The following is an 80,934-nucleotide window of genomic DNA, read 5'->3' as shown; positions in this document are numbered from 1 at the left end:
CCAGTTCTTTATAGGATGTTCCAAGGCCTATGATAACGCTTACGAGTTCCATAAAGTGGTCTGGAAAATATTGCTTATAATATTTTTTACTCTCCTCAAGAAGAGCAACAGCCTTTGTGTAATTCCCTAATTCTTTATGAACGCATCCCAGCAAGCTTAAATCACGTGCAATGCCAATGTGGTTTTGTGGGAAGTGCATTTTATAGGTTTGGAGGCCTTTCTCTAAAATGTCTTTGGCTTTAACATAATCCCCCAAACTTCTATAATTATAGCCAAGATAGCTGCCAGTTCTTTCTGTATTTTTCTGTTTGGCTGGAAACTGGTTCGTTAAAATTGGATGTGATAAATCAATAAAGATTTTGGTTATATTTTCTTGATTATCCTCACCATCTTCTGAATATCCTTTTAAATTTTTCTCCAAAGCATCTTTGGCTTTACTCATTTCATTTAGTTCTAAATAAGCCCCTCCAAGGCGTCCCAAAACCCAAGCCACATTTGTATGGTTAAGGGGGAGGTGTCTTTTATAAAGATGGAGGCTTTCTTCAAGAAGCGTTTTAGACTTCTCTAAATAACCAAGTTCTTTATAAATGCTACCAAGCTCCATCAAAACACGAACCAAGTCCCTATTATCAGGGGAGTGCTTGGTATAATAATCTTGACTTTCCTCGAGAAGCTCCAGAGCTCTTGCGTAATTTCCCAACCCCTTATGAACATATCCTAAGTACCCAAGGGCTCTTGCGATACCGAGATGATTATCCGGCACATGTGTTCTATAAAGGTGAAGAGCTTCTTCTAACAAACCTTTTGCTTGATCATTATTTCCCAAATTATTCTGAATGTATCCAAGGTTGGCATAAACAAAACCAAGATCGCTCCCCTTTTGCGAAAAATGATTAAGTAATATCGTCTGACTGTCTTTTAAAAATTTTAGTGCCCCCTTAAAATCACCAATTTCTCTATAGATGTTTCCAAGATAGGCAAGAGCTCGGGAGGTTAGCAGCAGGTCTTGTGAATCGTTCCCTTCCAAGTCTTTTAGAGTGTGCTCAAGAAGTTGCTTGGCTCGTCCATAATCACCGAGGTACCCATATGTCCAACCCAATCCGATTTTAAGAGAATTCATCATGGGGACGGGAATCACCTCCCCGTTTTCAAGAAATGATTCGCAAATGGCGGTGAGAGGAATGAGTGTTGGTGCATATTCCTTTTCAATCTCTTGACTTAAATAAGTATTGAGTGTGTTAGAAATTTCGAGGATGTGACCCTGAACTTCCTGCGGGGGGATTTTCTTCTTCAGATAAGCGAGGGAAATTTTCTGAATCGTTCGATGCATCGATAAGGTTGATTGAGGGGAAGATGCCAACGTCTCATCTTCAGATACAAGAGAGGATTTCTTTGCTTGGTAAATAAAATTATCGACCGCAACAGAGTTCTGATGGTGTGTGAGCAATTCTCTTGGGATGTTTTGAGAATTAATTAAAGATATAAACAATAGAAGGTCTGCAAACCCTTCATTTTCCTTCAAAAGTTTATCTAATGTAAGGGCAACAATATGAAGACGATTTATTTTGTATGAACCGGAATCTACCAAAATGCTATTTTGTAGGTCAATAAAATCAGCTTTTGATTCGGACAAATTCTTTACGTATTGCTCATAAGAAATATTTGCCGTCATAAGGTATTTTGCGGCAAGAGATATATCTAGAGGATAAGGAGGGACCTCCTCTAAAAATTTCAAGAGACGCATTTTTTCTTCAGAATTTGAGAGTGATTTTTTCCCTGACATTGTGAGAAATAGGGACAATCTTTCTGATTCATTCAGCTCTCCAATCTCAACTGTGTGCTGAACGATACTGTTCATTTGTATGTTTCGATCCCTCGATGTTAACAAAACACAGCCAACTCCCCAGGCGTCTTTGTCATTGGGTATATAGTTTTGGAGGGCGGGAAAGTTCTCGATATTGTCAAATATCAAAAACCAGTTCGGATGATGCCTTAGTTTTTCCTTGATAAATGTCATGAGTTTTTCTTCTCGAAACTCATCTCTTTTTAACTCATCTAGCTCTGCTAAGGCTTTCACATCGGATTCTGAATTATAGATCGCTCGAGCGAATCTTTCGAAGGATTTTATTAAAGTGTCTTTCGTTTCAGCATTGATTTCCCAAATAATTTCTGAAGAACTCGAACGGGCAAATTGACGAGCCAAAGTAGTTTTCCCTGAGCCACCGATACCCTGTAGCAATGTTGTTTGAATTTTATTGGGGGCGTTAAAACTCTCCTTAATCTTTAAGAGTAATTTTTGACGTTTCAGAAGATGGTCTTCTGGGGGAAGATATAGCTCAGAAATTAATCGGGTGGGGGCTGCTGCATTAGTGGGTATATTTTTCCAGAAGTTGACTAATAAAAGTGACGTGACACAACCTAAAATCAACATTCCAATCAAGATCGCACAGGAGGAATTTTTGGAAAAGGTCTTTCTCAGCTGAGATGAAAATCTTAAAGAAGCGCTGAACCTCCTCTCCTGGTGTTTTGTATGGTTCTGATTTTTATGAGATAAATGGTGCTTAACAAAATCACCAAACAACGAATTAAGCAGACTCTTTGAAAAAAACACCTTAAGGACGGAGAGGAATAAAGTGAAATAGTCATCGAAATGAACAGTTTCAACAATTAATGTATTATAACATATGTTTTTTAACGCATCTGGTGGCAAAGCTGACTCATCTAAAAAAAGAGTCGAAATTTCATTATTTGTAGTGGCATTCACCCCTTCGATTTTAAGGAGCGTGCCTTCTTTGTTTTGGAACAAACTTTGTAGCTGGCTTCCTGCTTCACCCACATTGACAGATGTGAGTTTGAATTTTGCTGATTTCAAATGCTTTTTCAAATGAGCTAATTCTTCCAAATGATCTTTGGACGTCCAAACATATACAGCGGTTTCTGTCTCAGATGGTTCGGGTAGTTTTTTCAACAAATCCTCAAATAGGATTTCTGCAATAAGACGGGTATGATAAGTTTTTAAGGTATGATATTGGGGAGACTTTTCCACAAAATCGATAATGCTTTCTCGAGAGTTGCAAGACAGTTTTTGCATGATGCGTGCGCAATGGAACTCAACTGTTTTGGGAGAGATATTCAAAATAGAGGCTATTTTCTTAGCAGATCGTCCACTAATCAAAAAAGAAATGACTTCAATTTCTCGACGAGAAAATGCTATATCATTAATCTTTGTTAAGTCATGACTATATATTTTATGCGAATTCAGCATGTCATTAATTTGCTTTTTATTTTCATATGATAAAGAAGAACACACTATATTATTTATCTAAAAAAGTCAAATGGTTGAGAAAAAGCCTTATGGATTCCATAAGGCTTTTCTAATATCAAATTATTTACATACGTGAAGCTCCAAAAAACTTCCGAGTTGAATCCCATATCAGGTCGAGTTTTTCAGGATACTTATATTTTGGGTCGAGTTTACCTGTGTGATCGACCGCAACCCCTTCGATAAAGGTCCCTCCAAACACAACATCGTAAGGCCCATAATGCTTTGGAAAACTATAGAATGAATCTGTGCAATTCAAGCCATCAGGGGTTTTTGTCTCTTCCCCATAGGTTAGGATCATACTGTTTTTGACACTTAATTCCTTGGTTGGCTCTTGATCTTTTCCCATGATTAGATGACCCAGAGTTGGACGGTAGGAATCACGCATTTGTCTTCTCTCTTTCATATCTGCTGCGCGTATCCCTGCACAATTAAAGATCACTGAGTCTTCAATCTCAGAGAACTCTGTTATGAGCCGTTGCGTTAATGGAATTTGAAATTTCCTGAAGAGTTGGCCATAAAATTGCTGGAGAACGGAAGGTGTATTCACAAAAATACCATCTTCATAACAAACAAGATCATGGGATACTTCTGTGTCGAGTATTTGCAATTTTATATCTTTGGCGGGGCGCATCACGCCAGCCGTAACATATGGTTCTAGCCCAGAATTTTCTCGATCCCCTGTATAATAGGGAACGGGCATGACAGATTGCCCATTGTCCGCGTTGATAAATGGATGGCGCCCTGCAAGCGCATCTCGATATCCTTTGTAGGCATTAACGCCGAATTGATCTACAAGGACTTGGAATTCGGGAGAGTTTTGCATTGACACTGGGGCAATGAGGCCCCCTGCATTAAAGGAAGTTATCCGTTCCAAGCTCTCAGCAATGATATGGAGGTTTTTAAAGCCCTCTTTTTGCAGATGGAGAGCAGTCAATGAGCCTACCCACCCTGCGCCCAGCACAGTTATAGGCGTTTCTCTGCCCCTTTTTAATGTTGGAAGGACCTCGGTTATAAACTTTTGTATTTGATATTCAACGGCCCCTTCCGAAAGGGTGATCCCTGATCCCCCGAAACCACTTGTGGAAATAACGTGTTTTCCCCCAATCACTTCAGAACTCATATCCAAGGATCCTGAAAAGACAGGGCGGACACAATACACTTCCTCACCTCTGTTCGTATCTTCCAGTTGTGGCGCTGTAAAATAATGTACCGGCCGTTCTTCCGTTCCCTCAGAATTCATAGCCTTGAGGGCATAAGAATTTAAGAGAGAAAGAGTAACGGTGAAAATAATTTTTGAAATATTTTTATTAAATACTATCATATAAACTGTTCCTTTTTAATAATTAACAAACGATAACTCTTCATGTTTTCGAGAGTATCGATTGGATGGTTATTAAAAAGGGAGGACAGAAACTACCCAGGGAATTCCCTAAAAGCCCGACCTAGGTACATTCCCTAGGTCGGCTAAAACGTTTTGTGTTGGATAGGAGTGTAAGTTAAATGGTCGGACTAGGAGCGCTTGGGATTTTAAAGAGGGTGCTAACTCTGTCATTGCGAGGAGCGAATGCGACGTAGCAATGACGTAATTATTTGAATAACTTTCGCTATTATGTTGAAGCATACCATCTCCCACTCTTGTCTGAGTGAGGCACTACTCTTTGTATCCATAAAATTTTCTGGCTTTTCCCCAAACGGCATCGAACATTTCGGGATAGTGGTTTTGAGCCAACTCCCCTTTCTCATTCACAGAAACGCCAGGGATATAGGTCCCACCGGTGACAAACTGATAAGTGTCATCTCCAGAAGTATAGCTTTTTGGAAACCCATAGTAGGATGTATGGCAATACTTGCCATCCAAAGTACTTTTTTCTCCAGCGGCAATGATCATACAATTTTGGACACTTTTTTCCTTGGTTGGCTCTTGATCTTTTCCCATAATCAAGTGACCTAGGGTGGGTATGTAGGAGGCTCGGTTCTTCCTTCCGGGCATGTCTGCGGCGCGCACACCGGCACAGTTAAAGATCACAGGACTCGAGATATCCCGAAAATCTGTAACCAACCGGTTTATGAAAGGAATTTGAAATTTGCGAAAGAGGAGATCGTGAAAGTGTTGAAGCACCGAAGTCGTGTTAACAAATATGCCCTCTTCGTAGCAGAAAAGGTTATGAGAAAGACCCGTTTCGAGAATTTTCAACCTCACATCAATTGCGGATTTCATGATACCGGCTTTAACGTAAGGTTCTAAACCTTCGGATTTTTCATAAGTATAATAGGGAAGCCTACGGACAAAATCTCCATCTGATGGAATAAAGGGATGACGCTGGTCATCAAGGCCAAGGGCGTGTTGGAATTTTTGGTACGAATTGATCCCGAATTCAATGGCGCGTGTTCTCTCAAACTCAGACGGAAATTGGCCCATACTCGTTAAAACAAGTCCTCCTGCCTTGAAGGAAGGAATATCGGATAGATTATCTGCAAAAACTGTAAGGTTCTTATACCCCATGGCGTAGAGCTTGAGCGCAGTCAATGAGCCGATCCAGCCTGCCCCTAAGACCGTAATAGAGGTCTGTCTCTCTATGTCTAATTTCATAAATTGTTCTAATTGGTAGTCAACGCCACCCTCACCGATGGTTATTCCTGATCCGCCATAACCACTATTGGTAAAAACCAGTTTCTCCCCAATTTCTTCCTTAGTTATATCGAGAGCATCCTTATAGACTGGGCGAACACAAAGCACCTTCTTGCCAATGTTTTCTTCTTCCAGTTGAGGGGGAGAAAAATAATGAACGACACGTTCAGCTTCCATCGCATTGAGATAGTGGGGACTGAAGAAAGAAAGCGTCACTGCAAACAAGGTTATAAACGTAGTCTTATGATCCATAAACATAAATTCCATTCGTATTTGTAAAGCAAATTTGAAAAACAAACTGTATATTATTTAAAGGGAAAAGTCAATTTATCAAAAAGGGCAATTTAGTAGTTCATTATCATTTGATTTTTTGGTAAAGAAAGGGATTTATACTTTCTAGTCAGAGGCCATTGCAGATACGGAAACTTCTTTTCTGGTCCAGAATCTCCAACGAAACCCTTTTTTGGTCATGACAATGACGTTCCCGATCAGAACAAGTGCGCTTCCAATGACGGCTTCGGGCGTCCAAATCATGTGCTCCGCATAGCCAGAAATGCCCATGGCGATGATGGGAATGAGAACAAACACGTAGGCGCTTTTCTCAGGGCCGATGCGGGTCACTAAGGTCAGATAACATAAAAATCCAACCACCGTTCCAAGGGTTGCCAAATAAAGAAGGGAGGACACGTAAGTCCAAGAGGTGTCAAAGCCCGGCGCTTGTCTCAAGAGAAGCGCGACTGTAACCATATAGAAGGTTCCATAAGCAAATCCCAACGCGTTTGTTTGAACCAAGGGCAGGCCCCGTCTTTCATTGAGCATCACAACAATTTGTCCCAAAGAAGCGCTGTAGGCCCCGGCAACGCCCAAGACGACACCGCCAAAGATGTACCAAAAATCTTTATCAGAGAGGCGGATCACTTCCGCCCAAATGATGCACGCAAGACCAGAAAGGCCAACAATGGCCCCAAGCACCGTTCGGAGTTCAATAGGGTTGCCAAGGAAAATCCTTCCATTGATGATGCTCATCACCATGATGCTTGCAAACAAGGTGGCCACAATGCCGCTGATAAAATAATCGGTCGCAAAGTAAAACAGGACGTAATTCAGAAAATAGGTGAAGAGGGCTTGGGTGGCAATCCACCGATGCTCAGTGCGCGTAAAGGAAAGCGTCCGCTTGGTAAGAATGCAGTAGGCAATTAAAAGAATGGCTGCAATACCAAAGCGATACACAAGAGACCATAAAGGCAACACCACGCCCAATTGCAGCTTGATGGCGAGCCATGTGGAGCCCCAAATCAGAGCGGTGATGCTAAACAGAATGAGGTTCATGAGCACTTCCCCTTTCCTTAAACGTAAAGAGTCTTCTGAGATGTTTCAAGGAAATAGAGGAAACTTCAAGGTTTTGGGCTGAGGATTGTCATCAGGCTTTCCGTGATGAATTTCTGATAATCTTTCCGTCCCTTTTCTGTTTCAAGAAATTTCACCTTATCCATAAAACCATTGGAAGCCATGGACAAAACGACATAAAATATCACGTCGGGTTTGAGGTCGCTTCGGATTTGTCCTGATTTTTGAAGGGCATGGATGTGTGTATCTAGACCGACAAAGGCTTTGCTGTTGACGAACATAATTGCCTCGTTATCGGGTTCCAGGCGTTGCCATTCCATCAAGCGTATTAGCTTGGGATAGTGCGCATAAACATGAAATCGAAAGGGAATAAAGACGTCCAGGAACTGTTTGAGAGTAGGGTGCTTGAAGTCAAGGTCCTCTAGCTGGTTTTGACTCGCCTCGTTCAAGATGCGTTCTTTCACAGCTTTCCATAAGTTTTCTTTATCTTTGAAGTGATGATAAATCAGGCTTTTATTGATTTTGGCATCGTCCGCCACATCGTTAATGGAGGTGCCCTTAAAGCCTTTCTGTAAGAAATGCCGTTCAGCACTGTCTAAAATGAGTCCCGCTGTTTTGTGATTTTCTACCTTTGGACGTGCCATTTTCCTCTCCTTCACATCTTGTTTACCACAAAACTGAACGATTGTTCAATTTTTTTGTTGACATTGGATTTTAACCAGATTAATTAATTGAACATTCGGTTAATTCAAGCCGGAAATTAACAAACTTGGAGAATAGAAATGACGATGAAAACATCTATAACACTTAATACAGATACAGGAAGGACTGCGAAGAATCATTCGCCAGAGCAAAGTCTTGTGACAAAGATTGTGAGAAATTTGATGGTAACAGGATTTACGCTTGGTGTGTTGAGCTGTCCAAAAGCAATGGATATCTCGCTTAATCAGAAACCGGATCAAGTGGTGCGACGGGTCGCCTATGGGTACCTTCCCGCAAGGGCGCTTCATGTAGCGTCAGAGCACAAACTTTTTGATGTGCTTCAAGACGGAAAGCCAAAAACAGCGGCAGATATAGCATCTGGAAAGGGTTTCAAAGCAGAGTCCGTGAAGCGTCTGATGCGCGTTCTTGCCAATCATCAGATTGTGACTATGAATGATGACGAGACCTTTTCATTGAATGAAAATTCTTCGCTTCTGATCAGTACGGCTGAGAACTCTCTGCAACCAGCAATTGCAAAAGAGTCGGATAAGAAGAGGTGGGAAGCTGTAGGGCAGGTTGGTTTGGCTTTGACGAATGATGACTCCCCTTTTGATCAACTGAATGGGATGGATTATTATGCTTACCTTGAACAAAACCCGAAAGCCATGGAGCAGTTTAATAAGGGGATGAGAAACTTTTCTGAACGAGAAGATGATGAAGTCTCTCGGGCGCAAGTTTTCAAAGGGCATAAAAGTTATTGCGATATTGGCGGGGGAACGGGAGGTCTCTTATCGCGGGTGCTAGGGCAGAATCCCAATTTGGAGGGGATCCTTTTCGATCTTGCGGGAACAGTTAAAGACTGTACTTTGCCAAATGTAAAAATGATTGGCGGAAGCTTCTTTGAAGTGGTGCCCGCGGCGGATGTTTATACCATTAAACGGGTCCTTCATAACTGGAAGGATGAGGATTGCGTGACGATTTTGAAAAATACACGGACTGCTTTATCAGACCAACAAAATGGACGAATTTTCGTAATTGAAAAGGTCTTCCCCAAAACTGTGGATGGCAGTCTTTTGATTGATTCGGACATCATTGCCCTGGCCATGGGCGGGCAAGAACGTACGTTGAGTGAGTTCATCAAAATCGGCAAACAAGCAAAGTTAGAATTAGATGATCAAATTACTCTTGCAACGGGGGTTTCGATCCTGGTTTTTAAACCGTTTCAGTGAAGTATGTGTGGGGGAAAGTGAAGTAATGGGGGAACCTAATTCACTTTCCCCTTGTCATTTTTGGGATAATTGCCTAAGAATAAAAAGGATTTTACATAAATTGTGGAGACTAATCTTGGCTACTTTATTCAACAAAACTACAGGATTGGTCTTAATGCTCCTGGTGGCATCTTCGTCTTGGGTTCTTGCAGAAGAAAAGAAAGCCCCGGCGTCTACAAAGTCCTCAGCAAAAGCTCCTGAAAAGGCTCCTACTGAGGTACCTGCTGGGAAGTCCTCATCTTCGGATGCCAAAGGATCTGAAAAAGCTGAAGCACCACCAACAGCATCCCAAGCGGGTTGGTTTATTGGTTTTCGGGGTGCTTATGTTCCAAGTCTCGTTCTCGAACTTGGCTATCATTTCAACAACACATTTAAATTACGGATGATTGCTGCAGGGTTGGTGCGCTCCTATAGAGCTTATTATCTGGATGGTCAAACCTATGACAGGATCCGATTTAAACCTCAAAAACTTGGACTAATGGCCGACTGGAATCCTTGGAAGAATGGCTTTCGGTTCAGTGGTGGTATTGCTTATAACGGCGATCGGATGCAAATGACCCATACGGTTACGGGCACGCTCCTGGGGCAACCGGCAAGTGTGTATGGAACCATCACAGCGAACTATAAATATCGCTGGGCGATCGTGCCGTATCTTGGGATTGGATATGACACCGGCTCTCTCGGGTGTACGGGGATCAGCTTAAGCGCAGACGCAGGGTTTTGGTTCCAAGGAAAAGTGCGTCCACGGGTTAGTCTCACAGGCACCGGACGAAACATCGAAACGGTGGTCAACACGGTCAAAGAGCATACGGCCTATTTGATCAATAGTCATAAAATGTGGCGCAATGTCCCCATGGTCTCCCTTGGCATCCGGTATAAGTTTTAGGGGCTTTAGATAGTATCCCTTCTTTATTTTTCAGATACGTTTGAGAAATTTTGTGTTTTCTGTGTTCAATTGATGGGGAAATTGGTATTTAATAGTAGGTAATGCTAAAGTATATTTTTCACCGTTTGTTGCTCATCATTCCCACGTTGTTTGGGATCATGCTGATTAACTTCATCATTGTTCAAGCGGCCCCTGGTGGCCCGGTTGAGCAAGTGTTGGCTAAAATTCGCGGACAATCATCAGATGTGGATATGCGCCTTGGCGGCGGTGGCCAAGCGGAGGGGCATATGCCCATGGCTGGTACCGGGGGGTACGAGAGTAGCTATCGCGGCGCTCAAGGAATTGACCCGGCTTTTATTAAGGAGCTCGAAGTCCAATTTGGCTTTGATAAACCGGCCCATTTGCGCTTCATCCACATGATTAAAAATTATCTGACCTTTGACTTTGGACGCAGCTATTTTCGCGATCAGAGCGTTATATCTCTACTCGGGGAAAAATTTCCTGTCTCTCTTTCTTTGGGGTTGTGGACCACGCTTCTTGTCTACCTGATCTCCATTCCATTGGGTGTCTTAAAAGCCGTTCGGGATGGGTCCACCTTTGATGTATGGACAAGTGCTGTCATCGTGGTTGGGTATGCGGTTCCTTCTTTCTTGTTCGCGCTCTTTCTCATCCTACTCTTTGCCGGAGGAAGCTTCTGGAGTGTTTTCCCTTTGCGTGGACTTATGTCGGACAATTGGGAAGAGTTGACCGCCTTTGGAAAAGCAACAGATTACTTGTGGCATTTAACTTTGCCCGTGTTGGCCATGGTCATTAGTGGATTTGCGAAGTTGACGTTGTTGACTAAGAATTCCTTCCTCGAAGAGATTAACAAACAATACGTGATCACGGCCCGAGCGAAGGGGTTAAGTGAACGGCGCGTTCTTTATGGACATATATTCCGCAATGCCATGTTGGTGGTGATTGCAGGATTTCCCACCGCATTCGTGGGGATCTTGTTTACCTCAAATCTTGTGATTGAGGTTTTATTCTCCCTCGATGGAATGGGATTGCTGGGCTTTGAGTCTGCCATGAATCGCGATTATCCCGTAATGTTTGGAACTTTATATATGTATACCCTGGTGGGGATGTTTTTCCATCTCATCGGTGATTTAGCCTACATGCTGGTTGACCGGCGTATTGATTTGACAGCGAGTCGAGCATGACCTTTTCACCCCTCACGCAAAGGCGCATTGCCCAATTTAAAGCCAACCGACGGGGCTATTGGTCGTTGAGGATTTTTGGGGTTTTATTTTTTATCATTATGTTCTCTGAATTTATCGCCAACGATAAGCCCATCGTCGTTTCCTATGAAGGAAAGTGGTACGTACCCATTTTTCAGACCTATCCGGAAACACAATGGGGTGGAAAATTTCAAACCGCCACCAATTATCGCGATAGTTATGTGCAAAAACTCATCGAGAAAAAAGGGTGGATGATTTTCCCGCCGATCCCCTTTCACATCAGCACCGTGAACTTTAATTTAAAGGTTCCCGCCCCTTCGCCACCTTCTCTCGACAACTGGTTGGGCACGGATGATCAGGGGCGCGACGTGCTTGCCCGGCTTATTTATGGTTTGCGTGTGTCCATTTTCTTTGGGTTGATTCTCACCTTATTCTCCTCAATCATCGGGGTCATGACGGGTGCGATTCAGGGGTACTTTGGCGGACGGGTTGACCTTATTGGTCAGCGCATTATTGAGATTTGGAGCGGGCTGCCCATCTTGTTCCTGCTCATTATCTTGTCCAGTATGATTGAACCTAATTTTTGGATGTTGTTGGGAATCATGCTGATCTTCAGCTGGATGGGTCTGGTGCCGGTTGTTCGTGCTGAATTCTTCCGCACCCGGTCCTTAGATTATGTCCGCGCAGCGGAAGCTTTGGGCGTGCCCACTTGGCGCATTATGGGGCGTCACATTTTACCCAATGCCATGGTGGCGACGTTGACGTATCTGCCGTTTATCTTGAACACATCCATTACGACCCTGACCACGTTAGATTTCCTCGGCTTTGGATTGCCACCGGGCTCCGCCTCCTTGGGAGAGTTACTAACCCAAGGGAAGAACCATGTTCAATCGCCGTGGCTCGGGCTCACGGCCTTCTTCTCCCTCGCAATTCTCTTGAGCCTCCTCATCTTTATTGGGGAGGCGGTCCGCGATGCGTTTGATCCCCGTAAGGTCATGGCCCGATGACATTATTAAAAGTTGAAAACCTCTCTGTTCATTTTCACAGTCGCAACCAGCCCCCGACGGAAGCCGTCAAGAACATCTCTTTTTCCCTGAAGCAAGGGGAAACTTTGGCGTTGGTGGGGGAAAGTGGGTCGGGTAAATCGGTGAGTGCGTTATCGATTCTGGGTCTTCTCCCTTATCCCATGGCCTCTCATCCGACCGGATCGATTCTGTTTGAAGGACAGGAGTTGTTGAATGCGCCCGAGGCGGATTTACGAAAAATTCGTGGTCATGACATCGGGATGATTTTCCAAGAACCGATGACAGCTTTGAACCCTTTACACTCTCTCGAAAAGCAGATTGCAGAACCACTCCTGATTCATAAAGGCATGACGAAAATCCAAGCCAAGGATCGCGTTGTGGAGCTGCTTCATCTGGTTGGATTTGCCGATGGGGTGAACCGACTCCAAGCCTATCCTCATCAATTATCCGGGGGGCAACGTCAGCGGGTAATGATCGCCATGGCCTTGGCGTGCGAGCCAAAGCTCCTCATTGCGGACGAGCCTACGACCGCTTTAGATGTCACCATTCAAGCGGGTATCCTTGATTTAATCCGACGCTTACAAGAGCAGTTCAAGATGGGGTTGTTGTTGATCAGCCATGACTTGGGCATGGTGGCCAAAATGGCGAAGACGGTTGCGGTCATGCGGGAAGGCGAAGTGGTTGAGCAAGGGCTCACCGCAACGGTATTGAAGAAGCCGAAGCACCCCTACACCAAACATCTTCTTGCCTGTGAACCCAAAGGCCATCCCACCCCTGTTCCGAAATCACGATCGCCAATTTTAACGACGACGGATATTGAAGTCACTTTTAAGGGCCAAAAAAAGTCATGGATTACGCGCGGGTCGGCTGATGTAAAGGCGGTCGATGGTATATCGTTTTCGGTCGTCTCAGGAGAGACCGTGGGGATTGTGGGCGAGAGTGGCTCCGGCAAAAGTACCCTTGCTTATGCGGTCTTGCGCCTTGTTGAATGCAAGGGTGACATCGATTTTTGCGGCGTCCATCTTCAAGGACTGTCCCGAAGGGCGATTCGCCCGATGCGCCCCCAAATGCAGATCATTTTTCAAGACCCCTTTAGCTCTTTGAATCCCCGACTTTCCGTTGGTCAAATCGTGGCGGAAGGTTTGGAAATTCATCAAAAGAATCTCGACCGGAAGGCCGTGGATAAACAAGTGCAGACCATCTTGCAGGAAGTTGGATTGTCGCCGGAAGCCCGTCACCGTTACCCCCATGAGTTTTCAGGGGGCCAGAGACAGCGCATCGCCATTGCCCGGGCCCTTATTCTCAAACCAAAGTTGTTGATTCTTGATGAGCCAACATCCGCGCTCGATCGGTCCATTCAAGCGGAAGTGATTGAACTTCTTCGCGATCTTCAAAAGCGGTATCACCTCGCCTACCTCTTCATCAGCCATGATTTGAAAGTGGTGCGGGCCATGAGCCATCGCATCATCGTCATGCAAGAGGGCCGCATCGTGGAAGAAGGGGAGACTGAAAAGCTCTTCACGAAGCCCAAACAAATTTACACAAAAACCCTGATCCACGCGTCGTTCGATATCTTGCCAAGTTAAGGGGCGAGCTCGGGGGTTGGCGGGATAATTCAATAATTTCAATTAGTTGTGTCAGTATTCCCCCTCTATCCGTTCGTCCTTGAGCGTGGGAATGGGATCAATGATCCCATTCCGAAGTCGAAGGATCGCGGAGAAGGGTTGAAATAGTTCAAAACCTTATGTCATTGCGAGGAGCGCCTGCGCAACGTGCAGGCGGGACGCGGCAATCTATGTATTTGACTCATTCCATCTATGAGACGCTGTTGGAGATTTTGAATACATGGATTGCCGCGCTTCGCTCGCAATGACGGATTTTTTTCTAATTCCGAATGTGTGGCTTTTTTTAGTACCCCATCTTGGTGATAAAATCGAAATCCTGGGGAAGATCTTCATTGGTTAATATAATGTTAATAACTTGAGTGTAATCATGAAAACATAATAAGCCGAAGGAGAGGATGAAGAATGGACGGTGGTTTAGAAATTGAAATTGCTTTACGAAACGCAGTAACAAATCAAAAAGATTTCTTCCGATTTGCTGATACAGCTAGAGCTGTAGCAAGGGAATTAGGTCTTAATGACAATGATCGAGATAGAATATATAAGGCTTTAGCTGAATCGATTGTTCAATGGGAGAACTTGGGCACTTAGAATGGGGATACTTAAAGATACTATTTCTATAATAGTGGGATTATTGATAGTCTTTGTATTAGTTAATTGGTTGGGTCATAGATCTATCCCTATCGAAGAAGTGCATCTTGTTGCATATCTAGCTGAAAGTAAAACTTTTTCAGATCAGATTTTAAGGGATATTCCTTCATTGCAAAAAAGTGAAAGAGAAACCTTAAAAACATATTATGACCCGGCTCAACGAAGTATTAATTCATTGATTGGTACGATCATTTATTGTCATAAAAATCACAATGACTGCATGGAAGAAATTAAGCCTATTTATGAAGATTTTAAAAAACAATACTCAAAATTACATAGCATTCGAAACATGCCAAGTGTAACAGAATCAGTCGGTGGTGGAAAACCTGAGATTCCTTCTAGAAGCCTTTCTTCAAGTCAGTCAATAGATCTTCTCAAAGATATGGAGAAAATCATAAATCGTCCTTATGAAGAAAGTGCAAAGGAATTGAGGCAATACGAATGGAAGTTGTTTCCTAATTTATCAACGAGCGATTCCCCCTCCCTCACCCCAGCGCCACAAGGCGTACCGCGCGTATCCCAATGAAGAAGCAGAAGAGGCTGACCATCACGCTGGACACTGCGTAAAAGATGGCGTGGGCGGGGAGGTCTTTGTCGACCAATAAACCAAACTCGAGGGCGAAGGCGGAGAAGGTGGTGAATCCCCCGAGGAATCCTGTGGTGAGGAACGAGCGCATCGGGGCTGAAAGGGCGCCATAAAACGCCATGGATTCCAAGACGACGCCCATCATCAGACACCCGATTGCATTCACCAAAAAAATCTGGAGGGGGAAGTGGGTGAAGGCGGTGGCGGGCAGGAGGCGGCCTAACCCAAATCGGGATAGGGCGCCGAGCGCGCCGCCGAGTCCAATCGCGATATAGGTGGTGAGCATCGTGGGTTCTCCTCTTCGGTTATTGATATAAGCTTTGCTGGAATTGGAGAAGGCGTCAACAGGATTTGAGAGAGGTTGAAATAGTCATAAATAATTTACCCCTCACCCCCGTCATTCGTGTCGAGCGGATCTGTTTCCCAACCCTTCCGATAACAGGCTAACGGTGAGTGTATTGAGGCTCACACCTTCTCTTTTTGCCATATCGACGAGTTTGTGATGAACACTTTTTGGCGTTCTAACAACCCATCTTCCACTGTAATCTTCATCGGTAGAGGGGAGAGGGATGGGGCGGCCGAGATCGCGCGCTGTCTCAATCCAAGACGTAATCGCATCTTGTAAATTATGAATCGCTTCTTCAATAGTCTCGCCATCAGCAATACATCCGTTAAGATCTAAGGCTTCGGCAAGATAACCGCCACCCTCTTCTTCTGAGAGATGACGAACCGTAAATGGATAGTCATTCATCGCCAGTAGCTTTTTGTCTGCCTTACTCATATCTCTATAGTATCACATATAGTACTATTGTCAAGAATTTCAATGGGGGTGGTGAAATAGTTCAAAACGTTATGTCATTGCGAGGAGCGCCTGTGCACCGCACAGGCGGGACGCGGCAATCTATGTATTTAATTTTTCAACTTATGAGAGGCGCCAAGAATTTTTGAATACATGGATTGCCGTGCTTCGCTCGCAATGACTGAATTTATTTGCATATATGGGGGATCGTAATGATACCTGTAGGAAGTAATGCTGAATCCAACCCCTAAAACCCAAGCCCCGCAATAATAGTGGGCAGCTCATCAGATCCATACGGCTCAGCGGTTCCAAAATTCAAGATGGAGTTTGGCCAGGCAGCGTCGGCTTTATAGCGGGCAATGATGTGGATATGGAGTTGGCGGACCTTATTTCCCAAAATTTCGATATTCATCTTATCTGCGTCATATTTCTGATGCATGAGCTTTGCGATCGTGCCAATTTCTGACCACAACAGTAGCTGGTCCGTATGACTGAGATCAAACACTTCCACAAGATTCTCTTGTCGCGGAATCAAGACAAGCCAGGGAAAGCGGCGATCATTTTTCAGACGAACCTGACACAGGGGCAGATCATGAACCAGGATCGTTGATGCGTCCAGTTGGGGATCTAAGGTAAAATTGCGTGCAATCATTTGAGGTCTCCTCTGGGGATTATAGAGAGAAAAACACGCGAGCGCTAGTCAGCGTATCCCTCTCCATCGGTGAGAGAATTGCGGAACGATTTGAATGAAGGTGGAGTTAGATTTTTAGCTCTTCTCGCGTCGACAATTTGACACGCATCTCGGGAATAGTTGGAATTGACAAGGGGGTATATTCTGCCCGCCGCATGACCATGCGGACCTCTGGGTCTTTGGGAAAGCCTTTGCCGCCGCCTCGGGTCATCCACGTTGTTCGCCCCAGGCCGAATTGACGGTTGAGGAGAGTCGGGGCAATTTCTTCCCGGTGCACCGCAAACGTGACATCCACCGTTTGACCCAAACCAATATAGAAATACGTCAGGTCCCGCAATGCTGTAAATTCCAGAGCTGTTTCTTGTTGAAAGCTGATGTATTGCTTATAGGTCAGTGGCGGGATATGAAGCGCGATGCCGGTCGTCTGTTGCCAAGATCGCTGCCCGAGCACGGCCGATTTCCCCAACACTTGATGCTGCGCCAGCTCCCTTACCCCAATGCGCGTCCAATCCTTTTCTGGGGGCCTTTGCCATCCCCCTTGAAACTGCGACACGACAATCGGCAAACCAAAGTAAGACCGCAACATGCGCTGCAACCCAACCATAGATCGCGGGCGCTTCCAAAAGGCGGGAGCAAAAGAGAGCAATGCTTGATCCGAAACAGCCAATCGATTGCGTAACGGCTCCGACTCGATTCCGACCAAATCTAAGAAGACTTTCCCGGCGGGCGTTTTGTCTGGGCGCACTTGCGCAATCCCTAAGACAATTTTTTTGCGCATGCGATGCCAAAAACTTGCCAGGCGATGATTGAACATATCGAGGAAATCTTTAAAGCTCGTGTCTTTATGACGCAAGCGCTCCATCAGGAGTTCCGTATAGGGCGTGGGTAGGGGTCCTTGTATGCCCGCAAGGCCAACGAAATTTACGGTGAGAACAGGTGGTTTGTCGGTTTCGGAAAGGGTCAAACTTTGAATGTCTGCGCCCGAAGGAGACAACGTCACGCGCGATTCAATACTCACCGCCTCTTTTAAGGGATTGGAGCCTTCACCCAAGGGGTGAGCTTCCGGGCGCATTTTTTCCAACAACCGAATCGCTTGATGAAAATCAAACTCATAGGGTGTTTTTTCAATTTGCTCTTCTAAAGAAGAATCTGTTCGCCGGGCAACGGTTGCCATCTCATCCACTCACCTTTACGTCGGGGGCTGTAAAGTACAACCTCGACAAACGAATTTAAGGACACCTGTAAGGCAAAGAAATACCGTAAGACTGAGCCCATCAAAAAGATGCTGCTCCCGGCCAATTCTTCTTCATTCATGGTCAAGGAAACCTCAACGCCTGGAATAAATCCGCGCCAGGCTTGATCACCCACGCGCCGGACAATTGGCTTCGCCGAAAGCGCTTGGATGGCATTAATCTCCCCATGGCGATAAATCGATTCTGGACCGGCATAAAGCCGCAGCATTTCCTTGAGAGCCTCCAAAGATGACTCTCCTTGCGTCAAGGAGAGATGATTCACGGACAGGTGAGAGATCAAGCGCCACAGAGTTTCGCCGTCCGTTGGGGAATGAACTTGCGAAACTGGCTTATCCAAGCACACGATTTGAGCAATGGGGGCGCGATCTTCAATTTGCATCAAGGTTCCTGCCGTCATCTGGTCCGCCAAATAGCGATTGGTACACAAAGTTTCCCCATATATGGTTTGAACAGCAGGCAACTTGGGATTGAAGTCGAGGTCGACAAAGGTCAAAAACATTTCTGTACCGGGCATATTTTGTTGCAACGAAGCGGCCCGTCTGGCAATCCAAAACGAGGTGTTGTTCGCATCGGGTCTGAGCTGAGTGGTTTTGTGATTAAAAGAGAAATAAGGTTGAAACTCGATCGGATCTGGTTGGCCCTCTACAGTCGCCATAATCCGATTAATACTATAAATCTCCGTCGTTCTCTCCCGACGCTGATCAGGCACCAACCGATATTCAGTATGCCGATGATCCAGGCGAAGGGGATCTGTTGTCCGTCGAAAGAGGTTCACCATGGGTGTGCACCCTAACAGAAAATTCCGGGGATGAAGCTTAATGTTTCCAACGACTTCCGTATCTTCTATGGCAATAAGGAGATCCAGTTCATTCCCCACCCCTGCGGTAGAAATATTTTCAACGGTGAAAAATAAGTACTTTTCCGGAAAGTGAAAATATTCCTGAATCAATTGGTAAGCGGGGTGGGCATGACCCGGGTGGGGCAAAATCAAATGATTATCATCAAACCCCACAGGTGTTATGGATGGCATGGGTAACGGGGTAGCCGTCTGTTGATCTGTCGACACCAAAACATGGGGGGTATGTTGCCCAAATATTGCCCCATACATCTCAAAAGTGAGCAAGCGATCTCCATTGAGATGGAAGGAAAGCCTCTTTAAGGCGAGATCGGAAAAAAGGAGCCCTTCCTGGGCTTTGAGGCGAATGCGCAAATACCAGGGGACTTTTGGCCCATATCCTTTAATGTCATAAGCATCCTTTTGGACAAAGTCCACGTGGGTTACGGAAATTGGCCACAAAGTAATGTCATAAACAGTTCGAAACCGACAGGAGACGCCTTCTTCCGCATTTGTAAACAACGGCGTTTCCTTGGGGATAGGAAACCCCGTCGTCAAGGATCCTTTGGTTGCATCCGCTTCAAAATGAGCAATGGCCATGGCGGGTATCGGATTGATGAGCTGCGGATACAACACGCCCAGAAGGGCCGCTGATATCTGGGGCAACCGATCATCGATTTCCTGACTGAGGCGGGCTGTGAGAAAGGCAAACGACTCGAGAAGACGTTCCATATGCGGATCCGGCGACTCCTCAAGGTTTATCCCTAGTCGGCGAGCGATTTTGGGGTGCTTGTTGGCAAAAATCCCCCCCGCCTGACGCAAATAGGTCAGCTCCCGGTGGTAATATGTCAGAAAAGGATCTTGCGTGCCCCGAATCAAATTTCTGCCCTTCTATCTATAATTTTAATTAAATTATAGGCAGGGCTTCCCATAAAGCGGAAGAGGGTTTTATTTCCGAAGCCACCAGGAGGGGGCGCACCCTTAAAAAGGAATGATGGATCTGAGCTTGGTTAAGGCAATATCATCACAGTCAGTGCGTAAAAATCTTACTTTTGTTAATTTTGACGAATAAAATATTTTTTTCATAAAATCTATGTTAACTTCGTTTGATAAATGACTTATGTGGATGACAGAAATGGAACATTTAAAGAATACAATATATACGCTTGTTCTTTTTTTTATATGCACCTGTTTGTCTAAGGCAACAGAAGAAGAGAATTTTCTTAGTAACATAAGAAATAATATACCGAGTTGTTATAAAATTTCTAAAGTTGAAATAGGCCACATCCCCCCTCAACACACGAGCCTTACAATACATTTTCCTGGAACACGCCCCCAAGACGAAGTCATTTCAAATCCTCCAAAGGTTTCGGAATGGGAATTTTTATATCCATTTCTTATTAAGAATTCACAGTGTTACCTTGAAACTTTGAGGGATGATGAGCCAATCGATGCTCCCTCTTTATCCTGTTTCACCCGCTATTCAAGCGGCTCAAGGGCGGTAGATAATATTTTTGATTATTTTACAAAAGGGAATTGTGAAGCTGGAACTTACAAGATGAAGATCGATTTCGAAGACGATGGGGAGGGTGAGCACCCCCCCTTAAAACTTAAGGTCACCTTCACGAAATTGTCGTGATATTCTTTTAAAATTACTTGAGTGAACCTTGGAAATTCAAAGCGCTGAATAATATTCTGGTATCTTTAAGAAGTACCTGTGCGTGCGCTCTCAGCTTTGTTAAAATATCACGCCAATAGTTTGCATCTACAATGAGAGAATCTTTGAAAGTTACCTCCTCAAGGCTTCCTCCATGATCTCTTTGATACTCTAAAGCTTGAATTTTCTCCGTTAATGTCGCCTTCATTTCTTTTTCTACTGTATCAAGGATTTCTTCTTCAATTTTCAAAAAGGGGATAATGCTTGGAGTGAATATAATATGAAAATTGAAATTTCTATCGACACTATAGTCCTCAAACTTAATAGCATATTGCAAAAAATCCCCCACACCCGATTTTAAACGATTTAGGATATCATCTGTATATTCTGAATCAGAAGGCTGATATTTTTTTACAAGGGTTACCGCTTCTTCATTTCTTCCACAAAATTCATCAAATAGTTTTGGATTAATAATTATTCCATAATATCTATCTTTTACAAACAAATAAGATAAGACTTTTTTTAATTTTCTTAATAACATTTTATCTTCTAAGTTATTTATTATAAACGATTCTTTATCTTCTTCTGATAATTCTACTTGATCATTTCCAAATATATCATCTGAGTTTATTTCTGTTCTCCCGTACTGAATTTCATCTTCGCGTCTCTTAATTACATTCTGGGTTTTATAAATGTAGAATCTCAATGTATTTTGAAAATCATCAAACCTTGAATTTCCATAAATTTCAATATGTCTCAAATTCAAAAAACTATTTGAAAGAAAATCGAAGATAGATTCCATATCTATATGTGAATATTGTCCTTCTTTTGTTTTTAATTTTATTCCTTTATCAACATTAATTGTAACCCCATACAGTTTGTAAAAATACTGTTGAGCGATTTGAGGTATATTTAGGAACGCCCGAAAAAAATTCTCGGTCGCCAATGAGATAAAATGTTCTATTTTATGGATATTTTCTCCCCTTACCTCACAAAGACTTCTTCGAACATCTTCGGATTTTACATACAAAAATGTAAGAAAGGCTCTTGATATTTCTCTCTCAATTTGAGTGCGATTGAAGTAATCTCTTTTTGCTTTAATATCCTCTATTTCCTTATTAAACTTTTCATTTGGAATTGGGACGTTAATTCTGTCCTGCCCTTCATGAACGCACTTCATTTGCGGCTTTTCACTCGTGATTTTTAGGAGTGAAATATGCATCCTGGAAAGGCGTTCTTGCGTATGCGGGTCGACTTTGTATTGCAAATGCTTTGAGAGCAGCAGATTTTCACCCTCGGTCACTTGCCCATCAAAGGTTGGTTCATTCAAAAAGATGACGATATAGCGCCCTAAAGTCCCCACTGAATTGCAGGTAAATGTTGCCCTTTCTAAAACCCTCTTTATCTGAGATCTTTGATCTTCATCTGCCTCTTCGGCGCCTTTGAGTGTCATGTGAAAGGGGCGTGTTTCTCCCCATTCTTCTAAAGAATAATTGAGCACACTTCCCGGTTCTCTTTTTGATAATACTGCTTTTAGTACGGCAGATTTGTCCCCTTCCCCGCTATCCATTAATGTACTCTGGACGAACTTTTCAATCTCTTCCACACATTGTGGGTGAGGAAGAGCCGATAAGTATGGCTTCGTGTGGTTTTCGCTCGTATCAGAAGTTTGAAATTGCCTGGAAAGTTTTAAGCCTCGTTCAAAATCGGGATCTACCATGGGAATTTCATCAAAAACCAATTTGCGAGGAGAGCGCAAATTTAACTGTCTTCCCCCTTCTCGGACGTTGAGCGTATCTCTCAAAGGACTCCCATTTTCCCTCAAAGGGCTCGAGGTTTTTGTAGGAGATTTATAGGATGGCTTTGTAGGACTGTTCTCTTTACTTCCCCTTGGAGTTCCCATTGGAGTTCCCATTGGACTCATTATTGTTGATGCTATTCTTATCGCTTCACCAAAAAAGCCCTGCTGAGAAGGCATCTGGGGAGCATTTTCCATAGAATACATAGGTGCAGTCACTAGGGGGGTGAATATTCCAAAATACAGAATATAACTTGCCTTTAAAATACATTGGTATCTTAACATATTTAATTATCACTTTTTTATAAATTTTTATATATTGAATTTTGTATTTTTATATAATTATAAAACACTATATTAAGTTATAATTTGTAAAACTTATAAACAGAACAGTCAACAAAATTTAATTTTTTAGTTAATAAAAAAATATATTTAATATACAAAATAAATTTTAATAAATATGAATTTTTTATAAATGAAATTGTGGGTTTTATCTAATTAAGGTGTTCGAATTTTTTTCTTTAATGATTTAATTCGTTTAACTCTATGGGCATAGGATGTTTCAGATATTTTTTCTCACGCATTTAACGCTTCCACAAGCTTCCTTTAATAGTCCCAATAAGATCATTGTGAGCTAAGATTTCATCAGGCGTGGCCTGGTGGGGACGTGCAGATCGGGAGGGTCGCAATGTTGCCACGGCATTTCCGGATTTTTCCAATACTTGTTCAGTGGATGGCTTTCCCCCAAAAGAAAATGCCGTCTGACGCCCCCCCACAAGTTCAAGGTACACTTTGGCTAACAATTCGGAGTCCACCAAGGCTCCGTGCTTTGAGCGACTACTCAAGTCAATTTCAAAACGACGGCACAAAGCATCAAGACTCGCCGGGGATCCTGGGAATTTGGCTCGGGCAATTTTCAAGGTATCCGTTGCCCGGTGGGGTAAAAGAAGGGGGTGGTTTAAGCGCCCGAGCTCTGAATTTAAGAATTTTAGATCAAAAGAGGCATTGTGAATAACGAGCTTATCATCACCGATAAACTCTAAAAATTCCTCTACGATCGCGGAAAATAGGGGAAATGGTTTCAAGAATTCTGTCTTGATACCACTGATGGCGGAGGCTTCTTGGGGCACATCTCGTTCAGGGTTAATATAGGTATGATAGACCTTACCTGTGGGCAGATAATTGAACAACTCCACACAACCGATTTCGATAATTCGGTGGCCATCTGCGGGGTCGAGTCCTGTGGTTTCTGTGTCTAAAACAATTTCACGCATCTTGAAGTTTCTCTTTACTTATTTCAGTGATTATTTTGTCAAGTTGTTGAAAAGTATTTCTCTTTGAGAGTCCGGATTGAATTTCATATGTAGCCCTCGCTCTTTTTTCCTCACTGGTCCATTGGCGACGCAAGATATGCTGGATTCGCGTCTCGTTCAGATCGGCACGCCTTAATAAACGTTCCTGTTGAATCGCGGGAGGGGCATAAATCACAGCTGTATGAGTACAAAGCTCATCCCAACCCACCTCAAACAATAATGGCACATCCAGCACACACAAAGGAACCTTTAGATGTCGCATTTTTGCAAGAAACTGAAGGGCAAGGGAAAAAGCGCGTTCATGAATGAGGCGCTCTAAAGTGGAGAGGCACGCCTCGTCTTCAAAGGCGCGGCTGCGTAAAAGAGATCGATCAATCTTCCCTAAGACCATGACTTCAGGATAGAGGGTTCTAATTTCTGCAATCAGGTCGAGATCTGTGGCCAGAAGGTCCCGCACACCCTGATCCGCATCCCATACAGGAACATGAAAGACAAGGCGCAACATCTTAGTGACTGTTGACTTTCCCATCCCCATCGACCCCGTTAGACCTAAAATGATCATGAAGTAAATCCATTTAGGAAAAAGTGGTTAGGTGAATAAATTAAGCGGTCATTGCGAGGAGCGAAGCGACGCGGCAATCCAGGGGCAACAAAAAGAATCATGTAGTTCATATTTAAATACATGGATTGCCGCGTCGCTTCGCTCCTCGCAATGACATAATATTATTTCCAGCACCCTGGCCTTAAGAATTCATAGTCTCGAAAAAGTCAGTGTTGCTCTTGCTGTATTTCAACTTATCATGCAAGAATTCCATGGCTTCGACAGTACCCATTGGATTCAGAATACGGCGCAAGACCCACATTTTGGACAGCTCAGCCTTATCAGTAATCAGAAGTTCTTCCTTACGAGTGCCTGACTTGGTGATATCAATGGATGGGAAGGTACGTTTATCCGCAAGCTTACGATCCAAAATAATTTCAGCGTTACCGGTTCCTTTAAATTCTTCAAAGATCACGTCATCCATACGAGATCCCGTATCGACCAAGGCGGTTGCAATAATCGTTAAAGATCCACCTTCCTCGATGTTACGTGCGGCTCCAAAGAAGCGCTTAGGACGCTGTAGGGCGTTCGCATCAACACCACCTGTCAAAACCTTACCAGAAGATGGTACAACCGTGTTGTAGGCCCGCCCCAGACGGGTAATGGAGTCAAGCAAGATAACAACATCTCGTTTTTGTTCAACAAGACGCTTTGCCTTTTCAATGACCATTTCAGCAACTTGAACGTGTCGTGAAGCAGGTTCATCGAAAGTTGAAGAAACAACTTCGCCCTTAACAGAACGCGCCATGTCCGTGACTTCCTCTGGTCGTTCATCAATAAGAAGAACAATGAGATAAATTTCTGGATGATTGGTCGCAATAGAGTGGGCAATGTTTTGCAACATAACGGTTTTACCAGTTCGAGGAGGCGCCACAATCAACGCACGTTGACCTTTTCCTAATGGCGCAACAAGATCAATGACCCTTTGGGTAAAGTCTTTGCCATTGGAAACATTGCCTTCGCCTTCAACCTCAAGAGTCAACCGCTTCTCCGGATAAAGAGGAGTGAGGTTGTCAAAGTTGATGCGATATTTAATATTATCTGGTGGCTCAAAATTGATGGTATTGAGCTTTAGGAGGGCAAAATAACGTTCGCTGTCTTTGGGGGCTCGAATTTGCCCCTCGACTGTATCACCGGTACGCAAGCCAAAACGGCGCACTTGGCTAGGGGATACATAAATATCATCTGGCCCCGGAAGGTAGTTTGACTCTGGAGAGCGCAAAAATCCAAAACCATCTTGGAGGATTTCGACAACCCCGTCCCCAAAGATGGGAACATCTTTTTCTGCCAATTTTTTTAAAATCGCAAACATTAAATCCTGTTTGCGTAATGCACTGGCGTTTTCAATTTCTAATTCTTCTGCCTGCGCCAATAGTTCTGCTGGCGGTTTGCGCTTAAGTTCCTGTAATTGCATGATTTTCCCTGATAAAGCTAAAACGGTTTGACAATAACACTAATGATAATAATGATCAATAAAAGTGCGGGCACCTCATTAATGATTCGGAAAAAGAGAGCAGTGCGTGTACACGTCCCTGTGGCTAATTGTTTTCTCCAGTGACTTAACAAATGATGAAAAATTACCAGAAAAATAACCCCGGTCAATTTAAGATGAAACCACCCTGATGACCACGTCTGCTGAATCATAGCAAGAAAAATACCAGATGCCAAGGATAAAAGCATCGACGGCACCATAATGATCTTATACAATCGATATTCCATGACGCAAAACAGTTGTGCAGCCTCGGATTTTGGGGACACGCCCACATGGTAGACAAAGAGCCGTGGGAGATAGAATATACCCGCCATCCATGCCATAACAAAAAAAACATGGATCACTTTTATCCATACTTCTGAATCAACAAGCCAATCGTACATGGTTTATACCCCTTATTTTTGATTTAATTCCCTACTTACAAGCCCTGCAAGAGCTTGGATATAGGAGGGATGGTCGCTCAATGTTGGAACGCGACCATAGAACGGAACCCCCAGAGACTCTGCAAGGGTGCGATAATCTCGATCCAATTCTACAAGTGTTTCTGAGTGTTCTGACACAAAGGATACAGGAACAACAATAACAGGAACTTTCTCCTTTCCTGCCCGTATCACCTCTTGCTCTAAGGATGGTTCCAACCATTTCATGGGACCAACCTTGCTTTGATAACACACAACATGCTCCACTCCAGAGGGTACTTGTTTCATTATTGCTGAGACGGTTTCATGAATTTGAACCTCATAAGGATCACCTGCATCGATTACTTTTTGGGGTAAACCGTGAGCAGAAAATAAAATACGGGGTTTTCCATGTACGGTCGCTTTGTCAATCCAGGGGAGCAATAAATCCACATGCGCATGAATGAAACCTTCATCTTGAGGGTAACACCGAATCTCCCACGTTGAGGCGTTCAGTCCATTTTCCTTGGCAGACTTGTGCCATTCCAAAAAACTCGATCCTGTCGTAGTGGTAGAATATTGAGGGTACAGAGGTAGTAAAATAATCTGATCCGGTTGGAAGGATTTTGTAAGGGATACTGCTTCTGATGTAAAGGGATGCCAGTACCGCATCGCAATAAAAACATCAACTTTTTTATGGGGGAGTTGGTCTCGCAAACGATCACGCAGCAGAATTTGTTGCGCCCGTGTGTTCGCTAAAAGAGGAGATCCACCCCCCATTTGTTGATAAATTTTTCTCGCTTTTTTGGTACGTACACGAGAAATAAACCAGGCTAATAAAGCCCTCAACGGCCATGGAAGCGTAATGATTGCTGGATCTGAAAAAAGATTTTTCAAAAAGGGGCGAACGGCATCAAGTGTATCTGGCCCGCCCAAATTCATCAAAACCACTGCAAGCCTTTCTGGACGGGGTGGGGGGGATTGGGTCATCTTAAAATTTCGTTTCCCTTAACAAGATCTACTAACTCACCCACATGATGTACGGGGGTTTGGGGAACAATACCATGACCAAGATTAAACACATAAGGAGTTTCTTGAAAAGTCGTCAAAAGCTCTCTTACAGTATTTCTCATAACCTCACCGCCTTCCACCAAAATCTGGGGACTTAAATTTCCCTGTACAGGCCCGAGTTTTTGAATCTTGTCCTTCATCACAGAAATGGGAACACTTTCATCGACACCGAAGGCAATGTTAGAAAAATCATTCACAATCTGCGGATAAAGTTCTGAAACACCTCTCCCGTAGTAAATGATCGGCGTCGTGGGGTGGACAACACGAATGCGAGAAATTATCCTTCGTATCGGATCAACAATCCATTCTTTTTGGTGGGGTTCAGGAACAGCCTTTGCCCAAGAATCAAATATTTGAATAACATCAGCCCCTGCTGTTATTTGTGCACAGAGAAACGTTCCGACAGACTCTTCCAATACCGCCATTGTTTGTGTAAATATCGGATTTCTTGACTCAAGAAGATGTTTAATTTTTTTAAAGGAGGTTGATTTTCCTTCCTCAAGCATATATGTCGCAATCGTCCATGGACTTCCTGAAAAGCCAATAACAGTCTTTGTTGACGGTAATTTTCTTCGAATATTTGTAAGAATTCTTAACGGAATTTCTAAGGCCTCATTGAGATCAATATCTTTTGCCTGTTCAAAAAAGGGGGAAGGCAGTGGATCCAAGACAGGTCCTATTTTTTCGATCACTTGAACACGTTGACCAAGGACGTGTGGGATGACAAGAATATCGCTAAAAAGGATTGCTGCATCTAATTCAAACCGTTGCAAAGGCTGTAAGGTTACCTGTGTTGCATAGTCTTCATGGAAACAAAAGTCCATAAAGGAGGGAACTTTTCTTCGCAATTCGCGATACTCAGGCAAATATCGTCCCGCTTGACGTAAAAGCCAAATGGGAGGCGTTGAATTTTTATTTCCTTGCAGGGTATTTAAAACTAGCTTCATGTGCTCTACATAATCACAATTGTATTAATTAATAAAGGTAGTTGTAGTGGTAGTAGATGGGTGTGAATTATGGGGACACAATTCTCTAAACAAGATATCCACAGAGTTTTAAGGAGTGATAAAAGGCGAAAAAATAACGGGGAAAAATATATAATATATTGAATAATAACAAAATATAATGCAAGTCATTTGTGAGCTCTTTTGTGGATAAATCCGACTTCTAGGGGGGTGTGTAGAACTCTACCCACAAGGGCAAAAGATGCTTATAACCTGAAGAGTTATCCCCTCTTATCCCCAGAAATAAGAAAAGGAGTGGGGATGTGTGTATTGTCCCCTTGTCAGAGGTCAGTTTACTTCATCTTATGCACAAGGTTACCCACAAGGATGCCCTAGAGATCTTGCACCATCATTTCTTTGATATTTTAAGTGCACTTATCCTTACCGAGTTTCTAATACGGGTCGATGTCAGGAGCCAATGAACATGGGGAGATAGGATGATGAAACGTCTCAAAATAGAAGCTATATGTTGACATGCAGCCAGCGGGGAGTCACAAAAAAACCCTTGAGAGCAAGTTGCCATCAAGGGTTTTTTGGTGTGATTAGGTCAAAATTAGAATCGGAACATCACTTTCAAATTAATGGTGTGGCTAAAGTTAGAGCTCATCGCCATTGTATATGAATTTGCGTTGGCAGCAGTGCCTAATACCTTGAAGGCATTTCGATAGCCAGCTGTCCAACCTAGAATGAAATCAGTCACAACCCTATTGCCGATCAAACAAGGCTGTGAATAGCGAATTTCAAGGCCACCAGCGGGTGCAAGAGCCAAGTTGTTATCCAACTTAAAGCGGTTTACGACACCATTAGGTTGTTTTGTGATCCCCTCATACTCAAAGTAGGTGACTTGTAAGCCGACTTGAGCCCAGAAATCGAGCTGAGACCAACACCCTAATTGAACACCAAACATGGCACGGGCGTCCCAATTCTCTTTATAAGAGTATCCAGTATCCCCTTGTGGTGAGCCGTTAAAATTGAAATAGAGGGGATTTTTCTTTAGGTTTGTTAAATAATCAAATTCAAATCCAAAAAAGCTTGGAATAAAGATGAGGTTAGGCGTGTATTGGCGTGCATAAACGCTAATTGTTGGGCTTGAAGCGTTAGCAAAGGCGTCATATGAACGCGTCGTGACAGGAACCGCGGCGGATGTCGTCATGGTTGAAATATTTTTTAAATTGAGGAATTTTACCCCAACACCCAAGCCTAATGATGTGCCTTGTGTTCGACCTGGATACCCCGTCGTTGTGGTTGATGTAGATGCTTCAACTGGGGCTAATCCCGTCAAAATGGCAACGAAAATGGCACTAAGCCTTAACTTTTTAAACTGACAAATCATTAATTACACTCCTCTTGGTACAGAAATTGGACTTCAATTCCAATCCTGTGCGACTTTTGGCGCAGAGTCAATGTGCTAATTAAACTTTTAGTAAAATATTTCATTGATTTTAATTTTGGGATTTTCTTGACAGTTCTTCAGGATTCCCCTACTGCTTAATACCATGAAGTGTCGTTTTATTTTCTACTTTTTCGTGGTCCTTGGGTTCTGTTTCAACACGAGGGCTGCTGTTCCCAATGTTGTTGTTACGATTAAGCCGATCCATTCTCTCGTTGCTGGTGTGATGGCTGGCGTGAAACTCCCCACTCTTTTAATGACTGGAGAACGGTCTCCCCACACGCAGCCCCTTGCTCCAAATGAAGTGCGACAAATTCAAAAGGCTAAAGTCATTGTTTGGGTTGGCCCCTCTTACGAAACACCCTTGCGACGGGTTATAGAAAGCGCAAAAAGCTGTCAACGGGTGATCACCCTACAGAGCATTCCCGGTATGAAGATATATCCCTTACGTCAGGGAGGATTGTGGGGAAGCCATGATCATTCTCATGAATATGATGATGGGGGTAAAATTCACCACCATGACCATCATGATCATTCAACCGATGGTCATTTGTGGCTGGATCCCCAGAACGCGATCGTCATTGTAAATGGTATTGCAGAAGCGCTCTCGATCATTGATCCTCAACATGAGGTCAGATACTTTGAAAATGCAAAAGAAATGATTAAACGGCTTGAGGAACTAGACACAGAACTTCAAGCCCTGTTAGCACCGGTAAGAGATAAGCCTTATGTGGTTTACCATGACGGAACCCAGTATTTTGATCGTCACTTTAAAACTAAAGCGATTGGGGCTTTAATGGGGGATAGTCATTACGGGTTTAATGCCCAACATTTCTTGCAAATTTCTGATTATATTCAGAACAATAACGTAGAGTGTGTCTTTACTGAACCCCAATTCTCAACGGATAAAATTACCACGCTCATGGATAATACGAACGCGCGGATTGAAGCACTCGACTATTTAGGGATTGGTCTAAAAGCAGATAGGGAGGCTTATTTTCTGATGATGCGCAACCTTGCCGCCTCCTTTTTAAAGGGATTAAAGTAACCTCAAGAAAAGTCCTAACCGATTTGGATTTCCATATCTTCGTGGGTGCTGCCCTTTTTTGGCCAGTATTCTAAATCTCGTTCCCAATCTAATGGATCAAGATGATCTTTTAAGGCTTTGTGGTTCTCCGGGCTTGCCCCTCCGAGATGGCCTACGGGTTTTGATACCCTGGAAAAGCGTTCTCTGACTTTCTTTTTTAACGTACGAAGAACTCCAGTGTCTTCTTGTGAGGCATCCCGTGACGTGTAAGACAATTGATGTGCAAGAGCAGGCATGATACAATCTCCTTCTACTCTATAAAATAGAATAAAACACCTGAAAATCAAGTCCTCTGGAGTTTCTTAACCTGTCTGATCCATGCCGCCAATCCGCATCGCAAGGGCAGCTTCAAGAAAGCAATCAATATCGCCATCCAACACGGCCGCTGCATTTCCACGTTCAACACTCGTGCGGGTATCTTTTACCATTTGATAGGGCTGCAAGACATAGGAGCGGATTTGATGTCCCCACCCAATGTCTGTTTTTCCGGCACTTTGGGCCATGAGCTTTTCTTCTTTTTTACGCAGTTCAAGTTCATAGAGTCTTGCTTTTAACATGGACATGGCTTGAGCGCGATTGCGGTGTTGGGAACGATCGTTTTGACATTGCACAACAATATTCGTGGGGATGTGGGTGATGCGAATGGCACTTTCTGTCTTGTTGACGTGCTGTCCGCCCGCACCTGAAGCCCGATAGGTATCAATGCGTAAGTCTTTATCTTCGATGGCAATATCGATGGAGTCATCAATCACGGGAAAAACCCAGACAGAGGCAAAGCTGGTATGGCGTCTGGCATTCGAGTCAAAGGGGGATATGCGAACCAATCTGTGGACCCCACTTTCTGTTTTCAACCATCCGTAAGCTTGATGTCCCATAATTTTTAAAGTAATGGACTTTATGCCTGCCTCTTCCCCAGGACTCTCTTCCAAAATTTCAATTTTATAACCCTTGGAATCTGCCCAGCGGCTATAGAGGCGCGACAGCATGGAGGCCCAATCTTGAGCCTCGGTTCCCCCAGCGCCCGCATTAATTTCAAGGAAGCAGTCATTACTATCCGCTTCTCCAGAGAGCAAAGTTTCCAATTGAAGACGGGCGGCAATTTTGTGCAAACTTGCCAGCTGAGTTTCCGCCTCAAGGATAATGGCTATCTCCCCTTCTGATTCAGCAAGGTCGATGAGCTCCACATTATCGGTCAATTGTTTTTGTAAGTTTTGAATGCGTGTAATGGATGTTTGCAACGCATCCCGTTCTTTCAAGAGCTTTTGGGCGGCTGCTTGATTGTTCCAAAGGTCGGGGGATTCAGCCTCTTGATTGAGAGATTCTAGTCGAAGGAGCGCTTGGTCCCAGTCAAAGATGCCTCCGTAACAAAGAAAGACTTTGTTCAATTTGTTTGACCATGGATTCAATTTCTGCTCGCATAAAGGCACACTCCTCGTCTATGTAGTTAACATTAAGATTTAACGGCAAGCCAGGATTTGTGCAATGGTTGTGTTCAGAAAGGGAGGCTAAAGATGTTTGCGGTCATTTATAAAGGGCATGTGCATCAGGGTGTTGAAGCAGAGTATAAAAGGCTCTGGCGTCAAATCGCACAATATTTCATCGAGCATCGAGGCGCGCTTGGTTCGTGTCTTCACAAAACAGCGGAGGGAGAGTGGGTTGCTTATTCACGTTGGCCGGATAAGGCCATGCGAGATGCTTCCTGGCCTCAAGAGGGAGAAAATGTGGACGAATCCTTGAGCATAGAAATCAAGGATGCCATTGAGTCGCTCAAGAAATGCATTGACAAAGATCAGCCATATCAAGAAATTTGTATGGAAGTTATCGATGATTTTTTGTTTAGTAAGGAACACTCCCATGCTTGATCATTTTTCCCTATCTGTAAAAGATTTTGACCAGAGCCTCAATTTCTACGATCAGACCTTAGCTTTGCTTGGGTGCGAACGCCTCATGAGTTTCGATATTCCGGAGGGGAAGTTTGCAGGATATGGCAAAGATGCCAAGCCTTCCTTTTGGATTAGCGATATGGGAAGTGAGGAGGAAGACGTGGGTCGAGCCCGAGGTGTCCATTGTGCTTTTCTGGCGCCAAATATGAAAGCCGTTCAAGATTGGTATGCAAAATGCGTAGCTCTGGGGGGTAAGGATAATGGCGCTCCGGGTGTGCGGCCTGAATATCATCCCGGGTATTATGGAGCCTTTATCATTGACCCCAACGGTTGGCGCATTGAGGCATGTTTTCATGGATATCAGCCCGAAGGGCAATAAAGTAATTTAGAGTGAGGCGCCAAGGTATGACAGAGCAGACACATTTTGGATTTGAAGGCGTTTCGTTTGAAGAGAAAACCAAGCGTGTTATGGATGTTTTTCGGCGCGTGGCCTCAAATTATGATCTGATGAATGATTTGATGAGCTTAGGGATTCATCGATTGTGGAAAGATCATATGGTGATGGATTTGACTCTGGCTCAAAACAGCCGTGTCCTTGATGTGGCAGGAGGAACCGGAGACATTGCGTTTCGTCTTGCAAAAACCTATCCTCACTTAAATCTCCAGATCACCGTGTGTGATTTGACATCCGCCATGGTTGAAGTCGGGCGAGATCGGGCGATTAACCAGGGGCTACTTCCTGGAAAAGGCATCAACTGGGTTTGTGGAAACGCCGAAAATCTACCCGTCGCGGATAACTCGCAAGACTTGTATACAATTGCTTATGGTCTGAGAAATGTGACACATATCGACAAAGCACTGGCGGAAGCGTTTCGCGTTCTAAAAACAGGCGGAAAATTTGTGTGTTTGGAGTTTAGCCATATTACTATGCCTCCCTTGCAGCAAATCTATGATTTTTATTCCTTTAAGGTTCTGCCCACTCTTGGAGAATATGTTGCAAAAGACCGGGATGCTTATCAGTATTTGGTGGAGAGTATACGTCAATTTCCAGACCAAGAAACCCTCGCCGAGATGATCAAATCCGCTGGTTTTTCAACAGTGAATTGGCAAAATTTGTGTAATGGTATATCGTGTATTCATACAGGTATCAAACAATAATAAAGGATAAATCCCATGTCAACTTTAGGTGCCCATCAAGAATCTTCAGATCATCGATTGAAAGTTGGCCTCACACGCCTTCCCCACGGGCTTGATTTGCCCCTCCCCTCTTATGGTACTCCTCTCAGTGCGGGTTTGGATCTTTATGCCGCAGTTGAGCAAGATGTGCTGATTGAGCCCGGGCAGTGGCAAGTGATTCCGACGGGTGTTTCGATCGCGCTTCCCCAAGGGTTTGAGGCTCAAATTCGCTCGCGGTCAGGCTTAGCTGCCAAAAATGGCTTGGCAATTCTAAATTCTCCAGGGACGGTGGATGCAGACTATCGCGGGGAGCTTAAGGGGATATTGATCAATCATGGACCAGATGCTGTGACGATTACCCGAGGCATGCGATTTGCCCAAATGGTTATCGCTTCGGTGACCTCGATCGTTTGGGATGAAAAACAAAGTTTGGATCAAACCGACCGTGGGGCTGGTGGATTTGGTTCCACAGGAACAAGATAAGCATGAAGCATGGTTTAATATTTATGTTATTGATCTTAGGGATTGGGGAAGCGTTTGCGGTTCCTTTAAAACCTTGTGGACCCTCCCCCTTAACGTTACCGCGATTTGCCTCTCTTCGGGCGAAAACAGTGAATCTGCATGTGGGGCCAGGGAATAACTACCCGACGGAATGGACGTTTGTGCGCCCAGGATTTCCGGTTGAAATAATCGCAGAATTCGATACATGGCGGCAAATTCGCGACTGGCAAGGAACCCAAGGGTGGGTTCATAAAAGCCTGCTTTGCGGGAAACGCACCGCCGTTGTTCAACAAAAGCAACGAAAGCTGTATAAGAACCCAGAAGAAAATTCAGCAATCCTTGCCCACCTTGAACCCGGAGTTTTGGGCAAACTCCTTGAGTGTCGCAATGATTGGTGCCGCGTGGACGTGCATGGCCATCGCGGCTGGATCAAGCGCCGCTGTATATGGGGTGTCTATCCTCACGAAGAGAAGTTTAAGTAGGTTCCTTGTGCCCCCTGATTCACTGCTTCAGCCCTTTAAACCTCATTATTTTAACTTATTGAGAGTATTAACAATAACTGACAATGATTCTCTAAGGGCTGTTCATTACCTCTCCCCTTGTGGGAGAGGTAAAGTACAGGAATTCCAAACGGTTTGCGAGCGTGGAAATATCAACATCCGGCTTATTGGTAAGGTGCAAGCTATTTGCTTATATCCACGAAATTTTTCTTGATTTGGCGAGCTTGGCGTGCTCTAAGATGACTTTAAGTTCCCTTGTTGGTCTTGATTTTATTCGTCTTTTTCTAACATTGGGCCCTGTTTTTTTTGAGAAAGAAGTTTGTTGATGGCAACACCCCTTATTAGCGCAGATCATGTATGGGTTCGACGCCCCACTCCTGCAGGCGAAAAAGTGATCCTTGAGGATGTGTCATTGTCCTTGATGCCAGGCAAAATCATGACGTTGATCGGACCCAATGGCGCGGGCAAAACGACGTTGTTAAAGGTGCTGCTGGATCTTATCCCCATCTCTTCGGGTGCGCTGACCCGCAAACCAGGCCTCAAAATTGGCTATATGCCTCAAAAATTGGACATTAACCCCACATTGCCCATGACCGTGGAGCGCTTTTTAAGCTTAGCCAGCAAAGAAAGTCTTTCGAAAATTAGCTTTTTAATTGATTCCTGTTTGAAAGAAGTTGGGGCTCTTGCCCTAAAACACTCCCAATTGAAGGTTCTTTCTGGGGGGGAACTGCAGCGGGTAATGTTGGCGCGCGCGCTTCTAATCTCTCCAGATTTGCTTGTGTTGGATGAGCCTATGCAAGGGGTTGATGTCTTGGGTCAAGAGGAGCTTTATCAGCTCATCGCCAAGATTCGGGATAACCGCGGATGTGCGGTGTTGCTGGTTTCCCATGATCTTCACTTGGTGATGGCTGCCAGTGATGAGGTGGTCTGTCTTAACACCCATATTTGCTGTTCAGGGCACCCTAGCCAGGTTACAGCTGATCCTATGTATTTGCAGTTGTTCGTAGCCCCTTACAAACATGACCACGATCATCGCCACGACGGAGCTTGTGATTATGACTGATTTATTTTTTAATCCCTTGGTTTGCAAAGCACTTCTGGCAGGGTTTGGACTTGCGCTCACAACCGGGCCGTTGGGATGCTTTCTTGTGTGGCGTCGTATGGCATTTTTTGGAGATGCCTTGGCCCACTCCTCCCTTCTTGGCGTTGCCCTTGGCATCGTCCTTCACATCGACATCAACATCGGCATTGTCGGTGTTTGTTTGTTATGCGCAACCATCCTCGCTAAAACCCATAGCCGCCAACACTTATCCGCCGATGCGTGGCTTGGGATCATTTCCTATAGCGCCCTGGCCTTAGGGTTTTTGGCGCTCTCCAAAAGTGGCTCCAACGTGGATTTAGAAAGTTATCTAGTGGGAGATATTTTGTCGATTCGCTTGCAAGATCTCTTCTGGATCTATGGATGCGCTCTCTTGGTTGCTGCCTTCTTTTATTGGAAATGGCGCGAGCTTCTGCTCTTGACGTTGGATGAGGAACTCGCCCAAACCGCCGGCGTTTCTGTTGGGGTTGTGCGCGCCGCTTTTATGGTGATATTGGCCCTGACGGTCGCTATTGCCTTAAAAGCTGTTGGGGCGCTTTTGATGCCAGCGCTTCTCATTATGCCAGCAGCCACCGCTGGACGCTTTGCAAGAAGCCCGGAACAAATGGCATTTATAGGGATGGCTGCCGCCTTTTTGGGCATAGCTTCAGGGTTGCTTGCAGCGATTGCTTTCAACACCCCGTCAGGTCCAACAATCGTTGTCTGCAGTCTGTTGTTGTTTCTCGGGTCAATTGTTGCCCGTGCCCGATAGGATATAAATGCCGGTAAAGATTTTCATCAGCAAACAAGATCACTTTCAACGCGTTGCGTATCTCAAGAATGGTGAGATTTTGGATGTGGATATTGAGGAGCATGCTTCAAAATCTGTACCCTCTGCACGCTTGGATCAAATTTATTGGGGGCGCGTCAGCCGTGTTGAATCTTCCCATTCTTTCATAAATTTAGGCGATCATGGTGTCGGTCTTTTGCCCCAAGAACCATCTTTTCCAAAACCCATTGTAGGTCAAGCCATTCTTGTGCAAGTGCGGCGTGAAGCGATTCCAGATAAAGGAACGGAGCACAAAGGGCCTCTCTTAACGTGCAAAATTACGCTGGGAGGGCGGTATAGTTTGTTGCATCCCTATCAGAAAAAATTCCTCCTCTCGTCAAAAATTCAAGATCCACAATTGAGGAATCACTTTCGCACCCATTTCTCGCCCGATGCCCCAATCACGTTGAGAGAGGCGGCTGCCCATGCTCCCCTCGAGGATGTTCAAGCTGAGATTTCGCTCTTGCATCAAAGGGTCTCTGAGATTGAAAAGCTATCGAATAAGGCGCCTTGCCTCACCCCTTATGATGCCCTGCCGATGTCCCAACGATGGATGCGTGATTTGGATCCTCAAGAGCAAAATACCATTTTGGTGGATGATGATATTATCCTGAAAGAGGTCAGGGATTTTTTAATAGTCCATCGGCCAGACTTATTGCCGAACGTGTTAAAACACCATCTAACTTTGTTCCAAGATTATGGTCTAGAGGATTTTTGGGACTCCCTTTTTCAAGATGTTGTCCCTTTACCTAGTGGAGGAAATATCGTCATCGATGTTACAGCCGCTGCTGTTGTGATTGATGTTAACCAAGGGGATAAAGATGCTCGCCAGACGAACAAAGAAGCGATTCCCGTCATCATTCAACACTTAAAATGTCGGCATCTTGGGGGGAACATCATCATTGATTTTATGGGCAGTGAAACTTCCCCTCAAGATCGAGACTCTCTGAAATCCCTCCTTTTGAAGCACGCGGACATGGCTCATTTACCGCTCGATATTTTTGGGTGGTCAAAGCTGGGATGGGTGGAAACACGACTTCCCAAAAGGCGTTTGCCCCTTGGGGAGAGTGTCAATTTGGCACTTCCCGCGTGACTGTGGGCAGCACAAAATTATAGACCCTATAAAGTTAAATATAGTGTGTTCTAAAATGTAGAAATTTCAATGCCAGGCCTTATTTTCTTAATTTTGCGTATAGTCTTTCCAGTAATCTTTTTACAACTAGCCAGATCCAGTGAGGTCAGGTTCCGACAATTCTGTAACACCGTGATGAGGGCTTCAGGGGTGATCTGGTCACATCCCCTCAGATTCAGTGAGGTCAGGTTCGGACAATTCTGTGACACTGCGATGAGGGCCTCTGGGGTGATCAGGCGGCAGAAACTCAGATCCAGTGAGGTCAGTATGCGACAATTTTGTGACACTGTGATGAGGGCCTCAGGGGTGATCTGGTCACATCCCCTCAGATTCAATGAGGTCAGGTTCCGACAATTTTGTGACACCGCGATGATAGTCTCGGGGGTGATTTGAAAACATTCCTCCAGATCCAGTGAGGTCAGGTTCCGACAATTCTGTGATACCGCGATGAGAGTCTCGGGGGTGATCATGTAACATTCCTCCAGCTCCAGTGAGGTCAGGTTCCGACAATTCTGGGATACTGTGATAAGGGCCGCCTCGGCGGTGCTATGTCTACAGAAGTTCAAATCCAGTGATCTCAGATTGTTGCCGCAGTCTATGAGAAGGTTTATGAGCTGGGAATCTTCCATAGTGTTTATTGGTTTTAGGTGACCTGTACGAAGGACAGCCTTGCGCATAGTCCTGTTGTTCAGGGACAATTCCTTAATCTTTTCCAAAGCCTTTTTAGCCTTTTTTTGAGATGAGAATCTGATAAGGCGCTCAAATATCTCTCTGGGAAAGACGCCATTATTCTCTTTGGTCTCCTTTGAAAAGACAGGACTTGATTCATTCTCTTCCCCACGAGGTAGATGTTTGAGAGAAGATGTTCGAAGCGAGGACAAGGGGTTATCTGCAAGACTCTCTTTTGGAACCTCTCCGCTATAAGTTGCGTTCGACAGGAGCGCTAGGGCGCACCCTAAAATAATATTTGCTTTAAAATTAAACATCTTGTGTTCCTTTATTGGGTGACTAAGTATAAATGCTTATTTGAAAAAGTGAGATACATCTATATACATTACTTTTTTTGCTGTGCAATACCGTATAAATACGCTAGTGGGGCTTCTGAGATGGGGGGGTGTTAATAAAAAGTGATGGATACTAGGACGAAAGTTTATATTGCTTCTGATATAGCTCAATATTTATGGGCTGTATTTTACCTCTCCCCTTGTGGGAGAGGTCGACCTTGAGCGAAAGCGTAAAGGTCGGGTGAGGGGTGATATTGGATTGAAAAGGTTTTAGCCATAACTTATTATTCGAGAATATTAGCAAATCATCCTATTTGTAGAAACACACCCCTCACTCGCACCATGCCTCGACTTCGTCTCGGCGTGTTGCGACCTCTCCCACAAGGGGAGAGGTAAAATACAGCCGTTAGATGATCTTTGTCCCTTAACGTTAATACCCTCGAAGCTTTGGAGACCCCCCCTCTCTTGTCATCCTCTTTAAATCAAGCTACCCTTAATCCATAGCCACTTCAGGGAGAACTTTTCATGACGGCCGTTGGACAAGATTCATTAAACATTCGTCGCACCCTCAAAGTATTGGGACAAGAGTATGATTATTACAGCTTGCTCGCAGCGGAACAGGCAGGCCTCCCATCACTCAACCATCTCCCTTATTCTTTAAAAGTTTTGATTGAGAATTTGTTGCGCCATGAGGATGGAAAGCGTGTCACGCTTGATGATATTCGAGCCGCGGTGCAGAGCATAAGTAATGGCCATGATTCCACGGAAATTGCCTACATCCCGGCGCGCGTTTTGATGCAAGATTTTACAGGCGTTCCGGCTATTGTGGACTTGGCGGCCATGCGGGATGCGATGACGACCTTGAAGGGCGATCCAACCCTTATTAATCCGTTGATCCCGGTAGACTTAATTATTGACCATTCTGTGATGGCGGATGTTTTTGGAACACCAGAGGCTTTCTCTCACAATGTGACGCTGGAGTATCAACGCAATCACGAACGCTATGCTTTTTTGAGGTGGGGCCAAGAGGCCTTTCAGAACTTTCGAGTGGTTCCCCCGGGGACCGGCATTTGCCATCAGGTGAATCTTGAATATCTGGCCCAAGTGGTTTGGGTATCTGAGGATGCGTCGGGGCGGCAAGTTGCTTATCCTGACACCCTTGTGGGAACAGACAGTCACACCACCATGGTGAATGGTTTGGCGGTTCTTGGATGGGGCGTCGGCGGCATTGAGGCTGAGGCTGCTATGCTGGGCCAGGCTGTGTCGATGCTGATTCCCAAAGTTGTGGGCTTTAAAATGACGGGCAAACTCCCAGAAGGCGCAACCGCAACAGACCTGGTATTAACCGTAACCAACATGTTGCGCGCCAAGGGTGTGGTTGGGAAATTTGTGGAGTTTTATGGTGAGGGCCTCGATGCGCTAAGTCTTGCGGACCGCGCCACGATTGCGAACATGGCACCAGAATACGGGGCAACGTGCGGGTTCTTTCCTATTGATCAGAAAACCATCGCGTATTTAAAATTCACAGGGCGCGAGCCGCACCGAATCGCCTTGGTTGAAGCCTATGCGAAGGCTCAAGGGTTGTGGCGAGATGAATCGACCCCAGACCCTCAATTTTCAGAAACCTTGATCCTGGATTTGGCATCGGTTCTTCCCACCATTGCGGGTCCAAAACGACCCCAAGATAAAGTCTTGTTATCGGATGCAAAATCCGCGTGCCAAACGGCGTTACAGGATGAGCATAAACACGCCCATGAATCCTATCCCATCGATGGTAAGGAGTATTCCTTGCATCACGGAGACATTGTCATTGCGGCCATTACCAGCTGCACGAACACCTCAAATCCCGCTGTCATGCTGGGGGCAGGTCTGGTGGCGCGCAAGGCTCGAGCAAGAGGACTCTTTCCAAAACCTTGGGTAAAAACGTCCCTGGCTCCTGGATCTCAAGTGGTCTCAGACTATTTGGAAAAGTCTGGGCTGGATAAAGATTTAGATGCTTTGGGGTTCAATTTGGTGGGATATGGATGCACAACGTGCATCGGAAATTCAGGCCCCTTGAGCCCCGAAATTGCAAAAGCCATCGAGTCTCATGACCTGACGATGTGCGCTGTTCTTTCGGGGAATCGAAACTTTGAGGGGCGCATTAATTCTCATGTGAAAGCGAATTTCTTATGCTCTCCCCCCCTTGTTGTTGCCTATGCGTTGGCGGGATCCATGCTCATCGATTTGACCACAGAACCTCTTGGGCATGACACCGATGGCAACCCCGTATATCTTAAAGATGTATGGCCAACAGATGCTGAAATTCAACAGGCCATCGATCAATTCTTAACGCCTGAAATGTTTCGCAAACGGTATGCAGATGTGTTTAAAGGGGACGACGCTTGGGCGAAAATTCAAGAAAAGGCCAGCCTCACTTATTCTTGGAAAGACAATAGTACGTACGTCAAAAACCCCCCTTACTTTGAGGGGATCACCTCGACGCTTGGAAAATTATCAGACGTTAAAGGTGCGCGCATTTTAGCTGTGCTGGGGGATAGCGTGACGACGGATCATATTTCTCCGGCAGGCAGCATTAAAACCGATGGTCCCGCTGGGGAGTATCTTCAACACTTCGGCGTTCCCATTAATGACTTCAACAGTTATGGGGCGCGTCGCGGAAATCATGAAATCATGATGCGCGGGACCTTTGCCAACATCCGATTGAGTAATGAGATGCTCCCCGGAACAACGGGGGGTCTCACCAAATATTTTGCGCGCAACGGTTCTGCGGCTGAAGTGTTGCCCATCTATACAGCGGCCATGAAATATCAAGAAGAAGGAACGCCGCTCATCGTGTTTGCAGGGAAAGAATATGGGACGGGATCTTCGCGGGATTGGGCTGCAAAGGGCCCTCTTTTGCTGGGCGTAAAAGCAGTGATTGCCGAGAGCTTTGAGCGCATTCATCGCTCCAACTTGGTTGGCATGGGCGTTTTGCCCCTCACTTTTCTTAATGGCGAAAGTCGCAAAACCCTTGGCCTTACAGGGGATGAGGTCATTGATATTACAGGGGTGAGCGGAGATATTAAGCCTGGGATGACCGTTACAGCCGCAATTACGAGACCCGATGGTCAAGTGAGTAGTCATACACTTTTGTGCCGCATCGACACACAAGACGAGGTGGATTATTTCCGCAATGGTGGGATTCTGCCATATGTCTTGCGGGGGTTGTCGAAGGATGGATGAGAATTCGAATTCGTAAAAAATCTATGTTGTTCCCACAGACTTCCTCCAAGCCTGGAACATGAGGATGGACCAAAGGGAGTACTGCCAGTTTCGGGTGCCTGACACATGTTCGGCCCACCGATGGCGAATAGGGATGGAATTTAGGCCAGAATCGCTTAAGGATGCTTCCGATAAAAGCTCCTCCGCCCAGGGGCGCAAAGCCCCTCTCAGCCATTGATCTATGGGAACACCAAATCCCATCTTTGGGCGCTCCGTGAGGGATTCTGGAACATACTTCTTCAATACTTGGCGCAAAATCCATTTCCCTTGGGGATGTTTTAGCTTCAGCTCAAGAGGAATTTTCCATGAGAGCTCAACGACACGATGATCAAGCAAGGGCACACGACTTTCTAAACTGACGGCCATGCTGGCATAATCAACTTTTGATAAAATATCGTCCGGCAGATAGGTCACACTGTCGAGGTATTGCATCTCTTCAATAAAGGAATTCTTCGAACTTGTTGAATCTGAAATCCAAAGTGAAGAGAGTTGGTCTTTGGCACCTGGTACCAGATCTGTTGGGTTATTCCAAAGGCTGATGAGGTTGAGGTAAAGGTTTCTACGATCGGGACAGACGAGCAAGCTTGCCAGTTTATGGGCTCTGTCCCCCACCATGGGATGACTCTTTTTTCCTGGGATGAAGTTGGCCAAAAAATCCCATTGGGAAGGGGATAAGAGTTTGATTCCTGATGCTGACAATTTCCGTAAAGGAAGTGGCAAAGGCGATACCCATTTCCACAGCTGGTTGGCTTGAAAATAGCGATTGTAGCCTGCAAAAAACTCGTCCCCTCCATCCCCAGATAAGCAAACCTTTAAGTGCTTTTGGGCGAGGCGTGATACGAGAAAGGTTGGAATTTGGGATGGGTCTGCAAAAGGCTCATCGCACCACTGTGGTATGGTGGGGATGATATCTAAAGCCTCCCTTGATTTTAAATAGAGCTCGTGATGGTGCGTTCCAAGATGACGCGCAACGGCTGCGGCATGAGTTGCTTCATTATAACCCTCTTCATCAAACCCAATGCTAAAGGTTTGAACAGGGGTTGAGCTGACGCTTTGCATTAAAGCAACGACCGTTGAACTATCGATACCGCCTGACAGAAAGGCTCCTATGGGAACGTCCGAGACCATGCATCGCTTGACAGCATCTTTTAAGAGAGTGTCCAGTTGATCAACCCACTCGGAAGGAGATTGAAAAGGGTGAGATTGACCTCCTTGAATTGCCTCATTCATCGTCCAATAAGGCTTTACCGATACTTTATTTTGCCCTTCAATGGTCGCAATACATCCCGGAGGCAATTTTTGAATGTCTTTATAAATGGACGCAGGGCCGGGGATATAATTGAACCGAAAATAGTTGGGCAACGCATCTCTATTCAGTTCAGGGCGCCAAAGGGGGTGGGGGCGAAAGCTCTTGACTTGAGACCCAAAGAACAAGGTTTGTTGATGTATCCCCCAGTATAGGGGCTTAATGCCGAGGCGATCCCGAACAAGGTGAAGTTTGTGGTCTTGTGCATCCCACAATGCGAACGCAAACATTCCGATGAGCTGTTTCGTTGCTTCTTCAACACCATAGGCTTCACACGCCGTTAAAATAACTTCTGTGTCTGAAGTCCCTCGAAAAGTGTATCCTTTAGAGATCAGATTTTCATGAATTTCTGGAGCGTTATAAACTTCTCCATTATAGGTGATCACAAAGCGTCCTGAGGAAGAGATCATCGGTTGATGACCCGTTTCGGTTAAATCAACAATTGCAAGGCGTCGGTGTCCAAAGGCTAAATGAGCTTCCTTTTCCCACCACACGCCGCTTGAATCTGGCCCTCTGCTTGACAGTTGATCCGCCATTTCTTGAGCAATCCGATCAAAGGAATAGTCAGATAATTTAGATGTAAATGACCAAAATCCCGTAATGCCACACATATGTTTTTTCCTAATCTTGACGAGGCGATCTGTAATTCGAAATGATGGATTCTATCGCTGATCCTGTTCCAGAATGCCCTACTTTTTCAAATCCTGTGAGCGTTTTTTGAAAAATCCCCCCATTGACGGTTGTGTTGGATTCTTCATTGGATCCTGTTATGAAAAGCCCTTGCTTCGTCAGTCCGTCATAAATATGGGTGAGGATGGTTTCAAACTCTTGGCGGCTAAAATAGCTTGGATTTAAGATGTTCATTGCCCGAAATATATCAATGGAATTTTTAACAGGTAAGGCCTTCAACAGATCATGCTGCTCAAGATGGAAGCGTTTATCGTTTTGAGAAAGAGCGATCGCCTGATGACAAAATAACAAATCCATTTGAGCTTTGATGAGGCCCTGTTGATATTTTGAAAGGAGTCTTTTGATAAGTGTTTTGTCTAACAAATAACGAATAATGTGATTTATGGGATAACGATAGGCATCTCGATTCCCATTGAAAACAAAAGGAGGGAAAACAATTTCGAGAACTTTGTTGTGCTTATTGAAAACGACTTTTGTCCTTCCAGATTCAATCGTAAATATTTGGGGATCATAATCTGATGCATGATAATTGACCTTCGGAAAGAGGGGCTGGATTTTGTGAAAAAAATCACAAGATGTTCTTCCATCACTGACCCCGGCATCGTGAAGCATTAAGGGATGATCTTGCGTAAAATAACGTTGGATCTCTTTAAGAGTTTGTTGATCAAAATCCTCAAATCGATTTGAATATGTTCTTTTATAGGCGCCACGCTCATCCGTAAAGTTTAACAGAATTTGCTCTGCAATCTCGGTTTTAGAGGGGTCATCAATAACACTATGATAGAGCGTTATTGAGATTTTTTTATCCTCTTGAGACCTGTATATGAGTTGCTTTGGATCATTCAACTGCTCAGTACGATAGATTCCTGTTTTAAGCATATATAATTCTCATTATCTCAAACTCTTATAAAAGAGCGCATACCGTTGCCGCATTGTTGGAAGGCTAAAATTCTTTAAGATGCGTTCGCGACTTTTTTGACCAATTTCCCGTCTTTCTTCAGTGGAGTGAGCAAGAAGCCTCTTTAAAGCATGAATGAGTTCGCCAACATTCTTTGGGGGAACAATTTGTTCTGGGGTTTGAACCAAAGCAGCTGCATCACCCACATCGGTTACGATCGTTGGAATTCCACACGCCATCGCCTCTCCAACCACATTGGGAAAACCCTCTCCAAAAGCAGAAGATAACACCATGATATCGAGAGCATTTATGAACTCAGGGGCATTTTCCAACATCCCGAGTCTCTCGAGTCGCGGAAGAGTGACCTGCCAAGGGGCATCATCGGTTCCCTTGCCTGCGACAAGGCAATAGATATCCTCGTTGATATGGGATAGGTGTTCCATGGCTACCAGGAAGGTCTTGTGATCTTTCATGGGATCCACCCGACCCAGCATACCCACGACAAGTGCATTTTGTGGAATCTTGAGAGATCTGCGAAATTCTTGGCGGAAAAAGCTATTTGGGTGAAAGAGGTCCGTATCAATGCCATTGGGGATAAGAACCCATTGACGCGGTTTGTAACCGAGACGTGTGTGAAAGTTTTGCCCTGCTCTCGAATTGGCAATAAGGGCATTTGGAAATTTTGAGAGGTATTTCAAAAGTTTTATAACAAGTCCCGTTGATTTTGAATACTTCGACAAGTCCATGTTGGAACATCGAATATTCCATACGATATAAGGAACACGGGCTAATTTACCAATAATGAGGCCAATTAAATCCGCATGATAAAGCCATGTTTGAACAACATCTGGTTTTTCTCGGCGCAAAATCTTATAGAGCTGCCAAAGGCCGCGGAAAGACTTGTGTAAGTTTAAGCAATAGAGATGGACGCCCGGTTGGCAGGCCAATTGCTTCCCGATGATACCTTCATCTTTCAAAGATATAACAACATGGGAAAGTGTAGGGTCATCTTGGGTGGTGACAAGGGCTTGGAGTTGCCGCTCTGCTCCGCCTAAATCAAGTCCAGTAATGATATGTGCAATTTTCATGGGCGATGACAGGCTCTCGTTAAGGTTTGGAGAGTGAGATCAACCATTTGCGTTACACTAAAATGCGTAACAATGCGATTTCGAATAGCCTTTTGAGAAGGGGGCTTTTTTAAGTAGGTTTCAATAGCTTGAATAAGAGCTGCAGGGTCTTTGGAAGGAATTGTCATGCCTTGATCTCCTACAATATATGCAGCATCCCCAACATCTGACACAATTGTGGGTATTCCGCAAGCCATGGCCTCGCCGACGACATTTGGGAACCCCTCCCCAAAAGAACTTAATACCATGATGTCCAACGCATTTAATAATTCTGGAACATTTTTCCAAATGCCTAGGGGAATGAACCGAGGGGGATAAGTCCAAGGCGCCTCTTTCGTGCCCGCACCAGCTGCAATAAAATACAACTTTTTATGACGCAAAATCAAAGCGTTCGCTGAGTTTAAATAGGTCTCATAATCTTTCATGGGGTCAACGCGGGCCAACATGCCAACCACAACAGCATCACGCGGAATGCCCAACTGATCCCGAGTGGCATCCTTAACCGATTCCCCTTGAGGTCGAAACACATCCGTATCAATGCCATTAGGGATAACCATCGCCCTTTGAAGGCGATACCCCAGCGATTCATGGTACTGGCGACTGTATTGGGCGTTAAAAATGATGATATTTGCGAATCGGGATAGTTTATTTTCGACCCAAGCCGTTAGTTTTGCCAACCAATCATAAGCTTCAAGATTCATATAGGACGCGCGAATTCCCCAAACGACGGGTTTGTTAATGAACAGACGTCCCGCAAGGGCAACGATGTTAGAGGTGGTCAGGAAACTATAAATGACATCGGGGTTTACTTTGCGAATCGCTTTTATATATCGCCAGAACCAACCCACTAAATCCCATCGGCCTTTCTTATCAAGCGGATAGATCGCCACACCAGCCTGTCGGAGCTCTTCTTCAAGAGCCCCTCCCGAATAGAATACGCCAACCGTAACGTTCATTCCTTTGTCATGAAGCGCTTTTGCTAAGACACAAGCCTGTCGTTCGGCACCTCCAACGTTAAGAGACCTAATGAGAATAAATATCGATGTTAAACCGTTCCGTTGCGTCATTACCTCGTATGCCTCTGAAATATCCTACCTTTTGCTAGGTAAGCCTATACCTTTCTTACACGATTGAGGGGATTTTTGCGACAAAATTTCTTTTTTTCTAGGGGCTTACATAATCTGATGTAACGACGCGATCCCCTTTTAGGTGGCTCATAGGGGTGCTAAATATCAGCACAAGCGGTTGGTGATCGGAAGTGTTTTTTAATTGATGAACCATTCCGGGATTAATGCCAAAAACATCTCCATCCTTCACTCTGACAGGGTCATTCCATCGAACGCTTTCCCCCTCTTGCGCCCCGATGTAGATTTCTCCTTCCCCTTTTAAAATATGGTAGAGCTCCACATCCTGTCCATGCACATGAGCATTGATTTTTGTGCCCGGTTGTAACTCTGTGACACCCATCATCATGGTGTCATCTCCCCCAAGAAAGGCTATTTTAATATTAACGGCAGGATCTAGTGTCGCCTCTTTTAAGGCTTCACGCCAATTGATGATTTTAAAGGCTTTCTTTTCTTTCTTAAGACTCATTCCTGGTTCAGATGACATAATTATGTGCCTCCAATGTTTTGCTTCAGTCTATTAAGCAAGAATAGCCCTCATTTGCTGGGAAAGGAAAGATTCGGATATACCCCGATTTTTCGCTCTAAACTCTCGAAGTGACGAACACCGTATAGGAAAACTAGGGTTATTGGGATTGTGATAAAATAAATGCCAAAGATGCCAAAATAATTTCCCAGGAACACCAGTCCAAACGACGTAATGATGTACATCGAGGCGCGAGAGAGGGCGTATATGAAGCTCGCAAAGGTAAATCGACGGTAGATGGGTAAGTGGTAGATTAAGACAGCCTCTGCCGGCAAGCCACTCAAGTTGAAGAAAAGAAGGGATACTTGAATCAAAATAAGCACCTGAATGTTCGTCAAACTATCTATGAGAAAGGGTATGGAGACCATGAGGATGAAAGCGCACCCCCACCGAAACTTTAGGATTCGAATCGGATGGAAGTGTCGGCTCATATTGGCCCAAAAGATATCAGCAACAACCATAAAACATGTTAAATAGAAGTTGTGTTTGATTATGTCTACAGGAGAATAGCCAAAACGCGATTCGAGGATGGGATTAAAATAAATGAAAGTCATATAAAAACATAAAGGCCACCCGCAATATATTAAAAAGTAGGATAGCAACGTTTTTGACTTTACTGGTTCTTTCCAAGATGGCCTCGATTTCTTTGAAACAGAACGACTCTTCTCCCCCTGGCTCAATTCATCCATGGCTTCCTTCATCTTTTGTCTTTTTAACTCAAGAAAATCTGGTGTTTCACGAAGACGGGTGCGCGCCACAGCTCCCACAAGCGCAATCCCTGCGCCAATCCAGAACGCAATACGCCAGTTCATATAATAGGAAGTCACAAGGGTCGCAACGCCCGTGGCGACCATCGCTCCAATGGAGGCGGCAATGATGATCCAAGCCACTGCTGGATAGGAATTCGGACGCGGAATGCTTTCGGTCACATAAATTTCTGCCCCGATAATCTCTCCCATAGAAGACATTCCTTGCATGATGCGACATATGGTCATGATCCAGGCGGCCGATATCCCGATTTGAGCATAGGTGGGAAGGTTGGCCATGAGAATACAAGATAGGGACATCATAATTGTTGTGATAATAATCGTCGACTTGCGGCCGATATTGTCTCCTAGCCACCCAAAGATCAGAGCGCCAATGGGTCGCATCACATAAGTAGAGCAAAAAGCCAAAGCTGCTAAAAGAGCTGCTGTTTGAGGATCCGTTTTGGGAAAGAAAAGGACGTTCATCACCACAGCCATGTGGACATAGAGCATGAGGTCAAAATATTCAAGAAAGGTACCGATTTGCAAGAGTCCAATGAATTCTTTTTGATCGCGATTGAGTGAGGAAAGTAAGCCCATGATTCTCATCCCTTTTTCGGGTTTGTATTGATTTCTATGAGCTACGAAATGAGGGTTTATGTCAACAGCAAATTTCCCCGGAAGTTTGGATGGTATGAAGTGCTCCTGTTACAAGACCTTAAGATTAATCACAAAATTTGTGAAAACACATACACTAAACTTGACATTTTCTTATTGTTGTATATAAATATATTTGTCTTTATATAATTTAAGGCTCCCAAAGAATATAATATATGTATCCCTTGAATTGACGGGAAATGATACCTATCTACACGATATGATAACCCTGAATCCCATGAATTAATAATTTACGTAGTGCAAAGGAATAATTTAATGCATTTTAAAAAGCTACTCTCATCTTTTATGCTTTCAAGCATAGTGACGCTTCCAACCTTTGGAGCAGAAAAACCGCAATTCACAGGATCAGGAAACCAATCCCAGCAGGTGATATACCGCGATGCTGCTGCACCGCTTCCCCAAGATCTGCCCCTTGTACAGTTGGTGAGGGGCCCCAATCAGCAGCCCCTAAGACTTGATTCTTCTAACCCCTTAGCTGTTATCCCACAAACACCAAAGGCACCATCTTTTTTAACCTTGGAACATTCCTACCGGATGCGAGATGTTTGTCAGGTGTTGATGACAGATGAAGTTGCCGTTGCTTTAAGTAATGTTTTCACCAATGTTGCTTATAGAGAGGCCGTAGAACTTTATGCAATACATGGGGATCGCTTTATCAAGCCTTTCACAGATAAAATTATCTCTATTCTTTATGGCACAGTTGAAGGAACCGTCTTTGGTGCGGCTGGCCTTGGAGACCTTTTAAAGTCATTAAGAAAACTATCTGGCTTTGACCTATCCGGTAAAAGCCATGTGCCAAGCTATCTCAGAAGCAAGCTTCCCCAACATATTATTGATATTTTGCGTCTTAAGCCGGTAACGAATTATGCAAACAAACATCTTATCGGTCCTCACGTCGTTGCACCGAACGTTGCGTATGCTATTGATCAAATTCAAATGGGTCGACTCATTCAAAGCGAAATATTTAAGAGACTCCATGACAAACTCGACAGCTTTCAAGACGATTTGGTTGAAAAATCGGACACAAGGCTCAACGATTTGCGATCAGAACTTGTTTCTCTAGGTGATGAATTACAACGCCAAACCCATGATGGTGAGGCACAAAGGCTTGCTGATGAAATTCAAGCGAAGAAGGCTGAACTCAAGGTTCTTGAAGAGACAGTAGCTAGGGAAAATGAGGGTCGGTGGGCCATTGCTATGCTCTTCAATAGTGCTGCATCTCAGACATTGCTCAATACTTGTTCGAGTGAGCTATGTGTTTTAGAGACAACACTGACCAATAAAAATAGAGTTTTAGAAGAAATGTCGAATAAGATTGAGGCTTTGAGATTGGAAAGGGACGGAATCATACGTGTTCTACAAAGAGCGCAAAGCAGCCAGGATGTTGTTCTCTTGGTTGACTCTCAGCCGAATTTTGTGGCCTGTCTTGAAAGAATTCCACTTTTTGGTGACAGATTAGAAGTGCTGATGAAGCCCTGTCCCCATATTCAACCAGGGTTTCTGTCTTCTGTTTTAACCACAGATAACGCCAAAAGATATGGATCTGTACCTGCTCTCGTCGCTCATAATTATTTGCGACTTTCTGGAACGGTTCAAGCTGTCCATAGTTTGCGTCATGAGTTGAGTATCCCGGAACTGAGAGTGACATTTGAAGAAGTTGCTTTTAGAATTGGTGATATGAGAGAAATAGTTCAGGAAATGCAAAATGCCCCCATGCTTCCGGCACAAGAGGAGTTAGAAGGAAGAGGCTTTGTAGGCTCCGGTTTGGGGTATGCCTGGTCATTATTAAGGGGCACTGCCACTAATATCCAAAATACTATCCGACTTGTTCGTGGAGGAACTCTTGCAGCAGCGCCAGTAATTGATCATACCGCACGTGTTCAAAATCGTTTAGAGAATGTGCGGTATAGCATTATTCTTGCCAGAATGCCGTTTAACATGGTCTATAATACGTTAAAATTTAAAGCAACCCTCGGGGCTCTCAACTATGTTACAGAATTTGTCTTTGGAGCTCGCTTGACTTCTGGAAATTGGTACACTGCGGCAATTCTTGCTTGTGTAGAAGAAATGCACGTCTTACACCCAACTATTATTCCTTCAGTTGTAGGCTCCTTAAGCAAAATGGCATCCAATACAAAATCTGCTCTTGGAAAATTGAATAAAAAGTAACGATAAGGTATATCAATCGTACTTCTTTTAAGGCAGGCCTTGAGCCTGCCTTTTTTGATGAAGATTTAGATGATTATAGTCGACGACAATTGAATTTCACTACCATTTTTACAAGATTATGCGTATACTCGTCCCTTAAGATAGACTTTATTTCCTGTTAATATGAGTCTATGTAAACTCTGATCAAGCAGCTTTTCTTGATAAAGATGTTGTATTTCAATAGAGACTGACCCATATATATCATAGGAAGACTTTTTACTTTATTTTTAGGATACTTGAACGACGATGAATCAAATTCGTAATATTGCCATTATTGCCCACGTTGACCACGGAAAAACAACCCTTGTGGATACCATGCTCAAGCAGAGCGGCACCTTCCGTAGTAACCAAAATGTTGCTGAACGTGCCATGGATTCCAACGATTTAGAACGGGAGCGCGGCATTACCATTTTGGCGAAGTGTACTTCCCTTTTGTGGCATGACGTACGTATCAATATCGTCGACACTCCTGGCCACGCGGACTTTGGTGGTGAAGTTGAACGTATCCTTTCTATGGTTGATGGCGTTGTTGTTCTTGTCGATGCAGCTGAAGGCCCGATGCCTCAAACGAAATTCGTTTTAAGCAAAGCCTTGAAATTAGGTTTGCGACCAATCGTTGTTATCAATAAAATTGATCGTCATGATGCCCGTCCAGATGAAGTGTTGGAAGAAATATTTGATTTGTTCATGGCGTTAGATGCCAATGACGACCAGCTGGACTTTCCCATTGCCTATGCTTCAGGTCGTGGCGGTTGGGCGGTCCGTGACCTCACTCAAGATCGTGTCGATATTTCTCCGTTGTTTGACTTAATTGTTAACCATGTTCATGCCCCAAAAACCGTTGAAAATGCTCCCTTTGCAATGCTCATTACCACCCGTGAATATGATCCCTATTTGGGACGTGTTCTCACGGGCCGCATTTTCTCAGGAACGGCTAAAATCAACATGCCGGTTCGGGTTTTAAATAGAGAAGGTGATATTGTTGAGACGGGACGCATCAATAAACTCCTTGCATTCCGTGGTTTAGAGCGCATTTCTATCGACCAAGCCGAAGCAGGGGACATTATAGCTCTTGCTGGTCTTGAAAAAGCGACCGTTGCAGAAACGGTTGCATCTCCCGAAATCACAAAAGCACTTCCTGGTCAGCCAATAGATCCCCCTACTTTGGCCATGACGTTTTCTATTAATGACTCTCCCTTAGCTGGGCGTGAGGGTACAAAATTAACATCTCGTATGTTGCGGGATCGCTTAGCACGTGAAGCTGAAGGCAACGTGGCGATTCGCGTCACTGAGACCGCAGATAAAGATGCGTTTGAAGTCGCAGGTCGCGGGGAATTGCAACTTGGTGTGATTATTGAAACCATGCGCCGTGAGGGTTTTGAGCTCTCCATCAGCCGTCCACGTGTACTTTATCAAACAGACGCTGATGGGAGTCGTTTGGAACCAATCGAAGAAATTCAGATCGATGTGGATGATGAGTTCGTGGGTACGGTTGTTGAAAGCATGAACGCCCGTAAATCTGAAATGCAAGATATGCGCCCCTCTGGTGGTGGTAAGACCCGAATTATCTTTTTGACCCCTTCTCGTGGATTAATCGGATATCATGGACAATTCCTAACTGAAACGCGTGGTACCGGCATTATGAGCCGCGTCTTCCACGCTTATGGTCCTTTCCGAGGTCCAATCGAAGGGCGCCGCAACGGCGTGTTGATTTGTAATGGTAGTGGTGAGGCTGTTGCTTATTCTCTCAACACCTTAGAAGAACGTGGTATCTTATTTTTAGATCCAGGCACCCAAGTTTACCAAGGCATGATTATCGGTGAAAATAGCCGCGAAAATGACCTAGAGGTTAACCCGTTAAAAGCCAAACAGCTTTCCAACGTTCGTGCCTCTGGAAAAGATGAAGCCATTCGCTTAACGCCACCCAAAATCATGACTTTGGAGCAAGCGATTGCCTACATTCAAGATGATGAACGCGTAGAAGTCACGCCCAAAAGCATTCGGTTACGCAAAGCAGTTTTGGATCCAAACGATCGTAAAAGAGCAGAACGCGCTGCAAAGAACTAACCGCTTCCTATAGAAGCGAAGGGTTGTGAGCCATGATTGTTTTGGGAATTGAAACCAGTTGTGATGAGACGGCAGCGGCCATCGTTCGCGATGACCGAACCATCCTTTCCAATGTTCTGGTATCCCAAATCCCGGGTCATCAACCCTATGGTGGCGTGGTGCCCGAAAAAGCTGCCCGCGCCCATTTAGATCATCTCCAACCCATTATTGAGCAAGCCTTGAAGGATGCTGATGTAACCCTCGATGACTTGGATGGCATTGCCGTAACAGCAGGACCAGGCTTGATTGGTGGGGTTCTCGTTGGTGTGATGACCGCAAAAGCCATGGCCGCTGCCAAAAATCTTCCTTTCATAGCCGTCAATCATTTAGAGGGTCACGCCCTCACCGGGCGCCTCACCCATGATCTTCCTTTTCCGTTTTTACTCCTTTTAATCTCTGGCGGACATTCCCAATTCTTAGAGGTATCTGGTGTTGGACAATATCGATTACTGGGATCAACCATAGATGATGCGGTTGGCGAAGCTTTTGATAAGGTTGCTCGCATTTTTGGGCTCAGCTATCCGGGCGGCCCGGCCCTTGAAAGGCTGGCTCTTAACGGAAATGGCAAACGGTATGAGTTGCCCCGTCCCTTAAAAGGCCGTCCGGGTTGTGATTTTTCATTCTCAGGCTTGAAGACAGCTGTTCGTATGACGGCAGAAAAACATACGCCCTTGTCCCCCGAAGAAAAGGCAGATTTAGCTGCGAGCTTTCAAGAAGCGGTTGCTGATTGTCTAGAAGAGCGGGCGAAGAACGCCATTCAGATGCTTCAAAAGCCCGTTCAGCATTTTGTTGTTGCTGGTGGGGTTGCGGCCAATGCGACGCTACGGGCGCGTCTATCCTCTTTGTGTGAGATTCAAGGCCTTACCTTTACAGCCCCCCCTATAGCCTTATGTACAGATAATGCAGCCATGATTGCTTGGGTGGGGATTGAAAAATTGAAACTGGGATTGACGGATACCCTCGACTTCATCCCCCGCCCCCGCTGGCCCTTGTGTGGGTAGGCCATAAAGTTAAAGATATTGACGTAATGAATAACTGAGTTGGGCTCGATTTGTTGCTTCAAATTTTGCTTTCAGAACATCTATATGCTCTTCCACTGTACGAGGTGAAATGTTTAGGATCTTGGCAATTTCTTTCGTTGTCTTTCCTTCAACCAGTAAAATTCCACAATCTCGTTGGCGGGGCGCGAGGAGATCAACCTTATTTATACTTTTCCCTCGATCATCAGGTAAAACAAATGTATGGTCAGAAAGCCGATCAATTACAGACTGGAAATTTTTATATAACCCGCATATGAATTCTTCAAATATGGTTTTCTTATTGATGTAAAAATTATTGACTTCCTCATTACCTGCCTGAGAAGCAAAAACAAAAGAATCACAATAAATATCGTGTTGTTGCGTGATTGTCATCCCGTGGGCATAATTAAGATGTCTTTATTATATGATCGTAGGCATGACGGGGATAATTAGAGGGGAAATGATCCCACATATGGTACGTAGATTCATAATGCCGTATATCTTTTTCAAAAACCCCGTAGTGATATAATTCCTTGGAGTAGTATTCATATGAAAATTCAATGTCGTTGCTAATAAGAAGTTGTTCTTTGTTTAAATATTTTCTTCTAAAAGTAAGAAATTTTATATTTGCCATTGAAGTTATGGGGTTTGCAATAGGTTCAAGCATATCTTGGTAAGAAAAATAAGGGAAACGTGTAATATCCATCAATTCATCTCCCAACTTACTGATTCAATCACATTCTGTGGCAGATTGTATCTGTTTTGATCCAAAATCTCAAGCTATACATTGAAATATTTGGTGTTAGAAGATATCTTCAAAGAATTCTTTCATCGTGGCAATTGAGCGAGCCCTTCACAGAGATGCAGACTCTGAGAAGGGCTTTTTCGTCCCTGATTAGGTCGTTACTTCTTCTCCCGGCTCGACCGTTTAGGGAGAGGGGGGCTATGGGGTTCTGGAGCAACATCAACGTTGAAGTTTCCTCTAATACCTACTAATTGTCTGGCTTTGGGATACCCTGGGTGATGGTTCATAAAGTCAGGATGATGTTCTATAAATGTACTAAGTTCCTGATCAATTTCTTGATGGATAAAATTAATGTTAATAAAAATCCCTTTCAAATTGATCCAATCAACAGGCTCCGTTTGCGGTAACTCACGTCTTACATCATTAATTTTCTTTTCGAATAAGTATATTTGCTGGCGTAGGAATATGATTTGGGAGTCAGTTTTTCGAAGCCACAGGGACAGATACTCATAAGCTTCCATATCCTTTTTTTGTATAGCGTCTATGATCAAAGCTTTGTTTTTTTCATAGTCTGATTTTGACTGGCTTAGAAGACCTCTTAATGTACCCACCTGTTCTTCTATGAAGTGCTCGATCACCAGAGGGTCAGACTTGCCTTTTTGCAATTCCGTTGTGGCAACAAGGTCCCTTCTTTTAAGTTTTTCTATAACTCGGCTATCTTGCTTTTCAAGGGATTTTCTCAAATGAGGAGGAGAGTTCGAGTCTTCAGAATATACGGAAAATTGCCCACCAACCTTGCCGATGGCTGGAATGTATTGATAGGTTCGGACTTTGCGATTACCAACTTGTTTTATATCCCCATACGCTTGGGCTTTGGCTTCCTCAGATATATTGAGTTTTGCGAGCGTTCTTCTCACGAGTCTCTTGCCAGCACCCGGAATAATAGCGATCATAGCCTGTGGTTCTAATGCCATGATCTTCATGCCAGCTTCATTATTTAAACATCCTCCGCCTGCTAAAATGTCCATCTCATGATAGGAGAGGGAAGTAGGAAAGCCTGTCTCATCCACTTGTACTAGGGCGGGGCAGTCTTTTGGTTCTTCCTGTATGGCGTATGTGGAAAAATTGAGCAGTGCAAAGACGATAAGGATACGGCGCAACATAGAAGACTCCTAAACTTTAAAAATTTCCTAATTACATCCTATCATGAAATCATTAAGACCCGGTTAATCTGGTTGAGCCTCCCATCGTAGAAATGAGAGTTTATTAACTCTTTAACAATGGTTTCCAGCACCCTCTATTGCTATTAAAGCTAGTATAAAGTTCACAAAGAGAGTATATGTTCATCATGAAAAAGATATGCATTATTGGCGCTGGGTCTTGGGGAACGGCCCTTGCCCTAACCGCCCACCGCGCAGGACAACAGGTGACTCTTCTGCCACGTCAGCCTGAACAATCGGTTATTATCAATAAAACCCTTGAAAATTTAGTCTACCTTCCAGGAATTTCTTTGCCTCCAGATCTTGTGATAACAAGTGATTTGAGTGTTATTTCTGAAGCGGATATGGTCTTGCAAGTCACACCAGCCCAGACAATTGCTGAAACCTGTCATATGGTCAAACAATATTTGCAGCCCGATGCACCTTGGGTTATTTGTGCAAAAGGTATCGTGAGAGGAAATGAAGAAAAAGAGCCTCAATTACTATCTGCAATGACCAGAAGTATATTACCCAATCCTATCGTTATTCTCTCAGGACCATCCTTTGCTGATGAGGTGGGCCTGAATTTGCCAACGGCGGTTACCATCGCCTCAGAGAAGGAAGAGGTCGCTAGATTAGTAGCGTCAAGCTTACGTCATCTACGATTCCGATGCTATGTGAGCGATGATCCAATTGGCGTTCAAGTAGCCGGTGCTGTCAAAAATGTTCTCGCGATTGCCTGTGGCATTGTGCGAGGGAAGTCCTTTGGTAACAATGCCGCTTCTGCCCTTATTACCCGGGGTCTCGCTGAAATGCGCCGTCTGGGTATGGCTCTCGGGGGAAAAAGCGATACATTTATGGGGCTATCTGGAGTTGGCGATGTTACGTTGACCTGTTCGAGCGAACAATCCCGCAATATGCGCCTTGGCATCGCACTTGGAAAAGAAGGCGCAAACGCCTCTAAAATCTTAAAAGAAACGGCGTTCATTGCCGAAGGGGTGCCAACGGTTGCAGCTGTGCTTCGGCTTTCCCAAACCTTATCTATTCCGATGCCTTTGTGTCAGGCGGTTTATGATATAATATACAACGATGTTGCGATTGATGAGGTTGTTGATAATATCTTATCTCGACAATCAGAATTGGAGTTCTAATGAAGTATTGGCTTATCAAAACAGAACCATCCACGTGGTCGTGGAATGATCAAGTTACAAAGAAAACAACTCATTGGGATGGGGTGCGTAACTATCAAGCCGCCAACAATTTGAAAGCGATGAAAGTGGGTGACTTGTGTTTCTTTTACCATTCCGTTTCTGATCGACAAATCGTTGGCATTGTTGAAGTTACACGCCCCTACCACCCCGATCCTACGGATGAAACAGGGCGCTTTGGGATGGTGGAAGTAAAAGCCGTGAGGCCTTTAAAAGCACCAGTGAGCTTGGATGATATTAAGCTTGAGGAACGCTTGGGTCATTTAGCCCTTGTTCGCCAATCTCGATTATCTGTTATGCCCATCGACGAAGCTTCTTGGGCTCTCATTTTGACTATGGGGGGAGAAAAATGACCCCTGTTGTCCTCTCCCCTTTCGCAAACCAACTCCTTAAAGTCTTAATCTTTCTCTTTATTCCCGTATCCATTTTGGTTCCTCATGGGGTCGTTTGGGAAATCATCATTGGGGGATTGATCGGTCTCTATTATAGCCGAAAACAGATTCTTGAAGAGTTGCCGTATCCTTTAGTTGTAACGCTTTTCTTGATTCCTTTGTGGGCAATAGTGACGACATTATGGGCAAAATACCCGATTGTTTCACTCATCATGAGTTTAAAAATACTCGTGCTTGTTCTCCTTGGTATCTTCTGGTGCCGCCTTTGCTTAAGCTTACCTCAAAGTACCCGGCAATCTCTGATTCGTGCCTTACTAGGTGGCTTGTTTTTAGGACTTTTCTTCCTTCTTATAGAATACTGGTCGGGACAAGCTTGGCGGTATTATTTGAATAAACCCTCGGCTAAAGCGTATGCGCAAGGATCATTGCTCATTTCTTTGGTCGTTTGGCCAGCAATTCTCTGGGCCCTACGATTGCCTTACACTTTTCTTTGGCGATTCAGTCTAAGTGGATTTTTGCTCATTATTGTCTTTTGGACTCTGTTTCAAATTGACTGCGATACATCGTATATCGGCCTATTTATGGGACTTTGCGCGTTTGTAGGGACCCTCCTTTTTCCACGACTGAGTTCATGGGGTATGCGTCTTTTTGTACCTCTTTTTATCGTGGCATTTCCTTTTATCAGTTTGTACGCTTTCAAGCCTGAGTATGTCCCTGCCTACAACTCTTACATTCATTCATCTGCCTATTTAGATCGACTTTATATCTGGAATGAAGTGGCAACAAGCAGTCTAGAACACCCAATTGGGGGTATTGGAATGGATGGAACACATTCACACGACAAAGCGTCTCTTTTTAGAGATTGGACCTATGTAGATGAAAGCGGAAAAAAATGGGAAAATCATACCCCCCTTATTGCGATGCATCCCCACAATGCGATTCTTCAGCTTTGGTTAGAACTCGGGCTTCCTGGCGTCATTCTTGGAACACTTCTGGCCTATCTCAGCCTATTCTATATTTATCGAACTGGCTTATCTTCCCTCGAAAAGGCGGTTAGCGCTGGATTATTTACTGGGACATTTCTTGTCGTTTGGGTTAATTTAGGATTTTGGCAAAACTGGTGGATTTCGGGTTTATGGATTATAATTGGCCTGACAATCTCAATGTTTAACGGTAAAAAGGAAGCGAATGAAGGAATATATTCTCAACTTACTGAAAGTAAATAAAGAAGGAACAAGTGAAAAGCTAAAGACCGAATTGGTCATTTTTGTTTCTGATTTATTGGTGGCTCTTTTGAGTCTATACGTCACTTTGAGGATTTTGCTCGGAAGTGAAATTCAAACCCTTCAAATGCCTTTCATTTTAAAGCACTGCCTTGTGTTTGCCCTTATTTGCTTTGCCTTATTTTCTTGGGTTCGTAGCTATCAAGGCTCGTCAAAATATATATCCATGGAAAATATTCCTGGAATTTTAGGCTGTGCTGTTTTAGCAAACTTATTCTATCATCCTTTGATGCTTCTCATGGGAAATTTGCCCCCCCTTACCCCTATTGTTAATACAGTCTTATTTATGACGGGCCTCCTCCTTCCCCGCCTAATAGCCCCATTTTGGCGACGGGAGGAGATTAAGACGAATACAGTAGAGTTGTCACCAAAGATCCCTGTTGTTGTGATTGGGTACAATGAACAGATTGGGGCTTATCTTAGAGAGAATGATAAGAATCGGGAGGATAGAACCTCGTTTCCCTATCATCTTGAAGGAATTCTCCTCAATCATCCATTGAGTGATGAAGATTTGGCGCCTCCTGTGCCAATTTTAGGGATGGTTAGCGACTTTGTTTCTATCGTTCAAAAATTATCATTAGAAGGTCGAGAACCAAAGCGCTTCCTCATTACCCAAGATTCTTTAAATCACATGCCGTTGCGCCACCTTCTCCTCAAATTTCAAGGAAAGGGGATATTAAGTTTACGATTCGAGGTTTCACCAGCAACTCATGAAGTTACTTTGAGACCTCTTCATCTTGAGGATCTGATTGGGAAAGCACGTTTGGAATCTGATCAAAATACAATTCTAAATTCCACCTGGCAGGAAGTTCAAGTGCTCTTTGACTCAACACGTGTTTTGATCACTGGGGTACATGATCCTGTTGTTCATCAGCTTGCGAACCATATCGTGGGTTTTTATCCCAAACAGTTAATCTTGGTTGACCCGTCTGAGCAGGCCTTAGCTTCCTTAAAGGTTAGTTTCGATCAACTCTATCCCGATGTGGAATGTGAGTACGTATTGGCGTCTATTACAGATCGGGCAACCATGGATCGACTCATAAAGACGCATCAACCTCAGGTTATTATTCATGGGGATCGGGTAACGCATCCTGATTTAGTTGCTGACAATCTTTTGATGGCTGTTCAGAAAAATATTTTAAGCCCTCTTCATCTAGTTCAAGATATTCAAAGGACAGAAGCTTGCTTATTTGTGCTCATAAATGCGCAAACTCCAACACGATTAACCAGGCTGATCTCTTCCCTTGTTTCACGCCAGATTCAAGCCATCGATCGGGCATCAAAGAAGAAAAGTCAAATGAGGTTTCTCGTCGTTAATTGTAGTGATGTATGGAATAATTTGGACTCTGTGACAGCATTTTGGGAAGATCAGTTAAATCAAGGTCTTAATATTTCTATTCCGTCACCGGATTCATATTCCTACTTATTGTCTGCCGAAGAAGCGGCAAGAACGATTTTAAAGGCGATCGTCAAAGCTTTGCTCAATGAGAAAACGAAAGGTCAAGTTCTTCACCTCTCCGGCGGAGAACCTTCACGTTTCCTTGACTTGATTCGTTCCCTTTCCCTCCTCAATGGGTTAATCCCTGAGATCGATGTTAAGGTTAAATTTTCTGGGGAAGTCATCCAGAAGCCCTCTTTTGAGGAAACAGATCTTCTTCAATCGCTAACACCTGGTGTTATGATGGGAGAAATCAATAGTTGCGTCCATGCGCAAGATGAAGACCTCCTTATCAAGCTAACGGAACTCCTAGAAAAAGGTCAAACGGCTAAAATCGTAGCCTTATTGGAAAGAATGAATCTGGATGAGGATGATGCAGATTCGGCGCAATTTTTCAAGTTAACGGGTTAAAATTTATGTGTGGAATTGCTGGCTTTATCACTCCTGGACTTACGAATGCATTGACTTTAATGCGGATTACGTCAGACATGACAAATGCCATTCGGCATCGCGGTCCGGATGATGAAGGTGCTTGGGTTGATGAATCTGCTGGATTAGCCCTAGGTCATCGCCGCTTATCAATTCAGGATTTGTCACCTGCTGGACATCAGCCAATGATTTCACACTGTGGTCGATGGGTTATGGTCTATAACGGTGAAACCTACAGCAACAAAGAACTCCGTCCTCTTTTAGAAGCGCAGGGCATTGTTTTTCGTGGTCACTCCGATACAGAAGTTATGGTAGAAGCCATCGCTGCTTGGGGAGTAGAAGCCTCGGTCAAACAGTTCAATGGGAAATTTGCTTTTGCTCTTTGGGATCGTAAAGAGCATCATTTATATCTTGTTCGGGATCGTTTGGGGATTAAGCCTCTTTATTGGGGGATATCAGGTTCTTCGTTTTTATTTGGGTCTGAACTCAAGGCCTTGTGTGCCTATCCAGATTTTCACCCCAAATTAAATCTGGAAGCTCTCGCCGGCTATCTCAAGCATGCGTATGTGCCAACGCCGCTGTCTATTTATAAGGAGGTTCACAAACTTCCTCCTGGAACAATATTATGCCGAACACCTGATGGACAAGTAAATCTAAAGGCTTTCTGGACCTTGGAGGATGCGATTTCTCAAGGTCTATCATCCCTCGAACAAAATCCGGATCCCTCCCCTCAAAATGCGTTGGAAGATCTCGAGGACCTTCTCAATGATGCGGTGACGCGCCGGATGATTTCGGATGTTCCTTTGGGTACATTTTTATCAGGGGGGATTGATTCCTCACTTGTTACGGCAATTGCAGCACGCCACAGCCCAAAACCCATTCAAACGTTTACAATTGGTTTTGCCGAGAAAGAATATAATGAGGCGCCTTATGCTAAAGCGATTGCGACCTATCTTGGAACGGATCATACAGAGTTAATGGTAACGCCACGCCAAGCGCTGGATGTCATTCCCAACCTACCTCATATCTATGATGAACCTTTTGCGGATTCTTCCCAAATTCCAACGTTTTTGGTGTCTCAGCTGGCTCGGCAGTCCGTAACCGTTGGCCTATCTGGGGATGGGGGAGATGAGGTGTTTGCAGGATATTCCCGTTATATGTGGGGAAATACCATGTGGAAAACCATGAGGAATATCCCGTTTCGAAGCAGTTTTGCCAACCTCTTAACACTGATGCCTCCTACGGGTTGGAATATCTTAAGTTCCTTGATTCCAGCATCAAAGCGACCCGCTCAGTTGGGTCATAAAATGCACAAACTGGCCCGATGCATGAAGGCAAAGACATCCGAAGCTCTCTATGAATCCCTTATCAGTTATTGGGCTGAACCTTCAGAGATTTTGCCACATCATTATGCCCCCAACATGCCAAGATTATCTCCTCATTTTAATGACTTTGTTTCCAAAATGCAGGCCCTTGATACCTTAACGTATCTGCCGGATGACATCTTAACAAAGGTTGATCGCGCCAGCATGAGTGTTGGTTTAGAGGTGCGCGTGCCGCTTCTTGATCATCGGGTGGTTGAATGGGCTTGGGCACAGCCTACTGCTTTTAAAACCCAAGGGAGATCAAGTAAGTGGTTGCTTCGTCAACTCCTTTACAAGCATGTTCCTCAAGATCTGATTGATCGACCAAAATCGGGATTTGCGGTGCCCATCGATACTTGGCTTCGAGGTCCTTTGCGTGATTGGGCTGAAGATCTCATGAACCCGACAACCTTGATGGACACGTTTGATCCGGGCCCCATTCGGGCCTTGTGGAAAGCTCATTTGGAGGGTCGGGCTGATCACAAAGAGAAACTTTGGTCGATACTCATGTTTGAAGCTTGGCGGCGCAATACACGAACCCAACTTCAAGAGCCTGAAGTCAAAAGAGATAAGCTATTCGCCCATCGTTGAGGTTTGAAACCACAATTGAGCCCCAGCTTTGCCCGTGATTGGTTATTATGTTATAGATTTGGATGTGCCCCTTTTAATCCTAGCCAATATTCCGTGCGAGGAGTGACTCAATGCAATTCAGCCAACCCTTTGTTTCCAATGTCCATGATATTTATGGTGAAGTTGGTGACGCTTGGTTGAAGGATCTGCCCCATCGCATCCGGCATTTAGAGACTATATGGGACTTTCGATTCCTGAAACCCATGGCAAATCTTTCCTATAATTTTGTATGCCTTGTTGAGATGAATGCCAAACAAAAAAGGGCGATTCTGAAGATGGCCCCGGAAACGGGGACCCTCATCCCAGAGATGCGATGGTTGAAGTGCATTGAGAAAGGCGTTCCGGAGATGTATGCTTTTGATCAGTCTCTTAATGCCTATCTGATGGAACATTTGACGCCTGGACATACCCTTAAAAAGCTGGTTAGGGAAGGAAAAGATGATGAGGCTACAAAAATCATTTGCCATACAATTCGAAATATCGAAGGACAACACAAAAGCGACTTCGTATTTCGGCACCTTTCTGACCTTGCAAAGATTCTTCCTCTGTTAGAAGGCAGCTTTGATGAAAGACTTCTGGCAAAGGCGAGAGGTTTATTCCATGACCTCACTCAAGATCGGAGTCAGGATGTTCTTCTTCATGGAGACCTTCATCATGATAATATTCTGAGCAGTGGGACGGGTTGGAAGGCAATTGATCCCCATGGATACGTTGGTGACCCTTGTGCAGAGGTGGGCGCCATGATTCGCAATGCTTTGAACGATTTTCCAACACCAATACCGCTCTCAACCCTCTTAGAAAGGCGTCTCAAAATTCTAGCAGAAGAACTTCCCTTTGATGCACCGCGAATCAAATCTTGGGCATTTTGTATAACGGTCCTCTCCGGCGCGTGGAGCTTTGAGGACCATGGAGAGGTGCCTGATCTTGTTGTTGAGGTGGCAACAGGACTTGATGAAATTAAAATCCAACATTAATTTGCTTATTATGAATGTTCTCTTTCCCCTCACCAGTCGCTCTTTTGAGTTCGTCAACAACCTTCCATAACCTATGACGTTCGGCTACATTTATGAATGTTGTAGAAACTTTTTGAAACTTTCCATTATTATTTCTGTAATAAATATTACCTTTTGAGGTTTCTAGAAATATCTCACTTCTATCAGGGGGCAAATGGTCAAACCACGCAAGATCTTTTGGATTCAGTTTCTTCTCTTTATTGTCATAATCAATGGTACCGGGTGAATATATTTCGGCCATATCTTGAACGGTGACTTTCACAAAAGTTGAAGCCTCCGGGTCCTTGATTTTTCGAGAAGCATCTGCCCCATGTTCTATAAGGATTTTCACCATTTCTGCGTTGTGCTCATCTATATTCGGTGTATCGTTGGAAGAAAATGGGCCCTTTAAACCCGGATATTTATTCATATAATTCTTCGCACCTCGGGCGGACGAAGGTGTGTACTTGATAAATTCAAGTATGGCAAACGAAAGCGGGTAACCAAGAGTAAAGGACGCACCAGGTAGATTGGGATCAGCCCCCTGTTCCAAGAGATATTTCACCATGGGGTAATCATTGGCAACGATTGCCTTAATCAGGGGGGTTACAAACCCTTCCACGAAGTTAAGATTGGGTTTAAATTCGGCAACAATTTTCTTGAGGAGATCAAGGCTGCTTTCATCACTTTCAATGGCTGCAATAATGGTGCTATTGAGCTTGGGGGCTTTCAGTTCCTTCATCCGTTTCCAAATCATTTCATGGATCTTTTCTTGACCTGGGCTCTTCAGATGATAGATTGCCTGTGACTGGGCCCGATCAAGAGCATCCGGTTCTTCAGGAGTATCTTTGAGCTTGGTCAACAGATCGCTGGCTAATTCAACATCCCCATGTTCTGCAGCTAACGATAGCCCGTCAGCAAAATCCTTATTTGTCTTTAAAAACCGCAAAATACTCTTGGTATCATGTCCGGACTGTAGCGCCGAACGGATTGCCCAGTAGGGCATTTTATCTAAGGTAGAAGAGAAGTGTTTGTGAATATAATCGAGCACATCCGTATTATGGACTGTGAAGGCAATGTCCATAATATACTCTAACCAGTAGCTTAAAGAAGCCCGGTTCGCTTTGTCCAATTCTTCTTTGTCCAGTTCTACATACTCTTTTGTGAAGGTATTTTTTTGAATCTTCTTATACCGTGTGTCTGGAAGGACACCGGCCCGCTTCAGATATTCAGGGGCAAGCAGTTTTTCGAGGGCATGCATATTATTCGAATCGATGGCTAATATAAAGTAGCGATTTTTTATGGTTTTGAGTCTTCTATATAAGAAGTCAAAAATCACATTCTGATTTCCGATAATAGAATCTTCAAAAACAATATCCCCCCAATACCCTTGCAAGTTCTTATCAATATAAGCATCAGAGTTCGGAGTTTTTGTTGGGTTGAGGGCGAGCAACTTCGGAAGAACCTGGGAGGTAAAATTTGTCAGCGCGCTATGAATGCCATCATCAAGCTCATCGGGTGTGAGTTTCCGTTTTAGCAATAACAAATCAACAATTTCAGGTTTTTTGTTATAAGTGGCATATTGAATAACACTTTTGACGTTAATATCTTTTTTAAATAAGATACCCAATAATTCTTGGTCACCATTCTTGAGGAACGCTTCGACCAAGGTGTCATCGAGTTTATCCTTAATGTTATCTAATAACAAAAGAGCTATTTCTTTTCCTTCATCCGACTTGTTTTCAAGTAATTTTTTAAGCGTGGTATTGCTCGCTTGTGGACTAGCACAGGCAAGAAACTTCTTTAAAGCTTGCTCTATCTGTTTGTTTTTTGTGTTAGAAATTGCCATTTCTGCAATTTTTGTCACCAATAGAGCATCTGAGACTTTGTTTTTCTTACAATCACGATGGGTAAGCATTTGTGGTGCATGTATGAGGAGAAAAGCAACCATATCATTTTTCTTTTCCATAATGGCCAAATCAAGGGGGGTATTCCCATCTTTATCTTTTATAAGGGAATCCCCAAGGAGCTGTGGTGCCGTTTTAAGAAGGTGTTGTGCCATTAATATATTATTTTCTTTAACAGCGAGATGGAGGGGTCCATCACCCTCTTTATTTTTTACGAAGGAAACGTCGAGGAGATGTGGCACTTCTTGAAGAAGCAGACTAACCATAGCTGTGCTACCTTCTTTGACAGCCTGATGAAGGAGAGTATTGCCATTTTGATTATTTGCGAATTGCGGATCTGTGATGAGGTTGGGAGCATCCTTAACCAGTAACTTAATGATGTCCTCTTTATTGTTTCTAACAGCCCAACTCAAAATATCGACACCATCTCTTGGTGAAAGTTTGTACAGAGGGGATGTTCCCCGTAGCCTTTCTGCACCCAAACTCTTATCAAACAAATAGACTTTTACAGGCTTTACAAAGTCCATCTTAGGATGGTCTGTGAGGAGTTGAGCGATCTGAACGCTATCTCCCGCAAGGAGCGCCGTTGACATATTCTCTTCTGGTGTTTTCTCTATGCCTGAACTTGGTTTTATACCAAGCTGTCCAAGTTGGACTTGCTCATGAAGTTTTTTCAGAGCAGGTTTTCCTTCAGCAAAGTCACTTCCTTTAAAGCTCCCTTTTAAGAGAGCATCTTTAATGTCTTGGGCAACCAGATCGCTGAGTTTCTTTTTATAGGTGCGTTCTTGATCAAGGGAAATGGGGTGGCGCCAATAGGTGTGAATCTGCACCAACTCAGGACGATTGAAGATCTCTGGTTTCAAAAAGAGACGCGCTTGAAGCATGTCCATATTTTCAATGGGGGGAACGGAATCTTTAAATAAAGCCAGGGCCCCTTTCGGGTTATTTCGAATCACGGGTATGGTTTTTAAAAAGCCATGATAGCCTTCTGGCTCCTTAAGCTTAATCACATTTCCCCCTGAGACAGCCAAATAGGCTACAGCATCAACAACGCGGGGATCAATAAACGCCTGAACAAGCTTGGTGTTTTTTGTATCTCGGAAATACTGATTAAACAAGGACAAGTAATTTTTAAACGTAAGGGGTAGTCCAGGTGTAAACGCTTTAAATGAGGTTTCAAAATCCCCGAGTCCAAATACGGCTTTTGATTCATAAAAATAGACATATGTTTCTGACCCAGCTGTTTGGTGACTGCCGAACAAAAAGCAATTAAAAGACAAACCAAGTGTGTTATACGCGATGCCACTCGATGCAGCGGCACCATAATTAGAGACATGTCCCGTACTGTTAATGAAAGACTGAATAAAATCTTCGACATCGAGAATGTTCTTAAACGGCTTCTCCAATATTCGCAAAGACTTAAGAGTATCGGGAGAAAGTGCGCTCAACTGAGCCCGATATTCAGTGAAAAAATCATAGATAAAGCAAACAAAAGGGTCCGTTCCATGGTAGAAAACAATTTTATCCTTATGTTGCTTTTCTGTTTCCAAGGCATCTATCAAAGTTTTCACATAATACGTATCTTTTATATAATCGGGATGCTTCTGATCATATTTAAGAAACGCTTCGACTTGCATTGCAGAAGACTGAGGAAGTTTATCAGGAAGCACTTCCACCAGGTGGGCCTCTGTTTGAGATAAGGGAATCATTTTTAATTCCTGGTTCACTGCTTGGGCTTGGTCTTTTGAGATAACCCCTTTCATGGTTTCAATCTTTTCAGAGGCTTCGCTTCCAACGCCAAACTTGCCTCGCTTTTTCATTTCAGCCATGACTTGACCTTGACGTAATACATGCTCCGTCAGCTGTTCTTTCGTTTTTGCAAAGGTGATGGGCGTCAGGGTCTTATCGACACCTTGCGTATGGCGAATAGCCTCGAAGACCTTGGCTTTTGGGTTTTTTGAATCCTTTGGCTTCACCCAAAATGGGGGTTGGAGGACAAGCCCTTTATTCAGACGTTGTAAAGCTTCCACGACGGGAGGCGATTTCAGCATATGCCAAAGGGGTGGATGCAGGATGAGTCCATCAACGGCGATGGTGTCTTCATCTTCTTCTTTAAAAACTTTGGAAATAGCTAAAGCATCGAGGATATTCCCTAAGGGGACCCATTTAAACTTTGTATATTCCCGCTTCCAATGATGCTCTTCGACTTCAGGTTCTTCGATGATTTTATTAGCATTCACATAATTATAGGGAGCAATGTACATACGATAAACAACGCCATCTGGATTGACCAAATCATGGGATGGATAGGTCTTCAAGTTTATGGATGAATAGGTGATCAAGCCCATGGATTCTTCTTGAACTTCTCGAGCCGCAGTGTCAGCGAGTGTTTTATCGGGTACGCCATGTCCTATCTCACTTCCCCCACCCAAATTTCCCCACCAGTTATGGCCCACCCTCTTGCCCAACAAAACCATGATTTTTTTAGTCGTTGGATCTTGTGCATAGATGAGAATCCCAGCAGCCGATTTATCCGTAACCGCTTCTTCAGCACTGGCTAATGAGAATCCTTTTTCTTGAGGAACGGGCCGATGTGGGAGAGCTTGAATCTTGAAACGTGTCATCAAATCATCCAAGCGATGGTGCAACATTTCCAGAAGTTCTTGGGGGTTTTCTAAGTGAATGGCGGCGTCAAGGTCATCTAGCGTTCTAAACAGCGCATTCTTCTTTGTGAGGAGGTTCGCGGCCTGCTGCTTTAAGTCAACATCTGTTAAAGTTCCATATACTTCTGATCCAGGGGGGCTTATTTTTGGATCTCTCATCGTATGCAGCTCTGTTACCGTGTTCGGGTCCCAGCCCTCAGTTCCCATTTTCCGGTCGCCAAGTGCCTTATAGCGTAAGGCCCCTCCATTATCGACCCGCCACGCAACGCCATGCAAATCAAGGACAACATTCTTGAAATCGCCAATAATGATGTCCCAATTGCTAAATGTTGCATCTTCAACAAACCCTTTACGGATCTGTTGTGTAAGGGTCCCTTTGTCTTGGTTTCCTGGCTCAACAAACTTTGCTAAGCGGTTGAGTGCTGATCCTTTACACTGTGCCATGACTTCCTGAATGTTTGGAAGATGATCATAGACAGCAAACGCTGGAACTTTGATGCCAGCACTACGATACAAGGCATCTGCCGTTATTTCTTCTTTCATATGGATAATATTTTGACCGCATTTCAGGGTAAATTTTTGTCCGCTCCTATCCCTTAACACGAAAACGCCCCCTGAGCCGCCTGATAAATGTTCTAAATAGCTAAGGTTATCTAATGTTTCAGGAAAAGTTATGGTGTCCTCAGGCGATACACTTTGAAAAAGTCGATAGGTGCTTGCCATGAGATAGGGCAAGACCATCTTAGGGAGCCCCTTAAAGGCCTCTAGGATGGCAGTCAAATGTTCTGGTCGATTATCGACGACGAGAATACGATTTGGCTTAATCGAGGCTGCCTCATAGAGTGTCAGTAATTCCTTACTAGGATTAAGGTTGAGAATCAATTCAACCCCTTTTGGATCAATCCCAATATTTTCGAGTTGCTCTTCCGTTTTCTCTTTAAGACTAGAATCGCGCGCGGTCAGAAAGATGACTCTTATCTTTTTAGACTCGCTCCCTTTAGGGAGCTGTGCGTTTTTCTGAAGAATAAGGTTGATCATTTGGCTTAAATGGGGATCGATATTGTGAGCAGCCCCTCCCCCTTTCAGGTCAACCAACAATATGGCGTCAATATCAAGGACCAACCAATCGCCTGCACGAATGTTTTTCTCAATTTGTGAAGCCTGCTTAATGGTTGGGACTTCTAGCTTTGAGGAGGCATTCGCTATCTGAGCGGCAGATAGACTCCCCACGAGTACAAACCATAAAACAATAATAAAGCGCACCATTACTTGTCGTCCTTAACAAGATCATCTAACTTATGATGACAGGAACGTCTTTAAGAATCGTTAATTAAGCGGGGAGCTCGCCCAAGACCTATACCAAAAACTGTTCACCCAAAATGCGTTCTTCCAGGTTGTGGTGGGGATCAAACAAGAGGCGGTACTGGGTTTTTGGATCCTGGTGAATCTCAACCCGTTGAACATCACGTACTTCAAGGTCATCTGCCGAAGCGCTCACCGGGCGTTTGTCGGCTTCTAGAATTTCTAAGGTTACTTGAGCCGTATCCGGGAGAAGCGCCCCCCGCCAGCGTCTGGGACGAAAAGCACTGATGGGCGTGAGGGCGAGAAGGTTCGCATTAATCGGGATGATGGGGCCATGGGCGGATAGGTTGTAGGCTGTGCTGCCTGCAGGTGTTGCAATCAATATGCCATCACACACAAGCGTATCGAGGCGCGCCACGCCATCCACATAAATACGAATCTTGGCCGCTTGCGCAGTATGGCGCAGCAAGGACACCTCATTAATGGCGTGGGCGACAACAGTTTTGCCAGCCACATCTGTTGCTGTCATTTTTAAGGGATGAAGAACGGTTTCACGCGCCATCTTCAACCTTTTCAGTAAATCCTCTTCTTGATACGCATTCATCAAAAAGCCGACCGTTCCGCAATTAATTCCATAGACTGGTTTATTCAGGGCTTGGAATTGATGAAGGGTTTTGAGCATGAAGCCATCGCCGCCGAGGACAATGATCACATCCGCTTTTTCAGGCGCAACTGAGGTGTACAGTCTTTGCAAGGTTTCTTGAGCTTGTAGGGCCTCTTCTGTGGCGCTTGCGATAAATGCGAGATTCATAATTCATCCTTATCCAATCTTTACCCTAAGTCCATTATATAAAATATCTTCAGCCTTTGGCGAAAATTTATTGAAAGGGTCTGGTTGGTATTAATTTCAAGGGATAACGCCCCCCAAATTCAGGGACTAAATTGGGGGGATTATGAAGGAGACTTAAGACTGGGGGGCGCTTAATAACGCCATGCCAAGGCGGTCATTGAGCGTACTCACTGACACTTTTTTTGTAAGACCATCAAGGTTAACTTGGAGCCCTTGCAGTTGATTTAAACTATTTAAGAAAACATAATCTCCCTCAACAACAGTCTTGTCGCTATCTAATAATGAAACGTTCAATTTTCCAGGCAATGAGTCGTCAAATGTTACATTGAGGGGAATAAATTTATTTGTTTCTTTTTCAAAATTGGTAAGATCGATTGTTTGTGTGAAAGATGAGGTCATATTAGAATTATCTAATTTACAAATCTCGAGTTTTAGTTGATATCCATCAAGCAGACTTCCTTCACTGATAATATCGAATCCAACCTCTTTTGCTGCTCCATTTCCCATACCAACAACAAACAAAGTTGCAACCAACAATGAAAATATACTTTTTGAATATATCATTAAAACCTCCATTTTAGGCATTTCTACCTTAATAAATTTCAAATGCAATATATAATGAATTTGCAAATCATGCAACTTAAAGTTTTATTTTTAAATTCGTTTTAAAAAAAATGAATAGAAATTTCTTATTTACTAATTAATAAATCAAACATTTAATTCTTCTTCGGGCTCTCGGTATTCTGGTAAAAATCCCCCGACTTGGGTATCCCATAAGGTCTTATAGAGGCCGCCTTTGACCAAGAGGTCTTCGTGGGTCCCCTCTTCCACAATCTTTCCCTGATCAAAGACCAACAAGCGATCCATGTGCAAAAGGGTGGATAAACGATGGGCAATGACAAGCGTCGTTTTGCCCTTCATCAATGTCCATAAAGCACTTTGGATGTTACGTTCGGTTACGGAATCTAATTGAGATGTTGCTTCATCCAACAACAAAATCGGCGCATTTTTCAAGAAAGCGCGTGCAATGGCTACCCGCTGGCGCTGTCCGCCAGATAGCTTTACCCCCCGTTCTCCAACTAATGAGCCGTAACCCCGTGGCAAGGCCTCGATAAACTCATGAGCATATGCCTTTTGGGCCGCTTCTCTGATTTCGGCATCAGTTGCCTCCAGGCGGCCATAGCGAATGTTTTCCTTGAGACTGCGATGAAACAGGAAGGGATCTTGCGGAATCATTCCGATATTCCTGTGCAAAGAGTCTTGGGTTACTTCAGAGATATCTTGGCCATCGATTAATATATGCCCTGAATTCAGGTCAAAAAGCCGTAAAATGAGACTTAAGAAGGTTGTTTTGCCACCCCCTGAATACCCAACTAGCCCAACTTTTTGTCCTGGCAGAATGGTCACCGACTTATTCTCAAAAATTGGCTCCGCATCCCGATATCGGAAATGAACTTGGGAAAAGATAATTTCGCCACGGTTCACAACAAGCGGCTTTGCGTTTGCTGCATCCTCAATTTCAAGGGGGGAAAGGACAATACCCAAACCCTGCGATACATTTCCAGCCAATTCTGCAATTTGAATCAGATCCTTGGAAAGGCCCCAAAGAGAATTCATTATGGATATACTCACCATTAAAATGAGGGCAAAATCCCCTGGAGAAATGGTCCCCTGTTGAAATCCTTGAACAAGCCAAAAGAGAACGACCCCGTTGTGAATAACATAGGACCCTCCGTATAAGCCATTCATCTTCAAGAAAAACCAATCGCGTCGCTGATCTGCTTTTACATATTCTCCTAAAACATTCGTTAGCTTTCTTTTCTCAGTTTCACGACCTGAAAAGAGTCGAACGGTCAACATGTTCCCCAAAATGTCCACAATAGTGCCAACGACTGAGGACCGTACCTCTGCCGCTTCACTACTCAAAAGGCGTGCCTTTCTTGAGAGTAAGAAATAGCCGACAATGAAGATACTAACCCACAGACACAACGCAATTGCGAAGCGAATATGGACCGTCCAAACAACACATACAGCCATAGCAAGAGCAAGCCCATGACTGAAGAAGCGATCAATGACAATTTTTAATACGTCTGGGACACCGCTCATAACATCTTTTATTTTATTTCCCAAACTACCCGAAAAGTGATCTTGAAAGAGGAAATGGGCGTGACTCATCATGCGGTCCATCAAGACGAGACCAATATGACGTTTCATATAGGGGTTAATGTGAAGCCAGAGATAATCATAGAAACGAAAGATCGCAAAAACCAGAACCGACATGGAAAAGTAAAGAAGAGCTGGAAAAAGGAGAGCATCGTAGGCTTTACGAGGATCAAGTCCTGGCATGCGATCGATCATTACTTTGAGGATATAGGGACTCAAAGAAAGATCAATGGCCCAAATAATGGCCACAAAAATTTGCCCCACCACCCACCAACGGTAAGGCTTTATGCACTGAAAGATAAATTTTATAACCGAAGGGGTTTCCACTTGAATCTCCAGGAATAGGCCATACGTCGAGGGTGTAGGCCTAAAAGATTCTTCATGATCTTAAAACAAAAAACAACAATCCGCCAATGACAGTAAGATTTAGTGTGAATTGGTTCAACCTCATATCTCGATCGGTCCCTTTTACAGACCAAAAATCAGCAAAATAATAGGTTGCAAGAATCATAAAGACAATTAAATATAAGGCCCCTACATGAGCATAGAAATTAAAGATCATAGCTAGGCTTGAGGCCAGCATCAATAAATTTGTCAAAGGAAACACAATGTCAACAAAGGGCATGTTTTTCGATCGCATCAACCCCTTCAGCCTATCCGTTTTCATGGTGTTTGAGATAGATCCATACAAAAACATTGCAATAAGGAGTACCCGAGCTACTAATTCCATTGTCCCTCACTCTATGTTGCTCGTTTATTTCTAAAGCAATATTGCCTACCAATTTTATTGAAGTAAATACCAAATTCGAGATGTCCTCCTTCGAATTCTCCCCCAGCTATACAAGGAATCTGTAAGGTTGCTCTGATTTCTTCCTTGACGTAAAGTGATAAAGTAGGCTAACAAGATTAAGTCCATGAAGAGGATAATGGGGGTGTAGCTCAGTTGGTTAGAGCGCCTGCCTGTCACGCAGGAGGCCGCGGGTTCGAGTCCCGTCACTCCCGCCACCCATTTTTCCAAAGATAATTTTCCCTAAAGAATTTTGTCATTGCGAGGAGCGTGAGCACAAAGTGCTTTCGCGACGTGGCAACTCGCCATGGCATAGCCGTTAGGCGTAGCCGGGTCCATGCATTTGAATAATTCAACGTATTTTTTGTTTCAAGAAATACAAAATACATGGATCGCCACGTCGTTCACCTCCGCCGATGGCTTCGGCTTCACTCCTCGCGATGACGGAACACTGAATTTAAAATAAATAGAAACTTAACATTTCTTATATATAATTAATTTAATGAAATACGAGAAACCCTGGGTAATTAGCCTATCGACGGGCGCCCTCCCTAACCTGAGATTGATTATGCCTTATTTTGTAAAATTCGTTCCCTATAATCAAAACACATTATCGTCTTTGATCAATAAAACTATATATTTTTCAACAGTGTATGAGTTTAATGATTTTAATGAGCTTGCTTATATAGGAACTGATTGCAGTGGAAAACCGATAGCATTTTGGAATATTTTTAAAAAGAAATTTGACGATGGAGTATTTCGAAGCAAGATGTTAGAAAATGCTTATAAAGCCGGCACAAATAAAAATGAATGTATCGATGAATTCCAAAGAAGACTAGCTACTCACACTCAAGATGCTCCTACCATAACACAAAAGGATTATGAGTTTATTAGTGAGAATATAGTGTTTACTTCTGTTGGTATATTTTGTGTCTCCTCCTTGGATGTATTTTACGATGATTCAGCTCAACTAATGTTTGCACATTATGCTGATAACCTTAGGGGATTAGCCCTCATATATGAAATTAACCCCCCAAAAGGCAGAAAGATAGAGAAAATCATATATAATAAAAATAGTACAGGTCCGGGGCATCCGGATGAATGGTTAAATGACAACTTTTCTAATATGGATAATTTCACAAATAAGTCAAATAATTGGAATTATGAGAACGAACATAGAATTTTCTATAAACCTGGTATATCTGAAGTAAATATTCATGAAGTCAGTTTAAAAGCGATATTATATACAGTAAGGTTTCCTGAGAATGAAATTGATGTTCTAAAGACAATTTGCAAGAACATTTATAATGATAACGTAAAGTTGCAGGCAATTATTCCGCGATCTCCTCCTGAGTATAAATTTGGCATTCTGTATGATGATAGTGATGATGCCCTAAACGGTAAGTGCATCGTGGATTGGGTTTTAGAAAGTTTCCCGAACGAGCCATATAAAGCAAGCTGACTACAGAGATTACGTCAGAAGGTTAACATATAATCGTCATTGCGAGGAGCGTAGCGAGGAAGCAATCCAGGGGCCAAGGACAAGTTATTAGAGGGGTGCTTGAAGGGAAGAAAACTTCAAGATTTATTTTGTGGCCCCTGGATTGCTTCGCTTCGCTCGCAATGACGACGAGGGGCTTTGAGCAGAATTTTAGGTACCGAACGGCTTGATTTTTTCTATCTATGAATGTGGGTTTTTACTAACGACGCACAGGCCTTGTTCTGTCATCATTTGCTCCCAGCTTTTCCCTCAAAGCCGTCATCACTTCTTCTAAAATATGGGCTTGGGCTGCAGAAAGATGGCGGGCTTCTTTGATCTTTTCTGTGCGCAAGTTCTTATCTGTCAGGAGATGCGTCAAGGCAGTTGCAAATTCTTCGCGTGTGGTCACGACCGTGGCACTGGGCCTCAGGACATCGCATATTTCCGTTTGTTTATGGGTATGGGGTCCCCAAATCAGCGCACAATCTAACAAAACAGCTTCGATGGGATTATGACCGCCGATGGGGGTGAGGGTCCCACCGAGAAAAGCAACATCACTTAATCGATATATTAAGCCAAGCTCTCCCATGGTATCCGCCACGTAAATGTCTGTGGATGAGGTAATCTTTTCTTGGAGAGATCGACGTGTCACTTTTAACCCCTTGCGGGTCAAAGCATTGACAATGTCTTCACCACGCCGTGGATGGCGAGGACTGATGATGGTCAACACAGTGGGGAGGGCTTCTTTCAAGCGTTTATGAACGTCAGCAACGAAGTCCTCTTCACCATCGTGGGTGCTGGCAGCAACCCAAACGGAACGTCCATGGAGCGCGGCCTGCAACAAACTTAAGTCATCGGCATCATAGGGAAGCGGATTTGCCGCAAACTTCATGTTGCCACATATACGCACTTTTGAAGGGAGGGCACCCAAATCGATGAGCCTTTGGGCAATGGTTTTGGATTGGGCAAGGGATACCTCAAAGCAGGAGAGTAGATATTTGATGACGCCAGGAAACCGTTTCCAGGATCGGAAACTTTTCTCTGAGAGGTGGGCATTGACCAAATAAAGTGGAATCTTTCGGGCGCGGCATCCCAAAAGAACATTTGGCCAAAACTCTGATTCAACAAAAACGGCGATATCTGGGTGCCAATAGTCCAAGAATTGGCCAATCCATGCGGGTATATCGATGGGACTGTACTGATGAATGCACCCCTGTGGCAGGGATTTCATCATGACGGATGCGCCTGATACGGTACCAGTTGTTACCAAAGGGGTGATGTGGGGGAATTCTTTGCGAATGCGGTGAAGAAGCGGCAAAAGGGATACGGCTTCTCCCACACTTGCCCCGTGAAACCACACAACAGAGCCTTTAGGGCGGGCTTTCGAGGCTTTTCCAAATCGTTCATTGAGACGATGGGGGTCTTCTTTTCCCTTTTTCAAGCGTTTGTGCACATAAGCCACGACACCCCTTTCTAAAAAAGGGGTTAATCGTTGATAGAGTGTGAGAAGAAGGGGCACTCTCATCCCTTAGGGCTGACACGCCTGAGGGGGGCTTATTTCAAGCATTTGATGAAGCTCTCGCCATTCGCGAGGGCTCATGCCACTGGTTGCTTGATCGATGGGTTCGCCCTTCAAAAGAGCTTTCACAACCCCTAAGCCCTTTGCTGACAGGGATGTGGAGCCCACCCGATAGTCCATAAAGGCATCATAGGTGATGGGAACCCACTGCTTCAATATGTCTAGCATGACATCCGCATAAGCGCGGATTTCATATTGAGCATGAGGATCCGCCCGAAGGCTCAAGAAATGCATCAAATTGTGTAAGTCGATTTTCCAATACCATTGAGTGTAAAAATTCACGGGCAAGTTCATGCGCGCCAATTCCCGCGCAAGGCCTGGAAGGGTCGGATCGATCACATTGCCGTCCCGATCTTCATTCAGCATCGTTTCATAATGGCTGTAGGACTTCAAGGCATCCTCACGCAACAAATCCAGCACGCGTGCGGCTTGGTCGCCTTGCAAGACTTCATCCCGTCCCTGGCGGTTTGTTGTAGACTGAGCGGCCAAGTGCTCTGGGCTTGGGATATAGAATTCCTTATCCATGATCGAATAACGCGCGGAATATTCATTCACATTGGCGGTACGGTGACGAATCCACTGGCGTGCCACGAAAATGGGCAATTTGACGTGGAATTTCATCTCACACATCTCAAAAGGGGTGGAATGGCGATGGCGCATCAAATAATTGATCAAGCCCTTGTCTTCATTAACCATTTTTGTGCCCTTCCCATAGGACACTCGGGCCGCTTGAACGATGGCTGAATCGTCTCCCATATAATCGATCACACGGACAAAACCATGATCTAGGACCGAAAAAGGCTCATAAAGGATGTTTTCTAAAGAAAAAACTGTCGCCCGGCGTGTGACAAATTGTTCTTCCTTAAGCTGTTGTATTTCTTGAATTCTATCTGATTTCGTGGCAGTTGACATGGGTTCCTCAAGCATATTTTTTTTAAAAGTATGACCAGATTAGCGTTAAACCCCTTTTTTTTCCAGTGAAAACACCCTATTTTATATAGTGAGGGGTAACTCTCTATGGCGATAAACGATTTATGGAATAAGCGTTGCGGACCCGGGGGCGGTACCCGGCGCCTCCACCATTAGTGTTATGGGGGTGAAACAGGATCGACGTGCGTAGTAAAGATATGTCTTTTGCCCGGCATTGTACCACCGTTATCGGGCTGTTTTAATAGGTGCTAACAACAATGCACTTACTGCATCAAACCGCAATATGCGGTCTGACAATGCAAACCGTAGAGGAGCTCCGGCTCCTGTAAGGGTTGCATATTTAAAGCGTGCTTAATATCGGCAATAGCTGATTAAAGTGGCTTTATGCAGGCGGTTCGGGGGGCACCGAGCAACAGGAAGCCCCCCACTTAATTTTTAAGAATTTAATCAATGTGGTGAATTCAGATAAGGAACCAGTCCCATGAGCAAGATAACAAAATTTGATTATGAACACCTGGTCCAAGAGAGTTTGCGCTCTGTTGTAAGAGAGGCATTAAGCCAAGTTTCCAAAGGGGGTTTGCCAGGCAATCACCATTTCTATATCTCCTTTCGAACAGATTATCCAGGCGTTGATTTGCCGGATTACTTGCAGGAGCAATATCCTGAAGAAATTACGATCGTGCTTCAATATGAGTTTTGGGACCTCGAAGTTGAAGAAGATTGTTTCTTTGTCACCTTATGCTTCAATGATATTCATGAGCGGTTAACCATTCCTCTTCAAGCGATTGTCAGCTTTGTTGATCCATCCGTGAAGTTTGGGTTGCAGTTTTCCCCAACCATTCATGAAACGGTCGTTCCAGAGAAATTGCCGATAAGAGCAAAATCAAAGTCCAAAGCCAAGACGAAGGCGAATACGGAAACGCCAATCTCCGAAGAAGCCAAAAATGGCACCAATGTTGTCGTGTTGGATGCTTTTCGAAAAAAGTAAGCAATCTCTTGCTATAATTAAAGAGTCCATAAAGCGCGCCTGTGAAGACGCAGGTCGACCTCCAAGTTCTGTGTCTCTCCTTGCGGTGAGCAAAAATCAATCCCCTGAGGCCATTTGCCCCCTCCTCGGAGTAGGTCAACGGTGGTTTGGTGAGAACCGCGTTCAAGAAGCCGCCTCAAAATGGCCCGACCTTCGCGCCCAATACCCTGATCTTCGCCTCCATCTGATTGGCCCATTACAAACCAATAAAGTCAAACAGGCCCTTACCCTATTTGATGTCATTGAAACCGTTGACCGTCCCCAGCTCCTAGAGGTTCTTGCCAAGGAATGGGGAAATCCCTTCCGCCGCACCACCAAGGTCTTGATTCAAGTGAATACGGGTCGCGAACCCCAAAAAAGCGGGGTATTAGAGAAAGACCTCCCCGCTCTGATTGCGTTATGCACCACACACGCCCTGCCTCTCACGGGTCTTATGTGCATTCCTCCTGCCCATGAAGATCCCGCCCCCCACTTTCGAAAACTTGCGGATCTAGCGCAAACTCATCAGCTATCAGAGTTGAGCATGGGGATGAGTGCGGATTACGAGGTCGCCATTGCTCACGGCGCCACCTGGGTTCGGGTTGGGACCGCTTTGTGGATTTCTTAATTATTAACTTTAAAAATGTTATAAGTTAATTTTCTGTCTTATTTTAAATAACAATTCTGATATTTGAAATTCATGAAAAATACTATGTATTTGTTTTTAAAGCAAATTATATAATAATTTTAGCATTTTGATGATACAAATTTTGTGTAATCTTAAAATTCTCAATATAGTTGATAATTTTAATAAAAAACCTATATTTTACTATGTAGTATGGGTGAGTATATTAAAAGTTCCTTTAACTAAGGAGTCTGTATTATGGCAATATTAATTGGAAACAAGTTAAACAACACTATCACTGGAACGAACGACTCAGATATCATTATCGGAGGAAAAGGAGACGATACCCTCAACGGAGGGGGCGGCAATGACATCATCACCGGTGGCAAGGGAAATGATATTATTAATGGGGGTTCTGGCAATGATTTGATCGTAGGTGGCGGGGGTAACGACACTTTGAATGGTGGATCTGGCTCTGACATTGTTCTTGGCGGATCTGGAAAAGACCTCTTTATTCATTCTGTTTCTGAGAATATAGGTGCCTCTGATTATTATGACGGCGACGGCGGATCAGACACCTTAAGGTTGATTGTAACACAAGCCCAAGCCAATGACCTGGCAGCTGCTATCGCAGCATTCAATTCTCGACGGGGAAATGGAGTCTTTGATTTTCATAATTACGTTCCCTATATGAATTTAAAAATTGTCAACATTGAAAAGATTGAACTCAACGTGGTTCAAACAGCTGTTCCTATAGCTGCAAACGACACGGCTAATGTGGTTGAGGACGGTCCAGTAACCGCTAGCGCAAATGTGCTCTCGAACGACTCAAATGTATCAACTGGAATGCCGGCTATTCTCGTGACGCCCCTTACAGGTATTGGGAATTATGGCAATCTTACCCTGACTGCAAATGGCGCCTATACCTATACGTTGCGCAACAGTGATGCGAATGTTCAAGGTTTGTTCAAAGATCAGATCGTTCATGATGTGTTCACTTATCGGATTAGCGATGGTCTTGGAGGATTCTCGAACATTGCAACTCTGGACATTAGTGTGAAAGGCTTGAACGATGCGCCGATGGCTATTTTGCCAACTGTCGCGGCTTTTGCAGCAACCGAAAATGCCTCTCTGAATCTCACCTCCGCTCTTTTGGCCAACGTTACGGACGTGGATGACAATCATACATTGACAATCAGCTCTGTCACTGGAGATTCCCATGTTACTGTAAACACAGGGGTGGTTACCTTTAATCCTGGCACAGATTTCGACCATTTGGCACAAGGCATCCAACAAACAATTTCTTTTGATTACGTAGTGAAGGATGAGTATCTTGCTGCCACACCTTCCATTCATGGGTCTATTATTATCACGGGCGTAAACGATGCGCCGATGGCTATTTTGCCAACTGTCGCGGCTTTTGCCGCAACTGAAAATGCGTCTCTGAATCTCACCTCCGCTCTTTTGGCCAACGTTACGGACGTGGATGACAATCATACATTGACAATCAGCTCTGT

68 protein-coding genes, 1 tRNA gene and 1 other RNA gene are annotated in these 80,934 nt (G+C 44.2%); 33 read left to right on the top strand and 37 right to left on the bottom strand.

All coding sequences use genetic code 11. The features are described 5' to 3' along the window. From K2Y18_04035 to K2Y18_04015, 5 genes are all read right to left on the bottom strand, one after another. Positions 1 to 3,265 (bottom strand): tetratricopeptide repeat protein (locus K2Y18_04035; GenBank protein ID MBX9804907.1); only part of this gene is annotated, 3,265 nt, incomplete at its 3' end. 124 nt (positions 3,266 to 3,389) lie between these two features. Then, positions 3,390 to 4,646 (bottom strand): hypothetical protein, encoded by a 1,257-nt coding sequence (locus K2Y18_04030; protein ID MBX9804906.1) that lies wholly within the window; start codon positions 4,644 to 4,646, stop codon positions 3,390 to 3,392. A 330-nt stretch (positions 4,647 to 4,976) separates the two neighbouring features. Next, positions 4,977 to 6,206: a hypothetical protein gene (locus K2Y18_04025; GenBank protein ID MBX9804905.1), complete on the bottom strand. Its 1,230-nt coding sequence runs from the start codon at positions 6,204 to 6,206 to the stop codon at positions 4,977 to 4,979. A gap of 144 nt (positions 6,207 to 6,350) precedes the next feature. Continuing rightward, positions 6,351 to 7,283, bottom strand: a complete 933-nt coding sequence (locus K2Y18_04020) for a DMT family transporter (GenBank protein MBX9804904.1) — start codon at positions 7,281 to 7,283, stop codon at positions 6,351 to 6,353. Positions 7,284 to 7,348: 65 nt separating this feature from the next. Next, entirely contained in the window at positions 7,349 to 7,945 is a 597-nt protein-coding gene (locus tag K2Y18_04015; protein MBX9804903.1) for a TetR/AcrR family transcriptional regulator, read from the bottom strand. Positions 7,946 to 8,083: 138 nt separating this feature from the next. On the opposite strand from K2Y18_04015, the gene K2Y18_04010 reads away from it, so the two are divergent. The 7 genes from K2Y18_04010 (at position 8,084) to K2Y18_03980 (ending at position 15,201) form a co-directional block, all read left to right on the top strand. Beyond that, positions 8,084 to 9,232, top strand: coding sequence for a hypothetical protein (locus K2Y18_04010; GenBank protein ID MBX9804902.1), 1,149 nt, complete (start codon positions 8,084 to 8,086; stop codon positions 9,230 to 9,232). 115 nt (positions 9,233 to 9,347) lie between these two features. Next, positions 9,348 to 10,157: a hypothetical protein gene (locus tag K2Y18_04005; GenBank protein MBX9804901.1), complete on the top strand. Its 810-nt coding sequence runs from the start codon at positions 9,348 to 9,350 to the stop codon at positions 10,155 to 10,157. Between the two features lie 101 nt (positions 10,158 to 10,258). Beyond that, the gene (yejB, locus tag K2Y18_04000) at positions 10,259 to 11,359 is read left to right on the top strand and encodes a microcin C ABC transporter permease YejB (protein MBX9804900.1); all 1,101 of its coding nucleotides are present in this window, start codon (positions 10,259 to 10,261) and stop codon (positions 11,357 to 11,359) included. Further along, positions 11,356 to 12,384, top strand: coding sequence for an ABC transporter permease (locus tag K2Y18_03995; GenBank protein MBX9804899.1), 1,029 nt, complete (start codon positions 11,356 to 11,358; stop codon positions 12,382 to 12,384). The genes yejB and K2Y18_03995 overlap by 4 nt, the downstream gene beginning before the upstream one ends. Then, a complete protein-coding gene (locus tag K2Y18_03990; GenBank protein MBX9804898.1) occupies positions 12,381 to 13,988 on the top strand; it encodes an ABC transporter ATP-binding protein in 1,608 nt (535 codons plus the stop codon). Before K2Y18_03995 ends, K2Y18_03990 begins: the two co-directional genes overlap by 4 nt. 441 nt (positions 13,989 to 14,429) lie before the next feature. Next, positions 14,430 to 14,615, top strand: a complete 186-nt coding sequence (locus K2Y18_03985; GenBank protein MBX9804897.1) for a hypothetical protein — start codon at positions 14,430 to 14,432, stop codon at positions 14,613 to 14,615. 1 nt (position 14,616) lies between these two features. Beyond that, positions 14,617 to 15,201 (top strand): hypothetical protein, encoded by a 585-nt coding sequence (locus K2Y18_03980; protein MBX9804896.1) that lies wholly within the window; start codon positions 14,617 to 14,619, stop codon positions 15,199 to 15,201. Here K2Y18_03980 and crcB read toward each other — a convergent pair. From crcB to tssF, 5 genes are all read right to left on the bottom strand, one after another. Next, positions 15,161 to 15,547, bottom strand: coding sequence for a fluoride efflux transporter CrcB (gene crcB / locus K2Y18_03975; protein MBX9804895.1), 387 nt, complete (start codon positions 15,545 to 15,547; stop codon positions 15,161 to 15,163). The genes K2Y18_03980 and crcB overlap by 41 nt on opposite strands. A 111-nt stretch (positions 15,548 to 15,658) precedes the next feature. After that, the gene (locus tag K2Y18_03970; GenBank protein MBX9804894.1) at positions 15,659 to 16,042 is read right to left on the bottom strand and encodes a type II toxin-antitoxin system HicB family antitoxin; all 384 of its coding nucleotides are present in this window, start codon (positions 16,040 to 16,042) and stop codon (positions 15,659 to 15,661) included. A gap of 265 nt (positions 16,043 to 16,307) precedes the next feature. Continuing rightward, positions 16,308 to 16,712: an HIT domain-containing protein gene (locus tag K2Y18_03965; protein MBX9804893.1), complete on the bottom strand. Its 405-nt coding sequence runs from the start codon at positions 16,710 to 16,712 to the stop codon at positions 16,308 to 16,310. 106 nt (positions 16,713 to 16,818) lie between these two features. Further along, on the bottom strand, positions 16,819 to 17,925 hold the full coding sequence (gene tssG, locus K2Y18_03960) for a type VI secretion system baseplate subunit TssG (GenBank protein ID MBX9804892.1): 1,107 nt from the start codon (positions 17,923 to 17,925) through the stop codon (positions 16,819 to 16,821). After that, positions 17,889 to 19,718, bottom strand: coding sequence for a type VI secretion system baseplate subunit TssF (gene tssF, locus K2Y18_03955; GenBank protein MBX9804891.1), 1,830 nt, complete (start codon positions 19,716 to 19,718; stop codon positions 17,889 to 17,891). Before tssF ends, tssG begins: the two co-directional genes overlap by 37 nt. A gap of 256 nt (positions 19,719 to 19,974) precedes the next feature. Between tssF and K2Y18_03950 the strand changes: the two genes are divergently transcribed. Next, positions 19,975 to 20,478 carry a hypothetical protein gene (locus K2Y18_03950; protein MBX9804890.1) on the top strand — a complete coding sequence of 168 codons (504 nt, stop codon included), beginning with the start codon at positions 19,975 to 19,977 and terminating at the stop codon, positions 20,476 to 20,478. Positions 20,479 to 20,491: 13 nt separating this feature from the next. Here the strand turns inward: K2Y18_03950 and K2Y18_03945 are convergent, their stop codons facing one another. The 8 genes from K2Y18_03945 to K2Y18_03910 all read right to left on the bottom strand — a co-directional run bounded on the left by K2Y18_03945 (position 20,492) and on the right by K2Y18_03910 (position 29,506). After that, on the bottom strand, positions 20,492 to 22,300 hold the full coding sequence (locus K2Y18_03945; protein MBX9804889.1) for a hypothetical protein: 1,809 nt from the start codon (positions 22,298 to 22,300) through the stop codon (positions 20,492 to 20,494). Between the two features lie 578 nt (positions 22,301 to 22,878). Further along, on the bottom strand, positions 22,879 to 23,568 hold the full coding sequence (dnaQ, locus tag K2Y18_03940) for a DNA polymerase III subunit epsilon (protein MBX9804888.1): 690 nt from the start codon (positions 23,566 to 23,568) through the stop codon (positions 22,879 to 22,881). Further along, positions 23,561 to 24,169: a dephospho-CoA kinase gene (gene coaE, locus K2Y18_03935; protein MBX9804887.1), complete on the bottom strand. Its 609-nt coding sequence runs from the start codon at positions 24,167 to 24,169 to the stop codon at positions 23,561 to 23,563. The genes dnaQ and coaE overlap by 8 nt, the downstream gene beginning before the upstream one ends. Positions 24,170 to 24,350: 181 nt before the next feature. Beyond that, complete coding sequence (gene rho, locus K2Y18_03930) at positions 24,351 to 25,622, bottom strand: transcription termination factor Rho (protein MBX9804886.1); 1,272 nt, start codon at positions 25,620 to 25,622, stop codon at positions 24,351 to 24,353. A gap of 17 nt (positions 25,623 to 25,639) precedes the next feature. Next, positions 25,640 to 26,083, bottom strand: a complete 444-nt coding sequence (hemJ, locus tag K2Y18_03925; protein ID MBX9804885.1) for a protoporphyrinogen oxidase HemJ — start codon at positions 26,081 to 26,083, stop codon at positions 25,640 to 25,642. Positions 26,084 to 26,095: 12 nt separating this feature from the next. Continuing rightward, the gene (gene hemH / locus K2Y18_03920; protein MBX9804884.1) at positions 26,096 to 27,088 is read right to left on the bottom strand and encodes a ferrochelatase; all 993 of its coding nucleotides are present in this window, start codon (positions 27,086 to 27,088) and stop codon (positions 26,096 to 26,098) included. After that, positions 27,085 to 28,116, bottom strand: a complete 1,032-nt coding sequence (gene hemE, locus K2Y18_03915; protein MBX9804883.1) for a uroporphyrinogen decarboxylase — start codon at positions 28,114 to 28,116, stop codon at positions 27,085 to 27,087. Before hemE ends, hemH begins: the two co-directional genes overlap by 4 nt. 610 nt (positions 28,117 to 28,726) lie before the next feature. Further along, positions 28,727 to 29,506 carry a hypothetical protein gene (locus K2Y18_03910; protein MBX9804882.1) on the bottom strand — a complete coding sequence of 260 codons (780 nt, stop codon included), beginning with the start codon at positions 29,504 to 29,506 and terminating at the stop codon, positions 28,727 to 28,729. 163 nt (positions 29,507 to 29,669) lie between these two features. Between K2Y18_03910 and K2Y18_03905 the strand changes: the two genes are divergently transcribed. Continuing rightward, positions 29,670 to 30,611: a zinc ABC transporter substrate-binding protein gene (locus K2Y18_03905; protein MBX9804881.1), complete on the top strand. Its 942-nt coding sequence runs from the start codon at positions 29,670 to 29,672 to the stop codon at positions 30,609 to 30,611. A 14-nt stretch (positions 30,612 to 30,625) separates the two neighbouring features. Here the strand turns inward: K2Y18_03905 and K2Y18_03900 are convergent, their stop codons facing one another. Both K2Y18_03900 and prfB read right to left on the bottom strand, forming a co-directional pair. Continuing rightward, positions 30,626 to 30,886 carry a hypothetical protein gene (locus tag K2Y18_03900; protein MBX9804880.1) on the bottom strand — a complete coding sequence of 87 codons (261 nt, stop codon included), beginning with the start codon at positions 30,884 to 30,886 and terminating at the stop codon, positions 30,626 to 30,628. A gap of 66 nt (positions 30,887 to 30,952) precedes the next feature. Beyond that, positions 30,953 to 32,069, bottom strand: a protein-coding gene (gene prfB / locus K2Y18_03895; protein MBX9804879.1) for a peptide chain release factor 2 whose coding sequence is annotated in 2 segments (ribosomal slippage) — positions 30,953 to 31,999 and positions 32,001 to 32,069 — 1,116 coding nt in all. Because the reading frame shifts where the segments join, the coding sequence is not laid out codon by codon here. 92 nt (positions 32,070 to 32,161) lie between these two features. On the opposite strand from prfB, the gene K2Y18_03890 reads away from it, so the two are divergent. The 8 genes from K2Y18_03890 to K2Y18_03855 all read left to right on the top strand — a co-directional run bounded on the left by K2Y18_03890 (position 32,162) and on the right by K2Y18_03855 (position 37,710). Further along, positions 32,162 to 32,512 (top strand): hypothetical protein, encoded by a 351-nt coding sequence (locus K2Y18_03890; GenBank protein ID MBX9804878.1) that lies wholly within the window; start codon positions 32,162 to 32,164, stop codon positions 32,510 to 32,512. Further along, the gene (locus K2Y18_03885; GenBank protein ID MBX9804877.1) at positions 32,505 to 32,912 is read left to right on the top strand and encodes a VOC family protein; all 408 of its coding nucleotides are present in this window, start codon (positions 32,505 to 32,507) and stop codon (positions 32,910 to 32,912) included. Before K2Y18_03890 ends, K2Y18_03885 begins: the two co-directional genes overlap by 8 nt. Before the next feature lie 26 nt (positions 32,913 to 32,938). Continuing rightward, positions 32,939 to 33,691 (top strand): bifunctional demethylmenaquinone methyltransferase/2-methoxy-6-polyprenyl-1,4-benzoquinol methylase UbiE, encoded by a 753-nt coding sequence (gene ubiE / locus K2Y18_03880; GenBank protein MBX9804876.1) that lies wholly within the window; start codon positions 32,939 to 32,941, stop codon positions 33,689 to 33,691. A 15-nt stretch (positions 33,692 to 33,706) separates the two neighbouring features. Beyond that, entirely contained in the window at positions 33,707 to 34,192 is a 486-nt protein-coding gene (gene dut / locus K2Y18_03875; GenBank protein MBX9804875.1) for a dUTP diphosphatase, read from the top strand. Positions 34,193 to 34,215: 23 nt separating this feature from the next. Beyond that, positions 34,216 to 34,692, top strand: a complete 477-nt coding sequence (locus K2Y18_03870) for a hypothetical protein (GenBank protein ID MBX9804874.1) — start codon at positions 34,216 to 34,218, stop codon at positions 34,690 to 34,692. 343 nt (positions 34,693 to 35,035) lie between these two features. Further along, positions 35,036 to 35,773 (top strand): metal ABC transporter ATP-binding protein, encoded by a 738-nt coding sequence (locus K2Y18_03865; protein MBX9804873.1) that lies wholly within the window; start codon positions 35,036 to 35,038, stop codon positions 35,771 to 35,773. Continuing rightward, on the top strand, positions 35,766 to 36,560 hold the full coding sequence (locus K2Y18_03860) for a metal ABC transporter permease (protein ID MBX9804872.1): 795 nt from the start codon (positions 35,766 to 35,768) through the stop codon (positions 36,558 to 36,560). Before K2Y18_03865 ends, K2Y18_03860 begins: the two co-directional genes overlap by 8 nt. Before the next feature lie 7 nt (positions 36,561 to 36,567). Further along, positions 36,568 to 37,710 carry a ribonuclease E/G gene (locus tag K2Y18_03855; GenBank protein ID MBX9804871.1) on the top strand — a complete coding sequence of 381 codons (1,143 nt, stop codon included), beginning with the start codon at positions 36,568 to 36,570 and terminating at the stop codon, positions 37,708 to 37,710. Positions 37,711 to 37,760: 50 nt separating this feature from the next. Here K2Y18_03855 and K2Y18_03850 read toward each other — a convergent pair whose 3' ends face one another. Continuing rightward, positions 37,761 to 38,735 (bottom strand): hypothetical protein, encoded by a 975-nt coding sequence (locus tag K2Y18_03850; protein ID MBX9804870.1) that lies wholly within the window; start codon positions 38,733 to 38,735, stop codon positions 37,761 to 37,763. 543 nt (positions 38,736 to 39,278) lie between these two features. On the opposite strand from K2Y18_03850, the gene acnA reads away from it, so the two are divergent. Next, positions 39,279 to 41,978 carry an aconitate hydratase AcnA gene (gene acnA, locus K2Y18_03845; GenBank protein ID MBX9804869.1) on the top strand — a complete coding sequence of 900 codons (2,700 nt, stop codon included), beginning with the start codon at positions 39,279 to 39,281 and terminating at the stop codon, positions 41,976 to 41,978. 21 nt (positions 41,979 to 41,999) lie between these two features. Here the strand turns inward: acnA and asnB (K2Y18_03840) are convergent, their stop codons facing one another. The 6 genes from asnB (K2Y18_03840) to K2Y18_03815 form a co-directional block, all read right to left on the bottom strand. Further along, a complete protein-coding gene (gene asnB, locus K2Y18_03840; protein MBX9804868.1) occupies positions 42,000 to 43,934 on the bottom strand; it encodes an asparagine synthase (glutamine-hydrolyzing) in 1,935 nt (644 codons plus the stop codon). 10 nt (positions 43,935 to 43,944) lie between these two features. Next, positions 43,945 to 44,892, bottom strand: coding sequence for a hypothetical protein (locus K2Y18_03835; protein MBX9804867.1), 948 nt, complete (start codon positions 44,890 to 44,892; stop codon positions 43,945 to 43,947). A 12-nt stretch (positions 44,893 to 44,904) separates the two neighbouring features. Continuing rightward, positions 44,905 to 45,999, bottom strand: coding sequence for a glycosyltransferase (locus K2Y18_03830; protein MBX9804866.1), 1,095 nt, complete (start codon positions 45,997 to 45,999; stop codon positions 44,905 to 44,907). After that, entirely contained in the window at positions 45,996 to 47,105 is a 1,110-nt protein-coding gene (locus K2Y18_03825) for a glycosyltransferase (GenBank protein ID MBX9804865.1), read from the bottom strand. Before K2Y18_03825 ends, K2Y18_03830 begins: the two co-directional genes overlap by 4 nt. 97 nt (positions 47,106 to 47,202) lie before the next feature. Next, positions 47,203 to 47,649, bottom strand: a complete 447-nt coding sequence (locus K2Y18_03820) for a cupin domain-containing protein (GenBank protein ID MBX9804864.1) — start codon at positions 47,647 to 47,649, stop codon at positions 47,203 to 47,205. A 50-nt stretch (positions 47,650 to 47,699) separates the two neighbouring features. Further along, positions 47,700 to 49,043 carry an MFS transporter gene (locus tag K2Y18_03815; GenBank protein ID MBX9804863.1) on the bottom strand — a complete coding sequence of 448 codons (1,344 nt, stop codon included), beginning with the start codon at positions 49,041 to 49,043 and terminating at the stop codon, positions 47,700 to 47,702. A gap of 324 nt (positions 49,044 to 49,367) precedes the next feature. On the opposite strand from K2Y18_03815, the gene K2Y18_03810 reads away from it, so the two are divergent. The 3 genes from K2Y18_03810 to tsaD all read left to right on the top strand — a co-directional run bounded on the left by K2Y18_03810 (position 49,368) and on the right by tsaD (position 54,427). After that, complete coding sequence (locus K2Y18_03810; GenBank protein MBX9804862.1) at positions 49,368 to 51,281, top strand: hypothetical protein; 1,914 nt, start codon at positions 49,368 to 49,370, stop codon at positions 51,279 to 51,281. A gap of 285 nt (positions 51,282 to 51,566) precedes the next feature. Beyond that, positions 51,567 to 53,387, top strand: a complete 1,821-nt coding sequence (gene typA / locus K2Y18_03805; protein MBX9804861.1) for a translational GTPase TypA — start codon at positions 51,567 to 51,569, stop codon at positions 53,385 to 53,387. A gap of 32 nt (positions 53,388 to 53,419) precedes the next feature. Next, complete coding sequence (gene tsaD, locus K2Y18_03800; GenBank protein ID MBX9804860.1) at positions 53,420 to 54,427, top strand: tRNA (adenosine(37)-N6)-threonylcarbamoyltransferase complex transferase subunit TsaD; 1,008 nt, start codon at positions 53,420 to 53,422, stop codon at positions 54,425 to 54,427. Positions 54,428 to 54,436: 9 nt separating this feature from the next. On the opposite strand, the gene K2Y18_03795 is transcribed toward tsaD, so the two are convergent. The 3 genes from K2Y18_03795 to K2Y18_03785 all read right to left on the bottom strand — a co-directional run bounded on the left by K2Y18_03795 (position 54,437) and on the right by K2Y18_03785 (position 56,353). Then, the gene (locus K2Y18_03795; GenBank protein MBX9804859.1) at positions 54,437 to 54,838 is read right to left on the bottom strand and encodes a helix-turn-helix transcriptional regulator; all 402 of its coding nucleotides are present in this window, start codon (positions 54,836 to 54,838) and stop codon (positions 54,437 to 54,439) included. 13 nt (positions 54,839 to 54,851) lie between these two features. After that, positions 54,852 to 55,151 (bottom strand): hypothetical protein, encoded by a 300-nt coding sequence (locus K2Y18_03790; protein MBX9804858.1) that lies wholly within the window; start codon positions 55,149 to 55,151, stop codon positions 54,852 to 54,854. A 197-nt stretch (positions 55,152 to 55,348) separates the two neighbouring features. Further along, a complete protein-coding gene (locus K2Y18_03785; GenBank protein MBX9804857.1) occupies positions 55,349 to 56,353 on the bottom strand; it encodes a hypothetical protein in 1,005 nt (334 codons plus the stop codon). 176 nt (positions 56,354 to 56,529) lie between these two features. On the opposite strand from K2Y18_03785, the gene K2Y18_03780 reads away from it, so the two are divergent. The 6 genes from K2Y18_03780 to K2Y18_03755 all read left to right on the top strand — a co-directional run bounded on the left by K2Y18_03780 (position 56,530) and on the right by K2Y18_03755 (position 64,107). After that, positions 56,530 to 57,540: an NAD(P)-dependent glycerol-3-phosphate dehydrogenase gene (locus K2Y18_03780; GenBank protein MBX9804856.1), complete on the top strand. Its 1,011-nt coding sequence runs from the start codon at positions 56,530 to 56,532 to the stop codon at positions 57,538 to 57,540. Beyond that, positions 57,540 to 57,950, top strand: coding sequence for an EVE domain-containing protein (locus K2Y18_03775; protein MBX9804855.1), 411 nt, complete (start codon positions 57,540 to 57,542; stop codon positions 57,948 to 57,950). The genes K2Y18_03780 and K2Y18_03775 overlap by 1 nt, the downstream gene beginning before the upstream one ends. Beyond that, positions 57,947 to 59,215, top strand: coding sequence for an O-antigen ligase family protein (locus K2Y18_03770; GenBank protein MBX9804854.1), 1,269 nt, complete (start codon positions 57,947 to 57,949; stop codon positions 59,213 to 59,215). Before K2Y18_03775 ends, K2Y18_03770 begins: the two co-directional genes overlap by 4 nt. Continuing rightward, a complete protein-coding gene (locus K2Y18_03765; protein MBX9804853.1) occupies positions 59,178 to 61,121 on the top strand; it encodes a polysaccharide biosynthesis protein in 1,944 nt (647 codons plus the stop codon). The genes K2Y18_03770 and K2Y18_03765 overlap by 38 nt, the downstream gene beginning before the upstream one ends. 5 nt (positions 61,122 to 61,126) lie before the next feature. After that, positions 61,127 to 63,094: an asparagine synthase (glutamine-hydrolyzing) gene (gene asnB, locus K2Y18_03760; protein ID MBX9804852.1), complete on the top strand. Its 1,968-nt coding sequence runs from the start codon at positions 61,127 to 61,129 to the stop codon at positions 63,092 to 63,094. Between the two features lie 110 nt (positions 63,095 to 63,204). Continuing rightward, entirely contained in the window at positions 63,205 to 64,107 is a 903-nt protein-coding gene (locus K2Y18_03755) for an aminoglycoside phosphotransferase family protein (protein MBX9804851.1), read from the top strand. Here K2Y18_03755 and K2Y18_03750 read toward each other — a convergent pair. From K2Y18_03750 to K2Y18_03730, 5 genes are all read right to left on the bottom strand, one after another. Next, positions 64,091 to 69,961 (bottom strand): ankyrin repeat domain-containing protein, encoded by a 5,871-nt coding sequence (locus K2Y18_03750; GenBank protein MBX9804850.1) that lies wholly within the window; start codon positions 69,959 to 69,961, stop codon positions 64,091 to 64,093. The two genes, K2Y18_03755 and K2Y18_03750, sit on opposite strands and share 17 nt — an antisense overlap. Before the next feature lie 88 nt (positions 69,962 to 70,049). Further along, positions 70,050 to 70,808, bottom strand: a complete 759-nt coding sequence (locus tag K2Y18_03745) for an NAD kinase (protein MBX9804849.1) — start codon at positions 70,806 to 70,808, stop codon at positions 70,050 to 70,052. Positions 70,809 to 70,961: 153 nt separating this feature from the next. Next, entirely contained in the window at positions 70,962 to 71,432 is a 471-nt protein-coding gene (locus K2Y18_03740; protein MBX9804848.1) for a hypothetical protein, read from the bottom strand. 123 nt (positions 71,433 to 71,555) lie between these two features. Continuing rightward, positions 71,556 to 73,337, bottom strand: coding sequence for an ABC transporter ATP-binding protein/permease (locus K2Y18_03735; GenBank protein MBX9804847.1), 1,782 nt, complete (start codon positions 73,335 to 73,337; stop codon positions 71,556 to 71,558). Positions 73,338 to 73,389: 52 nt separating this feature from the next. Beyond that, positions 73,390 to 73,740, bottom strand: coding sequence for a DoxX family protein (locus K2Y18_03730; GenBank protein MBX9804846.1), 351 nt, complete (start codon positions 73,738 to 73,740; stop codon positions 73,390 to 73,392). A 198-nt stretch (positions 73,741 to 73,938) separates the two neighbouring features. On the opposite strand from K2Y18_03730, the gene K2Y18_03725 reads away from it, so the two are divergent. Further along, positions 73,939 to 74,015: transfer RNA gene (locus K2Y18_03725), tRNA-Asp, on the top strand. Between the two features lie 350 nt (positions 74,016 to 74,365). Then, a complete protein-coding gene (locus tag K2Y18_03720; protein MBX9804845.1) occupies positions 74,366 to 75,259 on the top strand; it encodes a DUF2971 domain-containing protein in 894 nt (297 codons plus the stop codon). 238 nt (positions 75,260 to 75,497) lie between these two features. On the opposite strand, the gene K2Y18_03715 is transcribed toward K2Y18_03720, so the two are convergent. Together K2Y18_03715 and thyX are read right to left on the bottom strand one after the other, a co-directional pair. Beyond that, entirely contained in the window at positions 75,498 to 76,796 is a 1,299-nt protein-coding gene (locus K2Y18_03715; GenBank protein MBX9804844.1) for a 3-deoxy-D-manno-octulosonic acid transferase, read from the bottom strand. A gap of 9 nt (positions 76,797 to 76,805) precedes the next feature. Further along, a complete protein-coding gene (gene thyX / locus K2Y18_03710; protein MBX9804843.1) occupies positions 76,806 to 77,768 on the bottom strand; it encodes an FAD-dependent thymidylate synthase in 963 nt (320 codons plus the stop codon). Positions 77,769 to 77,818: 50 nt separating this feature from the next. On the opposite strand from thyX, the gene ssrA reads away from it, so the two are divergent. The 4 genes from ssrA to K2Y18_03690 all read left to right on the top strand — a co-directional run. Beyond that, positions 77,819 to 78,215: a transfer-messenger RNA gene (ssrA, locus tag K2Y18_03705) on the top strand. Between the two features lie 52 nt (positions 78,216 to 78,267). Further along, the gene (locus K2Y18_03700; protein ID MBX9804842.1) at positions 78,268 to 78,774 is read left to right on the top strand and encodes a hypothetical protein; all 507 of its coding nucleotides are present in this window, start codon (positions 78,268 to 78,270) and stop codon (positions 78,772 to 78,774) included. Next, positions 78,755 to 79,420 (top strand): YggS family pyridoxal phosphate-dependent enzyme, encoded by a 666-nt coding sequence (locus K2Y18_03695; protein ID MBX9804841.1) that lies wholly within the window; start codon positions 78,755 to 78,757, stop codon positions 79,418 to 79,420. Before K2Y18_03700 ends, K2Y18_03695 begins: the two co-directional genes overlap by 20 nt. Before the next feature lie 255 nt (positions 79,421 to 79,675). Continuing rightward, positions 79,676 to 80,934 (top strand): cadherin-like domain-containing protein (locus tag K2Y18_03690; protein ID MBX9804840.1); only part of this gene is annotated, 1,259 nt, incomplete at its 3' end.

Source organism: Alphaproteobacteria bacterium (assembly GCA_019746225.1).
Classification (GTDB): Bacteria; Pseudomonadota; Alphaproteobacteria; order Paracaedibacterales; family VGCI01; genus VGCI01.
Note: the sequence above shows the minus strand (reverse complement) of the source record. Positions and strands in the feature narration are given on the sequence as shown.

What these genes read in the sequence shown, in the direction of transcription:
- K2Y18_03950 (MBX9804890.1), top strand. Translation starts at nt 19,975, where the DNA reads ATGGAACATTTAAAGAATACAATATATACGCTTGTTCTTTTTTTTATA.
- thyX (MBX9804843.1), bottom strand. Translation starts at nt 77,768, where the DNA reads ATGTCAACTGCCACGAAATCAGATAGAATTCAAGAAATACAACAGCTT.
- K2Y18_03810 (MBX9804862.1), top strand. Translation starts at nt 49,368, where the DNA reads ATGCATTTTAAAAAGCTACTCTCATCTTTTATGCTTTCAAGCATAGTG.
- asnB (MBX9804852.1), top strand. Translation starts at nt 61,127, where the DNA reads ATGTGTGGAATTGCTGGCTTTATCACTCCTGGACTTACGAATGCATTG.
- K2Y18_03755 (MBX9804851.1), top strand. Translation starts at nt 63,205, where the DNA reads ATGCAATTCAGCCAACCCTTTGTTTCCAATGTCCATGATATTTATGGT.
- hemH (MBX9804884.1), bottom strand. Translation starts at nt 27,088, where the DNA reads ATGACCCAATCCCCCCCACCCCGTCCAGAAAGGCTTGCAGTGGTTTTG.
- K2Y18_03990 (MBX9804898.1), top strand. Translation starts at nt 12,381, where the DNA reads ATGACATTATTAAAAGTTGAAAACCTCTCTGTTCATTTTCACAGTCGC.
- K2Y18_03730 (MBX9804846.1), bottom strand. Translation starts at nt 73,740, where the DNA reads ATGGAATTAGTAGCTCGGGTACTCCTTATTGCAATGTTTTTGTATGGA.
- K2Y18_03695 (MBX9804841.1), top strand. Translation starts at nt 78,755, where the DNA reads ATGCTTTTCGAAAAAAGTAAGCAATCTCTTGCTATAATTAAAGAGTCC.
- K2Y18_03785 (MBX9804857.1), bottom strand. Translation starts at nt 56,353, where the DNA reads ATGTTGCGCCGTATCCTTATCGTCTTTGCACTGCTCAATTTTTCCACA.
- K2Y18_03750 (MBX9804850.1), bottom strand. Translation starts at nt 69,961, where the DNA reads ATGGTGCGCTTTATTATTGTTTTATGGTTTGTACTCGTGGGGAGTCTA.
- K2Y18_04030 (MBX9804906.1), bottom strand. Translation starts at nt 4,646, where the DNA reads ATGATAGTATTTAATAAAAATATTTCAAAAATTATTTTCACCGTTACT.
- K2Y18_04025 (MBX9804905.1), bottom strand. Translation starts at nt 6,206, where the DNA reads ATGGATCATAAGACTACGTTTATAACCTTGTTTGCAGTGACGCTTTCT.
- K2Y18_03830 (MBX9804866.1), bottom strand. Translation starts at nt 45,999, where the DNA reads ATGAAAATTGCACATATCATTACTGGACTTGATTTAGGCGGAGCAGAG.
- K2Y18_03740 (MBX9804848.1), bottom strand. Translation starts at nt 71,432, where the DNA reads ATGCCTAAAATGGAGGTTTTAATGATATATTCAAAAAGTATATTTTCA.
- yejB (MBX9804900.1), top strand. Translation starts at nt 10,259, where the DNA reads ATGCTAAAGTATATTTTTCACCGTTTGTTGCTCATCATTCCCACGTTG.
- K2Y18_04015 (MBX9804903.1), bottom strand. Translation starts at nt 7,945, where the DNA reads ATGGCACGTCCAAAGGTAGAAAATCACAAAACAGCGGGACTCATTTTA.
- K2Y18_03855 (MBX9804871.1), top strand. Translation starts at nt 36,568, where the DNA reads ATGCCGGTAAAGATTTTCATCAGCAAACAAGATCACTTTCAACGCGTT.
- K2Y18_03985 (MBX9804897.1), top strand. Translation starts at nt 14,430, where the DNA reads ATGGACGGTGGTTTAGAAATTGAAATTGCTTTACGAAACGCAGTAACA.
- K2Y18_03835 (MBX9804867.1), bottom strand. Translation starts at nt 44,892, where the DNA reads ATGCTTAAAACAGGAATCTATCGTACTGAGCAGTTGAATGATCCAAAG.
- dnaQ (MBX9804888.1), bottom strand. Translation starts at nt 23,568, where the DNA reads ATGCGTGAAATTGTTTTAGACACAGAAACCACAGGACTCGACCCCGCA.
- typA (MBX9804861.1), top strand. Translation starts at nt 51,567, where the DNA reads ATGAATCAAATTCGTAATATTGCCATTATTGCCCACGTTGACCACGGA.
- K2Y18_03865 (MBX9804873.1), top strand. Translation starts at nt 35,036, where the DNA reads ATGGCAACACCCCTTATTAGCGCAGATCATGTATGGGTTCGACGCCCC.
- K2Y18_03770 (MBX9804854.1), top strand. Translation starts at nt 57,947, where the DNA reads ATGACCCCTGTTGTCCTCTCCCCTTTCGCAAACCAACTCCTTAAAGTC.
- tssG (MBX9804892.1), bottom strand. Translation starts at nt 17,925, where the DNA reads ATGGCAACCGTTGCCCGGCGAACAGATTCTTCTTTAGAAGAGCAAATT.
- tsaD (MBX9804860.1), top strand. Translation starts at nt 53,420, where the DNA reads ATGATTGTTTTGGGAATTGAAACCAGTTGTGATGAGACGGCAGCGGCC.
- K2Y18_03870 (MBX9804874.1), top strand. Translation starts at nt 34,216, where the DNA reads ATGTTATTGATCTTAGGGATTGGGGAAGCGTTTGCGGTTCCTTTAAAA.
- dut (MBX9804875.1), top strand. Translation starts at nt 33,707, where the DNA reads ATGTCAACTTTAGGTGCCCATCAAGAATCTTCAGATCATCGATTGAAA.
- K2Y18_04010 (MBX9804902.1), top strand. Translation starts at nt 8,084, where the DNA reads ATGACGATGAAAACATCTATAACACTTAATACAGATACAGGAAGGACT.
- ubiE (MBX9804876.1), top strand. Translation starts at nt 32,939, where the DNA reads ATGACAGAGCAGACACATTTTGGATTTGAAGGCGTTTCGTTTGAAGAG.
- K2Y18_03970 (MBX9804894.1), bottom strand. Translation starts at nt 16,042, where the DNA reads ATGAGTAAGGCAGACAAAAAGCTACTGGCGATGAATGACTATCCATTT.
- K2Y18_03780 (MBX9804856.1), top strand. Translation starts at nt 56,530, where the DNA reads ATGTTCATCATGAAAAAGATATGCATTATTGGCGCTGGGTCTTGGGGA.
- K2Y18_03965 (MBX9804893.1), bottom strand. Translation starts at nt 16,712, where the DNA reads ATGATTGCACGCAATTTTACCTTAGATCCCCAACTGGACGCATCAACG.
- rho (MBX9804886.1), bottom strand. Translation starts at nt 25,622, where the DNA reads ATGCAATTACAGGAACTTAAGCGCAAACCGCCAGCAGAACTATTGGCG.
- K2Y18_03825 (MBX9804865.1), bottom strand. Translation starts at nt 47,105, where the DNA reads ATGACGCAACGGAACGGTTTAACATCGATATTTATTCTCATTAGGTCT.
- K2Y18_03900 (MBX9804880.1), bottom strand. Translation starts at nt 30,886, where the DNA reads ATGCCTGCTCTTGCACATCAATTGTCTTACACGTCACGGGATGCCTCA.
- K2Y18_03775 (MBX9804855.1), top strand. Translation starts at nt 57,540, where the DNA reads ATGAAGTATTGGCTTATCAAAACAGAACCATCCACGTGGTCGTGGAAT.
- K2Y18_03700 (MBX9804842.1), top strand. Translation starts at nt 78,268, where the DNA reads ATGAGCAAGATAACAAAATTTGATTATGAACACCTGGTCCAAGAGAGT.
- coaE (MBX9804887.1), bottom strand. Translation starts at nt 24,169, where the DNA reads ATGATCATTTTAGGTCTAACGGGGTCGATGGGGATGGGAAAGTCAACA.
- K2Y18_04020 (MBX9804904.1), bottom strand. Translation starts at nt 7,283, where the DNA reads ATGAACCTCATTCTGTTTAGCATCACCGCTCTGATTTGGGGCTCCACA.
- K2Y18_03885 (MBX9804877.1), top strand. Translation starts at nt 32,505, where the DNA reads ATGCTTGATCATTTTTCCCTATCTGTAAAAGATTTTGACCAGAGCCTC.
- asnB (MBX9804868.1), bottom strand. Translation starts at nt 43,934, where the DNA reads ATGTGTGGCATTACGGGATTTTGGTCATTTACATCTAAATTATCTGAC.
- K2Y18_03790 (MBX9804858.1), bottom strand. Translation starts at nt 55,151, where the DNA reads ATGGATATTACACGTTTCCCTTATTTTTCTTACCAAGATATGCTTGAA.
- crcB (MBX9804895.1), bottom strand. Translation starts at nt 15,547, where the DNA reads ATGCTCACCACCTATATCGCGATTGGACTCGGCGGCGCGCTCGGCGCC.
- K2Y18_03795 (MBX9804859.1), bottom strand. Translation starts at nt 54,838, where the DNA reads ATGACAATCACGCAACAACACGATATTTATTGTGATTCTTTTGTTTTT.
- K2Y18_03860 (MBX9804872.1), top strand. Translation starts at nt 35,766, where the DNA reads ATGACTGATTTATTTTTTAATCCCTTGGTTTGCAAAGCACTTCTGGCA.
- K2Y18_03850 (MBX9804870.1), bottom strand. Translation starts at nt 38,735, where the DNA reads ATGTTTAATTTTAAAGCAAATATTATTTTAGGGTGCGCCCTAGCGCTC.
- K2Y18_03820 (MBX9804864.1), bottom strand. Translation starts at nt 47,649, where the DNA reads ATGTCATCTGAACCAGGAATGAGTCTTAAGAAAGAAAAGAAAGCCTTT.
- K2Y18_03995 (MBX9804899.1), top strand. Translation starts at nt 11,356, where the DNA reads ATGACCTTTTCACCCCTCACGCAAAGGCGCATTGCCCAATTTAAAGCC.
- K2Y18_03720 (MBX9804845.1), top strand. Translation starts at nt 74,366, where the DNA reads ATGCCTTATTTTGTAAAATTCGTTCCCTATAATCAAAACACATTATCG.
- K2Y18_03745 (MBX9804849.1), bottom strand. Translation starts at nt 70,808, where the DNA reads ATGAATCTCGCATTTATCGCAAGCGCCACAGAAGAGGCCCTACAAGCT.
- hemJ (MBX9804885.1), bottom strand. Translation starts at nt 26,083, where the DNA reads ATGTACGATTGGCTTGTTGATTCAGAAGTATGGATAAAAGTGATCCAT.
- hemE (MBX9804883.1), bottom strand. Translation starts at nt 28,116, where the DNA reads ATGAAGCTAGTTTTAAATACCCTGCAAGGAAATAAAAATTCAACGCCT.
- K2Y18_03765 (MBX9804853.1), top strand. Translation starts at nt 59,178, where the DNA reads ATGAAGGAATATATTCTCAACTTACTGAAAGTAAATAAAGAAGGAACA.
- K2Y18_03910 (MBX9804882.1), bottom strand. Translation starts at nt 29,506, where the DNA reads ATGATTTGTCAGTTTAAAAAGTTAAGGCTTAGTGCCATTTTCGTTGCC.
- K2Y18_03905 (MBX9804881.1), top strand. Translation starts at nt 29,670, where the DNA reads ATGAAGTGTCGTTTTATTTTCTACTTTTTCGTGGTCCTTGGGTTCTGT.
- acnA (MBX9804869.1), top strand. Translation starts at nt 39,279, where the DNA reads ATGACGGCCGTTGGACAAGATTCATTAAACATTCGTCGCACCCTCAAA.
- K2Y18_03890 (MBX9804878.1), top strand. Translation starts at nt 32,162, where the DNA reads ATGTTTGCGGTCATTTATAAAGGGCATGTGCATCAGGGTGTTGAAGCA.
- K2Y18_03980 (MBX9804896.1), top strand. Translation starts at nt 14,617, where the DNA reads ATGGGGATACTTAAAGATACTATTTCTATAATAGTGGGATTATTGATA.
- K2Y18_03815 (MBX9804863.1), bottom strand. Translation starts at nt 49,043, where the DNA reads ATGAGAATCATGGGCTTACTTTCCTCACTCAATCGCGATCAAAAAGAA.